The following is a 103900-nucleotide window of genomic DNA, read 5'->3' as shown; positions in this document are numbered from 1 at the left end:
CCGCCCGCGGCTAAGAAGACACTGCGAAGAATGAGCAGATGTCGCACTTGTGCCAGTGGTGAAAGGGAGTGAATTTCGCAAAAATCAACATTGAAAGATAACAGAGCCTAAATAAAAGAAAAGAGTGAGCCCGCCTTGCGACTCACTCTTTTCTTATTTCTTTGTCATTGTAATGGTTGTTCCTTTTTCAGATGTATCTATGTCTAAAACGATTCCCATTTCCTTTGTCATTATCTCCACAATAGAAAGGCCTATTCCCACGCCCCTCTGTTCAGAACCGCTATACATGCCTGGACCTTTATCTCGTATATAGATCGTATTGTCTTCACAAGTAATCGAAATGTACTTTCCTGATTTTGCATGCCTCACTACATTTTGAAATAAATTGTCTAAAATACGTTCCAGCCAATTGGGATCCAGATTCCAATACACCGGTTCTTTGAACAACTGAATATCCACCGTAAACTGCTCCCTCTCAAAAATGGGGTACCACGCTTTTAACGCCAAGCGGATAGTACGATTCATCTCTACTTTTTCCGGACGGTACGTATACCTTCCCGATGTAAGCAACGTATACGAAAGAAGGTTTTCTATTAATGTATGTAAGTGATCAATTTTATTATCAATAATAGTTATAGACTCTTGTCCTAAAGTGGATAGCTCCTCGCTTTTTAATGAATAGGCATGGGCCCGAATGGTGGCTAAAGGAGTCCGTATGTCATGGGACAAGTTTGCTATAAGCTCTTTCCGCAGTTTCTCCTCTTCCTGTTCCCTATTCCGGCTATCCTTTAAGCGATCTACCATTCTATTAAAGGATTCTTCTAACGCACCAATTTCATCCTTCTCCCTAACAGTTACTTTGTCCGGAATATCGTGATAATCCAATTCCATAGAAGTTTGCAGGAGAACGAGGCGTTTTCTAATAGAACGGAAAAACAACCATGAAAGAAAAACAAACAGTAGCACGAGTAACACGATGACAAACATGTAGATATATTGATAATAGAAATCGAGCTGGTGGATGGGATAATTGATGTTCTGTCGATCAATTTGCAGAACGACAAATCCTCGATCCCTATTTTCACCAACAAAAGCAACCACAGTAAAAGGATCTCCCCCATAGCTTTGCTTCATAAAATCGATAGTATATGTCGGTTCCCAAACATCAGGAATGGCCAAATTAGTATCAGAAACAAATCTAGTTTGACCTGTTTCATCTACCCAAAAAACATTCGATGATTTGTAGTCCTCAACCGCCTTTTCTAAAACAGCAATAACCCTATCTTCAGAAAGATCTTGAAACTCTCTTGCCTCTTCGTGCCAGTACTCCTCTACTTCACTATTATCATAGACATTTATACGGTCACTATTTACAAATATTGCCGGGATATACACAAGAAATGATGCAACTACAAAGGAGACGGGAATGGTAAAAATCGAGAGAATAATTAATGCTAAATACCTTGTTTGTAATGTACGGCGAATCTTCACGGTCTTAACCTATATCCTATTCCACGGATTGTTTCAATGATTGTAGGCTTCGCGGGATCCTTTTCTATTTTTTCTCTTAAATACCTTATATGTACCATTAACGTTTTGTCCCCTTCGAAATACTCTTCTTCCCATACTGCTTCATAGATTTGTTCCTTCGTCATGATTTGACCTGCGTGTTTTAACAAATATTCGAATATGTGAAGCTGTTTGGAGGTTAAGACAATCTCTTCCTTCGTCTCCCTGTGAAAAAGCTGGTGTTGATTTGGATAGTAACACAAATGCTGTACTTTTGTTTCAGTAGGCAAGAGCCGGTCAAACCGCCGCAAAAGTACTAAGATTCTAGCGGCTAACTCATCTGGATGAAATGGTTTAGTCATATAATCATCGGCAAATTGAAGTCCTTCCAGTTTATCATCCACATGAGACCGTGCAGATAACATGATGATTGGAAGGGATGGAAAAGCTTTTTTCATCCGTTTTCCAATCGAAAACCCATCCAATCCAGGTAACATCACATCCAGAATGAGAATATCTGCATTTTCTCCGTGATCCAAGACTTCGCCCCCATCCTTTAACCAAGTCACATCATATCCCCGTTTGGTTAAGTCTCTATATACCCACGTTCCTAATTCTGTTTCGTCTTCCACATAAAGGATCTTCATGAGTTATTTGCCTTCTTTCTAGTAATATATAACAAATATAACATATTATAAAACTAGTAAAAGTGGTTCTGAGTACAGATACAAGCCAAGACGAATATATATTTTATCTGCTCTAATAAAAGAGATCTATTCACAAAACTCTACACTTATTTTGAAATTACTAGAGACGGACTACCGTGATTTTCTCACATCGGAATTTTTTACCCTGAAAAACAACTTCCGAAGTGCCCCGCATCGGTAGTCGATGGAACTAGACAATCCCCGAAGACGCCAAATCTTATAATTATCTTTTAAACAAAGTAATATCACTGCCCAATAAATAGACAAGGATATCCATAAATTGTTCTTCAATGAATTCACTTTTTTCAAACAATTAACTAATGAACTATTATATTATCCTTCCAATGGTGATTCCTTCCATTAACGTCCCATTGGCTTAACTCCCATATTCAACCAGACACGATCATCCGGATTCCATATACACCACCGGCGATCTTCCCTTCCGAACAAGCGAACTTCACTTCCACACTTTTTTTTCCTAGAGTTAACTCCTCTGGAATCAAGTATTGGATTTCCATAGTACTTGCAGGTGCTCCGCTGTTTTCCAATATTTGTGTTGCAATGATGTTCCCATCAATAAGAATATCAAATTTTCGTTCAAACGTTTTTTCGCCAATGACAATGTTGTGGTCACCTCCAAAATAACTAACTTCCATCACCATTTTTTTATCAGGCTTTACTGCTAGTTCATAACGGAAGAACCCATTGTCCTTAGCATCTCTCCACCCTTTCTGCACAATATTCGAATAGCCTGAAGCAGAATTCTCCGACTTAAGACCATGTTCTACTTCCGGTTGCTGCTCATTAGGTTGAACCTCATCCACTGTCACAGACCGAAACCGTTCCAACTCCTCCTGCTCTTCATCCACAAAATGCTTGAATTCTTCTTTTGTCATGAGATTCCAATATAACGTATACCGTTCATGATGAAGGTTGTAAAAAGGGACAAGGGTTATCTGATGGTTTCCAGGCTGTCCCACCCCTTCCGTCTGAAAAATAAGGTTCTTGTCATTCCTTTTTTTTATCCATTCATTCAGATTGTTTTTATCCGCTACAAGGGTTGGGACTTTGATAAGGGGATGATTATTAAGTTTTAGGTGATCTGCTAAAATATCTTTTTCCGGGAAGTTTTCCCGCCCTAGCGCCCCTGCTAAAACGATGGGACCATACATAATTCCGTGTTTTTTAAGATTATCTTTAGCTTGATAGGTGTGAAGACCCAAGGGGAGATGAACCTCCACTTCGTCCCCCGTATTCCATGTTCTCTCTATGATGACATACCCTTTTTTCGACTGGCATTGCTCTACTATCCCATTGACCATAACCGTCACTTCTCCGCTGCTCCAGTAAGGAACACGAATATGCAGTTTAAAAGGAGTGGCATTTCCTTTTTCGAATATAAGTTTTGACTTCTCCGAGGCTGGAAAGTCCGTCTCTTGCCTTACTTGCACCTTATTATCAAGTAGGGCTGCTTTCGATGGAATAAAGAGGTTAACAAACACCCCATCATAATCCCCATGATAAATGCTCCTCGTGTATCTTGCCGGGTTCTCCATCCCCGTTCCAGTACAGCACCAAAACGAGTTGTCAGGGGAACTATAAACTTTAAAATGACCTGGCTGTGTAGATACAAAATACGTTTTCATCCCAGATTCAGGATCCTGAGAAGCGAGGATGTGGTTGTACAGGGCCCGTTCGTAAAAATCCATGTACTTTCCTTCCTTGAACCATTCAAAAAGACACTCTGTCAGCTTTAACATGTTATAAGTATTACAAGTTTCCGCTGACTGAACCCCTAGTTTTTCCTGACCGGCAGGACCGAAATGTTCATTAATACTATTTCCACCTATAATATAAGACCTTGTATTCGTCACTAGTTCCCAAAAATTCACACACATCTCTTTATATTTTTGTTGGCCAGTTATGTTGTAGAGCTTAGCTGCCCCAACCAGTTTAGGAATTTGTGTATTGGCATGCTTTCCTTCCAGTTCATCCCTGCCTTCTGACAATGGCCCAAGAACCTCTTCGTGACAAAAACGGATCGCCAAATGTAAATAGTCTTTTTTTCCTGTTATCGAATAGAGATCTGCCATGGCTTCAGTCATTCCGCCATGCTCACAGAACAGCATTCGCTGAAATTGCTCCTCCGTTAATTGATCAGATCCCTGTTTCGCCCAGTCAGCTAAAATCATAACCACTTCCAGTGCCAGACTACTACCAGTAAGCCTATAGCTGTCTAGTAGTCCTGCGAAGACTTTATGTAAGCTATACCAAGGTACCCATTGTCCAGCCAGGCTGAATCGTTCCACTTCAAACTGTCCCGTAAAAGTTTTATCAAAGCAATCCCGCGGGAATCCCCCAACATATCCTTTTTCATCCATGTGTTGAAGGTATGCAAATTCGCCAATGGCATAATCTAGTTTTTGCTTCAATGTTTTATCTAGTGTAATCGCGTACATTTGTGCTGTAGCGGAAAGCCAATGCCCGATGGAATGACCACTTATTCCCGTAGATTCCCAACCTCCGTAGCGAGGTGCTTTCGGTTTCTGACCTGCAGCTTCATAACATGGGGCCATCAGTCTGTCCACTTCAAGATATAATAAATAATCCTTCCCCTTCTCCTGTGATTCTTTAAAAACGCCGTCCAAAAGCGTTACATAATCCATCAATCTTCTCCCCTTTAAACATACTAGTATAGATGTTAGTACAAAACGACGGAAGATACTCAAATTCAATACGTTAATATAATTGCTATTGTATTAACAATATTATAAACTACCCATTTCTTAGAGTGAACCTCTTTGAATTTTTAATGTCATAGATGTAATGAGAAGAAGACTGGATAAAGTAGGCATTCACGACCTTTCCCTTTCCTTAAATAAAATCACTCCCATCAAACCAATGATGGAAAAGACCACTGGAATGAGAAAACCGATGAAATACCCATCCACGGTATTCCCGGAAACAAGTTGCACATGATCAAGTACCTTTCCAAAAATACTTGGCAGCAAAACGGCACTTAAAAAACCACCTGTATTAGCAAATCCGGAGACGAGGCCAGCTTCCTTCACCGGAAAAGCTTGACGAACAGCGGCAAACGTCAATGCATTTGCTCCATAGGCAAGACCAATTACAAAGAAAAGCCCTGTCAACAAATAAAATGGAGGATTTCCATGAAACAGAACGAAAATAGACCAAGTTAGTAAAAGAATAAGGTGAACAACAATGTACGGCCGTTTTATGCCTCCTAATCGGCTTGATATCCACCCGGCGAGCGGAGCACCGATTAGTGCTCCAATTAGACCAAGCATGATAAGTTGACTGGCATCCGCACGGGACATTCCATACACATTCATTCCATAGGGTACTCCCCATGAACTGATGAATCCCACGTAAGTGCCCACAATTCCAAAGTGACAAAAGAATAAAGCCCAAGCTTGACGGTCCTTAAAAATTCTCCGGAGTATAAGCCGTGTTTTTTCCCGGTGGACTTCCTTTTTGATAAAAAAAGATTGTTTCGGTTTTTTTATGAGTACAATAAAAAGGAGAAGGCCACATAAACATAGGAGGAGTCCCGAAGAAAAAAATGCCGCTCTCCACCCAAGTAAATCAATCCATAGGGCAAATGGATAGGTCGCAACAAGGAACCCGAGACTTCCTGTCATTGCCGTAATTCCAATTAGTCGTGTAAATTCCTTCGTAGTAAACCACTGGCTTAAGATTAACACCATATTAACCCAAATGGTCGCATCCCCTGTCCCGATTAACACTCTGGCGAAAAATAAAGTGATTTCATGAGCACTTAGACTGTATATGATCGTACCTAGGCCAGTAAGGATCGCACCTATGATCAGAAAAAAGTTTGGCCCATATCGATCGGCCAATAAACCCATAGGGATTTGTAATGCTGTGTACACAAAAAATTGGATACTTGTCAGTAATCCAATCGTTGTAGCCGTTACACTAAAATCCAGCATGATCTGATCGGTGATCAAACCTGGAGCCGTGCGCTGACTAGACATAAATAAGTAAGTAAAAAGTACAGAAGCAAATACAACCCACCTGAACCGGCTACTCTGTCTATCCACTGATATCTACTCCTGTTTAGGCATTTTACTCTATCTATATGTATTTTTCTAACAGACGGAACCAGTTTTCATCAGGTCGGGTTTCATTCTTCTTTACCTTAAAATAAGACTATACTTAACAAACAATTAAATAAAAATATCCAGTTTGATATATATGTACAATTTGTGACAAAATCCAACAAATATTGTTATTGTCATCATTGAATGACAAAATAGAAGTTATATTAGATTCTTGTACCATACAATCAACAAATTAAATATGAGCAAATCTATCGAAAGGTAGAGACGCAAAGCCAAGGGCCTACCTCTATTCTAAGATATGGCAGCCGGTTGCAAATTTAATCGTTGCCCTCTTTTTTGTTAGAGGGCTTTTTGTGGTACATGAAAAAAGGGGGACATCTTATGAAATACTTGAAAATGCGTAACAAACTAATCTCCATGTTTATCTTAACAGGGCTCCTTCCATTATTGGTACTTAGCATTTATCTACATAACCAAATAGAGGATCAAATGGTTTCAGATGCTCTTTCGGAGAACGCGACCTTTTTCGACTTAAAAAGAGGTATAATAGCTGATTTTTATTCCGAAAGAATGGGGGATGGAATCGTTATAAGTAATATTCCAGATGTTTATGAAGGGTTGGAAATATACGAAAACTATGGGGTGCATTCAAGGGAGTGGCAAGAAGATTATCGAGATTTGGACCATGTTCTACATACTGCAGTGGAACAATATGAATTTTTAGATATTTAAATTACAGATAGAAGTGGAAGCGTTATTATTTCCTCCCAGTTCAAATCAGAATTCGAAGGAATCTCACTATATGATAGAAACTATGTTCAAGATGGTTTGACTGGTAAACAAAGTTGGTCAGAAATTTATTATTCTGACCTAATTGATAATAATATCATTGCACTTACAACACCTATCCAAAAGAGGGGTTCTACAGATGTACTTGGAACATTAAACATCTTAATTGATCAAAATGAAATGGATGAGATAGTTCATAGCGGAATTGCACGAATCGGGGAAAGTGGTGATGCTTACTTAGTGGATATAAACGGTTTATTGTTAACCAATACACGACTTGGAAGTTATCAGGAAGATGCCGCAATGGTGGAGACAATTAATACCTACGCTACGAGAGAATTGGCATCTGCCATTTCTAATGGGGATACAAGCTTTCAACTAAATGGTGTGTATAAAGATTACTTAGAAAATGAAGTTTTAGGAAGTTCTGGAATAGTACTGCTCGGTGATACATATGCTGGACTGGTTATTGAGATTGATGAAGCAGAGGCAATGGCAGGTTATTATGCCATGAGAAACGCCATGATTCTCATTTTAGCTATTGCCGTTTTAGGTGGGTTAGGACTGGCCTTATATTTAGCTTATTCCATCTCTAAACCAATCACTCATACGATTAAGCAGTCAGAAAACATAGCTAACTTGGATATTTCAACAAACATTTCCCCAATGCTTTTGAATCGAAAAGATGAAGTGGGAGATTTGGCAAACGCATTACAAAAAATCACAGATAGTTTAAGAGATATTATTAGTCTAATTGCGGCCTCTTCGGAAGAAGTCTCCGCTTCCTCTGAAGAACTTACGGCAACATCCCAACAGTCTGCAAGTTCTGCAGAGGAAGTTGCAAAGACGGTTGAAGAAATTGCAACAGGTGCTTCCAATCAAGCTCAAAATACTCAGGAAGGTTCTCAGTTAGCCATATCACTTGGAGAAACGGTGGCAAAGGACCAAGCCTATGTAAAAGAATTAAATGAGAACTCGGAAAAAGTTAAAAACGCTGTAGAAGAAGGGTTAAAAGAAATAGACCATTTAACTACCATTTCAAGTGATAGTAGCCAAGCTACAAAAGAAGTGCATGAAGGGATCATTCGTACAAATGAAAGTGCTAAAAAAATTGGAGAAGCGAGTAATGTCATTGCCACCATTGCAGAACAAACAAACTTGTTAGCCTTAAATGCAGCAATTGAAGCAGCACGGGCTGGGGAAGCTGGGAAAGGTTTTTCTGTAGTGGCAGATGAAATTAGAAAACTTGCCGAGCAGTCTACAACCTCAACGAAAACAATTGACCAAATAGTACAAGAGTTACAAAAAAATGCTACTGCAGCAGTAGAAATAATGGAAAAAGTATCGGCGATATTAATTGAGCAAAACAGAAGTATCGATGAAACAAAGTCAAAGTACGTATCTATTAATAAATCTATGGAAGCCTCAGAACAATCTGTGGATAAATTAAATATTTCCGGTGATGAAATGTCAAAAATGAAAGATAAAATTATTGATACCCTTCAAGAATTATCAGCGATTGTAGAAGAAAACTCTGCTTCTACAGAGGAAGTCACCGCTGCTATGGAAGAACAAGCTGCTTCCATTGAAGATATTTCAAGCACAAGTGAAGCACTCTCTGGATTAGCACAGAAATTACAAGAGGTCATATCTAAATTTAAAATATAAGTTCAAAAAATAAATTGGCAGATTGACCCATTAATAGTGAAGAACATATTAATTCTAATAGTTCAGATCAAATATGTTTGAATTAATAGAAAAAGGAGCTAATGATAGTTGTATGCAATCATTAGCTCCAAATATATACTTTGATATGACTTTCTCTGTGTTGAGAATCTAAATGAGACTTTAGTTATGGTGGACCTTTATGGATCAAATTAGAACCAAAGAGCTTAATCCACTTCCAAGGAAAAATAATAGTTTACGTGATTGATGGAAAGCTGATCTGGAATCTCATTTAACCAATGTACCTGTAGACTGTAATAATAGGTACCCCTCTCTTCTGGAACAATTAAGCTTAATTCTACTAGTTCTTTAATGTTACTACTGTCCTTGTGCTCCCACAATATATAACGGTACTTCTCTGGCTTATATTCATAAAGAAATGTTAATTCTGTGCCAGCACTGACCTCAATCGGTTTTATACCATACGCCTCAAACAACCAAGGATATTGGAAGGCCCCGCTCATAGTATAATAATAAAACGTTTCTTCTCCATCATAAAACCAAGAGACATCACCAATAAATAGTTTGTACTTCACACCACTAACCTCTATCCCTATTTCAGGAGGATAGACAACCTTATGTTCCCCACCTTTAAATTCAACATGGGTTTGAGATTCATAAAATTCCTTAAATTCCGTGTTCCCAATCTGTTGGTAGTTTTCAGTGGAACATCCCAAAAGAAAGATAGATAAAATAAATTGGACGAAACTTAGCAAATGATGCATCTCTTTACTCCTTTGGAAACCATGACTTTGAAAGAATTTCATTTCCTGAAAAATGGCAGCGTTCCTTTTTATTCGTACTCCCTTCCATTATATAAAAGTAATACAGTTGGAGGTATGACAGAATAACGAACAATATGACTAGGAATGCTCCCTCTCACTTTACATATTCCGTTTAAAAGCAACCATATTTTTCCATAAAAAAAAGGTGGGCTTCTTACAGCCCCAACAGATGTCGTGGATAAGGTACCTATTTTTGAAACCATACCCATTTCTCACCCGTAGAAGGAAGTAAATAAAAAAATAAAAAGAAGTGTTTAATTATGTATAAAATAGTAGGCTTAAAAATATTAATTATGTTCGGACTAGTCTTCTTAGCAAGTTGTTCCTCGTCTTCATCAGAAAAACAAACAGTTGATGAAATAAGTAAAGAGATTATCGAGCTCCTAGTAAACGGAGAAACGGAAGAAATTTACGAATGGTTCTTTACAGAGGAATTACAAGAATCCTTATCGAAAGTTGAATTCAGCCAAATGTGGAAAGAACGGACCGAATCTGCGGGAAATTATCTAGGCTATACTACAATAAATATCTCTTCAAGGGGAGAAACATTTGAAGTAATGGAAACGTCTTTAGAGTACCAAAATCTTGTTTTCCAACTACGCATGATTTTTAACAATGAAACAAAACTAGTTAGCCTGCATCTATCCGATGGCGTAGCAAACATCCAGCTTCCCGATAACGTAATCGAAGAAGAGGTAGTGGTTGGAGAAGGGACACATTACGAGCTGGGGGGAACACTTACCCTCCCCCAAAATAAGGATAACGATAACACCGTTCCCGCAGTTGTTTTGGTACATGGGTCTGGACCAAGTGATCGAAATTCGGCTGTTTTTGCTTATCAGCCATTTAGAGATTTAGCTTGGGGGTTAGCAAAACATGGTATTGCTGTTCTTCGTTATGATAAGCGAACTTACATATATGGCAGTGACATGACTCCAACAGAAGTAGCGGAGCTGACAGTCCATGAAGAAACGGTGGAAGATGCGATTTTGGCGGGAGAGTTATTAAAAAATGATCCGCGTATCGACTCCAATAACGTTTATGTGATCGGCCATAGTTTAGGTGGAATGCTTGCCCCAAGAATTGACACCGTTGGGGGAGAATTTGCAGGCTTGATTATCATGGCTGGGTCGCTTCGACCTCTTTGGGAAATCATCTATGATCAAAATATGGCTATATTAACGGAGAGTGAGATGGACGAAACGGAACGGGTGGAAATGATACAGACCGTTGAAAAAGAATATGAAAGAGCATTACAGTTAATGTTTTGGTCAGACGAGAAGGTGAAAGAAGAAAAACTGTTTGGATTACCTGCAGGATACTTTAAAGAGATGGAACACTTTGATACAAAAGAATTGGTTTCTAAGTTAGATAAACCTATTCTTGTTTTACAAGGGGAGAAGGACTTTCAAGTATATTACGAAAAAGATTTCTCCCTATGGAAGGAAGTATTGAAAGATCACGATCAGGCAATGACAATCAGCTACCCAGAACTAAATCATTTTTTTATCCAATACGAAGGGGAAGCTCAAGGAACGTTAGCAGAGTATGAGCATCCAGGAGTAGTTCATGATGCGGTGATTCAGAATATTGCGGAATGGGTGTTGGAACAAGTCAATAACTAAAGCAATTAAAACGATTCTAGGAGGACGAATCTGTGAAAAAAATAGTATCGGTTATTTTATTAGGAACACTCCTCATATCAGGCTGTAACGGAGGGGGAGAACAAGGGAATGAAAACGAAGAGGTAACAGCGGATACCAGTACAGAAGAAACAGCTAGCAATAATATAGATGAGGACGAAGCAGTGTCTCTTGCTGAGCAATTTATTGAACATTTATCGGCAGGGGAGTTTGGGGAAGGAGTTGGTCAATTTAATGAAGAGGTGGCAGCTCAATTAGGAGCAGAAGAATTAAAAGAGCTTTGGGAAACGCTCGAAAGTCAAATAGGAACATTTATTGACGCAGAGTTTCAAACGACGCAAGTAATCGAGGAATATCTTGTCGTATTGATAAGTGGTTTGTTTGAAGCAGCTGATGTCACATTCACCGTCACCATTGATGAGAACTATCAAATTGCAGGCTTTTTTATACAATAGTATGAAAACTTCTCCATTAGCCAACTAAAGTTTTAGAACTAGTTTAATTGTGGTTGTATTTGAGCAGGTATTTCCATTTAAATCAAATAGTATATTTGGAACTACAGCCTAATATTAGATAAGAAGCTAGAGGTCGCCCCCTATTTTTTTATGATTCAAAGCATCTTAAAATATAGAAGTGGGACAAAGTATACTCCGAGGCCACTGAAAAGGTTTAAAACAACTTTTTTACTGCCCTCTATACTTTCCCTGTCACACCATTAATTATTAAAGAACTTTTTCGTGTAATAAGGGTGCGATTCATTGTTAAATGCTACTCCTACACCTAAATATCGAAAATCCTTTTGCAGGATATTTTCTCTGTGTCCAATGGAATTCATCAGTCCTTCATGTGCAAAGACACTGCTAGTTTGGCCGTAGGCTAGGTTTTCTCCTGCCATATTAAATGGAATATTGTCTTCCTCCATTCGTTCAAACGGAGTTTTTCCATCTAAATTATTGTGACTGAAAAAATAATTTTCTGCCATGTCCAAGCTATGTTTTCGAGAGGTTTCTCTTACATTCTCATCCCACGTTAAAATAGGCAATTGATGATTTACTCTCGATGCGTTCGTTAAATCAAACAACTGATATTCCAATCCTTCTTGGAGATCTTGGCTCGGTTCCGTGTAATATTTCTTTTTTCCTTGTTCCAGCTTTTCATCAATCACTTTCACAGCGGTAACGTTATGATATTCGTGCTGATCGTAAAAGAACGTTACATAACTATTGTCCAGGTGGAACATATCATACTCGCTACTATCAATTTGATAATTGGTGAACCCTTTTCGTAGATAAGATTCAGGAGTACCAAGATGTTCCTGCACCAATTCCATTGGACTGCCAAGTTGTATTTCCGTTTTAGAAGCAATCAAATCTTGATTCGTATACAACCCAAGAACGATATCTCTTTCATCGTAAGCAACCATGATAAAATTATGATAGTCTTCATGATAAGCATTCCAAGTCACACCGTATTCATTTATCGTGGTCCGCTTTGGACTAGCACCCGTTTTCTCTTCCACTTCCGATCTGGTGTCACCAAGTTGAATATTATGAATGGAAAATAACCGTTCTTCCGGGATGACAAGTGGTAAAGGGGGCTTTTCTATGTTCCTATCATTTAACTCTAATTGTGATTGATTTGGCTGTATAAAAAGAGAGTATAGTTGTTTTTGTAAATGCTCTAAGGTTAGTTGGATTTCTTCGTTTTCCATGACCAAATCCACTGTAGAGTGGATCGACTCCCATATAGAAGAAGGCACTAGTTGTTGGACTGGTTCCTCCCATATTGGTTTTGAAACATAAGCCAAAAACACTAACATCAGGAATAACATTATCCGTCTCACAACTCCACCCTCCTTAATCTATTATTTTAGTTATTGCCAGACATCTGCATTTTTAACCGTCTTGCACAAGCCTAACAAAACTGTGGTATCAAACCATTCTCGCATCTAATTTACGATAGCACAAAAATAAAAAAAAGCTAAATAACAAGCCCTCTGCAAGTCATTTAGCATTTCTCTATTAGTAGTATATCACTATTTTAATAATCAATGTTTTCAAGATTACTGTAAGTCAAACGTTAGACTCATCTTCTGTTTTATCTCCCGTTGATCGTCAGTTGTAAACTGAGCGAATGGGATGAATTCATGTTCTTCCTTTGCGATCCATTTGTTATCTGGATCCTTAAAGTATATAAAGGTACCAAATTTCACTTTTTCTCGATCCATGTATTCGAGGTAAAACGTGCCGGTAACAAGTTCTAACCCTTCATTTTCACCACTGCAAATCAATTTTTGCGGGACATCTGAATAGTTTTTTAATATTTCTTCCATTCTTTGTGGCACAGTGGATTCCATACTTTGTAGGTATTCTCGATTATTTTTTGTGGCATTTAATCCCGATCCCTTCACGACTGACACGCTCCTTGTCCTAAAAAAATAGTTGCTGATCCTTTAAGCACAACTCATTAAAAATCTTTTATACTATTCATAACCTAGTTGTATTAACCCCTTTCTATTTTTTACAATCACTAGCAAGTTGGTTTAATAATAATCTCTCAATATTAACTGAAAATAAACTGTATCTTACAAATAGGTGAACTAGCATAAATTTATTAGGACCATTGGAGGAGAGAACTTGAAAGCGAACATTTTGATTGTAGAAGATAACGTAGAATTTGCGCAATTAATGAAAGAACATTTGGAGGAAAATGGATTTCAGGTAGAGTGGTGCGACAACGGAGAAGATGCTTTCGTCCTAGGATTGAAGGAGTGGGATTTAATCCTCTTAGATATCATCTTACCGAAAAGAGACGGACTTCAAGTATGCGTGGAACTGAGAAACCAAAATATAGATACCCCGATTATTTTTCTTACAGCTTTCGGTCACGAATCAGTTATAGAGACAGGGCTAAGTATAGGGGCAGACGATTTTATCGTAAAACCATTCGTCTTAGACACATTTGTAGCACGTGTGAAGGGTTATATCCACCGCCACCGTCTTCGTCAGCAACCAAAATCTCATCAACATCGGTCAACGGAGGCGATTACATTTCCTGAGGGATTAGAGATCGATCCAGCAAAAGCATCCGTAAAACGTAATAATGAAGTGATCGAGCTGAAGGCAATGGAATGGAAGCTTCTCCAGTTCCTCTCCTCCCATCCGGGCAGGATCTTTTCGAAAGAAGAATTATACAATAGAGTGTGGGGAGAAGAGGCAGTCGGTGTGGATAACACCGTTACCGTTCACATTCGGCGACTGAGAAAAAAAATCGAAGCCGACCCTAAAAGTCCCCGTTATATACTTACTCGAAGAGGGATTGGCTATTGTTTTTCTGATAAATAAACGCTACGCTGATAAGAAAACTCGTTTTCTTCACTAGGGAGAGACGGAAATGTAAGTGCACCACAAAAGTTAAAAAAAAGTCTAACTTGTTGGTCACATCAAATATCCGTCCCTCTGTCATCACACCGTAAAATAATTACTCCATGGAGATAGCCATTTACGTCTATCATTTTTTATTGGATAATTCTCGCCGATTTGGAGCTTGAGGCGGTTGTTCCAAGTAGCCGTGATCTATCATGATTTCAGCTCCATCTTCTGCAAATAACAGGATTTCTTGAATCAATCGATTGTAGTTTAAACCGATATCACGTCGTGGACTAGAACCCATACTCGTTCCATAGTGGCTGACTGATGCCCCTGTTAAAACCGTAACATGGAAATGGAACATCATTAATTTATCCGAGAATGTAGAAGTTGTTGACGTCGTAGGAAGGGTATCCCATGTCATAGGGGATGGTAAATCAGCCTCACTTAAGGTGGAACCAAACACTTCAATATATTTTCCCGAAATATCCATCCCTCTGTTAAAGTATGCTGCTATTTCCTGAGAGCTAGTTACTTGACTAAACCCGGTGATTAACGATTTCCCAACTTGATTTCGTTCAATATTAAAATAAAGATTCATAACCTCAATAGCATTTAATGGTCTTCTTTTGCCGAACCACCCGTTTAAAAAACTCTGCTTCTCAACAAAGTCAACCTGACTGGGAAGTTCAATTTGAGGTGGCCTTAAAAATAAGCCTTTGGCCAATAATACTTTTGAGGTCCTGTCAAATAACTCCATTGCTTCTTCCACACACTGTCTAAAGAAGTTTCTCAGATCTTCCCTGGCTGACGTAGCTAAACATAAGGAAAAGCTATTCGCACCAATCTTCCCCATATTATGTAAATACATAAGGTAAAAGGTATCCGAGAATAATATTGGAGCCGAAAGATTTACATCCTCCTCTAGGTTGAACCCGTATGGAATAGCACAGTTTTCACTCTTAAATAATGAGACAATAAAATCGCAATGGTTCTTAGAAAGTTGCAAGGCAAATTGTAGAACCTCCTCAATTTCACTATCTTCGATATGCTGAAGAAACTGAGATATCATACAAATGGACATGGAATCGTTCATATAAGCAGTCCATACATCCGCCAACTCAGAAGTAGATAATTTTACAGGTCTATCATTTGTTGACATGAGATCCCCCCTATATATGCCAATATTTTCTCAAATACTTATCAATTAATGTATTTAACTCATATATTCATTTTCCCAGAATATAAGAAAAGCGCAAGCGCCTATGGTCACGAGCGTAGGGCAGTGGAGGAATGACAACAGAAGTCCGATCTTTGACTTCGGTTGTCATTTCCGAAGTGCCCCGCAGCGAGTTGGCGATGGAGCTAGACAACAAGAAAAGCGTAATCGCCTAAGCTCACGAGCGTAGGGCAGTGCAGGAATGACAACAGAAGTCCGCTCTTTGACTTCAGTTGTCACTTCCGAAGTGCCCCGCAGCGAGTTGGCGATGGAGCTAGACAATGCCCGAAGGTGCAAAAACTTATACTTTCTTACCTTTCGACGAAAGGACCTACTCATGTAGATCCTCTTTTGTACTTTTACTTTATGAACTGTCAACCACCTATTGGTCTTTTGCATATGTTATTCATCTTTCATCCTTTTTTTAAAGAAGCTATACATAAACACTGCTGCTGCAATAAGCCACACGACCACACCAATTAACGATGACCAGCTACTAGTTTCATCTATTTTCATTAACAGCATAATCGGAAACAAATTTGCAATTTTCATTACTATGCTGTCAGCAGGAAGTCCAAACAGTTCAATCATTGGTGTGAAGCCAAACAAAAACATAATTGGCATAAGATAAGCAGAAGTGGCTGCCAACGATTTTGCGAATAATCCAATCCCAATTCCAATGAATAAAAAGAACACAAATACAAGTATAATCCCAATGATTGTAGGAAAATTCATAAAAGAATTCATTCCGAGAATAGCCAAAGAAATGAGTAGTGTCAGGAGAGTGATAAGACTCGTCACTAAACTTTTTCCAACAATAATATCCAGTATTGACGCTGGGGATAACAGAAGTCCCCGCAATGTTTTCTTTTCTGTTTCCTCCGCCATCATGGTGATCAAGGAGCTAGTAGTCACCGATGAAAATATAACCCCAATCACTAAATAAACCATCAGAGGAGGAATCTCTTCTTCACCAACTAACTGTCTGTATAATATCGCAAGGACAATCGGGATGACCGGCATCGTAAGCATCATCATATTTTTCATAAAATCTTTCATATCTTTTTCAAAAATCGCAAGAACTCGTTGCACATTCACTATACCAGCTCCTTTCCGGTTACTTTTAAGAAGACTTGCCCGAGCGTGGGATTGTCCGTGTGCATGGACTTCACTTGTCCCTTTGCAATTAAATCTCTGATTCGATCAGCATTTCCTGCTTCATTTTCAATGACGAATGTTTTCCCATCGAAGGTTTCCACATGAAAGGCGTGTGTGGAGTATTTATATCGGAGCACTTCCGGTTTATCCACTTCCTGTAGTTCCCCTTTGTTTAAAAATGCGACACGATGACATCATAATGTTGCTTCCTCCATGTTATGTGTGGTCAGGAAGATCGTCGTCCCTTCTTCATTCAGTTTCTGCAAGCCCTTGTGAATATGGTCTGCACTTGCAGGGTCTAATGCAGAAGTAGGTTCATCCAGAAAAATAAGGTCTGGCTTATGAATCAGTGCCTTTGCTAAAAGAATACGTTGCTTCATTCCTTTGGATAATTTGGACACAACTTTTTCCCGCGTCTCTTCTAATTGAACTTCCCGGAGCATCCCATTGATACGGTCAATAGGAGTATTGTACAGTTTACAAAACAACTTCAGGTTATCATTTACTGTCAGCCGTTCGTATAACGCACTATTATCCGATAAGATACCAATGTTTGATCGGAAATACGACGTGCGAAACTCCTTGGAAGAAAAATCCAGTACGCTTACTTCCCCTGCTGTTTTCGCAAGTTCCCCCGTTAGTATTTTGATTATCGTTGTTTTTCCTGATCCACTCGGTCCCAATAATCCGAATATTTCTCCTTGTTTAACATGGAAAGTGACATCCTTGATAACCGTTTCCAGACCAAATTTTTTTCTTAATCCCTTTACTTCGATTATGTTTTTCAATTGACATTCCTCCTTCGATTCATCCTTATCTTAAAACGAAGGTGGCTGTGAATTCCGCTAAATCAAGGTGAATTGTTCCTATAGGAGGTTAAAATGTACTGATAATCTTGGAACTGTTGGTCACAAAAACGTGAAATGTCTCTCATCATTGCTAAACGGTACTTTATTTTATCTGAAACATATCTTGAATTTCCTGTATCTTCGTCCTAGATAACGGAATGGTGGATTGAACCCGGTTATCCATTCGAAGAGAGTATGTATTTTTCGACCAAGTTATAATTTCACGGACCTTTTGCAAATTGACGATATAAGAACGATGACAACGATAAAATCCGTAAATTACGAGTTTCTTTTCCATTTCGGTGAGTGTCGCATCCATCGGGTAAGATTCGTCATTGATTACAATCATCGCTTTTCCATCCTGGCTTTCAATGTAATCGATCTCTAAGGGATCGATGAGAATCACTTTATCATCGACTTTTGCTGGAATTTTAAAAAGCTTTGCAGTGCTAGGAACAGATATTGGCTCCTCAGCATCCATTGCTCCATCCCCATTGTCCAGTTCTATTTCGTGGAGTCCTTTTTCATTCAGTTTGTACACCATATCCCCCAACAACAATGCGTGTTCCATATTTGAAACTAAGATAAGTGTCGGCACCTTATTGCTTCTTCTTTTAAGCATATTAATAAATGTATGTATCGTTTTCGTATCCACACCTTGGATTGGCTCTTGAAAAACTAATGGATTTGTACCCATCATGAAATATTTCGCATAATATACCCGTTGAATTTCGTTGTGGGCACACTTTCGCAACGGCTTTTTCACACATGCTTGTAATTCGAATAGCACTAGTATTTCTGGGACTGGGGTACTGCAGTTAAACCATTTATGAAAAAAAATGATATTGTCCTCTACTGTTAGGCGATCATATAAACCTTCCTTACGATCAAATATCTCTAAGTTGCTGTTGTTTCGAAGTGTATGTACTAATGATGCTTGTATATCAGGATCACTATATATCGCAAAGGTTTGCGATTCATGAACAGTAAGAGAAAACGGTGGCAATAACTCATTATCCATTAATTCATGTTCTAACTTAAACCCTGTCATCTTCACGTACTCCTTTTTGGTGCCTGGCACTTCCCGAAATTTACTAAAAAAGTAGGCGGGTAGGTCGGGAAGCGTCTGCGAACCATGTTTTATAAACATACATATTTTAACACACCTGACAGTAGGTAAATCGCACCAAAATTTTTTATTTTGTAATAAAAGCGGAATCGCCTATGGTCACGAGCGGAGGGCAGTGCAGGAATGACAACTAGAAGTCCGCTCTTTGACTTCAGTTGTCACTTCCGAAGTGCCCCGCAGCAAATATGAAGGGACTGTAAAAGTGGAAAAGCACCACTTTTTCTGTACCCTTGCAAGTAGGCGATGGAGCTAGACAACTTGCCTGAAGGTGCCAAAACTTATACTACCTTTTAAAAAAAGCGCCTGCCCTGGTTCGGTAAGTGTTACCGTACTGGTGGCAGGCGCTTTTAAAAGATATAAATTCACTGTAGTCCATTTTAAAGTAGTTCTAGTATCCAATAACTGACGAAAAACAAAAAGGCAGAAATAACTACCACATTTAAACTCATGCTGAAATCTCCACCCGGTTTTGGAGCCTTTCTGTCAAACGTTTCCTTTGCTGCAATACGGTTCGAATAACTGCTTGCTAAGCCACCACTGCTGGAAAAGAACACAGCCATTGCTATAAATCCGATGGATGAAAAAAACATAATATCTAAGTATCTTGTTTGAAAAAACGACGATATCCAGTAGGTAATTCCAAACTGAATACTAAGTAAAACTAAAACAATAAATACTTTTATTAACATACGAAGCAATTACCAACACCTCCAGACTCTGTCTCTAATAAAAACATTTTTTAATGAATAAAAATGTAGTGCAGATCAGTTTACTATTTATAAACATTTTCACTATTTTCGGAATGGCTTTATATACAGCACTATCCCCACTTCCAGTTTGCTCTTCAACCACTTGAATCAGAAAGGGATCATTAAAGTGGCATCCAATCACTCTCCCTTCTTCATTTCTAGCTGTTCAAGAGAAGATTCACACCATTCTATTGCTGCTTTCGTCGTTCTCTTTCCATAATCCAATGTAAATAACCAATACATCGTATCCTCTCCAGTATCCTTAAAATTCCTAATAGACTGTTCTATCGTAATAAACGTTTTGTAACGGTCTTCTAGTTTTTGCTTATAGTTTTCCAAAAGTGATACCGTACTTTTACTAGATTGATAGCGGCTGAAAAATAATTTTAATAGAATCTCATTTCGCTGCGCTGGAATCTGTTCGATTGGTTGCTCTAACCAATTTTTTAGCACCTCTATTCCCTTTGATGTGAGATGGTACTCATTTTTGTCAGGTTTTCCTTCACTTGAAGAGGATTGAACTATTGCTAATTCATCTTGAACAATTAATTTTAGTGAAGGATATATTTGTCCATAACTGATTTTCCAAAAATGATTTAAGCTTTGATCCATAAACTGTTTAATATCATAACCGGATTTACATTCCGTAGTTAAAATTCCTAAAATAGCATATGTTGTATGATTATAATTCTTCATTTCACATCACCTATCTAAAAGATATATATCATATAGATATATTAAACTAAAAAAAATGAAAACACAAGGGTAATTTTCAGTTTTTTACGTGTTAAATAACGATCCATTCAATGCTCGAATATACCTTTTTGCTGACATCTGAACCGAGTTCTGTGCATCTTCTTCTATTTTATTGTGAAAAGCATTATATAACCGATCAAACTTTAATTGTTTTACCCTATTAGCAATCTCTTGTACTTTTACTGCAGGTAATGGTATTAGATTAGGATAACTGTACATAAAACTTACCCAAGGACGATCCGCAACAACTTGGATGATATCTCCAGTTAGCAGGATCCCCTTTTGTTCATTTCCATTCTTCCATTCTAAGATAGCACCACCTTTATAGTGCCCGCCTAGTCGATGAAGACTTACGCCATTATAAAGTGCAATAGACTCTCCGGACCAATAAATAATCTTATTACTTGGTCTCATGACCCATTCTTTATCACCTTCATGAATATATATTGGAACCTTAAAGGTTTCAGCCCATTCCACCTGAGAGGAATAATAATGTGGGTGAGATAGTGCAATAGCATCTATTCCTCCTAATCGATCAATGTCTTTCATCGTTGCCTCGTCAATATAGGAGATACAATCCCATAAGATATTGAATCCATCACTTTGAATAAGAAAAGCGGTTTGACCAATTGCAAAGCTTGGCTCTGTCCTCAAACTATATAGTCCCTTTTCTTCCTTCTGGATGATATTTTTTAAACCGTTATCTCTCATTTTTTCTAACGTAGTCCAGGATTGTCCATTTGGGTTAATATACTGTCTCTCCTCTGTACAAATCATACAACTATCTGGTGGTTCAATTGACTCTCCATATTGAACGCCACACATTTCACAAATATAATTCATCTCGGTTTCCTCCATGAGAAATTAACCATTAAATTGGTTGAGAAGTCCTCTGAACGAGGTACCTGTGCCCTAGTCCCCACTAGTTTCAACAGATTGTTTCTCTTTTGGATTCCATAAAGTAATATATATGATGAGAATGATACATAGAAACAACAAGCTATGAAAAAAGATATGGAGCGTATTAGGTACAATTCCATTCATTGGAGGAAGGAAAGAGTGCGTATTTCCAAACATAAGAGTATATCGCTCCACTCTCACCTCTGCACCATAACCAAAAAAGTATGGTATCCACCAATCCATTAGAGCACCAGCAAAAATAAAAGTTGGATGGATTAGTAACCAGAGCTTAATCCAGACGGGATACCTCCTACCCATATAAAATAAAACAACACCCATCAATATCAAAATTTGAACAGCACCTATAAGAGTAATAATTACAATTTCACTTGCAGTGCGATCCTGAGCAATCGCCGCAATATCATTTAACGAACCTAACGGTATCCAATCCTGAACGATCATAAATAATAGTATAAAGCTAAACCCTCCCATTAATAGTTTTTCTGATAAACGAATTTCCCGTTTCATAATTAAACACTCCAATCATTATGATATTTTCAGTCAATCATAGCTAACAAGTAAAAATCGGTTCTTAACCCTTTTTGCTTTATCCACTAGCAGTCTTAATCACTTCTTCTTTTTTTACCTTTCTTATCAGCATAAAACCCACTATCGAAATGGAAATAATGACCACCGCAGTCAAAATAAACGACGAGGTTAAGCCAATAAAACTGATCATCACACCAACCAGTATGCTGGACCCAGACTCCCCAACAAAAGCAACGGTAGACCAGGCACTAAAGACTTTTCCAAGGTGATGCTCTGGTGTCATTTGCTGAATCATTAATACCATTGGCAGATCATTTAATGATTCTGCTATTCCAGCCAATATTGCAAAAAATAATGCAGCATAAAAAACGTCCATTAAACCGATCAGTGCCATGGACGCACCCCAAACAGCCCAACCTGTAAATATTAGTCTAGTATAGGAAGTAATACTAAATTTCCCTAATACAAGGGCACCAATAATATTTCCTACCCCTATAAAAGCCACAATTAAGCCGAATCCTTGCGCTCCCCTGTTCCAGATATTATCCGACACATCCGGGAGAGCAATTCTTTCGATTCCAGTGATAAGAAGTAGAACAAATCCAAATAATACAATCGACCAGAACAACGGTTTTATGTGATAGAGGAAAACAAACGTTTCCCTTATGTCACGAAATACGCTTGTTTCCGTTGAATTCTTCCTCTTCGTTTCCATTTTCAATGGAAAGATGATGGCAACCGATACTAGGAGTAAAAGGCAAAATAAGACGTATACACTCATAGGAGAAACGGATGCTATTAATACTCCTCCCAATGCAGGGGCAATCGCTTTTGTCAGCTGAGAAGCCACTTGAAAAACGGAGTTTCCTTTTGGCCAATACTCTTTCGGTAGAACGGACGGCACCAGTGCCCTTATAGTCGGGCTAAAAAAACAACGTAAACTGACAATACCAAATGCCGTTAAAGCTAGATACCATATAGACAAGTTATTGATCCAGGCTAGAAAGGGTACGATTAAGGAGAGGAATGAAGTCACCAGATTACTATAAATAATTATCTTTTTACGGTTCCATCTATCTGAATAAGCGCCACCCACAAGCCCAAAAACTAAATATGGCGAGGACGCCCCCAATATAATCACACCTGCCATAAACGGTGTTGCAGACATCTCATAGGCGAGCCAAATAAAACCAATTAGAAACAACATAAACCCAAATGTAGCAAGCGTATTAATACCGAGAACAAGTAAATACTTCTTCTCTTTCATTAAATCTTTATACTTCGTATTTTTATCATGTGACATTGGAATCTTCCCTTCAGTATCAATATTACATACATTGTAATAAGATACTGACCTCATCAACAGGGATAAAACAGTTTCATTTTATCGGGTCAATTTAGACTGTAAGTGAAGTTTGAAAGACAATGGAATAAGGTTTGATATTTTTCAGAACCAGGCATCACAGAGCCCCTTAATCCCCTTCTCTATCTCTTCTTCCTGCAAACCGCCAAATCCTAATAAAAACGCCGGTCTATCTACTATGTTATTTGACTGATCGAACCATGTATCTGATATGCCATACACTTTTATTCCCCTTTGCCATGCTTTCTTAGACAGTGTTGCCTCATCCTCCTTTTCATTAATGACAAGCACGGAATATAAGCCAGCGTCCTTCCCTAACACCGTTACCTTATCTCCCATATATTGAGTAATCATTTTTCTCAAAAAGGTATATTTTTTCCCATAAATTTTTCTCATTCGCAGTAAATGTCGCTCCCAGTGGCCTTCCTTCATAAATAATTCAATGGTCCGTTGGTGAATGCGAGAAGTTGTTTGTTGATATCCAATATAATCCTTCTTATAGATTCTCAATAACTCTTCTGGAAGAACCATGTAACATACACGGATGGATGGGAGTAATGATTTGAAGAAGGTTCCCATATACACCACTCGTCCTTTTCGGTCTAATCCCTGCAAGGATGGAATCGGCTGCCCACTATAACGAAATTCACTATCAATATCGTCTTCAATAATCCATGCGTTATGATCTGTTGCCCATTCCAATAATTCAATTCTTTTTCCTATCGGCATGATAGTTCCAAAAGGATATTGGTGAGAAGGACTTATGAAAACGAGGGAGGGATTTTCCTTTCTTAGCTTTGTAATATCCAGGCCATCCCCTTTAAGCGGTATGGGAGCAATTTCATAACCCATGTCTTGGAAAACTTGAGTAATAGGATGATATCCCGGTTCCTCTACGCCAACTTTTCTTTTCCATGCAGAGGTGAGAAGCGTTAACAAAAAGGTAAGATATTGTGAATTCGCTCCAATAACCAACTGATCCACCGTACATTGAACACCGCGGGATAGTTGCAAATAGGAAGCTATTTCATTTCTTAGTCCCACTTCTCCCTGCGGATCCCCGTGAGTAAATACATCCTCACCAGCTTCACTTATACTTTGATTAGTGAGTCTCTTCCACACACTTAATGGAAAGTGTTGTCTATCAATACCGTTATCATTAAAATCCACCAACCAGTCTTTTTTCGGTTCGATAAAAATGGATTTATCTTTTTTCTGAGGTGATTCTGTAAAAAAATCCGTATTCATTTCCTGAACAAAAAAGCCACTACTTGGTTTCCTCTCTAAATACCCCTCGGCTGCCAACTGATCATAAGCTGTTTCAACTGTCATCTTATTTACTTCTAATTGCATTGCTAATGACCGGATAGAAGGAAGTCGCGCCGTAGTTGGGAGTTCCCCCTGTTGGATCTTTTTTTTAATCGTTTCATAGATTTGAATATACAGAGGAGTTGCTGCAGCTTTATCCAATGGAATTAATAACTCAAACACAGTCACAATCCTGCCACCACCTTGTTTTTCTAAATAATGCAAGGGAATAATATAAAAAGATGAATTAAAGTGGACTAATTAGGTAGATATACTATTGCACAGAATCTAGCCAAACTCATTTGCCTTTTTTGGATTTCAGTACAATAGTACGTTGCTGATGGTGTTCCGACTTCAAGCGAACTAAATACTAGCTTTAACAGTTTAACATTAATTTCCTTTTTTGTGGTGCAAAATGGTATTATTCATTATTAAATGCCGTTTTCATAGAAAACGCTTAAAGTCTCTGCCGAAATAGGACTGATTCGATAAAGGTTTATCATACTGGGGCGAATCGATTCATCCATAGTTATACAGAAAAGGTGGTACTGTTTGTCTTTTACATCGACTACACTAAATAATCGTTTTCCATTTTAATACAAATATGATTATGATACGATGGAGGTGTGCGCCATTCCAAAACAAATATTCAGGGGGAATTGGATGATAAATAATTTGTTTTTAATACCTGGTATAGTGGCTATAATTTTCTTTCTTCTATCCGTTCTGTTGTTTATTTTTATAGATTCACCTCAACCTTACTTTGCTGGATTGTTTGTGGCATTTGTCGTTTTTGAGACGGTCTTTTTCTATCGATTCACTGGAAAAAATAAAAGTCAAAATAGAAATCTACTTTAAATTTTTAGCTCTTTTCGTAAACTTTGTTGTTTTTTAAGAAAAGCTTGGAGAAGTGAAAGGCGGCATGACTGTCTCTTCCTCTGCGAGCATTTCGCTGGAGCATATCCGTCGAGACAAATCGACGTATTTGCAGAGAAGTTACGCTCTTTCCAGCGGGAACAGCGCGAGGTGAAGACCCCGCAGACACTGTTTTCGTCAGGAGGCTGAGGCCGTGCCCGGCGGCAAAGAAGACACTGCGAAGAATGAGCAGATGTCGCACTTGTGCCAATGGTGAAAGCGTCCGCCTGTAGTGTATCCAAGCAAAAATTTTGCTTTGAAATCAACAATCAATGCGAAAAGAGCCAAATTATTTTAGATGTTTTTTCTAAAGAGAAAGGAAAGTTAGAACTCATGATTCTAGTATTAACGGTATTTGTTATTTCCTTTTGTTTAATGTTTTTATGGATATACAAAGGGGAGAAAAAAGATCTTGCAGAAAAGAAAGCCAACATCTTCCACGTTTCTGTAACTGCTCTTCTACTGGCTGTAATCCCCACAGCATTTGTTGGACTTTCCTTATTGGTTTTGCTTGGCACCACCAATACCGTTAATCTTATTTTTACTCTTCACTTAAGCAAGAACCAGCTATTAATCTTGTCCATTTGTTTCTTTGTGTATTTATTTGTACTTGATAACATCCTAGAACGATTAGCAAACCATATCTTCGGCGAAGGTGCATTTCTATATACTATTTTAACCCTTATTAGGATAGGTGTTTTTAATTTAATTGGAAAATTAATTGGCTTGGACCAAACAGTCAGTATCACCATTGCAGCGGGAGTCTCTACTATTATCCTTATACTTGAGATTTTCTACCGTTACCGCATGAATAAGTCCGATACAACAGCCGAAAAGTCGCCCTCGGGGTGACTGTCACCTCCTGCAAAGTGTCGAATGTGACAATAACCGATTATGATATAAATAACGTAGCTACTCGTACAATGTTAATGAACCAGGGCAATCACCTTTTCACTAAATGTGATTAACTCCTTTACAGGAAGTATAAGGTCAGAGTACGAAATGATAGTCACACCAATGCTATATGTTTGCTATTCATTTCTTTTTATTTGAAATATAATACAAGAAGAAGGAGGTGATAATGATGGAAGAGATTCTAAAAGAAATACTTAATCGGCTTGACAACCTATCAGAAGGACAAGCCGGTATGAGGAGTGATATTTCTAACATTAAATCAGAACAAACTGAATTGCGAAGTGACCTCTCTGGTTTTCGAACTGAACAGGCTGATATGAGGAGTGATATTTCTAGCATTATATCTGAACAGACTGAATTGCGAAGTGACCTCTCTGGTTTTCGAACTGAACAGGCCGATATGAGGACTGATATTTCTAACATTAAATCAGAACAAACTGAATTGCGAAGTGACCTCTCTGGGCTTCGAACTGAACAGGCTGATATGAGAAAAGAAGTTGCTTTTTATTATGGCAGTATGATGCAAAAGCTGGATGAAACTAAGAAAGAACTTGGCAGTGAGATCAGGCATCTTGCTAATGTACAACAACAACATCAAAGGACATTGGAACTAATCAATGCACAGAAATAAACCCCATTAAGACTACACCCGATTTCACCTCAAAAATACTCAACTATATTTTAATACACTACCTATTTAGAGGTTTCCTTATCCTGATGCAGAGGGGAATTATATTTTACTAATTAAAAAGAGCTCTGACCCCGTGACTAGATCTCATCGTTTCAGACTATGCCACCACTGGGGTCAGAACTTATCTATTCATATTAGATTAGATCTTTCTATTTCGTCTCGTCACCTTTTGCCTCGTTTACTTTTCTCTGAAATGCAGTAAACGCCCGTTTAAGAACATAATATAAAACAATGTAGATAACGGCAAAAATTAATCCTTGTACCAGTAACCACTGGCCTTGAATCATATATAGTAAGATCACAAATACAATAAACATGATAACAAACCTGAATGCCATCTTCATCATTTCTTGTTGCATAACTTTTTCCTCCATATTCTTATGATAGGTTTATGTATCTCGTCCACAATCCACCTGTTTCACCAACTGACCGTCTATTTCTTCTTTTGACGATATAAATCAACAGATTTGTAGCCCTGGGACAAAATATCAACCATCAGCTCCAGGCGTTTTTCCCTAGTTTTCTGCTGTTTCGCAGAAAAGATATGCCTCGCCCAATCCCTTTGGTATCCTGGTGTCAGTTCCTGATAGAACTTGAGTTGTTCCGGATAATCCCCCAACAGCTCTTCCATGTCTTTCACGTGGTCCTCGTAATCAGCGACACACTGACTTGAGGCAGATGACTTTTGGCCTTTCTTCTTTTCCCGCTTTAATCCAACGACAGTGAAGACATCATCCATGCTCACCATTCGCGAGAATTTCACATCACTCTGATCCACATAACCATCTTCACCCACATTCAATGCGGGAAAAATATCATCTCTATGAATGAAAGTGTCATAACGTTTGTTCCCTTTTTTCGGATATGCAAAAAATAAATATCCTTTTTCCAGTAGTAATTGTTCCTCAATAACACGTTGCGTATGTTTTACCATATCATCTAACGTTTCAATAAAAATAAAGATCGCATCATGCTCTCCTCTTAATTCCGTCTGATAACCATGAAACACATCATAGTCATCTGGTTGTTGAAGAACAACAAGATTGTTATACTTTTGCAAGTTTAGTTTACCAATGATACTCATACAATGCTCCTTTTACTATGCCTTTGGAAAAGAAATCCGTCCCTTCTTTCCTAGAATACAAAAAACAGGGCCATATTGTCCATATACTTTGTAACACTTCCTACCCGCCTCTTCTAATATGATACATCCAAGTGAACCCTAGTAACAGGAGTAAGCTTGATGCAAAAGAGTATACGATTGATAAAGTATAAAACTCCAGTAAATAAAAGGCGACTAACGGTCCCAGTGCCGCTCCAAGATCGACGGCAATCGTATGGGCCGTAATCAACTTCACTCGATTCGAACGTGTTGCAACCCCAGTGGCTAGTGTATCCGCTGTTGTAACGAAAAAAGTGGAGATAAATTGAAATAGTAGTAGAAAAATCAACAATAGGACGATGGTTTGGACATGGCCGAGTAAAAACAATAAAATGCTTCCTGAGAAAAGTGGGATAAGTAATAACCTTATTTTTGACTTCGAACGATCTAAGCACTTCCCAATCCACGGTGCAACAAAAGGATCCCAGCTCCAACGAACGGCTTGGATAACTCCTGCTAGTGTTGCTGCTCCAATTACTAATTGAGCAACTGTCCATTCCGTCTGATAACTTCTTTCGATAAGTGGACTTAATGTTGACGCAAACAATCCAAATACGATGAATCCCATAGAGAGACTCGTTGTCAGCACAAGCGCCACATGTGATGTAAACCAACTCTTGTTTCCGTCGTTCTGTTGTTCCCCGATCTTATGAGCAGCTTTTACAGGAACTAAGAACCATACCGCTGGAATAGCTAGTAACGCTAACATAGCAAACAAACTTGTCACGAACGACACGGAAGTAAGATCAACTAGTATTCCCCCTGCTAACATTCCTACTAATCCACCGATCCCCCATAGTCCATTATAAAGACCCACGAACCTTCCCCTGTTGCTATCATCTGCCGCTTCAATAACCGTTAAATAACCGCCAAGTCGAAGTAATGACCAAGCTACGCCCCATAATGCCCGCATAAGAAACAAAATCCAAAAACTGTGAAAAATTCCATATGAAAAGGTTGTTAACATAGCTAATCCTACTGCGATGAATACACCTGTCCGCAACTGAAAATGTTTATAAAATAGACCCACAAGTGGGTTTAAAGGAAGACGAACAAATCGATTCACAGAAAGAAGAACACCGATCTGCCATAAGGCTGTCAGGCCAAATTCATGCCAGAATAAAGGAAGAACAATAAACAGCATCGCATCTCCCATGACGGATACGGCTGTGAGTAAAGCAATACCTATAACACGCTTTTTCGGTGAAATTCTCATTGATTATCCAACCAATCTTTCATTACTAGATTCGCTTGAAAAAGGGCTTGTCTATGATGGTCAAACATGGTGTATTCCTTACTTGGTTGCTCTGAAAGTACGAGATTATTACTTAGTAAGAAAATACCTCCATACCCCTCCCCTTCTATCCTATCTGTAGAAATCCACCCATGCATGCTCCCCTCACAAACAACATCAGTTCCATCAGGGAATGATACAACAATCGAACTGTGAAAAACAGCTTTCCGTTTGCTAACGGGAACTCCATGTAATAACTCCACTATTTTTTTCGCTCGATCATCATCTGTTCCTTCCAAAAAGCGAGCGGTCTTGACACCAGGAAATCCACCTAACATCTCCACAGAAAGTCCAGAATCTTCCCCAAAAATGATGGATTCTGAGTCAACTCGGCGAACACACTCCACCTTTAAACGAGCATTTCCACGAAAGGTGGATTCTGTTTCCTCTATATCTTCTATTTGTTTAGACATGGATTTGATGGGTAAACCCGTTTGCAGCAACCCTTGTGTTATCCATTCTAATTTCAATTTGTTCCATGTTGCTATGACTACTTCCATCTGAACATCCCTCCTACTTCTATTGTAGTTTTCTAAAGGAGGAAAAAAAGGGTACAATTAACGAAACAACTTTTCCCCTTTTAAGGCAGGTGTTCCAAATGAAAGTGATTGATCATTATCATGTATTAACTAAATCTCTAAAAGAAATCAATCGTCCAATACAAGTTACCATCGAACAGCTTTCAACGATCCTCCACTGTTCGGTGCGAAATACAAAAATCGTTTTAACTAAACTGCAATTACTAGGCTGGATTACTTGGATCCCCGGTAGAGGAAGGGGAAACTATTCAACCATTTCCTTAGAGGTTGGATTTGACTCCCTTGTTCTGGAGGAGGCAAAAAAGTTTTCTTCCATCGATGATTCCATTGCATTCATTCAACAATACGAACTTTCAGATGATGTACAACGAGACTATATCTATTCCCTATTTTTTAATTTGCGGCAAGGGGAGGAATCAAAGAGCCATGTAACTGAAGATCGACTTCTTTTTCCATCGTACCGGCCATTAGTTGTTCTTGATCCTTACTACGTGAATCGGCGTTCGGAAAACCATGTGATGCGGCATCTTTACAGCCAGTTAGTGACCTATGACAAGAACTTGAAATCTCACGCACCTCATTTAGCCCATCATTGGAACCACCGTGACTATACAGAGTGGACGTTTTATTTACGTAAGGGGGTCACTTTTCATAACGGAAAAGAACTGACAGCATCTGATGTATGTTACAGCTTTCAAAGACATGGACAATCTGGATCCGCCTATCACTGGATCACTCATTGGATCAAAAACATCACTTTATTGAACCGATATACAATGAGATTCACGTTAAAAAAACCAGTACCTTCCTTTCTCCATCTCATTGCATCATTAGGTGGAAGCATTGTCCCAGAGGGGTTTATGAATCAATCCGTTGGAACTGGCCCTTTTCAAGTACAAGAACAGTCCAATCACAAGCTGACACTAGTGAGTTTTCCAGCGTATTTTCATCTTCGTCCCCTGCTTGACGAGGTGACGATGTATTTTTTCCCGAATCTTTATGATAATCAACAGGACAATCATTTTTCCGAATCAGTAAATTTCTTTCATTATCCCTATTCCGGACAGAAAACGACTGAACTTAGCAAAGACACTATGATTGACAAGGGAAGTAAGCTATTAACACTTAACATGAATAAGAAACTAACGAACGACCCTTATTTACGGAAAGTGATCTATCTTGCACTAGATTCAGAAAAAATGATCCATGACTTAGGAGGAAATCGGTTTATCACCGCTTCAAGAATGGATTCCCAGTTGGAGACGGGTGATAATAAGAGGCACAAAACAGAAAAGGACATGCATTCGCACTATTTGAAAGATGGTCGATACAACGGGGAAACACTCGCTCTCTATACTTACGCTGGGGCTGGAAACGAAGCGGATGGAGAATGGATACAAACAAGACTTGGGGAATTGGGAATTCGTTGTAATCTACACGTTTATTCATACAATGAATTACATCAGTTACCCCTTCGTGAACAATCAGATTTACTTCTCGGCGAACAGCTTGCGGATGAAAGCCTGCTCTACACCTACCTATCCTCTTTGAGGGGTAATCACAGTCTAGCTTCCCATCACTTGACAGATCAGGTGAGGGAACAGATAGAAGACACATTTCTTGAAAAAAGAAGGGAACGTGATTGTATCGAGGCATTGCAGCAAATAGAGGCCGAGTTAAGTCAGTCACATCATCTTATCTACTTATACCGGTTGCAGCAGTTTGCCATTCATGAAGAACACTTGGAAAACATCCACCTGAATGCATTAGGATGGGTAGACTATACAAAACTCTGGTATAAAAGACATTAGGATGAGGTTAGTGATGGGACCCCAAAAAGTTAGTATTCTTCACTCTAACTTTTTGGGTGCACTCCAGACCCGTCCAAAATAGCCCACTTACTTCGGTAGCTCCAACTTCTTTTCCTGCCTTAGTAAAAGAATTCCAATAATCATTAGAAGTGGGAAAATCATGGAGACAAACATTCCTGTTTTTAGCCCAGTTTGTTCCACTGTTAAGCCAAAGCTACTGCCAATATGAAGAAGTTGACTTGATTTTTGCGCCAAATCAGAAACTACCCCTGCCATCCATGGTCCAACAGCTGCCCCCACATCTCCGAAGATAGCAAGTGCACCGAACATAGCCGTTCCTCCCTTTGGAAAGGAGGCAGCGGTTAAACTGAACGTACCTGGCCACATGAGGCTGATGGATAAACCGCAAAGTGCCACCGCCATAAGGGCAACGATGGGTATTTGAACTAACGAAGCCGTGGCGTAACAAAGCACACATAAGACTCCACTGGCTAACAGAGTTTTACTTAAATCCATTTTATGTCCCCAGAACCCATAAACGGTTCGGCCAATTCCCATGAACACGGCGAACAGGCATGGACCTAGTAGATCTCCCATAATCTTTGGAACTTCCAATCCTTTTTCCGCAAAAAAAGAAGACCACTGCGCCATCGTCAATTCAGATGATCCGGCAGCCATCATCAAGAGCAGAGCAATGAGAAAAAGCCTTGATGAGAACAGCTGCTTTAACGACATTTTTTCTCCTTCCGGCAAGGTCGGTATAAGTGGGACCTTCATGAACCGGAAGAAGTTGTAGATTGGGATGGTTGCCCATAGAATCGGTAAGAGATACCATAGGTCTGTCCCAAACAAAGCAATAATTGTTGTGGTAATGATGACAACAGCCACTTGTCCCCAACAATAGAAGGAATGGAGTAAACTCATGGCGGAGGCTTTCGCATCACCTGGCAGCGAGTCCACAATGGGACTGATCAACACCTCGATAATCCCCCCTCCCATTGCATAGATCATAACGGCAACGACAAGCCCCATGTATGGGTCTGGAAAAATAAGGGGGAAGACTCCGAGACCAATAAGTCCAACTGCGCTGAATACATGGGCCAGGACGGCAGACGTTCGATAGCCAATCCTGTCTGCATATTTAATCGTCAAAAGATCTGCAGCAATTTGAATACCAAAATTAATTAAGATAAGGCGCCCAATCATCTCAAAGGATATTTGAAAAGCATCATGAAAGATGATAAATAAAAGTGGGCCAAGATTATTAATAATCGCCTGTGTAATAAAACCAATATAGCAAGCATGCAAAGTATGTTTATATGTATACCTCAATCTTTTTTCCCTCCTCATGTGGGACAAGGTACATTGTTCTCGGTCGATTTTCTAAGTAACGGGAATAGTAGAATCTACCATATGTCTCCATGATATACTAGACAGTGAAAGTCCTCTATTTACGCTAATCGTTTGTCAATTAATTATAATCTATACTGGTAAAATAAAAAGAGGAGAGTTGAGTCGAATGGATAAAAAACAGATCGAAGATACTATCATAGAATTAAAGGATGAATATATCCAGCTACAAAATAACTTGGAAAAACTAGAATCTATCAATGGGAACCTTGCTCCGTTGGAAAAACGCCTGTCCGAAATCGAGGATGAATTGAAAATCCTTAACGTAAAACTAAAGGAAGTCTGAGGGGAATTTCGATGAATGAAGAGCGATTGGAAGAGATAATGAAAGAGATTGGTGAAATATTATTACAAAAGGTAAAGGTAACGTAACGGTGGTGACAAGGTGAATAAACAAATAGAAGAGATTGTTGGCAAAACACAAAAAGTTAATAGACTGGATGAACAAGGCTGTACTTCTGAAGTAAGCCAAATCATTACCGATAAAGGTTGCTATTTACTAAAAAGTTCGTTTGAGGGGAAATATCGAGAATGGTTAATGAATGAGGGTCAAGTGTTAGAAAAGCTAAACCATAACAATCAGATTCCAGTACCTAAATATTATGGTTTTATTGAAGAAAGAGATAGTAGTCATTTAATCATGTCATTTGAGGATGGAATTACATTAACTTCTGCCTTAAATAACACGATGGATATAACAGAAAAGAACTCCTTAATCAGAAGTTTTGGACATTTACTTAATTGTCTTCATGAAACACAAACAATCGAATCACTAAATCATAAAAATGATTGGTTAACTGAGCAGTTGAGAAAGGCTGAGTTTTATGTGAAAAGTGATCAAACAGAAGGTAGCTGGAAACAATTACAGAAATTAATGTTGAATAAACCTTTACCAGTACAGCAAGTAATGATTCATGGAGATTGTACAACTGACAATGTACTTGTAGTGAATGGAGAAGTTAGATTATTTATCGATGTGGCTGGAATGACGATTGGAGACCCTCGGTATGATGAATCCTTAGCAATAAGAAGCTTCATGGGGAATGAAGTCTACATAAATGCTTTTTACGAGGGATATAAACGTTATAAGGTTTCAAAAGAAGAGTTTCAATATTTTGATAAGGGGTTATATGAGTTTTTCTAATCTAATCGTTATTAAAATTAGAGGGTAGTATAATTTTGAAAATACTAGTATATCAGTCTATTAATTGTAAGCGAGGGACTGTAAAAGTGGAAAAGCACCACTTTTTCAGTGCCCTCCACCAAATCAAGTGTTCTTTATTTTACTATCTTCTCTATTTCCTCATTAATGACCTTTACGAAAGATACATGAAACACTTATCAGTTAATGGCATCCAATCGGATTGCCGTTGCTTCAGCGGGATAAGTGTCAAAACTCTGGCTCTCAAAATAAGCCCGCACCCTCTCCCCAGCTCTCAACCCTCTCTCGTAGATACCATTGAGTACCGTTTCTTCAGTGAGAGCGACATGGACAAGGTAGTCGCCCACATCCACTTTCATGACCATAGATGTGTCCGAAAACTCCACTACTTCCCCTTCTTCAATAATCTGATCAACCACTAACTGAAATTTCTCCCCCACATTAGGCAGTTCGCAGCCGGTTAAAGCATAGGCTTCTTTGTCCACCGTTACCTTTGTGATACCGGAGCAGATGGTAGTTTGGATGGCGTCTGGGCCATTGGTGCCGCTTGAATAGCCATCCTGTGTAGCATCAAATGTATACTCGATTTTTTCATTAAGTACGAGATTGTGATAAATTGGCGCCCCCTCCATCGTATAAAAAATCACACGAATCACATCGGACTCCCCGTTTTCCACACTCTCAAGAAAGTCATAGAACCTTTTTAAATTCCCCTGCCAAGATCCCCCGATAACATCACCGTTCTTAACAGCCACATCGGATGAATAAGGCTTCTCGAACATACGGTGGATCGGATTGCCGACAATATTTGTTTCGAACGTCTCTCCCTTGGCCTCGTTGCAGGCAGCAAGCACCATCAGGATTACTACTAGGGCGGAAAAATAAAGTAATTTCTTCATCAATTCGTCTTCCTTTCTGGAAAAATAGTAATCTATTTCAATGAGCATTGCTTTCTACTCCGAATGCATAGGAACAATAATATATTTCCTACAATTTATTAGTAACGGCGCTTCTATGAATGAAATTTTGCTATATATATTCGTGAGCCAATAAACCACACCAATAAACCGACACCGATTGGCAAAAAGGCCACCTCCGTATGGGAAATCGATACCTTGAATATTAGAAAATCGATGTTAGCCATATTTCCAATGGCGTAAAGTACAACCATTGTTCCAATGGAAACAAGTAACGGAATTGAAGACGTTTTTTTCATCAAACCACTCCCTTTTTTCCTCAAGAACTATATCGTGCCTTCACTTCTTGTAAACGTCGGACTACTTGATCGATTTCTTCTTTCGTTGTTGATCTCCCAAGACTAAACCTCACTGCCCCTTTTCCCTCTTCCTCACGAACTCCCATCGCTTGTAATACAGGGGATAATTTCACCTCACCAGAATGACATGCTGAGCCTGTTGATGCAGCAACCTCAGGAATAAGGTCTAGTACCTCTTGACCGATCTGGTTAATAAAGTTGATATTCAACGTATTAGGCAACCGGAAGTCAGGATGACCATTCAACGATATGGTGCCTTTAAAATGGTGCTGCAGTTCCTGCCAAAAATAATCCCGCAACTCCCCGATCTTCGTATTTCCCCCTTCCTCCAGCTTAGTCAGTCCCAGTTCACAAGCCTTTCCCAGGCCGACGGCAAATACTACATTTTCCGTACCTGCACGCCTTCCGTTTTCATGACCCGCTCCATGCACTAATGGTTCAATGGCAATTCCGTCTCTTATGTAGAGCGCCCCCACCCCTTTAGGCGCATACACTTTATGCCCGGCTATCGTTAAAAAATCCACGTTTAGTTTATCAACGTCCAGGGGTACTTTCCCAACTGACTGGGAGGCATCTGTGTGGAATAAAATATTGTGCTTTTTGGCAATGATCCCAATTTCTTCAATCGGCTGGATGGTTCCCACTTCATTGTTGGAATGCATCACAGAGATTAAGATCGTCTCATCTGTTATCACCTTTTCAATATCCGCTGGATTTACCAGCCCATATTGGTCCACGTCTACGAAGGTGATGGTCGCACCATGCCTCTCTATATAGGAACACGGGTTCAAAATGGCAGGATGCTCAATTTTGGTGGTGATCAGATGAGCTCCCTTTTTCCCAAAACTCTCAAAAACTCCCTTTACTACATGATTATTAGATTCACTGCCGCCACTGGTAAAAATGATTTCTCCAGGTGAACAGTGAATGAGCGACGCCACCTGTTTTCTTGCTTTTTCCAACGCCTTTTTCCCTTCGGCCCCAGCAAAATGAAGCGCCGAGGGATTTCCGTAATTCGAATGGAAAAAAGGAAGCATTGCTGCTTGTACCTCTGGGGCAATTGGTGTACTAGCATTGTAATCTAAATAAATCGGTTCCATCCCTTCACTCCCTTTTCAAGCTTACTTTCTTTTTACCCAAGGGTACCTGATAAATTGTGGTTGAAAGCCACTCGACAAGTAGATCGGTAGAGAAGATTCCACTACGATTCGTTCTGCTCCCATTTGAAAACATCGGTCCATGCTCTCCAATAGGGTTCTTTTCCCTAAACCAAGTCTTCGGTAGTCTGGATCGGTACAGACTGGCTCCACATACCCCACTTTGATCTCATCGATAAACCACATTCCCACATAGGAAACGAACTCTCCATTTGGGGCTACCGCAACAATGGTCAGATCCTTACGAAAATTAGGTGCTGACTGCATTAATTTTCTTTCCTCCGGACTTTCTTTCGGCGGCTCCCCTTCATGATTGAATCCCCTCCATTGTACCCGATCCACCTTCACCAGGTCATTATCCTCTGCTAAGCTTTTTAATTCAAATCCTTCCGGCACTGTTCCCCCATTAATAAACTGGGATCGGTCAATTGTACAAATGGTCTGATGCTGCAAGTTGGTTTCCAGTTTTTCATACCCTTCCGTTTCTAGAATATTCATCCATTCTTCATCAAAGTCATTTGCGTAGACAATTAGACGATGCCCCGCGGCTTCCTCCTCTTTCGTGAAATGTTCCTCTGCATGGGAAAGCATCTCTTTTTTCAAAGAAACATAGTCGGGATGACATTGGAAAAATGCATTGCCATTTCCTAATTCATTGCTTACAACCGCTACTATTTTTCCGTCATCCTCCCATATACCACTTTTTTCAGTCAGTGATTGGTTGTAATAAGAATGATAATGCATATACTCCCAGCGGGCCGGGAGCCAATTGATGTATTTCCCTCCCGATTCATACGTTTTCACAAGAAACTGGTACACCTTGTCATAATCATTTTTTCGACTATAATATCTCTTTGTTACGGACATTTCGTTTCCCCCTCTATTTTCGGAAATGCTAGATTGCTATGCTGATGGATCAGATGGAAATAAAATTAAGTTCTTTTCGCATAGATTGTTGTTATAAAGCAAAGTTTTGCTTTGCTCCTCGTTCGGGAACAAGTTGAGCCAACTTCTGTCCGAAATCCTTCTCCAGCCGCTCGTTCGGGAACAACTTGAGACATCTTCCGACCGAAATCCTTCTCGGCCCTCCCGTTCGGGAACAACTTGAGACATCTTCTGACCGAAACCCTTCACGTGCTCCTCGTTCGGGAACAAGTTGAGCCAACTTCTGACCGAAACCCTTCTCGTGCTCCTCGTTCGGGTACAACTTGAGACATCTTCTGACCGAAATCCTTCTCGTCCTCCCTGTTCGGGAACAACTTGAGACATCTTCTGACAGAAACCCTTCTCGACCTTCTAGTTCGGGTACAACTTGAGACATCTTCTGACCGAAATCCTTCTCGTGCTCCTCGTTCGGGAACAACTTGAGACATCTTCTGACCGAAATCCTTCTCGTGCTCCTCGTTCGGGAACAACTTGAGACATCTTCTGACCGAAATCCTTCTCAGCCTCCCTGTTCGGGAACAACTTGAGACATCTTCTGACCGAAATCCTTCTCGTGCTCCCTGTTCGGGAACAAGTTGAGCCAACTTCTGACCGAAATCCGTCTCGGCCATCCCGTTCGGGAACAACTTGAGCCAACTACTGACCGAAATCCTTCTCCAGCCGCTCGTTCGGGAACAACTTGAGACATCTTCTGACCAAATCCTTCTCGGCCTTCCCGTTCGGGAACAACTTGAGACATCTTCTGACCGAAATCCTTCTCGGCCTTCCCGTTCGGGAACAACTTGAGACATCTTCTGACCGAAACCTATCTCGGCCTTCCCGTTCGGGAACAACTTGCTCCAACTTCTGACCGAAATCCGTCTCAGCCTCCCTGTTCGGGAACAACTTGAGACATCTTCTGACCGAAATCCTTCTTAAGCTCCTGACAAAACCGTGTCTGCGGGGGCTTCACCTCGCATTCCTGTCTCTTCTTCTAAAGCATTACTCTGTAGCTAATCTGTCCATCGGGCAAAACGTCACGTCCTGTGACATCCCCGATATTAGGACGTCCTGTCCGTTGAGACAACTCATTGCTGATTCAAGGGGATTTTGCTCGTCGCTGGAGTCGCCGCCTTACACTTCTCCAAGCTTTTCTCAAAAAGCAACAAAATTTCCGAAAAGAGCCTAAAATTATTATTGAAACCGAATATTATTAGTTTCGATGAGGACGGAAGAATAACCTCCAACATATCCAATGGATAATATGATATTTTTGTGAAGGAAACAGAATGGGTTCCTATCACCGAAGGCACTGAAAAATGGAAAAGCACCATTTTTTCAGTGCCATCCCTAACACCTGTACGTTCTTACTTAGTTCTGTTTAGCAGTTACTTTCAAACAGTATTACAAATTGGTGTAGGAACTGAATCATCCGCTGTTGTAGTCCCTTACACTCCTTACTCACTGGAACAACTAATCAATCAATATTTCACAACATTGTCACACCTCTGTTACCTCCATTAGCCTCCATTGGTTTATTCTTTACTTATTATTAAGGAAAAAAATGCCTTCCCCCATACTAATTGCCTCTCGCCCAATAGCTTTTTTTCCTAGTTAGTAACGATACATTTTATTTATGGTCTTTCAAAAAGGAGTGGTTGGTATGGAAACAGTAATTCCCATGGATTGCACGAGTGAGAAGAAACAACAAGTCATAATTCCCTTTAGTTTTACGAATATACCAATAAAAAAGCTTGCTCTCATTAATTTCAAAAAAAATGAGGATAGTAAGTATATTGCTCTCGAACCACAGTACTTAGATGACAAGATGATTGGTAAAGGATATCGGGTAATTGCTTATCGGAAAGATGGCTACGTGGATGTGTACGATGAGAAGAGCTTACATGATGATAAAAACGATAGTTTTGATGTGGCCGGCAAAGGATTATGTGAACGTCTCAAAGTAGAAATGGCCAGTACACGTTTTGAGAAAACTGGCGACGTTGTATTTATTTCGTTCCAGTTCACAGATAAATATGGCAGAAACATAAATGTGTTCCTATCGGAAAAGTCTACGAAAAAATCACGGGGAATAAATCTGTTAGCTCCTGTGGGCTCAAGCACGGAAAATCCTTCTTATTTACCCTTATTCTATTTATATCATTTTGATTTTGTTCGAAAGTATAACACTACCTTTCTTATTACCATTGATGAAAACAATATACGGCCAGCTAATTTTCCATTTCCTCTGCCAAAGGATGGGCAGTGGCGTTCCTATACTCGTTACAGCAATGACTGTCATCTCTTTGAATTCGCCAATCAGCGATCAAGTGTTTTAGAAGTACATACGATGAATGGAAATCAAAATGTTGTTTGCGACGGGGAAGTAGAATATGCATTTACGGAGAGTGGAGCTTTGACGAACATTTCTCTGAGGCAAACGAACCATCAACTTTCGGTAGTTTTCAAAAGGGGTATACCAAATCTACTTCATTTTTCAGAAAAAGGGGAATGGAAGGATACGTTCGAAATCACGGCGGACGAAGGGATGGGCGTTATCTCTGGAGAGTATTCGGTAAAACGTGCGGACAATAAGGTCACGTTTGAATTAGTTCCCAGTGGAGGGTGGACCGCAAAACCTGATTCCTTGTTTACCAAAATGATGTTTACGAAAAAATCAATCTTCTGCAGCTGGCCAAAAACTTACAAATACACACAAGTGGTGGACGTAACAACTTTAGAATCCACCTCCACCTGGTTGAGAGTATGATAAAGTAATCTTATCTATGTTTCATCAGCTCTTTGTTACATCCTGTAATAAAGAGCTTTTTTCATTCTATTCTTGACGACGTCATTCCCTGAGATAACCGACCTGCCCCAAAAACTCTTTGGAAGCGGCGCCTTCTTCTATTGATTTCGTTTCCATGAGTAATTTCACATCTTGTTTTATATGTTGTAACTCCTTCATCCACTTATCCCATGGGAAATTGCCTTTTCCAGCTTGGTAATGGTCGTCATCAGTACCGTTATTATCACTAATATGAACAACAGATATATATTTTTCCAATGCCATAAATTGTTCAATGGGGGCAACAGAAGGCGTTCTAACGATGTTCGCATGTCCTGTATCAAACGCTACCCGAAGTCTTTCATGTCCTACCTTATCAATCACTTGTAATAGTTCATTTCCATTCGTTCCTAATAAAGTTGGCATGGGAGGAACATTTTCAATCACTAATGTCATTCCAGGATCAGTGTTCAATAGCTTATCGATTCTTTCACTAGCAAGTTCCAGACCAAAAGAAATATCTTGATTAGTTCCTAAGTGCGTAAGAACATAAGGACTATTAAATACATTTCCAATGGCAAAGCACTTCTGTAATATATACTCGGATTTTTCTTGAATCTTTTTATCTGAACTTCCTAAATCCATCGTAAAAATGGGAGCATGAATTGCTAATTCGACTCCCTCATTTTCTATTAATCTGTTGATTATAGCAAGCTTCTCCCTTGACCAAGTGAGAATTTCTTCTCCAGGTCCATCAGCCATAATCTCAATATACTTCCAATCATTACGAATTAGCTCTTCTATCCCTTGCTCCACAGATTTTTCAAATGTGGCAAACGTAGAAATTCCATATGATAGCATAGCCTTCCCTCCATCACATTCCTATCCATAAAGCGGCACAACACTTTATAGGATTTGGATTAAACATTGATTTCCATGACACAACTAGACTTTTTCCGAGGGAGATCTGTCACCTCAACCTCAATTCACTTTATCCCTGATTGCATGAAACTGCTGATGAATTGCTTTTGGAAGATAAAGAAAGCCAGTATTAAAGGGAAGATTACCATAAAAGTTGCGGCGGTTACTTGCCCCCACTGTGCTCCGGTTTCAAACGATTTAGCGAAGATAGACAATCCCACCGTCAGTGGACGATTATCTACAGAATTGGTAACTATTAATGGCCAAAGAAAATTACTCCAATGATGACTGACAGACACAAGACCGAATGCAATAAAGGTTGGTTTCGCCAGAGGAACGTACACATTCCAAATAATTTGGAGCAAATTACATCCATCTAGTCTTGCCGCTTCGTCCAATTCAAACGGAATCGTTTTAAACGTTTGCCTTAGCAGAAAAATCCCAAAGGCCGTGGCAAAATACGGGATCATAATACCTAACTTTGTATCAAGAATCCCCAAATCTCTCAAAATATTATAATTAGGAAAAATAAGAATGTCTGCTGGAATCATAATCTGCAAAAGAAAAAGAATAAAAATAATATCTCTTCCCCAAAAATTTAATCTAGCAAAAGCGTATGCTGCTAAAGTAGCAGTAACAAGCTGAACTGCCAAAATCCCAAAAACAATAATAAACGTATTAATATAATACGTTACAAATGGTGCAGCTTCCCATGCATCACGAAAGTTATCTAATGTGAAAACAAAGTGGGGAGAAAGGGATGTGGCCAGTTCTTTTGGCTGAAAGGCCGTAACAACCAACCAAGCTAATGGAACTACCCATAGCAGTGCTAGAATATACATTGATAGATCAACAAGTCGCTTCATTTTATCCCATTCCTTAACTGTAATGAATTTTTCGATCAAGCCCAAAGAATTGCCAAACAGCAAAAACTAACATCATCACTAAAAGTACAACTGTCAACGTGGCAGCATACCCTTGATCCCAGTAAGAAAATGCTGTTTCATAAATATAATAGAGTAGAAGATTACTAGCGTTATTTGGACCCCCCTGTGTCATAATGACAAGATGATCCACAAGCTTAAAGGAATTAGTTACCGCAATAATTAAAACAAAAAGTGTCGTTGGCATGAGCAATGGAAATGTAATTTTCCTAAAGATCATTAAGGAAGAAGCTCCATCAATCTTTGCTGATTCAGATAATTCCTTTGATATATTTTGTAACCCAGCTAAATAAAAAATCATAAAGAACCCAGCTTCTTTCCAAACCACCATAATAATCATGGCAATCATTACGGTAGATGTACTCCCGAGCCAATTAATATCCGGAAGCTGCAAAAACCCTAGAACTTGGTTAATTAGTCCATAACTTGGCGTATAAATGAAGAGCCAAATATTCGCAATGGCAATCATCGGTATCACTACCGGATAAAAAAAGAATGTCCGTACCCATCCTATCCCGCGGATGGCACGATTCACCATGAGAGCCATTATAAGCCCAATCCCAACACTCAAAGGAATTGTTCCTAAGGCAAAAATAGCATTGTTTGTCATAACCTTCCAAAACACTTTATCTTCCATTAATAGCCGAAAGTTTTCCAGTCCAGTAAAAATAGGCTCTGCTATACTTAAGTCTGCCCGATAAAAGCTTAAAGACAATGTTTGAAAAATCGGCAAATAAGTAAATAAAAATAGGAAGATAAAGGAGGGAAGGAGAAGCAGCCAAGCATAAATATTCACTTTTAACTGATTACTTCTCCATTTTTTTCTCATCTTCAATCTCCTTTATCATTTCTGTAATTGTTATTTAATTGAAAGGAGCTAAAATACGATCTGCCTCTTCCTGTGCATCCTTCAGTGCTTCTTCCGGTGTTTTTTGTCCAACTACTGCAGCTTGTAAATTATCATTGATTGCTTTGTAAACTCGACCATTTTGGTGTGTAGACAATTCTGCAGAAGCGAATTCTAATTGATCTCTAGCAACTGCTGCTTGTGGGAAGTCTTCTACATAAGCAGCCATTAGTTCCGTTTCATAAGCAGATTCACGAACCGCTACATAACCAGTGTCAATACTCCATTGTGCTGCACGTTCTGGCTCAGATACCCATTTCACAAATTCCCAAGCAGCTTGTTGTTTTTCTTCTGGAACATCTTTAAAGATATAGAAATTTCCTCCACCAGTAGGACTTCCATACTGTTTATTACCAGGCATAAAAGAAACTCCAAACTCAAATCCTGCATTGTTACGAATATTGGTTAAGTTTCCTGTTGTGTGATAAATCATAGCCGTTTTTTCCTCAATAAAATCAGATGGAACCGTAGCCCAATCAATTACGTCCTGAGGCATAACATTGTATTCATGAGCAAGATCTAACCACAGTTGTAATGCTTCCACATTTTCCGGTGTATCAAAATAAACTTCTTTCCCATCGTCACTCATTAAATTTTTACCGTTTTGTAAGGCAAATCCTTGGAACAACCAATAAGGGAAACCAGATGTAGGGATTTCCACACCCCAGCGTTCCACATTACCATTTCCATCCGTTTGTGTTAGCTTTTCTGCATAAGCAACGAGCTCGTCCCAATTTTCAGGACCCTTTTCAGGATCTAAACCAGCTTCCTCAAAGGCTTCTTTATTGTAATAAAGAACGATCGTACTCCTTTGGAAAGGAATGCCATACGTACTGCCACCAGTTTGAGCGTTTTCTAAAAAGGCAGGGAAAAAGTCATTGATAAACTCCTCGCCACCATTATCTTCTATTAATTCGTCAAGAGGAATGATCGCGTCCATATCAAGTAACGTATACAATTCAGTAGATAATAGGACTGCTAATTCAGGGGCGTTATTCCCTTGAACAGCGGTTTGCGTTCTTGTCATTGTTTCATCATAGCTACCAGTGTAAATAGGGTTAACTTTTATATTCGGAAAATCAGCATGAAAATCATCAGCCATTTTTTCAATTACTTGTGTAAGGGGACCACCTACAGCAATTGGGTAGTACCAATCAATTTCAATAATCTCTTCTGGTTCATTGGCATCAGCCTCTTGATTGTCAGTGTCTGTGTTATTATTGTCTGTCTGGTCCGTTGAATCCGAATTGGATTCCGTTCCCGTTGCACTCTCTGAAGAACAAGCCATTAACATAAACATTGATACAAAAGCAATAATGGATAATAATGAAACTATTTTTTTCATCTCATTTTACACTCCTTTTATTTTTCCCAATAATTTAAATTACTTAAAGATACAGCAATTGCCCCTGCACTAAGTGCCCTTTTCACCTCAGTGGCATCCTTCACCAATCCGCCAGCAACAACTGGCTGATCAATTTGAGAGCATAACTCTTCTATTACCCTTGGCATCAGTCCAGGCATAGCTTCCACAGCATCTGGATTACTATTTTTTATACTCCGAATTCCAGATTTCAAAGCATTTGAATCAATAAGAAATAGCCTTTGAATCGTCAATAAATCAAATTTTTTCGCTGACTGAATGATTTGTCCTCTTGTACTTAATATGCCATCTGGCTTTAGGACTTCTGCAACATAATTCACCCCTTTCAAGTCCGTTGATAAGCCTTGAATCGTATCAAAATGAAGAAATAACTTTTTATCATATTGTCGAATCTTTTTTACAATAGAAGGGAGCCTTAAAATGTCCCCGTTAATCAGAAATATGGTTCGAACCTCTTCTATTTCCAACACCTTTCGTAAAACCTCTTCATTATGCACACTGGAGATCACTTCATTTTTTTCAAACACAGCTACACTCCTTCCGTTTTTGAATAAAGTGGTGTAATTCCATACAATCTTTCATCGTATATGTAGGGGAAATCCCTTGCATTACCTCATTCCCGCTATACAGAGAGACTCCTGATTGAACGATACATGTATCCATTCCCATCGAATGGCCCATTTGTATATCCGTCACGTGGGAATCGCCAATAAACAAACAATTCTCTAGAGGAGAATGAATCTTGTCCACTAATGTTTTCTGCATCCACTCTGTAGGTTTTCCAACAGACAATGGAGGCTTACCGGTGCAAGACGTTAAGACAGAACTGAGTGCACCACTGTCTGGAATTCTCCCATCCGGAATAGGACAATATATATCTTCATTCAATAAAACTAGCTCTGCTCCATGATCTAAATACCGTAAGGCCTCACAAAATTGTTCATATGTAAACTGATCATTCATTCCTAATAGAACGTGAGTGATTAATTCTTGATTTCTTCCTGTGCAAAAACGAATACCTCTTTTTTCTAACTCCCCCCTTACTGATTCCGTAATTAAGGGGAAAATGAGAGTTTCTCTGTTTATTTCCTGTAAAAACAGAACAAACGCATCAATTGGTGTGATAATTTCATCAGGTTGAATAGAAAAACCAATGGTATTCAGTCTTGCTGCTAATTTTTCTTTCGTTGTAGTTGGATTATTTGTTGCAAATAAAACATGATTCCCACTTTCCTTTAAAAAAGATAGTAGTTTAATAGCTCCTACTATTTCCTCATCCTGTTTTACAATGGTTCCATCAATATCAAAGATGAAAGTGTTATATTCTTTCAAGAAACTAACCTCCTAATAATACACATCTATGTATCCATCCAATTAACCAAAAAGTATCTGAATTAAATTGGAATAACGTCGTAAAAAGTTTTTAAAAAAACACAAAAAAGCAACCTTAATTAAAAAGTGAGAAATAGAAGGAATGGGTAAAAGGATAATAAAATCCACCATTTTACAAGTCTGGAACAAACAGACTCTGCCCCATAACATTAACCTTGGTTTTTCTTCCGACCTTTTAAACGAGAGAAACACACTACAAAAAAGCCGAATCTACTTCATCACTTTCTAAGGGTTACTCATTTTTTCTCCACCCGAAGAAAATACTTGTTTCTATTAGATTAATTAAAGTATAGCAAGCTAGTGTAAATTTCAAATAAACGTACTGTAAATAAATCGTAAATTTGTAATGAAATGAAGAATGATGACAAAACATGGTGAACATTGGAGATTTTGAAGGATAAAAAAAACACCTTTACATTACTGTAAAGGTGAGACTTGTGATTTAGACCTTTAGTGACCCTCGGAAACCCCTTGCAGCATAGTATGATTCGGCTCCATTGTGGTATACAAAAACAGTATTATAGCGCCGATCACAAAAGATAGCCCCGCCAAGTTCTCTAATATTAGCGGGGGTTTGCACCCAACTGGAAGTTTTCAAATCGAAATTCCCAAGTTTCTGTAACTCCCGGTATTGTTCTTCCGTTAAAAGCTCTATGCCCAAGGCAGTTGCCATTTCCATCGCGCTAGTTTCTGGTTGATGTTTTTTCCTCGATTCCCGCGCTTCCTGGTCGTAACAAACACTTCTGCGACCTTTAGGACTTTCCGCTGCACAGTCGTAAAAAATATATTCGTCCTTCTTCTTGTCATAACCTACAACATCCGGTTCACCGCCAGTTCTTTCCATTTCGTTAATAGACCACAGTTTTTCAGGGGATGATTCCAGTTTGCCCTGGACTCTAGCCCACTCCATGTCTTGATGGCGATTCATATTTTTCTCAAAACGGTCTTTCAATGTCCTGAGTATTTCTTCCTGTTCTTCTCGTGATAATTCCTTTTTCCTGTTTGTCATAGGAAGTCCCCCTTTTTAAGGATAACGGCTTGGTTATGATGATAGAGCCCTTGGATGAGCACATGATAAGCTAAGGTCTACTTTCCATAGGATCATCATTGTGTTTCCTTATATTTTTTTACACACATATACCATTTCAGTACTATTTTGAGTAATTGGAGATTCCTCCCAATTACTATAAAGATGAAGAACTTCAAAACCATTAATAGATAGTATTCTTTCCATTTCTTTTGGAAAGACATATCTTAAGTTGATATGTGTTCTTTTTTCATTAACTTTTCCATCTGCGTTTCGATACTTCCGAATCGTGGTATAATGCTGAATTTGAGTTAAAGAGTCATAATCACTAATAGTGTACACATCAACGGTTAGAGCATCACTGTCAGTATACGTTTTCCAATACTCTTCTTTACTGGGTTGGAGTAACTCCTCAACACTGGGAAACCTTGTGCCAAAAATAAAAACTCCGTCATGCTCTAAATGGTTGTTCACCGATGAAAGAAACTGATCTTGTGCCTCGTTCGTTAGAAAATGTTGAAATGAATTTCCAACGGAATAAATAAAACTACTCTTTACGTTTAAATTCAGTTGGGTACCATCTTGTTCGATCCACTCGATTGGCAAATCAAGGTTCGTAGATTTATTTTTAGCTTCCTTTAACATTCCTTTATGAATATCAACTCCAATCAAGGTATATCCATTTTGGGACATTGGAATAGTAACTCTACCTGTACCACAAGCTAGATCAATAATAGTCCCTTTCTTTTTTGATGCCCATTTTAATAAAAATGGCAATTCTGGTATATAAAACTCATTTTCTTTATCGTATAAAACAGGGTCATCATATTCTTCAAAGTTATCTAGAACCATTTCTATCTCCTTAAAACTATTTATTTAAAATCACCTTATAGTAATATATAATACCAAAATTAACTACTTGGATAAAAAATACAGCCTCAGCCTCCTCAACGCCAAAACCACGTCTGCGGGATCTTCAGCTCGCGCTATTCCCGCAGGAAAGAGCAAAGCTTCACCGAATGGGCAACGATTTGTCTCGACGGACAGGACGTCCTAATATCGGGCATGCCACAGGACGTGGCGTTTTGCCCGATGGACGGATACACTACAGAGAGGTACTGGCAGAGGAAGAGACAGTACCGCCATTCACTTCTTCGAGTAAACAGAGGAATTCTATTAAATAGGTCTTCATACCTTGTCGAAGCAACAACAGAAGGTGATTTATTTACTTTTATCTTGCATTTCAATGGATAATAAGGTTGAATTCTTAACTCAGTGAACTTGAATAATCCCCTCGAATCCAGCCCTTTTTAACTTATCCACCATGGATTGTGCATGTTCTCTATGTGTAAAAGCCCCCACTTGCACCCGAAAATACTGTTTTTCCTCTGGTGGCCTCACATCCTTTGTGGGTTGAGAGCTTAACTCTATTACTCTTAAACATTTCGTATCGACCCAAGTCATAATTCCATCCGATTCTTTTCTGTTTTGGATATTAACCTTCTTCCCTAGTAAGACACATTCTGCCCCACCTTTGGTCACGGTTTTTCCATTGGAAGTAACCTGTAATACTTTGTGATACTCCTTTTTAACCCACTCAGGGATCAATGGTCCACCTGGATAATACAATTTTGCAGAATCGATGATTTCTACTATATCCCCTTCTTGAAACAGACCAACTTTTTGTTTCCCTTCCCTCTCCAGAGCCCTGCTAAGTGCTTTATTCACTTCTTTCCGAAAGGTGTCCATACTTTCCTTATGTTTTGGAAACCAATGCATAACATCGGCATGGTTACTTGCTATTTTCCTTTTCGCCCCTTCGGAGTGGCAAATGATGTTCTCTTCTGTCCAACCATATTTTTCACAAAGAAAGACACAAAGGTTGATGGTGTTCTTCCAGGCTCTTCGGAAATAAGCCTCTTGCTTCGCAGCATCATATCCCACCATCGTCACTCCTTTCCCATAGGAAAAACCACCGGGCTCACAAATTTCAATCCCAATATGAGTGTCATTTGCCGTACCTCCCGCATGCCAGCCACGGTGATCCCACGGAAGATACTGCCACACTTCCTGATCATCCACAAATGCATGGACACATACTTGCCGGTTGATTTCCCCTTTCAAATAAGACTTGTTCCAACGGGAAAACCAAGCCGCTGCCATAACGCCAGGGACTGCGGTGGAATGGATCATAATACCCTTTGGGTTAATTTTTCTCCCAGATTGATAACAGTCATTCTCTGTCATATACTTCCGTTTCATTTCCCTCGACCTCCGTTTTCTTTTAGAATTGCCCTTCCATCTATTACGTAGGCTCTAAAAAAGAAAAGGATGAGGCTAGTTTTTTGTTAAAGGGACCGTTTTTACTAGCCCCTTTATACACAAGAAAAGCGCAAGCGCCTAGGCTCACGAGCGTAGGGCAGTGGAGGAATGACAACAGAAGTCCGCTCTTTGACTTCGGTTGTCATTTCCGAAGTGTCCCGCAGCGAGTAGGCGCTGGAGCTAGACAACAAGAAAAGCGTAATCGCCTAAGCTCACGAGCGTAGGGCAGTGCAGGAATGACAACAGAAGTCCGCTCTTTGACTTCAGTTGTCACTTCCGAAGTGCCCCGCAGCGAGTAGGCGCTAGAGCTAGACAACTTGCCCGAAGGTGCAAAAACTTATAAATTCTTACCTTTTAAAAAGAGGATCTACAACGTAGATCCCCCTGCCAATCCAAACTGTGAAAAGGTGTTATCTAGTAAGCTATTTTTTCTATCCCCTTTAGGCTATATTCTTCATTTTACGTTTTTTGTTTTTTGTTCTATCTATAAGAAGCAGAACAACTACGACACAAATTGTTACACCTGTAAAATTAAAAAAAATATCTCGGTAAGCATCTGGATGTAAGGATACAAAAAAGCCGGTTAACCATACATAAAAGAAAACAATCACCATGGAGATGACATAGGGTACAAAATAGGTTAGTACTTTACTTTTAAGCTTTATTTTAAGAAACAGCAAAATGGTAATGACAGCAATGAATACAATCACTGCCCGATTTAAGATATGGAAGTTCGTGTCCGTAGTCTGACCGTTCAAAAGTTGCAAAGGGCTGCTAACGAGAGTTGTCATTGCAAAGATAATACAAAATAATAAAAAGCCATGCTTAAAAACACCGATAAGCTTATCCTTCATTCCCAAGCCTCCCATTAAAGCATCTTTTTCTAGTTCCATTATATAGAAATTATTTGGTTTGAAAGATTCCATTAATTGTATTTTTTGTGACTCTTGCCAATGGGGCAAATGGGGGAAACGGAACAAAAACGAAGCGCTACCTTATGTAAACCATTTAGGGTATCACATTATTTACAAGTATCCAGCACAGGCTATCGCCAGAATGCCATATTTATTCGCCATTTTAGCCACACCATAAGGATTTTTTTACTTCAAATTAGAGTCACATTCTTGTATCCAATATTTTAAAGCACTAAAATGGAAGATGGATTAATACTCTAAAAATTTTTTTCTAATTACTCCATGAAATGGAATGGTATAGGAGTTAGACTAGAGGGGATGGATACGATCAAATGACCAGCGCATTTAAAATTACGAAACCAAAAATGCCTTCTGCCCTTTCGGATGGGGCTTTTTCCCAACTGGAAGATGACCGGTTGATGATGTCCCGTGTTAGTGATTGTGAAATATTTGGGGAGGAACGGAGTAACTTATGCTTCGACCAAGTGCTATTTAAGAACGTTACATTTAGCGAAATATCCTTTCAGCATATGGAACTGACTGACTGTATTTTTGAAAAATGTGATTTGTCGAATGCTGACTTCAGCGATGCGATTATCCATCGAGTAGAGTTTAACGATTGTAAGTTGTTAGGATTAAACCTTTCCGGAGCAACCCTCAGTAATGCTCTCTTTCAAAACTGTCATGCTGACTTCAGTGCCTTCGGTTATGGGAATTTTAAACAGGTTAAATTCAAGTCCTGCTCTCTCCAAAGTGCCGATTTTTATGAATGCAAAGTAAAAAAAATAGCATTTGAGTATTGTGACCTTAACAAAGCAAACTTTGTAAGCACCCCACTCCATGGCATCGATTTAAGCAGCTGCAGTTTTTCCAAACTAAGTGTTTCTATGGAACTATTAGAAGGCTGCGAAGTATCGTCTGCACAGGCCATCGGATTCGTTCAATTATTAGGGTTGAAGATTAAAGAATAAACGGTTTGAAGAGTAGCTGGGACAAAAGTGTTTTCACCAATGGCAAATTCGAACGAAATGATCGTTGATTCTTCCCTATTCTAGTAAACACTTTCGTGATATCCCAGCCTCCAGTTTACATTTTTTCTAGCTCCTCTGTGCTAACAAGACCCGTTCTTCCATGTCAATCCTATCTCGGCTCCACAATCAACTTAATGGCTGTACGTTCCTCTTTATTAATCGATATAGACGTAAATGCAGGAATACAGATAAGATTAATTCCACTCGGCGCTACAAATCCCCGGGCAATGGCTATTCCCTTAATCGCCTGATTAATGGCACCTGCACCAACGGCCTGAATCTCCGTTTTCCCCTGCTCCCTAATCACACCAGCGATTGCCCCAGCAATTGAATTTGGATTTGACTTCGATGATACCCTTAGTATCTCCAATTCTACTCCTCCTGCTCAATCAAAACTAAATTTTTGAATATTTTCCTAGCTTGCGATTGCACGAACGCCCTTTGTCCCAGCTCCTCCCATGTGCCAATTCACTTCCAAACTCCTTAGTATCCAAAGTATACCACGTATATGTATACTTTTTTCGAAATTATCTGACTTCTGAGTTACTCCCCTTACAACAGAAAAAATAGTATTAACTTTAATACATAGTAACTGGGAGAAATATATTTGATGAAGATGTGATTTAAAATTTCACTTATATTTAGAATGTGAGCTTTATGAAGTAATATAAAGTTTTGAATTTATACATGTTTAATACTTTATGCTAAGAATAATAGAATAGAAGGTGGGAATATACATATTTTTGCTTTTTCACTCGTCTTGCACCGTTCCCATGTTTTCATAATAAAAATCCTTGTATAAATGATTATGTTTATATGATTTAATAAATATTATAGACGGTGAAGGGGGCAATTCGATGACAATAAATGAAGATTTGCTTAATCAGTCGATACAAGAAATGGGGAACAAAAAGAATGTTTTTAGTGCGGTACTTCGTGTGGAAAGTGGTGATAATTCATTTTCATGGACAGGTACTGTAGGTGAGATGGAAAAAGAAAGTAAATTCTTTATCGCCAGTGTAACAAAACTATATGTTACAGCAATTGTCATGCGTTTAGTAGGAGAAGGGAAATGTAGTCTGGATGATAAAATCACTAAATATTTGCCTAATGAATACACACAAGGACTTCATGTACTTAAAGGAACAGACTACTCTGACGTTATTACTATTAAACATTTAATTTCTAACACCTCTGGCATTCCTGATTATTTTTTTCATAAGCAACCGAATGGGCAAACAGCGGCTTCCCTTTTGCTGGAAGGAAATGATCAATCCTGGGATTTAGAAACAACGATTCAAACAGTAAAAAAACTTACCCCTAATTTTGTCCCCGGAAAAAAAGGGAAAGCTGCTTATTCAGATACTAACTATCAACTACTTGGGAGAATTATTGAAATAATTACTGAGAATAGTATTGATCAAGTATTTAAGGAATTTATTTTTGATGAACTTGGATTAGTCCATACCTATGTTTTCAAAGATACTGCTGATAAATTACCTGTACCTTTCTACTATAAATCTACAAAACTATGGTTACCAAATTATATGGTATCTGTACCAGCGGAAGGTGGAATCGTATCAACCGCTGAGGAATTAATGGTTTTCTTAAAAGAATTTTTTAAAGGTCGTTTTTTTCCAAAGGAGAAGATCGAAGAATTAAAAAAATGGAACTTGATACTACCACCACCTAGTGTTTTTTACTATGGAATAGGTTTGGAAAAACTTTTCACTCCACGTATCATTTCTCCCTTTAAACCCATAAAAGAAATCATAGGATTCTGGGGGCAAACAGGGTCTTTTGCATGGTATAATCCTGACACAAATCTTTACTTTTGTGGAACCACGAACCAGATAAACGGTGCTGGACATGCAGCTGCAGGGAAAGCAATGATGAAAATCATCAAATCCGTATTATAATTTTGTTTTTTAGGGGTTCAAAGTGCCTGACTTCCGGCACGGGAATATATTTCCCTATTGGGGTCAGGCACTTTATCCTTGAAAGATCACCGTTTTATTCCATTAATTCTTTTCTGTCAGCAGAATGTGGAGGGGATTCAAACCATCCACTCCTAATCATTAACTCTGCTCCGTCTTCTGCATAAAGACCTACACTTCCTAACTGCTTCACATATTTTGCTGCAATATCACGTCGGAAACTCAATGCAATGGAGCCGCCAATATTAGCCAATGAAATGGATGTCAGTGCATTACATTGGAATAACATCAATTTATCTGAAAACGGAGGTACTGTGGAATCACTAACTTCTGCATCCCAAGTCATAGGGGCAGGTAGGTTACTTTCATCCAGTAATATTTTCAAAACATCTAAAATGTCCTTTGATAGATCTACTCCCCTAATAAAATGTTTTTTTACTTTTTCGTTTTGAGCTACTTGTGCAAAACCCATTAGTAGTGATACACCATAGAGGTTATTTATATAATTCATATAAATATGAGTTATTTCTTCAGCAGTTAATGGCCTTCTTTTCCCAAGCCATCCCCTCAGGAATTTATCACTCTGGACAAATTCAGGATTTTTAGGAATTGGTAAATGGGGCGGCCGGACAAATAAACCCTTTGCCAGTAGGACTTTTTTCGCCTCATCCTCTACTTTAACTGCTGTGCTCAAATATTTACTATATAATTTTCTTATATCTTCCCTTGCTGCGGAAGATACGGAAGCTCCATTCGCTGCAATACCTGCCTTCCCCATACTTCTAATAAAATATAGTGTATATGTATCAGAATAAAGACGTGGTGCCTTAACATTGACATCTGCTTCAGAGAAACCAATTGGAATAGGATAATTTTCCTGTTTGAAAATACTAGCAAGCTCCACTAAATGTTCTTCAGAGTAATGTAGGGCTGTTTCCAGTACCAATTTCACCTCCATATCCTCCACTATTTTTAGGAAATATTTTAATATTGGAATCGTTGCACTTTCTGTAATATAACTTGCCCAGAGAGAACCAATCTCTGATGCGGTCAAGTTAATTTTCTTTTCCATCATAAAAATAATAACCTCCAATAATTCAGATAAAGAATAGTTTGCCATCATATTTACATGTTATTACACACATGTATAAAGTTCACATTTTATTAAGATTCACGTATGCTACAAATGCCTGGCCAGTGGTTTTTCTTCCAAAAGGTTCCTGTGACACAGATGATGTTCATGATTCAATTCTCCCCTATGGAAAGTGAGCAGAATACCACTTTATACCTCAACCATTCACACATCTGTCATTTCATTGATGAAAAAACGTCCTTCTTTGTTTTATATTAAGCTAGAATAGTAAGGGGAAGACGTCGTTCAAAGCGTGCACTCAAGCACTCTTGTAATGGATTAAAAAAAATTTTTCAAAGGGGCAGTATATGTGGAAAAGAAAAGGATCGTCATCATAACTGGGGCTAATTCTGGGATTGGGAAAGCTGCTGCAACTTTATTTGCCAGCAATGGGTTTACTGTCATTATGGCTTGCCGTAATCTCGAGAAAAGTGAGAAGGTGCAAAAGAAGATTTGTAGTGAAACAAACAATCCTAATGTAAAGCTAATGGAACTGGATATGAGTTCGTTCACCTCTATCCAGGCATTCTCCAAGGAATTTCAAGCATGTTACAGCCATTTGGATATTTTAATTCATAATGCTGCCTATTTTAACCACGGGGAAAAATACCGTCTCAGTCCGGATAATGTAGAACTAACCTTTGCGACAAATGTCATCGGCCCCTATTTACTGACAGACCTCTTACTCGGCCATCTCAAAAACGCTGACGATCCAAGAATTTTACATGCGTCAAGCAATATCGTGAAACAATTTTTTGATCCAATGTGGAAGATTAATTTTGATCAAATCATCGGTGAAATCGACAATACGAAGGGTTTCAGTGTTTATAAAATGTATGCCCACTCCAAAATGGCCCTTGTCATGCTAACTTTCCGCCTAGCAGAGGAATGGAAAGGAGAAGGGATAAAAGTAAACGCACTTCAGATCAATGGGGCAAAAATGTCGAAAGAAACACTGCAAAAGGTGACCACTGGATGGCGTGCCATCGCCCGAATCCAAAACCTTTTCTTTCCTCCCCCTGAAAAAATGGCTAGTATCTATTACGATATGTGTACATCAGAGGAATTCCGAAATATTTCCGGTAAACTCATCAATGATAAAAAGGAAGTAATGAATCCAGGACACCTGAAGCCAAATGCAGTGATGCAGGTGAAACAGCTTACGGGAAACGCCTATTATCCCCCTTATGCTGATCAAAAGGAAAATCAAGAACAAGTATGGTATTTATGTCAAAGGGCATTAAAAGAATTATAAGAAGAACCGGGCAAAAACCGTACCGGGTTCTGTTACCTATCACAAATATCAAAATGTATAGCTGATTGAGTTTCAAATTGTGTGCTAACTTAACACTCAATTTTATTGGTATAATAGGATTTATCATTAGATCAGTGCAAAAAATTTATTAGAAGATGCTGTACAAATTGTCCATATATACTAACCAGTGTATATGGACAATTTTATATAATGAATATCCCTTTAGCTCAGAAATTCGAAAAATAAAAATAAAAGCAGAACTCTGATTTTATTTTTATTTGCCTTATGCTAACCGTTTTCTATTTAGAGCAACTTTTGCATTTTTTTATTAACCTAACAATTAGATTCCTCAGCTTCTAGTATATCGCCGCTTTGGTCATCAACTTGGACAGAACCAAACTCACAGCCCTCTTCGATTTCCCATTCAACAATATAATTTCCCGAATCGTTGCTTACTGATTTTATTTTAATTTCATTTTTATCTTTGTTGAGGTCTTCAGTGAGATGTTGCAAAACAATTGATTCTGCTTCCTCTTGAGTAATTTCAGGTTCTGAGTTACCACAAGCAACTAATATTAAAAGCAGTAATACAAATAATACAGAAACTTTTCTTTGCATTGTCTTTCCCCCATTCTTTTTTTCTTAAATGGCTCTGTTATCGGTTAATGTTGATTTTTTATACAAAAGTGGACTTCTAAAATTTGGAAGTCCATTTAAATATATTTTTGCTTATCGAACTAACGCACGCCGTTCCTTTAAGTGTAATGGTTCACAAAATTTCTAAATCTAAATGTTCCAGTAGACTATCTATCAGTCATAACGCCAAAACTGAAGTAACACAAAAAAGAACAATGATTATTACTTCTAAGCAACAACCATTGTTATATTCGTTTTCGCTGTGTTCTTGAGGGTAAAATGTTAATGACATCAATATAGCCATCATTTTCATGAACTGCATAGTAAATTATATAATTTAACATTACATGCCTACTTCTTCCGTAAGTTATTCGTCTTAGCCCTTTAAAACTACCACTCTCAACAGATATTCCTATAAATGGGGTTCTAGAGAGTGTTTTCTCAATGTAATCACAATTATTTCATTTTCTTTTGAAAACCACCAATTTAAAGTTTCTTCTCCTTGGTTAGAGAAAAATTGTTGAATCTTATCTAGGCACAATTCAAATTCATCAGTAAAAAGCACAATATAATGATTGCTATTTTCTTTTTTCATTACGTCTAGATTTCAGCTCGCTTCCAGAATACCTTTTCATTTCTGGGGTGTCTAAATACCTTGACAAAGAAGCTTTAAGTTCAGGATATTCATCAATTTCTTTTGATAAACTATCAGTTACCTCATTCTCTATAGTTGTATCTTCATCTTCATTTTCAACTTCAATAGAAAACAATTTGCCATTTATAACAACAGCACCTGACTCTTTCCCTTGCAAAGCATTATATAATTCTTTTTTTGCATGTTCACTTAATGAATTCACTTAACATCACCTCAGATATATTATATCAAATTTAGAATCTCGAATGCCATTCTTATATTATTTGCATCATATGTTTTGAACTTTGTATACTATCGCTACTTCGTTAGTTGAGAAAAAAACAGTATGCCCTTATTAAGCGAGACTCCCCGTTTATGATAATATCCGAATAATAGCTTTCATCAATTTTTTTGCAACGATTTGGTTGTGAATTTAGTCTAATAGGTGAGAAGGAATTAGATATCTATTTTGATGCATTATATCTCGAATCTATTGGCCAATAGATTGTAGTAAAATGAAGTAGAAACAGGAAGGAGGGGGAGCATGACATTTATTAAATCTATCTTTCACCATTCAAAATCTTCCTTTGAGGAGTTGGTCGAAGCGGACCAAGAGAGGCTCTATAAAATTGCTTATGCCTATGTAAAAAATGAACAGGATGCCCTTGATGTTTTACAGGATGCTATTGTAAAAGGGTTTAAATCATTTCATAAATTAAATGACAGTCAGTACTTCTATTCTGTGTGGCAATGTTAATACTTTTATCAGGATGCGGAAGTTCTAGTAATAGCTCTAAAGGAACTGACTGGGAACCTACAAAGTATGAAACTGTCAACAACCTTGATGGAGTATCGTTGATTGTTAAAGAAGGAACGGTCTCCTCAACTGGATTGACTGTAATATTTGAGAATAACTCTGACAAGCAATGTATCTATGGTGAATATTTTTTGTTGGAAAAGAAAATGGAAGGTCGATGGTACCAACTCCCTGTTACCTTAGATGGTAACTATGGGTTTAATGATATTGGCTATGACTTAAATCCTTCAGATGCTAGGGAGTGGGCAGTTGACTGGAAATGGCTCTATGGAAGTCTGGATACTGGTGATTACCGTATAGTGAAAGATATACTCGATTTTAGAGAAGCAGGAGACTATGACAAGTACTATTTGACAGCTGAATTCACAATTAATTAGAAAAACATGATTAGTATTTACGAAGGTTATGAAAGGATCTACTTAAACAAACGGGTGCGTTCAGGAGCTGTTTATCTATAGTGAGGAGATGATTCTTTGGTTAGTCTATTAGAGAACATATTCCAAATATCAGCAATAATTCTACTACTTTGTTCTTTCTATTATTATAGACATTTTAAAAAAGTAAAGAGGGAAAGAAAACTAACTTTATTTGAATTTACAATTTATATTATAACTCAAGTTGCATTCTTTCTTTGTGCAGGCAGTTATCTAATTATGTTGTTGGATAGGAATTATTGAACAAACGGGTAACTTTAGCTGAATGAAGCAGGTCAATTTAATTAGAATTAGGGAGTTGAGAATATGAATTGGTTTTTGCTAATATTAGGTATTATTTTATTACTACTAACTATTAAAGGGATTGCATTTTTAGAGAAGAAAAAAACCACCAAGTCGCTATCAAATGAGATAAAACAAAATTCGCTAATGGTTCCCTTAGTCATTGTCCTTATGTTCTTAATCACCTTTATCCCTTATCAAATATGGAATTTATTCGGTAATCCAGTTGGCTGGGAAATCCTTTATATTTTTGGTTTTTCAGGAGTTATAACCATTGTTCTTTGTTTTTGGTTTTATGGTTATCAAATTGAACATAAAAGCACTAATGAAAAATGGAGATATTGAAGTAACAGGAAGCTTTAGCACAAGAGTGAAAATGGTTATTCATAAGGGGGATGAGAATTGAAAAAATACAGGCAAGCCATTATTTGGGTGGTAATTGCAGTAATACTTTTTCTAATTTGGCTTTTGACAAAATAAGGTTAATAAAAAATAACGGCGTGCGTTAGTAAAAATTGCGAGTTGCAAAATTGCAACTCTTTTTTTGTATCTAAGAATTGGAAAATGATGTTAAACTAAAGGGGAGGATAATGAAATAAAATGTGAAAAGAATTGCATGCATATTGAAGAAATTCTAATTTAAAGGGAAAAGGGAGATATCACGATGATTAAGGGAAAATCTGTATATTTAAGACCAATTAGAGATGAAGATATGGAAGGTATCTATAAGTCATGTCAGGATGAAGAGTTTCTTTATATGACTGGCACTCGTAAGTCATTTACTTTAGATGAAATTATTAAAAGTTATAATCAATTTAACGAAGACCCAACACGTTATGATTTTGCCATTTGTTTATTAGATAATAATGAAGTAATAGGTGATTTAGCTATATTAGATGTGGATAAGGTTAATAGAAAGGCAGGTTTTAGGATATCATTACATAATAAAAACATTCTTAACAAAGGTTATGGTACTGAAGCAACCAAACTTGCACAAAAATTTACTTTTGAAGAGCTTAAACTAAATCGTTTGGAATTAGAAGTATTTTCTCATAACATTCGAGGTATTAAAGCATATGAAAAAGCTGGGTTCAAAAAAGAAGGAGTATTGAGACAATCTCTTTATATGAACGATACATACTCTGATGAAATCCTTATGGGAATGCTTCAAGAAGAGTATTATCAATAAAGTGTGTATCAATACTTATATAATTTTTGTAGTTTTGTGACATATTTCACTTAAAGTAACGGTGGGGCGTTAGTTCAACAAGTAAAAGTAAAAAACCTATTAAAATGGCTCAGTTCCAATGAGCTGGCCGTTTTATTTATCCTTTTATCGTCACAATTACGGTGCAAATATAAGTACGAATTTGCCTACATTTTCCGTCGATGCAACTTCGGGATAGGAAACAAACGGAACCCGTTACAAAAACCGCCGGTCCTTTTTGGCTAGTGCTTATCCGATATTCCGTATTCAAAGCCATAGAGTCACCTTGATATCATGGGACACGTCTAGCTCATCACCTAAACCTTCAGCCGAAAGAAAACGATCCATGAACTGACTTAGCCCCTAAACAAACGACGCCCAAACCCCAGCAATCAACGCATCAACCTTCTTCTGATCTCCAGCCTTAAAGGCATCGAGCCATTCGTCCTCTGCAAGTTGCCGTAAAAGAGCTTTCTTCACGTCACTATCCATTCCTAGGTCATGACACTTCTTGATAATATCGCTCCTGAGTTTTCCGATCGTTTCGAGATACTCTTGATATTCTATACCAAATTCCTTCTCCAATTTCACACGAATTTTTTTTGCCACACTAGGACTTGTACCTGTTGTGGAAATTGCGATTTGTAATGGACCACGCTCCACCACCGTTGGAAAAAAGAAGTTGCTGAGTTCCTGATTATCGACGATATTTAGGAAAGGGACATGGTCACGTCCTTCATCACAAACTCTCTTATTGACCTCAGGAGAATCAGTTGCTGCGATTACTACAAAAGCTCCTGCTGTGTCCCCTGATTCAAACTTCCGCTGTTCAAATTCAAACTCGCCTATCCGTTCCCTCAATTCCTCGCAAAGAAACGGACTAATCACTTTAACATGACAGCCGGCATCCAGTAGTCCAGCCACCTTTCGAGCGGCAACCGTACCGCCACCAACCACAACACTTTTCTTCCCAGTCAAATTCACCATACAAGGCTTGAAATCAGACATAGTGATTCACCTGATCTTGGAGCCATAATCTAATGGAGGGGTGTGGTAGATAGGCAGAACCGTTATAAACATGAGGAAATCCTTCTAGTTTTGCTGGGATTTTCTTCGAGGTATAGTAGCCATCACTAAGAAAAACGGGAACGGCAACTACTTTCTTTTTCCCGTTAGCACTTAAGTCCCCCGCGGCCTCCGTAATCGTATCAGGTAAAACAGTTCCGTAGCCTGCCTCGGAAAAACCAAATTTCTCTTTAAAATACTCTACCATATCCTCTAACGTCTCTTCCCAAACGGGCTGAAAATGAGGTCGGTCACTTCCGTGGGCCACTAATAAGAGGCTCTCTTGGAACGGCATTTCTGATAACGGCTGTATCCGAGCTTCTAACACCTCTAATATAAGGGGATGGGCATCCATTGCTTTACCCCAAATAACCGGAACCTTCGGATGAATGAGCTCTATGTCCGTATCAAAAGCTGGTTCCTCAATCACCCCTAAGGCATACTGAATTTCATTAAGATGGGTGCTGCCGGAGCAGACGAAGAAAGGAATAACCGCGATGTTGTCAACACCTTGGTTTTCCAAGAAACGAACACCGTCTGCAATGCTTTTCCCTTCAATAAGCTCTAAATAACCTATAGTAACAGGTGCCGACGTTTCAAGGGATGCAACAGCTTCTTCGATTAACGCTACCCACTTTTGGTTCTGGGAGCCGTGGGCAACGACAAGGACTCCTGTTTTCGTATCTAATTTCGTCCCAACTTGATTTAGCATCCTATCAACCCTCACTTCAAACGACCATTTTTGAAAAATCTAGTTTGATTATACTTCAACGACATCCATCGAAGCCAATTCCTTTTCCTTAAACCACGCAATTTTTTCTCGTAAACCAACCACTTCTCCTACCACTATGATTGCTGGAGATTTGAATCGATTTCTCTTCACTTCACAAGTAATGTTCTCTAGTTTTCCAACGAGTGTTTCCTGCTCTGACGTCGTACCCCAGCGAACGAGGGCTACTGGTGTGGAGGGATCACGGCCATGAAGGAGTAGTTGTTCCTGTATTAAATCCATATTCCCTACCCCCATATAGAACACTAGTGTATCCACAGAGGTGGCCAGTTTATCCCATTGAATATCCTTCTTTTTCCCACCATCTGTTCGCTTGTGTGCGGTGATGAAAGCACAGGAGGAGCTGAAATCACGATGGGTGAGTGGAATGCCCGCGTAAGTAGTCGCAGCAATTCCAGAAGTGATACCTGGTACGATTTCAAAGGAAACACCATTCTCCGCACAATGTTCTGCCTCTTCTCCCACTCGACCGAAGATGCTGGGATCTCCACCTTTTAAGCGGACAACTGTTTTCCCTTTTAAAGCGTGCTTCACCAAAATTGCATTGATTTCAGGTTGCGGTATCGTATGGCGGTCTGGCATTTTTCCACAATAAATCAATTCGGTTAGTGGTTTGGCGTACTCCAGTAGTTCTTTATTTACAAGCCGGTCATAGACGATGACATCTGCCTTTTGAATCGCTTTGATTCCCTTTAACGTGATTAGGTCAGGATCTCCGGGGCCTGCACCCACTAAATACACTTTCCCATTCTTCATCTTTGTTGCCCCCTTGATCCGTTTTTTGCTATCGGCTAAATCCACATCCCTATGGAAAAACTAAGATAGCGTGAGTTTACCATTTAGTTTTATAAAGACACCATGTTTTGAGAACAGTTGACTAGAACCTAGCCTACAGACAGACACTTTTCTTGGTACATGATCTCCATTTTTCTAAATGAATGGCGCCTTTTCTAGCCTTTAACTGGCTTGTGGCAAGGTCAATTCCTTCCTCGACGGAGGATGTTGTCCCGTAAAAATAGTAGCGTGCCGCTGCATTGAAGATCACCTGATTTCTGTAGTAGGCAAGATCCTCCGAGCTTTCTCCGTTTAAGATGGCAGTGATAAGACGTACTTGATCCTCTAAAGTTAACACTTCTTTTTCTGGATCCTTCCGGAAAAATAGCCCGTAATCCTCAGGGTCTAAGTCAACGTTTCGAACATTATCTTCAGTTACTTCATAGACAAAGCTTTTCCGGTGAATAGGAAGATCCTCAGACCCTTCTGTCCCTTGGACAATATAGGATTTCTTGAAGTTTTGTCCTCGCAGATTCGCCACGTTCGTATCTAACACCGTTTTATGAAAGATTCCTAGCATGATAGCATTGGAGTTTGTTATATTTAACAGTTTTTCTACCATATTGATGAAGGAGCGAACTCCAATTTCTTCACGGACTTTCCTAATTCTAGCCAAGGGAGGACAAAGAGCTTCCGTCCAAGCGAACCCTATGTTGTTCCCTTCAATCGATGCCGCAATATGGCTTGGAGTTAGATCATAGGCAATTCCAAGTTCCCCTAAAATACTTTTCAAGGTAGAACCGTACTTGGGAGGTAACGTATCACTGCTGTGCAAAAATACTGGGATGCCATTTTCAGCTAAGAGAATAGAAACGGGAATAGTAGCAGCAAAAGTTTTTCTCCCATCATACGGACCTGAAAAGTCTATTAATCTCTCTTGAATGTCTTGAGATAAGGGGATCGTTTCGGATGCCTCACGGAAGGCATGCACAAAGGCTGCTAGTTCCTCCGGAGACTCATTTTTCAAACGTTGGGCAATGAGGAAAGCGGCAACTTGAATATCAGTCGCCTCCCCAGTAATAATAGAGTTTGCTGCAGCGAGACCTTCCTCATAGGTTAAGTCCCTCGCCCGTTTCTTTCCTTTAGCTACTTCCTTGATCCACTGTTTCATTTTGTTTGCCTCCCTGCCCTTGATGGACTAGTTTTCTTTCTACTAATGGCGAAACACGGATGGGACATACTTTAAACTCGGGCATTTTACAAAAAGGATCCAGTGCAGGACTTGTTACACGATTGATAGATTGGGAATCTCCCCAATGAAATGGTGCAAATACAGTATCCCGGCGAATTTTATCGGAATAATTACTACGAATGATCATGGAGCCTTGTTTTGAATCAATCTGAAATAAAGCGCCGTTATCAATGCCGTAAGTTGCTGCCGTATCAGGGTGAATCTCTAGTAATGGCTCTTTTGCACGGGAAAGTAAATCAGGACTTCTTCTTGTTTGAACGCCAGTTAAGTAATGCTCCATTAGTCTTCCCGTTGTTAATAATATAGGGAACTCGTCTGAAATCTCTGGAAACTGACGGGACACTTGTACTGGATAAAATTTGGCCTTTCCGTCCCTGTGAGAGAAGGAAGAATCAAATAGACGAGGAGTTCCAGGATGGTTGGTATCTGGACACGGCCAGATAATGCCGACTTCTTTTATGCGATTATAAGTGATTCCAGAATAATCTGCGATTCCTTCTTTACTGGCAAGTCGAAGTTCTTCAAATATTTCTTCCGCTTTTGAAAAAGAAAAGCCCTCTTTTTTCCCTAAAGCGCTGGCTAAATCACATAGAATTTCCCAGTCGTGTTTCACTCCCTTAGGCATTGGGCGTTCTGCTTTCCGTAAGGTAACACGCCCCTCTAAATTAGTCATCGTACCTTCATCTTCTAAATAACTGGAGGAGGGGAGGATCAAGTCTGCTAATTCCGCTGTTTCGGAGACAAACATATCTACGACCACAAGGAAACGAAGCTTTTTCAAAGCTTTCTCTACAAAAATACTATTCGGATTGGAGACAACAGGATTTGAAGCCATAACTAACATGGCAGTAATCTCTTCTTGATCAATAGCTTCCATCATCTCGTAGGCTGAGACACCTTTCCCTGGAAGGTCCTTTTCATCAATGCCCCAAACCTTTGCTATATACTCCCTGTGTTCCTTGTTTTCGATAGAACGATACCCTGGTAGTTGATCTGCCTTTTGTCCATGCTCCCTTCCACCTTGGCCGTTCCCCTGTCCGGTAATGGCACCGTACCCACAGGCATGTTTTCCAATCTTCCCCGTTCCTAAGACGAGGTTAAGGAAGTGACGTACATTTTCATAACCATTGGCGTGTTGTTCTACCCCACGGGCGGTGAAGAGAAAACCAGTTTCTGCTTCTCCATACTTCCTAGCCGCTAGCTTTATTTGCTCGGCGGACACTCCAGATTGCTGAGCCATTTCTTCTAAATCGATAGAAGGGAGGTCTGCCAAAACGTGGTCAAAGCCATCCGTGCGATTTTTGATAAACTCTTCATCTAAAAACCCTTCATCAGATAACACTTTCAACATCCCATTGGCGATGTAAGCATCCTTCCCTGGCTTCACTTGGAGGTGAAGATCTGCTAGTTTTGAGGTGCCCGTTTCCCTTGGGTCAATGACAATGATATAGGCACCATTCTTCTTTGCCTTTCGAAAATAAGGAAGAATGGTCGGTTGGCAATCGGCAATATTGGTTCCTGCTAGAATAATACATTTAGCGTCTTTAATTTCATGAAGGCCGTTTGTAAGGCCACGATCGATTCCGAAAGCATGATTTGCTGCTGTAGCTGCTGCACTCATACAAAAGCGCCCGTTATAATCAATGTGCTTCGTTTGAAGGCCAACTCTGGCAAACTTCCCTAGCAAATAAGCCTCTTCATTGGTTAAGGAGCCGCCACCGTAAGCGGCAACGGCATCCTTTCCATCTTCTCTTTGAATCGTTTTAAATTGTTCTGCAATGTATTCTAGTGCTAATTCCCAAGGGATTTTAACAAACTCTCCGTCAATTTTGATTAGGGGGTGGGTCACTCTCTCGTTGGAGATGACATGCTGGTGAGCATTTACCCCTTTTATACATAAACGTCCCTCAGAAGTGGGATCCGATTTATTTGGTTTTGCTTTAAATCGTTTCCTTGTAATGATCTTCTCTTCGATTAAACTCATGGTACATTGGACACTACAGTAAGGACACTTTGTATCCATGATTTTTTCTTTCCCTTTTTCCAATTGCTCCGTTCGGAAATGCTTTAGAAAGTCACTCATTTATCTCACACCTTCTGCGAAATTCGAAAGTTCCTCATTTAAATCGTGATGTATACGATATTATCTTCGACATCGACGGGAAAGGTCTGAACGCAGCCATCATCGGGCTTTTGAACTTCCCCCGTCGTAACATCGATTTTCCAGTCGTGGAGTGGACAAAATACGTATTCTCCACTGACAATTCCTTGAGCTAGTGGACCCTGCTTGTGTGGACACTTATTTTCAATAGCCTTCACTTTTCCACTGCTTAAGCGAAAAAGTGCGATTTCATGTTCCCCGATGATAACCTCTTTACCAATTTGCAGAGGTAGTTCGTCTAAGTGAGCAACTCTTAGTCGTTGCCTGTTCTTTGTTTGAGCCATTCGTTTCATCCCTTTCTCCTTATTATGAAGGTGTGACTTCTACCCCTTTTTTATTTTGAAACAAGTCCGTTCGTTGCTTTTCATTTTCAATAAATGTTTTCCACGGATCCTCTGGTAAGGAAGCGAGAGCGATCTCCATTCGTTCTACTAATTCCAGTTTAAAGGTAGCATTGTTTAAGAGAGTTTCCTTAATATGATCTAACCCCACCCGCTCTAACCAGTGAGAGGTACGTTCTAAATATCTAGCATTCTCCCGGTAATACTGTAGATAAGCTGCGATCATTTCCAACACTTCCTCTGAGGTTTTTACTTTACAGAGAAGGTCTGCTGAACGAAGGTCGGTGCCTCCATTCCCGCCAACATAAATCTCCCAAGCCCCATCGACCCCTACAATACCAACATCCTTAATACCAGATTCAGCACAATTTCGTGGACAGGCGGAGACGCCCATTTTCACCTTGTGAGGTGTATTTAATCGTTCGAATTTCTTCTCAATAGCGATTCCTAAACCGATGGAATCTTGTGTTCCAAAACGACAGAAGTTTTCCCCAACACAGGTCTTAACGGTTCGAATCGATTTCCCATAGGCATAACCAGAAGGCATATCAAGATCCTTCCAAACGTTTGGCAGATCCTCTTTTTTCACTCCTAATAAGTCAATTCGTTGGCCACCAGTTACTTTGAGAAGTGGCACGTCATATTTTTCCGCCACATCCGCTATCTTTCTTAGATCCGTTGGGTTGGTCACTCCACCGTACATTCTCGGAACAACGGAGTACGTTCCGTTATTTTGAATGTTCGCATGCATTCGTTCATTGACGAAGCGGGATTCCTTCTCGTCTTCATAGTCAGTTGGTCGTACCATCCCTAAGTAATAATTGATGGCAGGACGGCATTTCGAGCAACCTTCCGGAGTTGTCCAGCCTAGAACATTCATGACTTCCTTTGTGTGTGAAAGCCCCTTCTCCCGAATTTCCGCCACTACCTCTTCATGGGAGAGGGAGGTACAAGCACAAACCGTTTCTTTTTCATTTCCAATCTCAAATTCATCCCCTAAGGTGTGCTCCAGCAATTCTCCAACTAGACCTTTGCATGTACCACAGGATCTCGAAGCGTTTGTACAGTCCCTAACTTCTGCCACGCTGCATAAATTATTCTCTTGAATGGCATGAACGATGGTACCTTTTGAGACTCCATTACAGCCACAGATGATTTCACTATCGGCCATCTCGGCAACCATACTTCCTTCCTGCGGAGAGGATTGAAGGATGTTGACTTTACCTATCTCTGCTATGTCAGTTCCGTTGTTAATCATGTTGAGAAGTTTTGTTCCCTCGGAAGTTTCCCCGAACAAAACAGCACCTACAATTCGGTTGTCTCTGATCGTAACTTTTTTATAAATGCCTTCAAAATCGTCTTGAATTCGAATGGCTTTGCTGTTAGGACTATCATTGAATTCACCAGCAGAGAAAACATCAACACCACTGACTTTAAGTTTCGTAGAGAGAATGGAACCTTGGTAGCCTTCCCCGGCACCTACTTCACAGATTTGTTTGGCTAAAACCTTGGCCTGTTCCCAAAGGGGAGCGACGAGCCCATACACCATTTCTCGGTGTTCGGCACATTCTCCTAACGAATAGACATTTGGAGCACTGGTTTTCATATAGTCATCCACAATAATTCCACGATTGGTTTCAATCCCGCTAGCTTTGGCAACGTCCACATTCGGCTTGATTCCGACAGCCATTACTACTAAATCAGCCTTCACCACTTTCCCATCTTTGAAGAGGACCTTTTCGACTCGCTTTTTCCCAAGAATGGCTTCTGTTTGATGATTCATTAAAAAATTCATTCCTTGCTTTTCCAACTCCGCCTGAAGCATTCCTGAGGCAGTGGGATCTAGTTGGCGCTCCATTAAGTAATCTAAGATGTGTACGACGTCAACCTTCATACCAAGGTTCAATAGGCCACGAGCAGCTTCCAGCCCTAGTAATCCACCTCCTATGACGACAGCTTTTTCATAGTTTTTAGAGGTATCAATCATCGTTTCACAGTCTTCAATATTTCGAAAAGCGATGACCCCTTCCTTGTCAGCCCCAGGTAACGGCAACATAAAGGGGTGAGAGCCTGTTGCAATGATTAAGTCATCGTAAGGAACAGAACGTCCTTTATCGGTAAAAACTTGATTGGTGTTTTTATCAATTTTTTCAACCGTTTCTCCAGTATAAAGTTGAATATTATGTTCCTGGTACCATTCATAAGAATTTAAGACGATATCTCCAACAGTAGTATCTCCTTGTAACACAGAGGAGAGCATGATTCGGTTATAATTGGGGTGCGGTTCTGTTCCGAACACCGTAATATCAAAACGATTCGGATCTATTTTTACAATCTCTTCTAGACACCTAACACCAGCCATTCCATTTCCCACAAGGACTAATTTTCTTTTCGTCATGTTCTTTCCCCCAGTTTATTATTTGTTAACAGCGACTTTTTTCACTTCAAATTCCAAATCGGTGTTGATGGCATTTTCTCGGTCAATCGATGATTCGTAATACTCATTAGCAAAGGAATTCTCCGGTTCTTCTAACCAAAAGAAGCAAATCACAAAGCTGGCAAAGGCCCCACCCGCTAAGATGAAGAAAAATTGTTGAGGTGTAACAAAGGTATAAAGGGTTAAGTATATGGTTGATCCAACGTTTCCATAAGCTCCAGCCATCCCTGCAACTTGGCCAGTCATCCGTTTCTTAATCATTGGAATAATCGCGAAGGTTGCTCCCTCAGAACCTTGAACGAAAACAGAAGTCATAATAGTTAATACAACAGCTAAAATGAGGGGCCAGCCGGAATCGATAAAGCCCATTCCAACCATTCCAAGGGTAATACCTACCATATAAATCAGCATGACACGTTTTCTGTTACCCATTCGATCGGATAAAATTCCTCCAAGGGGTCGCGCAATTAAATTGATAAAGGCGAAGGAGGCTGCGATCAATCCTGCAGAAGTAGCAGATAATGAAAAGGTCATCTGAAAAAACATTGGGAGCATGGATATAATCGCTAATTCCGCTCCGAAATTGGCAAAGTAAGTACTGTTTAATGCGGCGACATTTTTAAACTTGTATTGATCATCCTTTGGAACTCCTTTACGGAGGAGCGGGATGTTCACTTGTAGAATTTTATAGATTTGATAGATCATCACGATTCCAATGATGCTGTAGATGCCGTACAGAACGTTGAGAGATATGAATCCCATTCCCTCTAGTCTCCACGCCAGGACTGCTAGAGCACCACCTAATGGGAGTGTCCAAATGATGAGTTGAACAAGGTCCTTCCAACTGCTGACCTCCATGGCACCAGCTTTTTTAGATCCAACGAAGTCGACACCCTTTGGTGTATCTCGCACAGAGAGGAAATAAATAACTCCATATATGATACAAATGACACCTGTTAAAGCTATTGCATAGCGCCAGCCGTTTTCTCCACCAAAGGCCGTTAAGGCAATCCAAGGTAACAACATGGCACCTGCTGCAGATCCGAAGTTCCCCCAACCTCCATATATGCCTTCCGCGAAGCCAACATTTTTAGGTGGGAACCATTCGGCTACCATTCGAATACCAATGACAAAGCTGGCTCCAATACTACTTAGTAGAAGTCTAGAAATCATCATTTGTGTCCAAGAATCTCCAAACGCGAAAAGGAAGGTTGGAATGGACATGGTGAACAAGAGCCCGGAATAAACAATACGTGGTCCAAAGCGATCGATTAACATGCCAATAACGATCCGTGCGGGGATGGTTAAAGCCACATTGATTATTGCTAGTGCAGCAATATGATCCCTTGTTAACCAGTCATTCGTTTCGAGCATGGTCGTGGCTAGAGGAGCCATATTAAACCACGTGAAAAACGAGATGAAAAAGGCAATCCATGTTAAATGTAAAACTTTCATTTGCTCATTTTTAAATTTGAAGATATCTGAAATTCGCATATACTGGACTCCTTCTTAATTTTTAGTATTTGGTTATTTCTATATTTTCTGAATATTGTATAAAGAGAAATATAGAAAGGAAGTAATGACAGTCCATTAACGTTGTGAAGTTAAATGACATTATCACATACCCACTAAAAGGAGTGGTACATAACGAGAGATAACCTGACATACTTTTTACCCTTATGGAAAAGGCTAAAACCCTTGATATTACAATGGTTATAGGAATGAAAACGCTCTTATGTTTCGCACATTTTCAAAATAAAAATATGTAAATATTTAGAAAAACAATTGAAAAGAAAGATAGATTTTAGTCAGATTATAGGACAGTATAAAAATTAGAGTTATTGTATAATAATGTTTTTGAGATTTTGGGGAACGAAAATTAAATAAGAAAAGCAAGCGCCTAGGCTCACGAGCGAAAGTCACTGGAGAAATGACAACAGAAGTCCGCTCTTTGACTTCGGTTGTCACTTCCGAAGTGGCTTAGGGACTGTAAAAGTGGAAAAACACCACTTTTTCAGTTCCCATGCGAGTAGGCGCTGGAGCTAGACAATGCCCGAAGGTGCAAAAACTTATACTTTCCTTTCAAAAAAAGTCTACTATTGGAGTAGACTTTTTTTGAAAGGAAAGAAATAAATATAGCGTCCAATTAGGAGTCTAAATTGGACGCTATATTACAGTCATATTTCTATGTTTATCCTCACGAACGGATCTATTTATTTTGAGAAAAAGCTAATTCTTTTTTCCAACAACGGAAAGTCGGCAAGTTCGAAAAACATCATCCTCGTGCTTTGCTACTTTCACTTATCCTTCAACAACCTTTCGAAGTTGTACATTAATAATTTCAACCCAGCCATTATCCATTCTTTCACGAATAATGGAACTTTTGTTGTTTGCTTTTGGAAGAACAGTATCAGGCGATTGCCTGCCATTATGTATAAGTGTAAACTCCGTTTTTTCTCCCATACCTTTAAGAATATGTTTTTTCACACACTAAAATTAATACCATGTTTCATCTATTATTCGCTGTAATATCTTTTTGCTTTCTGCGTCTTTTGGCCTTGGTGTTCGACCAATTTGTTCATAAATCTCTTTCTCTTCCAGAAGTTGCGTTGGATTTAACACATGGGCTGATATGCCATGCAAGATAAAAGTTTGCAGAAGCAAAGAATCTGGTCTCCACACCCATTCAGGTAATCCATTCAAAATAAGGTTTCCAGTGTCTGAACGGGTTATATAGCTAAACGTGATTTCTACATTCCCCTTACAAAAATCAGACTGCCTATCACAAAACTCTTTTTTCACTTTTGTTTTTTCATAACCATTTTTAAATAGTTCATTTTCTAATCGTTCTCTATGTTGTATCCACGTTACTAAATCAATATCGTCATGTACCCGAGTAACTTTGCCAAGTAAAAAGTCAATTGCCCATCCACCCCGTAACCAGAATTTAATATCTAACCCTTCAGCAATGGCACTAATTTCACTCAATACTTTAAGTTGTGACTTGGTATGCGCCTCAATAACTTCATGTGTCATGGTAATTCTCCTGTCTCCCAACTTTTTTTGAAAGTAGCCGATTTAAGTAAACTCCCCGTTAGGTACCACAACACCTACGACAACTTATGAGAGTTCTTGTTTGTTTAATAACGATCTGACTTTAATTTCTCATTTTCTTTTCATTGTTCTTCTATGAAGTTCTTTAATTCTTTTTCATTTGTAAATTCACTTAACTCTGTTTCATACTAATCTTGCAATTCTGACTTAGAAAGATTGTATGCCTTTTCATCAAAATTAAAAGTAATTCACTCCATCTCGTCTATCAATAGAAAAGTTCCATTGAAAATAACTGTTTCTTCAAATTCCTCTTCTATCATTGTTTTTTCAAAATCCACTGTATACAACAACTAGCCCTAACCCATGAGGATTTGTTTCGGTACTAATTACAAAATTTTTATAAAGGTAATGATGCCTTCTACACTTATAACTTGTCTATAACGCTTTGTTGAACCCTTTGTTATTCTTTTCCATCATACTCTACAATATTTAAACCCTCAGATGCTTCTGGTGCTTCAAAAAATTTAGTAACATGAATAAACACCGCTTCCGTGTCAAAAGCTGCTCGCTCAGGTTGTTCGATTCGTCTTTGTGCAATTTGACGTAAGCATTGCTCGTTAGTTAAATTAAGGAAAATTAGTTGATGGCTCGCATTGACCTCTGACGCCATATCCAAAAACCACTTACGCAGTTTTAGAGTGTTAGCTGGAAAATCCATCACAACATCTGTACCGACACTTAATATGTTTTGGACATGCTTTTTCACTAACGGCTTAAGCTGCGCGGAGAATTTTAGATAGTCTTCAAATGTTGCGATCTGATTCGGATAAAGAGATGTTAGCCATTCATCCTCAGACAACAGTACCGCATGTTTATCTATCGCCAATTGTTTTGACCTAGTTGATTTTCCCGCGCCCATTTTTCCACAGAAAAAGTATAGCGTTCCTAATTGTTTCATTATTTTAACCCCCCGCGCTTATTTAATCATTTTTGCCCGAGCTTCTTAAATCTATCTTTTTTTTTTTGCTAGTGTTGCACTTATTTCATTTTAGCATTTACACTGTTATATTTTGTTAGTAATTGTAGTGAAGGACGCTCCCTTTCACCACAGGTATAAGTGCCACTACCATGTCTACTTCACTTCGTTCGTATACACGGTTTTTCTTAGCCCAGTGCGGTTCGGGGGCGCCTCTTCAAATCCAATCTACTCCATGTTCACGAATGAACTTCATATCCTTTTGATAATGTTCAAGATGCCCTTCATCTATCATCCTCTGAAAAGCAATGTCACCTTCACTTGCTCTTGTTATCATGTATTTACATAATCCGTCTAATCTTAGCAATACCATTTCTAAATAATTTTCTTCCATTTCCTCGTTGCCGTAAGATTCAAAAAACAATTTAACTCTTTGTTTAATACGGTCGGCATCTATCGATGAATTATAATAAACAGTCACACCTGTTTCAGTATGATAATGCCTACTTAAAGGAATGCAAGTGTACAGAGTATAGGCTATATCCCAAAGTCTTGGACCAGGAGCAGCAACATCAAAATCAATAATACCTACTGGTTTTTCCTGATTAAAAATGATGTTGTATATGGCAAAATCATTGTGACATATAACTTCCATTTTATCTGGAGTATTATCCATCGATTTCCATTCATCAGAAATGGGGAAATCACTCACAGCATCATGATAGAGACTAAGCATTTTCGCGATTTCTTGTAATACCTCATTCGAACTCATGTATTCTTTTAAAGGATAATTACCAGCTTCCCCTTCAATAAAAGATAATATCTCTCTACTTTTTTCATCAATACCTAAAAATTTCGGAGCAAAGTCAAAACCTTTACGCTCCAAATGCAACAATAATTTATGAATTTTATCACTACCAAGCTTCCGATCACGTCGAACAGTATCTCCCGAACGATAAACGTTTGAGACATTCCCTCCTGTTAGCATTTCTTCGTTTTCGTGGTTTGACATTTAAATCCTCCCTTTTCAATAAAACATAAAACTAATCTTGTTTATTCAATTTTCCTTCCAAATTTAGATCCAAAACAGCAACGACAGTTTATGATGCTATATCCTCTGCGTTAGTTTAAGTATTATTGTACACATTATTTTTAGTTAATTTAACAGTATATGAAAAAAGAATTCAGACTTATTAATGAGGGGCACTGAAAAAGTGGTGCTTTTCCACTTTTTCGGTCCCTCATTATTAATTATGTTAAGTCTGAATTCTTTTTTATGGCTAATTATTATTAAATCCATTTAATTTTTTTTTACTTTTTAGGATACAACTTAGCAAACCAACTATAATCGGAGAAATCTTTGCTGAATTCGGAGAAATCTCTATCGGATTCAGACAAAAACACGAAGGAATCGGACAAAAATAGAGAATAAAAAGGGAATTCGACAAAACACGACAAAAAAACCACCGCCACTTTACCACAGCAGCATCGTCAATCTCCGCAAACGCAAACCAACCATCTTCTTTTTTATCTTAATGCAGACGTGGCCATCCGTACGTACGTATGCCGTTTTCCCCTGATCGCAATAGAATAGGCCGTAATATTTTCCGGAATAGCAATACCAGTATAGCCTGCGTCTCCAATATGATGGATATCTGCTCCAGCCATTTTACTATTTAATGCAATCTGTTTTATCGTACTTTCATCAGCACCTTCTTGACTTGTTCCAATCGTTAACATCGTTAAAGCTCCATTTTTCTTAGCAATGTTTACATTTCTCCTGGTTTCTTCTACGGTAATGCCTGGCACAGTTCCCGGAGCTGGCAAAAGAATGACATCTGCACCTGCTTCCACAAACTGTAGAATCGCATCCTCTGTAACAATTTGGGAGCCATCCTCCCCTTCTACTCCTGCACTATGCATCTTCCCTGCAATAATTAAAACATCGTCTCCTAGAATCTTTTTGGAACGTTGAATCGCATCTCTAATTTGACTATTACTTACACCAGTTTTAGGATTTCCTGTTAAACAGACGATGTCAAAACCTAGTTCCTTTACCTTCTCCAAACTAGCATCTGAAGCTGTTCTTCCTTCTGGAAGCTCATACAGCGTTTCAAACGCCTTAGCATTTTTATCCACCGGCTCCAGATTTAGCCCGATTGGTCTTCCTGTCAACTTCTTTAACTGATAAATAAGGTCCTTACCTGATAAAACATCCCCTGCTACAAAAGGATCAAAAACATCAAAAAGATTTAATAGCAGAATGTCTGCACCAAAAGCACCAGCCAACTCAAGATTAGTGACGCTAGGATAATGAGGAGGGGCAGGTGCAATCACCTCCGATAAAATCGTCCGTCCTTCAGACGCCTTAATGGCCTGTTTAAGTTCTGTTGCATTCATGGAAAAAAAGTCAGAAGCCGTACAATCTAGTAGTCGCTTCAATTCGATTCATCTCCTTATGTAAAGGAATGCCTGCAACTTGTCGCATTCGACAAGTTACAGGCACCTTTTTAGATTTTCTTTTTCATTGCATCGGCTACAAATTCCACATCGGTTCCAATGATAACTTGGACATCCTTTTCACTCAGCTTAATGACACCTTTTGCACCATTTTTCTTAATAGCTGCCTCATCTAGCTTACTCATATCCTTCAATTGTAAACGAAGTCTAGTGACACAATTTTGAAGACTTATAATGTTTTCTTTTCCACCAATTGCTTTTAAATAGTCTTCAGCAAGTACATCGTAATCTCCTGTCTTTGTTGCTGAGGCCTCATCTATTGCAAGATCCTCATCCTCATCTTCATCTTCACGACCTGGTGTTTTCAAGTCCAAAGCTTTAATGAGGAAGTAGAAGACGACAAAGTAAATGGCTCCATAAACTAAACCGATTCCTGCTAACACTAGAGGTCTTGTGGCAATACCAAAGTTTAATAGATAGTCAATCGCTCCTGCGGAGAACCCAAACCCGTGTAGGGTTCCTAAGGAGTATGCTACGATCATCGCGGATGCAGTTAATAATGCATGCACCACATAAAGTAGTGGAGACAAGAACATGAACGAGAACTCAATTGGCTCCGTAATACCAGTTAAGAAGGACGTGAATGCAATACCAATCATCATACCTGCAATAGCTTTTCTACGATGTTTTTTGGCAGCAAAAATCATTGCAATAGCTGCAGCCGGAAGACCGAACATCATAATTGGGAAGAAACCAGCCATGAAGATCCCTGCATCAGGGTCTCCAGCGAAGAATCGGTGAAGATCTCCTGTTGCACCTTGGAATTCACCGAACTGGAACCAAACGAGACTGTTTAGGACGTGGTGCAAACCAATTGGAATAAGGAGACGGTTCATTGCTCCATAAATACCAACACCAGCAGCCCCTGAACCTACAATCCATTGACCAATTCCATCGATACCTGCTTGAATTGGTGGCCATACAAATCCGAATAAGAATGCTAGTAGTAACATGGCACCAGCGGTAACTATAGGCACAAATCGCCTTCCGCCAAAGAATCCCAACCATTGTGGCAACTTAATATTATAGTACTTGTTGTAAAGTAACCCAGCTACAATACCAGAAATAATACCGCCTAGGAAGGCCATGTTAATATCAGGATTAATAGCTTGCGTACCTTCCGTCAATACGAAAAATCCAATAGCACCGGCAAGAGCTGCTGCTCCATTTCCATCCTTCGCAAGACCAACAGCAACTCCAATAGCAAATAATAATGGCAAATGATCAAATAACGCTGCTCCTGCTGCGGACATGAATGGGATTCCCAATAAGTCATCTTGACCAAATCGCAAGAGTAACGCTGCAACTGGTAAGGATGCAATTGGAAGCATCAGTGCGCGGCCAATACGCTGTAGAAAACTTAACATAAATAATACCCCTCTCTTCTTTTAAGTTTATATTGTGAAAAAGCATATAATAATGCTTTGTTCAACCAAGCCTCGCAAACCCTGTCAAAACACGTATAGAATTGAATCTACCCAAGGTAGGTTTTCAATGCCTTTTTTAAGTGTCCCTTACTTTTATTTAATTCCTCGAATGCAACCTTCTTTGTGGCACCAGTAATTCCAATAAAGATTGCCGCCTTAAGATTTTGATCAGTCTCCCTTAAGAGTCTCTCTGCCTCCCCATAATCTACTGAGGCTAACTCCATGACCATCTCTACCGCACGACCAACTAGCTTTTTATTTATAATCTGCATATCTACCATCTCATTTTTGTAGACTCGTCCTAACTTGACCATGGTGCCCGTCGAAAGCATGTTCAAAATCATTTTCTGTGCAGTTCCAGACTTTAGTCTGGTGGATCCGCGAATCACCTCTGGACCAGTTTCCACCTCAATAGAAACATCTGCAATCGAAGAAGCTTTTGCGCCATGATTACTACTCACGGCTATGGTAAAAGCAGCTTTCTTTTTCCCATATTGGAGTGCAGACAGCACAAAAGGAGTGGATCCGCTTGCACTAACTCCAATGAGGCAATCATCCGGCCCGAATGAATGCGCTTCCAACTCTTCTACCGAGGCATTCTCTTTATCTTCATCCTGTTCCAGAGAGGCCCACATGGCTTTTTCACCGCCTGCAATGATAGGCTGCCAGCGTTCTAAACGAATAGAAAACGTGGGAATGAGCTCTATGGCATCAACGACAGCCAACCTGCCACTGGTACCTGCTCCCACAACAAAGCAGCGGCCTCCTTTGTTCATTGCTTCCGTTATTCCATCAATGCCCTTGGCGATATCGGGTAGGGACCCTCTCACCGCTGGAGCGATCACCGCATCCTCCGTATTCATTAACGATACAATCTCCAAGCTGTTCATTTCATCAATCGCCAAACTTTTTTTATTGGATGTTTCCGTTATTCGATTGCTCATGTGTTGTTAGTTCCCTTCTCTGTTCATATCAATTAAGAATTTATATCGGTCTGCACGATAGATAGATTTCACAAACTCAAGGGGTTTTCCATCGGCCAAATAGCTCGTTCGCTCAATTAAGAGGACGGGGGAACCGGAAGGAACATTTAAGTACTCCCTTTCCGATTTTCGAACAATCGAAGCCTCTAGCCCCTGTCTGGCATTGACAATGGAATATCCCAAACTCTCTTCAAAGTATTGATACAAAGAGCCATTAACAACTTCTTCCTTTAGCTCTCCCACTAACTCTGCGGACAAAAACATTGTTTCAAGCGCCATTGGTTCATCATCCGCCAAGCGAATTCGTTTTACCTCATAAACAGGTGCACCTTGCTTTATTTTTAACTTTTCACTTTCCGAAGCGGACGCTTCTTTTTTTAAAAGGTGAAGAAGCTTTGTTCTTGGCTCTAATCCCCGTGATACCATATCCTCTGTGAAGCTTGTTAAGCCCATTAAAGGCTGCTCAATTTTTCGGTTCTCTACAAAGGTCCCTTTTCCTTTTACACGTGATAAATAGCCGTCATTGACTAAATTATTTAATGCCTGTCGAACAGTCATACGACTTATTTCATATTTTTCCGCATATTCCCGTTCTGGAGGAATCATGTCCCCCTTTTTTAATGTACCTTTCTCAATCATGTCCTTTATAAGCTCTTCTAATTGATAATAAATTGGGATGGGAGACCGTTTATTGATCATAGTTGACACACTCCAATTCTTTATATAAACAATCATCTAATTTTTTTATGGAAGCTTGGTCAGCTACGATAGTAAGATTATTATGCAACTTTAGGACAGAGGCAGGGAACAAATTGGTGATACTACCTTCTACAAGTTGTTGCAAAGCATCCGCCTTCTTTTCCCCAGAAGATAACAATACGATTTCCTTACTCTGCATAATCGTTTTAATTCCCATCGTAATGGCGTGAGTAGGAACCTTTCCCTCTGAAAAAAAACGTTCATTTGCTTTCCGAGTAGATTCCGTTAACTCGACAACATGTGTAGTCTTGTCAAACGGTGTCCCAGGTTCATTGAAGCCAATATGGCCATTCGTTCCTATACCCAATACTTGAAGATCAATTCCACCTAGTTGTTTAATGGTCTCATCATACCAATGACATTCTTGAGCCAAATCCGCTGCTGCTCCATTTGGAACAAACGTATTTTCTAAATCGATATCAATGTGTTGAAAAAATCTATCATTCATATAAAAGCGGTAACTATTTGGATGAGTCGCCTCCAAGCCCACATATTCATCCAAATTTACTGTTGTGATTTGTTTAAAAGAGATATTCTTTTTGCTTGCGCCAGCAATCAACTCTTGATACATTCCAGTGGGAGTACCCCCCGTTGCTAGACCTAACGTCATGTCAGGCTTTTCCAACATTCGTTTGGAGATCATATCAGCTGCGATTCGGCTCATTTCCCCATAGTTCTCCACAACGATCAGCTTCATTCCCAACACTCCCTTCGATATACAACTTTCCCTCTGCAAATCGTCAAGAGTACCTCCATATCACTGTTTACAAGAACGAGGTCAGCGTCCTTCCCAGTTGCAATACTACCTTTTCGATCAAAAATGGAAAGCTGCTTTGCTGGATTGGAAGAGGCCATTTTAACCGCACTCTCCAACGTACATCCAGTAAATTCCATTATATTTTTTACTCCATCATTCATTTTTAAGATACTTCCGGCTAGGGTTCCATCTTCTAGAGTAGCCTGTTTCTCATCCACATCGACTTTTTGACCAGCTAACTGATACTGTCCTTGCCCTAAGCCTTTGGCTCTCATGGCATCCGTTATCAATACAAGTCCATCCTCCCCTTTTACTCGGTAGGATAGATCCACCATTTCAGGTATTATGTGAATACCATCTGGAATAAGCTCCACTAAGATTTCATCGAGGAGCAAAACACTTCCGGCTACACCAGGCTCCCGGTGATGCATCCCTCTCATTCCATTAAAAAGATGTGTTGCGTGGGTAACACCAGTTTCTACCGCTGTTTTTACTTCATCGTAGACAGCATCCGAATGTCCAATGGATGCAACGATACCCCGTTCTTTCATATAGGAAACAAGTTCCTTTCCATCCTCTATTTCTGGGGCTAAGGTGACCAATTTAATACGATGACCTGATGCTTCCTCCCATTGTTTGAACAAGTCAATATTCGGTGGAAGGATATGTTGTTCTGGCTGAGCTCCAGCACGTTTGGAGGAGATAAATGGACCTTCTAAATGGACACCTAGAAGCTCGGCACCTTCTATTTCATCAGAATCCCCCAGTTGGTTTCCATCCTCCGCTACCTGCCTCAAAGCTTTTTCGATCTCCCTGCTATCTTCCGTAATCGTTGTGGCTAGAAAACTGGTCGTCCCTTCTTTCGGAAGTTCCCGTTTCATCACGGTTAATGCAGACGCTGTTCCATCCATCATATCTGCCCCTTGCACACCATGAATGTGGAGATCCATGAACCCCGGAAGAATTGTCTTTCCTTTACAATCTATAAATTCCGTATCATTCTTCTTCTCTTCCCTGATGCTAGGTTGCCCTTCCGCAATTTCGATTATTTTGCCCTCAGCCAACACAAGATAGCCATTAGGTATTATTTCTGTTTCTGTATAAATCCGACCATTATATAAAATACATTTCGCAGCCATATTCATTTCTCCTTTATCAGCTGAATGCTGCTCCAATAAAAGTTCCAACTTTTTTTCTATTTAAACTATATCACTCTAAATTCTAGTTGTCTAGACCAATAGACTTATATATTTATATTTAATCGTAAGAATTTTTATTCCCGAATACGAAGATAAATCCTCTCAAAATATGTATCTGGCTCCACACCAATGTTGTCGAGACATTACCATTGACGAATGATATCCGGGAGAGTATGGTGAAAAAAACGGTATCGTTATTGCTACACAGGTTCTTTTCATTTTTCCAATAAGTAAGAGGGGGTTTGTAAGATGACTAAGTTCGGTGTCATAGGTCTGGGGGACATTGCACAAAAGGCGTATCTTCCGGTATATAGCAGTATGAAGGATGTTGACTTTCATTTTTATACGAGAAATCAGGAGAAGCTTCAAGTACTAGGAGCTCAATATCGATTTGACAATCTCCATTCGGATGTAGAGTCTATACTTAGCAGTGGCATAAAGGGAGCGTTTGTTCACTCCTCTACGGCATCCCACGAAACAATTATCCGCGAATTGTTGAACAGAAACATTCATGTATTTGTGGACAAGCCCATTACTGACGACTACACTTCCACCAAAAAGCTGGTAGACCTTGCAGAACAAAAGTCGCTGATTTTAATGACAGGATTCAATCGAAGATATGCCCCTTCCTATGCCAAATTAAAGGAAGTTTCTCAGCCTAATATGATCGTAGTCCAAAAAAACCGTAAAGGCCTTCCTGGGGAACCACGAACATTTGTTTATGATGACTTTATTCATGTGATCGACACACTAAGATATTTGTTTCCTAACCCAGTTGAAAACCTTGTGGTGAACAGTAAAATGGTGGGCGGCACCTTACACCACGTTGTGATTCAACTCCTCTCCTCCGAGGCAACAGCTATTGGGATCATGAATCGAAATAATGGAACGACGGAAGAGATTGCTGAAGTCATGGGGCCCCTTGAAAAAATAACGGTCCAGAATGTATCCGACGTAACGATTGCTAAGAATAAAGAGGAGACATTTTTACGAGGCAATGATTGGGAACCAACTCTAGTAAAGCGGGGATTTCAAGCAATGGTTCAAGATTTTGTAGACTCCGTTAATACTAGCAGGGAACCAAAGGTGACTGCAAAAGACGGTCTTGAAACACATCGATTATGTGAGGAAGTCTTGCAGAGGATACAGGTGTAAGATCGAGGGCACTGAAGAAGTTGTAAGATACTTTTTCAGTGCCCTCTGTAAGTTCCTTAAGAGGCTGGGACAAACGTGTTGGCAAATGTGAAATCCGAACGACAGGATAGTTGTTGCAATCAATAGCTCCGGAAAAATACTTCGCTATGATTGTGTATCGTTGGGATTTCCAAACAAACAACTTCGTTATGCCCCAGCTTCTATTTATTTTGAACTCCATTGTAATGGGAGAACTGGGATTTTCCTTATTTGTCCCTACACCTCTATTCCCGCGTGTATTCGGCTAATAGTACGGCAATGTTATCAATAATCGAGATTGCATTATTACGAAAGTAATTATTTAATATGATAGAAAAAGTTAATTCTTCTCCATCTAATGTTGTTACATATCCAGATAAGGAGGCTTTCGAAGTCAGACTCCCTGTTTTTCCACGAACATTCCCTTCCGCCGGAGTTCCTCCCATGCGATAACCTAGTGTTCCACCTTCTAGTCGATCTGAAATACCTGCCACCGGAAAGGAGTGATAAAATAAATCATACCAGTCTTCTTCCTTCACATAGTGCAATAGTTTCGTCATTTCTTCAGGAGGAATGGCATTTAAATGGGACATGCCAGATCCATCTCGCAACTGGATCCCATTCATGTTTAAACCAGCATTTCGAAGATACTCTTCCACGACCAAAAGCCCCGCATCCCAGCTCCCTTCATCATAAACCACTTTTCCCATTGTCTTTGTCATGATTTCTCCAATGGAATTGTTACTGAGCTTCATATAGGAATGAAAGATATCTTCTAGGGGAATCGACACATGATTCGCAAGTTCCTTTGATCCCGTTGGGGTAACACCAAGCCTCGCTTCCCCTTCCACCGTAATACCACTTTCCTGGAGCGCATCATAAAAAAGCTGCAGTACGAGCTCCGTTGGTTCCCAAACGGACACCCAAGTTCGCCAAACCGTTGCATTCTGAACAAGGGAACCATTAAAGTGAAGGCGATTGTTTCCGTGCTCCCGATCCCATTCAATATAACTTGTATCACCTGAGGGAACCGTTTCCACATTGTTAATGACCGTAACATAGTCCGTGTCAGGATAAATAGTGATGTCAGCGTCATCTCCAACATTTTTCCCAGGACGCACTTCTACAATAACAGAACCTGCATCAAATTCTCGATTAGGGGAAAAGGATAAGGCCGACACTTGTGCACCGTAGACGTATTTCTCGTTCGCCCAAGAAAGGTCAATGGACAGTCTCACATCATCGAAATATGAATCGTCAGCAATGACATCCCCGCTAATCGTAGTAATTCCTAAATCAGCAATTTCCTCCGCTAACTTTCGATAATCTTCTGGCAGTATCGTTGGATCCCCGGTCCCTTTTAAATAGAGGTCACCATCTAACACATTGCCAATTTGTTCTGACTCCGTATAAACTCCCGTATAGAAAGTATAATCCCTTCCTAATGTATCAAGGGCAGCTGCACCAATTAATATCTTTTGACCGGATGCGGGAACGGCACTCTTATCTCCGTGAAAGGAATATATCTCCTCGCCCGTTTCCGCGCGAATATGTACTGCAGCTAACGCATGTGCTAACGGCTCGTCTTGTAAAAAACGATCGAGCTGTTCTTTTAAGGAATAATCAGTATTAATAGGAAGTTCCACGTGCTGCAAATAATCCTCTTCAACTGGCTCCTCCGTCAGCTTATTTTCTTCTTCAAGCCATTCTTCTTCACTCTCTCCCTCTACAGGAGCAACATCTGTATTTTCCAACTCAACGTCCAAATCGGATGCAACTTCCATACTCTTGGTTGCAACGTAATAGACAGAACTTCCGCTAATAAGAAGTAAGACGAATACAAGCCATAGGGATATTTTTTTTCGAAAAAAAATAGCAATCACCCCCCTCAATGGTTATTGATCTATAATGATAAATTATACGTTATCAGAATTGTATTATGGAAACTAGGCAATGAAGATTTGGACAAAATCATGGAATTTAGATAAGTGCAATCACCTAAGATCACGGGTGCAGGGCAACGTCGCTCGCATGCTGCCACTGAAGTAACCGCTCGTTGCACAGCGAATTCAGTTGTCACTTCGGAAGTGCCCCGCAGCAATTAGGCGATGGAGCTAGACATTGCCCGAATCTCCAAAACTTAGAAGTTTTTATCTTTAATGAGTATCACCTCAGCTCAGAAAATGAAGAATTTAAGTAAAAGCGGAAAATTTCTCCGCTTTTACTTTTATCGTTTCTTATTCAACGCACCCGTTCGTTGAAGTAAATGGTTTCACAAATCATTAGAATGCACTATTTTTATCAAACAACGTTAGTTATCAATTATTTTTAATTGTATTACAGTTTCAATTAAAAGGGGGTCTTCATCACTAGTGGAGATGATTTCAGGTAATAGTGCTTCAACTTTATCGTTTTCTTTTACATCTTCTAGTGTAAGTGTTTCTCCTTCTTTACCTATTATTTTTGAATTAGCAACAGAAAGAACTACTGTATCTCCTGATGTAATATCATGTTCTGTGAAATCACCTCGAATGGTTACATATTGTAAGTTGTATGTGAAAGTTTCTACAACCACCCCTCTTATTGTCTGACCATCATTTTGTGTATTGTTCGTTCCACAACCAGTTATAAACATAATCGTAAATAATACTAAAGTTAATATTCTCCTCACAACAATCCTCCCTGTTTTTTTGGAGCATTACTTATTTAAGTGTTCTCCCCGTTAGAGCACAAGAAGCTAACATTATGTAATTGAATCATTGGCTAAAATTCTATCGTATATCTCATCTGTAATTTTGGATATAGATAGAGTTCCATCCACAATAATATCCGAATTTGGTTTAATCGTCTTTAACATCTCAAGATATCCCCGTCTTCCACGTAAAACATAATTTTTCATATCTGAGAGGATATTTTCAGTAGAACTATTTTTAAAATCCCTAATTAGTCGCCGTGCCATTGCAATATCCAAGGGGGTATCAATATATATTGCTAAATCAATCAAAATACTTGTTTTCGTATGCTTATATCCAAACGGATAATCGAGTAAAATATAATCTAAAGGCTCAGTAAGTGACAATTTAATATTTTGAATTAGTGGGTCTAAATTCCATTCATTATAATTAGCTCCCTTATCAATCCAATCAATAATGTCATATGGACCCTCAAAATCGTAGTCATCAAAAGAAATTACCTTGGAATTGTTTAATTTATCATTCAAGTAATTTGTAATGGTAGTTTTTCCTCCACCTGAGACACTAGCAATAGCAATTACAAGTGGTTTCTTTTCTGTTTTCATAACAATCCTCCCCCATTTTTTTATGTTCTATCGCAAACCTCTCCGATAGCTTAATAGGTCTATTTAATTACTGTTTTAATCAACTCATCAATGGTTCCGATACATTTCTCAACTTGAGATAAATGGTAAAAGGTACTGGTTGTTTCAAAGTTATTTACTTCGTCATTTTGTGAGTATAGATATATTCTTTTTCCTTGTCCAAGTGCAATACCAAATTCAATATGACTCCCTTTACCTGCTGGTAATAAGACAATAATAAAATCTGCTTCCATCACAGCTTTTCTTTCTTGCCTCCCTATTTCTTTTAAATCCTCTATTGTCGAAGCTCTTTCATTTTTTGTCCAATCATATGTTTGAATATAACCTTTATTTATTAACTCGTTACTAACATAACCTACTGTGTCAATATTTTTAAAACTTGATGCGACGTAAAACTTATTCATTATTTTTATCCTCCTTGTTAAGCGAAACTCTCCTTCAGTTTAACACTATTTTCCAGTTTACAAGTATAAGAAAGAGCTACAACATTGCAGCTCTTGGTTTCACTATCGCTACCTGTTTGTTTAAGTTTAATTTCGCAAATGGATGTTGTATTTTCACAATGGGCAATAGTGATTTATTATCCTCATAAGTCGTTCAGAGTTTTCCGTTGAGACACTTTCAGCTAATCTTGCACCAGCAATGACTGGTGCCCATTGAAAAACCTCAGACCTTAAAATTCCGCTCTTTTCACAATAAAGTCGCAAGTACATATCAGCTAATGAAGAGGATACTTGGAAATATAAAAGATATGTCCGATATACATCAGCACGGATGTCCCCTGCACTCGAATCTACCCAATCTATAACTACTACATGGTTATCGGCCTTAATCAGATTAAATAAATGAAAATCTCCATGACAAAGCCTATTTTCGTATGTAAATGAATCCAATTTATTTAACAAAACTGTCTTTTGTTTACTATCTAAATTATTTACACTCTCAATTTGACGGTATAATTTATTATACATTGGTTCGATTTTTTCTGGATTAGCATTAATACTATGGATTTTCATCTGAATTTCGACTGAAATAGTTAAGTAATATTCTGTTCGTTCTTTATCTTCAAACCATAATTCTCCTAAAGTTTCTCCCTCAACATATTCCATTATAATTGCTTGCTCTCCATTTATCTTAGTAACACCTAAAATCTCAGGTACAGGAAGTCCACACGAATATGCATATTTTTGTTTTTTTGCTTCATATATGGATTCCGTATCAGGCAAAAAATCGTTAAAAACTTTTACTATTTTGTTATCGCAATGATAAATTTTTGCAGTATTTCCTTTTGCTATTGGATTTCCTAAATCCATTGGGTTCTCTCCCTACAATTTTTTATTATTCTTAATGCAAGTTTAATAATAAGGTATCTCCTAATTAAAGGAGCCTCCTGTTAACGCCACATGACAAAAGAAACCTTGTTCCACTAATCCACTAAGCTTCGATTGTTGAACAAGAGCAGCAAAAGTTTATTGTACTATCGCTCTCTGTTTTTAGTTAAAAGGTTGAGTGTTTGATTCACTTTATCTAACTTATACGTTTAAAGTTATATTATAGATATCCAATATTAACAGCTATAATAACTACAACAAGAAATAATAGCATTAATAAATTAAATAGTGTTCTTTTGCTGTTATTTTTCCAGTCTTCTTTTATATAAATTAATATATGACTTAGTGCTAATATAGCACCTGCACTTGTAAAAATATGTATACTAAATAAAGTTCCAATGAAAAATAATGCACATCCCAATATAACAATGGTATAGACTAATCCCTCTTTTAGTTTATCTTTTCTTTTTTCCGAATTAAAATTCATTAAGCTCCTCCTTCTGCGTAACTTCCTTTTCAATTGTATAAATAGTAAATCTACCACCACACCGAGCATACTTGAATACGCTACGAGAAGTCTCAACGGACAGGAAGTCCTAATATCGGGCGTGCCACAGGACGTGGCGTTTTGCCCGATGGACGGACAGGACGTCCTAATATCGGGCATGCCACAGGACGTGGCGTTTTGCCCGATGGACGGATCCAGTTTCACTTCAGAGCGAAAATGGCAGGGGAAGAGACAAGTGACAAGTCCTTTTGTGAAATATAACAGCAAAGTTTAACAGATCCTTTGAAAAAGGGAACCGATTCCTAGTTACATAGGATTCCATTCCCTTCTTACGGGTCGAAACCTTCCTCGCTACTTTAAGCTCACATCTTTCATGGCGAGTTGCAAAGTTCCTCGATACTCCACTTGATTGTTGAAGGTTGCAGCAGGGCTTCTCAGGCTCATCACCGTTTCATGACGCAACCCTGTAATAACAGTCTTACAGCCCATTAAGAAAACGGAGTCGATCATTTGTGAGATCATGACGACAGCCTCTTCCTCCATTGGAGCAACACCAGAAAGGTCCAAAATTAACGTTTGGATTGACTTTGATCCAATTTCCGTTAAGATTTTTTCATTGATAATAGTAAGTCGCAAGGAATCCAACTCCCCAATTAACGGAAGGACACATACATCGGTGTGGATAGGTATTATTGGGACGGATAAACTCTCCACTAGTCTTCGTTGCTTTTCTAGTAATTCGTCCTTAAACTTGGAATATGCCATAAAAAAATGCGTGAAAAAGTGATCTATCATGACATTTACTTTTTTTTCCTGAACGAAAAAGGTCTCTCTATCGATTTCTGACGGGGATAATAAATCATAATGGTGGAGAAATACCCACAACGTCCTTCGTATGGCTTGCACCCATTCCAGTTTAAAGGAGAGGGTGAGGGAATGTTTTGCCCAAGCTATCCCTTCGTATTTTGCAAAGTTAATGAGGTCCTCTTCCCTGTCCTCCACAATATACATCACGACTTTATGGGCATTCCCTAGTAAATTAATATTGCCGATTCTATGTATCTCATTAATCTTATCTTTTACATTCGTGGCTTCCTTTAATAACCCCTCTTCAAACTTTTCTTGATTATTAATCAAAAAGTCTTTAATAGAATAATGTTCTTCATAGTTTAAATTCAACGGCCCCACCCCTAGATTTATAAAGTATCCAGCCCTTCTTATGGAAAAACTACTCTAGCTGTTCATCGATTGTATGTGATCGTCACAAATCAAACAATAATTCAATTATTCATAATTGTATGTCAACTGTTTTAAAACGTAAAGGGTTAACACTGTATTCGTAGTGAAAATTCATGGTATCAGAAATCCATTTAACCTAATCACTGACTCCCAAGAAACTCCATTTACAAATAACAGGAAGCAAATGATACAATGCGATTTCGATTTACCGTTTCCTTCACTCCCCTAAGTTGGTTACACACCCTATTTGTTCGATACTTTATGGAAAAAGGTTATATTATTCTAACCGAGGCCACTGAAAAGTGGAAAAGCACCACTTTTTCAGTGGCCTCTTCCAACCTCTTGTCACTTTTCATAAAGGTGTTTTCTTCATAATGTTGAATTAATAATAGCAGAGTTGACGAGTGAGGTGGCAGTCTCATGATTTTTCCTAAAGTCCTTATTGAGGCTTTTGGGGCAACTGGATTACTAAACGAATAGGGGATGGTTGACATGAGTTACGTTGTATTTCTTAGGGGGATTAACTTAGGCAAGAAAAATAAAGTGGATATGAAATCCTTAAAGGCCCTCTTTGAGGAGATGGGCTTTCTAAATGTACGAACTTACATTCAAACAGGAAATGTGATGGTTGATCATATCGCTTATGATGAACAACAATTGGAAACCTTACTCAAACAAACATATGGTTTTGATATTCCTGTTACTTACCGCTCCAAAGGAGAACTGGAAGCCATTCAACACCATGACTTTTTCTCTAAAGAAAATGTTTATATCATGTTTTTGAAAGAACAAATGACAATGGAACAACTGGACCTCCTGGAGACAGTTGTTGAAGATGAATTTACCGTGTTAGATTTTAAAACCATTCTCATCAATCTTTCAAAAAATTATCATCAAACGAAATATACGAATACCTTTTTTGAAAAGAAACTGCAACTAGTCTCTACCGCTCGAAATCGTAATACCGTCAATAAGATTTTGATGAAAATGTGACGCAGTATCATATTAAGTGTCAAATAGTACTATTTTTTTCCTGTATGGGAACTCATCCACCAATACCCATTTCCTCCAGACCGATGGGGCGTCGATATTATACCTTTGGATAATACCCCCATCCATCTTCGATTGCTATACTTATTAGGAAATAATTTGAATTTGCTAGAATCGGGGATGATGAGATGAAATATGTGATTACTTTATTTTTCTTGGCGGTACTGAGTGGAGTAATGGTCGGCTGCAATGGAGAAGATGCAACGCAAGGGGATCCGGAGGAAGGAGCTCCAGAAACAGAAACTAGTGAGCACGCTGAATCTGGTGATGATTCTGAAAGTGATGCTGGAAATGATAGCAGTGGTGATTCAGATACCAATTCTGATGATGTTGCCGATACGTTGCCAGATAACTTTCCATTGGACATTCCATTTCCTGATGGGGCATATGTTACAGACTCGTTTAACTTCGACGGAATCGCAACCATTCACTTAGAAGTGGAGGCTCCTGAGAGTTTTTACGAGGAAGCCGGAGATCTCTACTTTCATTTCTTAGCAGGAGAATACGAACTTGTAGAAGAAGTTCCGGAAGTTGCCCATTCCCATATTGAATATCGTGCAGAAAATAGCGACGGATCTACCGCGAAGGCAATGGTTTATTGGCTGGAGGAAGACGGAGTCGTCCAAATTGTTGTCTCTGTGTTTGACTAATAGTATCAAGTATCGTGATCCCAGTTCATAAACACTTTACTGAACTGGGATATTTTTAGTACTATAAGAGAAAACCTTATAAGGGATGATGTATCATAACTAAACATAAGATTTATACGATGAGTGTCGCAAGTGTCTATCCCCATTATGTTGCAAAGGCGGAGAGAAAAGGACGTTCGAAAACAGAAGTGGATGAAATCATACGTTGGTTGACAGGGTATAGCCAAGGAGAACTAGAAAGACAACTGGAAAAACAGACAGACTTTGAAACCTTCTTTTCGGAATCTCCTCAACTGAATCCTTCGAGGGCTTTGATCAAAGGAGTGGTCTGTGGTGTCCGTGTAGAAAATATCGAAGAACCAACGATGCGGGAAATTCGTTATTTGGACAAGCTAATTGATGAATTAGCAAAGGGAAAAGCACTAGAGAAGATTTTGCGGAAATAATTATAATGAAGAAACACCGATTTCGTTTAAAAAAATCGGTGTTTTTTGAACCCACAAGATTAGTGCCTTCCACCTGCTCTATGCTACTTTACCTAGTCGGAGGGGACAGGCACTTGATTACACCCCTACACAAATCCTATATCTTCCCTATAAAGTTCAACTCTTCAACTTGGGTGGAATCCGTTTCTCCGTCCAAAATTTTCCTTATATCTTCCAGTGTTTCTCGTAGATGAACGGCTTCCCCTTTTGTACCAGTAAACGCCTCTGCCACATAAAACGGTTGAGTTAAATAGGCTTCTAGCCTTTCACCACGGCGATACGTATCCACCTCCGCAGCAGGTAGCTTCTCCATACCACTGATAGTAACTAACGAACGAAGTTCTCGATACCTTCGAAGGAGTTTTTGCGCACGCTGCTGGACAACGATATGATTTTGCTCTAAATGAGCCCCTTCTAAGATTGAGGATGTGGAGTAAATAGGATTCACAGCTGGGTACTTCTGCCTTGCAGCTAAGTCTGCATCAAACTGCCAAAGTGTTTCCAATGGACCATAAGGAAGATCCTCATCCACCGCTTCTCCCTTTAAATCCACTAGAAAAGTAGTTAAAGTAACACCAACATGACTTAATCGATCTTGAAGTTGGTGAATATCCCCTGTCAAGACATTGGATCGATCAGCTGCAAATGCAATTTCCTTTTCTTTTCCTAACACGACTAATTGTTCATAAGCTTCCTCAACTGAATTCACTTGCACATCCACTTCCCCGAAGACATCCTTTATCTCTGGGTGGTCTCCAGCTGGTACCAGCAAAACAGTCGTAAACCCTTTCTGCTTTAAACGGTGAAACAACTCTGCTAAAACTACCAATTGTCCCATACCATACCTCGCCACTAAACCAACTGTCCCTCCCTTTGTTAAAGGAGCAAAGGCATCAAGTGTCTTAATTCCCGTTTCAATCATTTCCATCTTCTCCCCTCTAATAATTAAATCATCCAAGCTACATTCTGCTAATGTGGCGAGAGCCACTAATGTTCTTACTTCCGCTCGGCCAATTGGAATTTTTCCTGTACATAAATTCGAAACAGTTGCCGGACGCAAACCTACAGAACGAGCCGCTGACGTTAAATTTGAAACTTTTCGCCTCAATAAAGGAACATTTAACTGAATGTTTTCCAAACTTTCCATTTTTTTCACCTCCGATTACTTTATATAGTAAAATACATTACGTTCAAAAGCAACACTTAATTACGCTAAATAGTAATTTTTTTATTTTATGGAGTAATTTATTGAAGTGCCCTTCAAACTTTGGTGCAAAAACCGAGAGAAAGTTTGTGAACTCTTTTACTCTAGCGAGTAATCATAAAAGGGAGTTAGTTCAAAAAGGTAACACTATATATTTTTTAAAATCGTAAAAAAAAGAGAACAATAAATACGACTTTCATTTCAAGGAGGAGACGTTGTGGACGAGCAAATGAGTTACGGGAGTGATTATAAAACCATTCCAGCCACTTCTATTGGTAGTGGTGTAGGCATTGAGGTATTACCAGATCTTTTCAGTTACACCGTACAGATAGTGAATATTCATTTAATTGGTATTCCGAAAACAAACGAATTCGTATTAGTTGATGCTGGGATGCCTAATTCCGCAGAGGAAATTATCTCGGTTATTGCTGAACGATTTGGGGCAAACAGTCGCCCAAAGGCAATTATTTTAACACACGGTCACTTTGACCATGTGGGAGCCATAATTGAACTAGTAGAACATTGGAAAATACCTGTGTATGCCCACGAGCTGGAAATGCCATTTTTAGTGGGACATAAAAGCTATCCAGAGCCAGATTCTACTGTTGAAGGGGGTATGGTTGCTAAAATATCACCAATGTTTCCAAATGAACCAATTAACTTAGGCAACAACGTGAAACCACTACCTTCTGATGGATCTGTACCTACTATGCCAGGGTTTAAATGGATTCACACTCCTGGACATTCACCTGGTCACGTATCTTTATTTAGGGAAAAAGATAGGGTATTAATTGTAGGAGATGCCTTTGTTACTGTTAAACAAGAATACCTCTATAAGGTATTAACGCAAGAACTGGAAATTAGTGGTCCACCAAGATACTTAACCACAGATTGGGAGTCTGCCAAGGAATCTGTCATTAAGTTAGCAACACTAAAACCGACTGTCGCAGTTACTGGACATGGAAAACCTATGTCTGGGGATTTACTAACAAGGAGTTTAGAAAAATTAGTTGAAGATTTTGATGAAATTGCTAAGCCTGATTATGGAGAGTATGTAAACTAAGCAATCTTATATCAAAGAAATAAGTTTTGAGAATTATATCAAACTTTAAACCAGAACTCCCACTATGGTTACGACTGGACAATATTGTGGGAGTTTTTTGTTATAGTAATTTGTAGACGTTAAGAAAAGTGCAAGGGCGTCCGAAGGTAATGGAAAAACTTACTCTATTTAGAAGTAAGAGATTTACTCCAGAAGAAACATTTGACTTTATTACTCAGTTTATTTTAGAAACCGAAGATATCTTAGGGAATGATATTATTGGAAAATCGTATATTGAAGAATTCGGAAAATATAAAGGTATCTCTAGAGTAATAATAAAAAAATTTAGGGTTTATTACAAGTTGATTGACAAGGAAGTTGTTTTTTTAGCCGTCGTATTCCCAGGTGAAAATTAAAATATAACTTACGATGACCATACAATTAAATTTTGGTGGTCTTTTCTTAATTATTGATATCAATGTAATGAAAGGAGACAGGCAGCACAGTATGTGCTGACCCCTTGTCCCATTACTGATAAATAATAAGCCCCGGTTTCGGATTGAGTTCCAGAACTTCCTCTGGCGTCATTAGGGGATCATCATAGTGGACCCCTGGTATATCAGAATAGTAATACCATAGTTTAAAGCCTTTGTATGGTATATTCGTTGCCTTGGAATTAGTCGCATGGGTCGCTATCTTTCCAGAAGGAGGACCCCACCCTGATGTATTATGGACGAGTAACACCGGATCATAATCAACGGATGCCGCTTCAATATCAGGTACCATTTTTTCAACAAATTGATGGAAAACAAATTGTCGCACACCTGGAATATCATTGGAAATCATATAGTCACGCATCGTTTCTTGAATTTGATTTATTTCTTCTCCAGATAAATGTCCTATCTCATTCATTGGATTATTTGTACGCCATTCTGGATCAAGAGCTAAATGAACATTGGGATATTTCAGAAATGGCAAGATTTCATTCAGGGCATCAATAGGATGATATTTTCCCATTTGATGGTCTAGATAGATTAAAACACCATTCTTATAGGCTTCCTCAATGTAGGACATCATTTGGTCGAAGTTTAATACGCCAATTTCACCACCTGGCTGCACTGTTCCATAAATAAGGTAGATTGCTGGGATAACACCTAAATCACCATTAACGGAATCGTATTTTTCAGATGTCTTCTCTAACAGAGGAATAAGCTCTTGAACAGAGTGTCTTCCTACAATTCCCATTAATCTAGAATTTGGGTGTCCGTAATAAGCAACAATCGTATTATCTTCAAAAAGGGTTGGAGATGTAAAGTAATCATTCAGTTCCTCATCTTCAAAAAGGTTTGGATCTGATAAAAATTCTCTAGAATCCCTAACTGTATAATGAGTTAAAATCCAACCCTCAATGGTATTATCTCCACTGCCAACTTGAATATTTAACCAATCGTCTTCTCCATCTTTCACTTCTTCCAAAACTTTTACTTGTTTTCCTTTAGTGATAATCCCAAGAGATGTACCGTTGGCATCTCTGTATTCTCTAATATTCAACCTGTTTACATTAACATAAGCTACATTTTCCTGAACTTTATTATCTTCTTCGTTTTCCTCAACTTCACTTGTTTCTTCTGTTTCTTCTGTTTCTTCTGTTTCTTCTGTTTCTTCAGACTTTTCTTCTTCTGTTGATTCTTCTTGTTCTTCTACTCCATTTTCGTTCGTTTCTTCTTGATCATTAGGATCACTAACTTCAGCTGGAGATGTTGATTCATTACTACACCCTACTAAACTAATAGTAAAAACTAGAAATAATGCTAAAATGTATTGTAATGCTTTTTTTGACATTCGGACACCCCTTTTTAATTATCTAATATCATCCCAAAAACATCTTTCCAGTTAGTGAGCACCCCTCCATCCTGAATTCTATATAAAAATAGTATTATATAGACAAACTAAATACAATTAGTAGTTTCTTCCTTAGTACAATTAATTCTTAGTGAAGTATGGGGACGGTTCGAGACCAGTAAAAAAGTACGAAAAACTTTTTCACTGACTTTCATTTGATAGACAATGGCTTCGGTCATTGTTTTCACGGCATCACTGCTCTCGACGGTACGGGAGCTTTCTAAATGGGCTGGCTGGAGAATAGTTCCTGTCCCCCAATGTGTCTAACTATACCGTAGGGAGGCTCAGTCACCTTAGTTCTTCATTTATGTCGATCGGGTCATTTGCACAAACATTTTTTTACTAATCGCATATGGTATAGGAGAAAGGGCTTCTATGTCCTTTAGTTTGTTTTAATTGGAGGTGTTCGGATTATGACACACGCACACGGTGGTTTTGCAGGAGGCTTCGCGTTTATACTAGTAATTTTCATCTTACTAGTTATTATCGGAGCTGTAGTAGTTGGAGGTACTGGATACGGATATTAATAGAAGATAAACCCTATAAAGGAACCAACTGTTCCTTTGATAGGGTTTGTTTTTGTTTGTTGAGAGTGCTAGGCACTGTTCCGTAAAGTCTGTTCGAAGGTTAGAACTCCCCCCTATATTTCATCCTCCACTACTTTGAATTCATGTGTCCACACCTTCATTTGCGGTTTCCACGGCATCCCTGGATGAATGGATAGGATCGCATTCTTATATTCTTCCACACTCCCATAGCCCTCTTGGACTGCAATCTCATCCGTTAGTTCACCTAAAGTCTGCCTATATACACGCTCTACTTTAAAGCACTTACCTTCCAGAACCATTATTTCTCCCAGATCTGCATATCTGCCATTTCTTCTCGTTGCTGTCTTCGTTCCTGCAAGAACTTTCTTAATATCTTCCGGTTTTGTTATCATTCTGTCTATTTCACATGTCTTTGGCGGTAAAACTTCTTCTCTACTCACAAACTCATCCCCTTCTTCTCTTCTCCATTTATATTACACCAATTGACATGAAACACACTAATATCGTTATAATAAGAAAAGCGCAAGCGCCTTTGGTCACGGGCGTAGGGCAGTGGAGGAATGACAACTAGAAGTCCGATCTTTGACTTCGGTTGTCACTTCCGAAGTGCCCCGCAGCGATTAAGAAGCAACTGAAAAAGTTAAAAACCACTTTTTCAGTTCCTTTTATTTGTATGGCAATGGCTGCGCTCGTCGCTCGCCTGATAGGAGAAAACCAACTCCTATCAAGCTTTTAAAGATTGCGACGGCTACGCTCATTGCTTTGGGACTGTAAAAGTGGAAAAGCACCACTTTTTCAGTTCCCATGCGAGTAGGCGATGGAGCTAGACAATGCCCGAAGGTGCAAAAATTTTCTTACCTTTGAACAAATTGAATTAAACTTCTATCACGAATTCTAAAATCACCTAAGCACTAGGTGTTTCCATCCCCTTCCTGCTCTGCTACTTTTTCTCGCTCTAAAAATTCTACAACAACCTTGATTTAAATTATATACTAATCTTCCTATAAGAAGTACACAACGGTAAGCAAATTACAGCAAAAAAAAGTGACTCCTTTATGATATTATTATTGTTTTAAGAGTCAAATGTAATGATTAAAATAACTAGCTATATTATATAAGGCTTGCAACTCATATTTTTGAGGTTGAGGTAAGCATGATTGCACGTAATGTATAAAGATATTCTTCTTCTACACAAGTAAAATCAGTTGTTTCTTTTATGATTTGTGTACAATAAAATTGCGTCTCTCAAAAATTCGGTCATTCCTGGCCCCTTTTCATAATATTTCTTAAACCGCTCATCATTTACATACATATGAGCAAGACCAGCATGAGCGTCCTTGTTATACTCCTTCCAATAATACATTAGCCAATTCTTATGCAACTCCGCCGTTTTTTGTGCAATATCGCTCCCAGGATCTCCCGTTTTAAATGCTTCTTCCAGAGTTTCCAGGACTTCATTTGCAAGATGACTAACCTCGTCATACTCTTCTTTCGTCATATTATTAAGTTTTTCATTTGACTGGTTTACTACATCATCACCATATTTTTCACGAATCTCTTTCCCGTATTTCTCCTCGTTGTCACTAATCCACTGCTGTTTAAAACCTTCAAATTTCTCTTTATCTGTCATTATAATTCTCCCTTCCATTGAATCAATCGTTTTTTCTACATTGGAAATCAACACATCTAACTGCTTCCTTTTCCCAAGAAGATGTTCCCGGTGATCCTTCAGAGCTTGCGTTTCATCATATAAAGGGGAGGTAATGAATTCTTTGATCCTTTCAAGACTTACTCCTAATTCTTTATAAAACAAGATTTGCTGTAACCGATCCACTTCTGCTTGACTATAAATTCGATATCCTGACGAGTTAATTCTTGCTGGCTTAAGAATATGGATTTCATCATAATATCGAAGTGTTCTCGTACTCACTCTTGCAAGCTGCGCAAGTTTCTGTATGGTGTATTCCATGAACTCACCTCCTGAGACTATGAGACGACTGAAAAAGTAAAAAACCACTTTTTCAGTGCACTCTGATACTATTACTCTACACCTTAACGTACACGTGAAGGTCAACAACTTTTTTCAAAAAAAATAAAAATTCGAAACTATTCGCGGTGGAAAAACGTAAGCAAATATGGGAATAGTTGTTAAGAAAAGGAGGAATAAAATGACTGTTTTAGATGTGAAAAACTTAAAAAAATCATTTGGTACCATTCATGCGGTTCAAGATATTAGCTTTTCCGTGAAAGCTGGTGAGGTATTTACTATTATCGGACCGAATGGGGCAGGAAAAACCACAACCTTAGAAATGATTGAAGGCTTAGTTCCACCCGATGTTGGAGAAATCCGTTTTGGTGAATTCAACTGGGATAAACATGCAAAAACGATTAAACAGAAGATTGGTGTACAGCCTCAATCTAGTGCCATGTTTGACTTATTAACTCCAGAAGAAAACTTGAACCTGTTCGCTACCTTTTACGATAAAGCCCGTCCAACAGAAGAAATCCTAAAATTAATTAACCTTACGGACCATCGTAATAATCATGTGAAAAAGCTCTCTGGAGGTCAACGGCAAAGGCTTGCCATTGGACTAGCCATGATTAGTGACCCTGAAATCATTTTTTTAGATGAACCCACAACGGGACTGGATCCACAAGCTCGTCGCAACATTTGGGACATCATCTTACAACTAAAGAAACTAGGTAAAACCACAATCTTAACGACACATTATATGGAGGAAGCCGAAAAATTAAGCGATAGAGTTTGTATCGTGGATCAAGGCCGAATCGTCACATTGGATACCCCTTCAGCACTTATTGAAAAATTAACAGAAGAAAGGGAAGTACGCCTTTCCTTTATTAATGGAGCTGAGGCTGCGGAAGAGGCGAATCTCTACTCTAATAATCTTTCATCCGTTACTCGAACGGAACGTGAAGAAGCGTCCTTAATACTATGGTCCACCGATCCGGAGAATACATTATATAACTTATTTGGATATACAAAGGAAAAAAATTATCAGGTGGAGCAAGTCTCTATTCGTGAAATGAGCTTAGAAGATGTTTTCATTGCGTTTACTGGGAAGGAATGGAGGGATTAGGTTGAAGCATTTCAAACAATTTAAACAAATGTTTGCTGCTCAATTAAAATTAACTTTTCGTGAAAAACAAGCTTGGTTTTGGGGAATCTTTTTCCCTGTTATTTTAATGTCTATTTTTATGGTAATCTTTAGCGGCAGTTCTGACAATGAGTTTTCTGCAAAAGTGGCCATTGTCAATGAAAATCCGAATCCCACATCAGAAATGCTGTTACAGCAACTCACTTCAATTCCCGTTTTAGAAATAGAATCTGGTGACACGGTAAGTCGTGAGAAAGCTGATGAACTAGTAAAGGACCAGGAAGTTCATGCCGCGATTGTCTTGCCTGAATCAGCAGATGATACTTCCATTTTCTTTATCGTGAATAAAGAAAACGAACAAGGGGTTACAACACAAGCCTTGTCAGGAATGCTAAATAACTTTGTCCAGCAGGCAAATCTTTATGCTGTAGGTGCAGTCCCTACCTATGAATTACATTTCGAATCCATAACCTCCAGTAGTAATCAACTGAGTTATACTGACTTTCTTCTCACTGGTATGATTGCGTTAGCGATTGCTCAAGGTGGAATGTTCGGGATGGTTGATTTAGTAGAAATGCGAAGGAAAGGATTAATAAAACGGTTACGCATGACTCCTGCCAATATGAATATTTTTGGTTTAAGCGATATGATTATGCGGTTGTTATTTAGTGTCATTCAAATTATCTTATTAACGATCATTGGCGTCTTCCTCTTTGGAGCAAATGTATACATCAATTTTCCTAGCTTACTCGTTGTTTTCTTACTGGGAGCCTTATCGTTTAACGCTTTAGGATACTTTTTTTCCTCCTTTAGTAAGACTTCTGAAGCCTATATGGGAGTGGCCAATATTGCCAGCTTCCTCATGATGTTTTTGAGTGGAATATTCTTTCCCATTGAGACGATGCCTGAGTGGATCCAGCCACTATCGAATATCCTTCCACTTACTTATTTTGTGGAGGGTTTAAGGGAGAGTATGGTTTATTCCACTAGCATCTTTTCAACTGGCATTTGGATAGCTATTGGGATCATGCTCCTTTGGGGAGCAGTTGCCTTTATCATTGGATCATGGCTTTATAAGCGAAAATCCATTGTAGCGACGAGATAATTCTATTGTGAAAAAAATTATGTTCCTTGTATAATCCCTTTTGCACCCCAAAGTAGATAAGTAAGACTAAAAGTGCTTGGATGTTTACTGCCCTTCCAAGCGCTTTTTCCCGTTTTTCTGTTCAAATTTACTTATTAAGCGCTATCGCCTCACGAATCATCGATGTATACAAATCAGGATTAATAGCAAATGTTACTAAAGTGAGTAACCATACTTTGGTTGTTCGGGCTTAATATTTAATAGTTCCACCCACTTTTTCCCCGATGAGCTCGTGAAGGATTTCGGGCAGAAGTTGCCTCGAGTTGTGCCCGAACAGGGAGCTCGTGAAGGGTTTCGGGCAGAAGTTGCCTCCACTTGTTCCCGAACGATGAGCTCGTGAAGGGTTTCGGGCAGAAGTTGCCTCGAGTTGTGCCCGAACAGGGAGCTCGTGAAGGGTTTCGGGCAGAAGTTGCCTCCACTTGTTCCCGAACGAGGAGCACGTGAAGGGTTTCGGGCAGAAGATGCCTCTACTTGTTCCCGAACGGGGAGCACGTGAAGGATTTCGGGTAGAAGTTGATTCAACTTGATCCCAAAGGAGGAGCTCGTGACGGATTTCGGGCAGAAGATGGCTCAACTTGTTCCCGAAGGAGGAGCTCGTGCCGGATTTCGGGCAGAAGTTGCCTCGAGTTGTGCCCGAACAGGAAGCTCGTGAAGGATTTCGGGCAGAAGTTGCCTCCACTTGTTCCCGAACAGGGAGCTCGTGAAGGGTTTCGGGCAGAAGTTGCCTCCACTTGTTCCCGAACGAGGAGCTCGTGAAGGGTTTCGGGCAGAAGTTGCCTCTACTTGTTCCCGAACGGGGAGCAAGTGAAGGATTTCGGGTAGAAGTTGATTCAACTTCTTCCCGAACGAGGAGCTCGTGAAGGATTTCGGGCAGAAGTTGGCTCTACTTGTTCCCGAACGAGGCTGAGGCCGCGGCAAAGAAGACACTGTGAGTAGGACCGAAGGGGTTAGGAACAGATGTCGCACTTGTGCCTGAGGTGAAAGCGCCCGCCTGGAGTGTATCCAAGCAATAATTTTGCTTTAAAAACAACAATCCATACGAAAAGAGCCTTTTAAATAAAAACGGAAAACACCCATAGTAAAAATTTCAGTTGATCAAATATTTTAGGAAGGTGTAGCGAAGACATATATTAATGTGGACAACTAAAACAACACAAGTAAGAGTGATAACCCTAAATAAAGGCAAAGAGGAGAATAGTATTTAGTATCATACTTAGCAAATATAGAATGTTTAATTCTTTTAAAAAAACCGAGATATTTAAAGTCACCCACTGCTCTTAAAAAGAAGACACAGGTAAATAGGATACAAAATGTTTTAGTCAGTATAGTGGGTTTTAAAAAAGGAATGGCATCAAATTGCACTAATAACATAAATCCAACGAATAATAACCCTAACGCAACAATGAGAGTTTCAATGATTTTAGGAGTGAACAATAAATCACCCTCTACTTTTTCAGGTACAGAAGCAATAAACCCCCTTTTTCCTCCAAATAACCAGTAAAAATGAATGAAACTGATTAATGTTAGAATCCCTACCGATGAATATACTAAAAATGACATTTTTACCTCACTCCTTTTTAAACATTTTCCGCCATCACCTTTTTTTTCCTGTCCAGTTAAACCGGCTGTATGGACGTCTTCCATTTTCTTGTGAACGTTCGCACTAAAATATTACGCCGCCCTTCGCCTTACTGGATGAAAGATCGATCCTTGAAAAATTTTATTATAACGGACAAGTAAAAAGCAAATTGAAATGCGAAGTTGGCACCATAATCATAATAAAGTCTATTCTTGCAAATAATAATAATAATCTTTTCAGCTGGAGGGCTTTGATGATACGCAAGAAATGGAATAAATACCCATATATAGTATTGTTCATCATTCATTTTATTCTACTTCTATTCACATTCACAAAAGCTAACAATAGGAAATCTCTTGTTGTTTTATTATTTTCTAACATGGGAATAGCGTATCTTTTTGAATATATCGTTTTGTCATTTTTGCATTTATATCGATACAAACCAGAATTTTTCCGAAAAAATTTTTTAGACGAAATTTCCGGAGCTATTTTATCCCAAGCGGTTTACGTCCCCTTTACCGCTCTATTTATTACTGCATTTAAGCTTAATTGGATTGTAAAGTTAGGGTTTGCTGTTTATTTCATGCTCATCCAGAAACTCTTTATTAAAATGGGGATTTTTAAAGAACGTGGGTGGAAAACAAGGTATACCTTAATACTAATTTATCTCTATTTTCATATTAGTGATCAGTGGCTTCGTTTCTTAGAAAAAGGGAACTCATTCATTCAAAAATTAACCCTTTATAACATGGTCCAGTTTACGTGTATTAACTTATTAGTAGCTTTAGAAATGATGCACAAATTAACATTTGGAAGAGGATACTATCACTCCTTGATGGAACAACACAAAATGGAAACATCGTATGCAAGTCTAATGTCCGTGTTAAAAACGTGGGTTACTTATATTGGTAATATTAAGGCGAAAGCTTTGGTAGTTGTTGGAAAAATCGTAGTGGATTACATTTTGAAAAAGAGCAGACTGATAAAAATAAAGTCCCTTATACCAATCACAATAGTTGATATTCTAGTCATATCTTTAGCGCCATTGTACAAAAAATGGATTGGGGATGCAGCGTTATATAGTGATTCAACAAATAAATAATCAGGTATGACAACAGATGGATCGGCTTGCGGGATTAACAGAGCTGAATGTCCTTTATGGAATCATTCTTTTTAGTCGATCCATCTCTATGAAAGTTTGATTGAACATCTTGAACGCCGTAAGCCCATCTCATCTTTACTATTATTTCAGTCCCACCACCTTTCCTAAATGTAGATAATATACCTTTTTTCATGAGATATTTTCCTCATTTCTCTTAAGATGGAATAGCAATATTATAACTGAAAAGTCAGTTTACGAGATTTGGTGGCTTAATCACAAGTGTAGAAACAATGCTTTCTTTCCTTTCTAGAAAGTGAAGAAATTTAAATAAGTATTGAAACTTTAAAAATGGTTAATTCGTTTTATATAATAGGAAAACGGATATTTTGGAGGGATTTTAAAATGGTTTTACTTGGTATAATTCTAATAATTATAGGTGTTACAATGATTATTAAACCATCCATTATCTGGTTAATAACAGAGAGTTGGAAATCAAATGACGGCACGGAACCTTCCAATTTCTACAATTGGTCAACACGTTTTGGCGGTATTTTGATGACTCTCGCAGGAATTGGAGGAGTTATAGTTACTTATCTTTAAAGGAGTTGTATAGTTAACAGGAGCGTCCGTGGAACAATTAGTTTCTACCGTTGTGTCGCTATCGGGGAGATTCTTAATAAGAGTTAATTATTATTGGGGGCTTATTTAAATGAAATATTTCTTGAAGTTAAATGTTGTAAGTATTCTATACGCTCTTATGGTTTTTGTTCCTCTTGAACTTATGTTAAACGTGTATAGAATTAGCCGACTAACTAAATGGGAAATTGGTACGGTAAATATTTTAACTGGCGTAGTACTAATTGTAGAAATTATAGGTGGTACAATACTACTCTTTTTTTTAACAAAAAAATGGTTAGGTGGGCGAAAGGCAAACTTTTGGACAGTAACCCTTTGGGCACCTTATTTTATTCTTTTTATTTATGTATTCTCAGCCTTATTTCCGATAACTTATGGTGGAGATGCCCCCAATCCTGTTACTGGTTTGTTAGCAATCGGGGGATTGATAGTCTATCCGTTTTATATACTACTTCTCAATTTCATCAGCATGACAAGTGATGATAAACAATTAAAACTGTCTAGATAAAAAAAGATTATTCCTAATTATATTTAAAAGTATAGGATGGTGTTCAACAAGGCGAATATATTAAGAACTTCCAAGGAAATCCAATTTCCTTATAAGAATCAACATTAACCGCTAACATTACCTAAAAATAAGTTGATGTCTACCCTTGATATTAGGGTTGCGCAAGAATAGAAAAAACCGGCAGTTAAAAACTGCCGGTCCTCCTCTATACAGGGAGGTGATGTCTTAGTATTTAATTCTATTGTAACCATAACAGAACGGATGCGCCGTTCGTCAGATTCGTTTAAATAACTTAACATCATCATCATGCTCGTCGTAAATTTCTCCAACAAGCTCCTCGAGAATATCTTCCAATGTAATCAGGCCGCTCGTTCCGCCATATTCATCAATTACAATAGCCATATCCGTTTTTTCCTTCTGCAACTGAGGCAGCAGAACGTTAATTTTCATCGATTCCACTACAAAAATTGGGTTTCTCAACAGAGATTTGATATTAATTTCGCCCCGTATATATGCAGTAAGAAAGTCACGTTCAGATAAAATCCCAATTATATTATCAATATTCCCCTTATATATTGGGATGCGGGAAAAGCGCTCTTGAAAAAATGCTTCCTTTATATGTTCAGGATCATCATCAATACCAAGAGCAATCATGCTAGTTCTAGGCTTAAAAACTTCAGCAACAATTATATCATTGAAATCAAAGGAGCGGTGTACGAGCTCTTTTTCATTTTCGTCTATAACACCTTCCTCTTCACTTATATCCACCATCATCTTTAACTCTTCTTCCGTCACAGACGGGCTGGAATCATTTTTCTGAATAAGCGAAGAAACATCATTTCTTAACTGAAGAAAAATCCAGTTTACCGGCTAAATTACTTTTATTAAAGGCTATGTTAAAGGCTAATGTTGATTTTTTAAAAGGATGATTTTTAGCGAAATTCACGACTACTGTCTCTTCCTCTGCGAGCAAATGCTCCGAGGCGTATCCGTCGAGACAAATCGACGTATTTGCAG

The 103900-nt window shown here is 38.9% G+C and carries 104 protein-coding genes, 2 pseudogenes and 1 riboswitch; of the genes and pseudogenes, 33 read left to right on the top strand and 73 right to left on the bottom strand.

Annotation, left to right across the window (positions count from 1 at the left end; genetic code table 11):
• Positions 1-153: 153 nt before the first annotated feature.
• The 4 genes from KS419_RS25495 to KS419_RS09365 all read right to left on the bottom strand — a co-directional run bounded on the left by KS419_RS25495 (position 154) and on the right by KS419_RS09365 (position 6304).
• A complete protein-coding gene (locus tag KS419_RS25495; protein ID WP_217066078.1) occupies positions 154-1491 on the bottom strand; it encodes a sensor histidine kinase in 1338 nt (445 codons plus the stop codon).
• Positions 1488-2156, bottom strand: a complete 669-nt coding sequence (locus tag KS419_RS09375; protein ID WP_217066076.1) for a response regulator transcription factor — start codon at positions 2154-2156, stop codon at positions 1488-1490. Before KS419_RS09375 ends, KS419_RS25495 begins: the two co-directional genes overlap by 4 nt.
• A 449-nt stretch (positions 2157-2605) precedes the next feature.
• Entirely contained in the window at positions 2606-4882 is a 2277-nt protein-coding gene (locus KS419_RS09370; protein WP_217066075.1) for a glycoside hydrolase family 127 protein, read from the bottom strand.
• 189 nt (positions 4883-5071) lie between these two features.
• Entirely contained in the window at positions 5072-6304 is a 1233-nt protein-coding gene (locus KS419_RS09365; RefSeq protein WP_217066074.1) for an MFS transporter, read from the bottom strand.
• 252 nt (positions 6305-6556) lie between these two features.
• Positions 6557-6642, top strand: a riboswitch (cyclic di-GMP riboswitch).
• Between the two features lie 64 nt (positions 6643-6706).
• Here KS419_RS09365 and KS419_RS09360 point away from each other — a divergent pair.
• Both KS419_RS09360 and KS419_RS09355 read left to right on the top strand, forming a co-directional pair.
• The gene (locus tag KS419_RS09360) at positions 6707-7057 is read left to right on the top strand and encodes a hypothetical protein (RefSeq protein ID WP_217066073.1); all 351 of its coding nucleotides are present in this window, start codon (positions 6707-6709) and stop codon (positions 7055-7057) included.
• Between the two features lie 96 nt (positions 7058-7153).
• Positions 7154-8782, top strand: coding sequence for a methyl-accepting chemotaxis protein (locus KS419_RS09355; protein ID WP_217066072.1), 1629 nt, complete (start codon positions 7154-7156; stop codon positions 8780-8782).
• Between the two features lie 224 nt (positions 8783-9006).
• On the opposite strand, the gene KS419_RS09350 is transcribed toward KS419_RS09355, so the two are convergent.
• A complete protein-coding gene (locus KS419_RS09350) occupies positions 9007-9564 on the bottom strand; it encodes a hypothetical protein (RefSeq protein ID WP_217066071.1) in 558 nt (185 codons plus the stop codon).
• 320 nt (positions 9565-9884) lie between these two features.
• Between KS419_RS09350 and KS419_RS09345 the strand changes: the two genes are divergently transcribed.
• Entirely contained in the window at positions 9885-11249 is a 1365-nt protein-coding gene (locus KS419_RS09345; RefSeq protein ID WP_217066069.1) for an alpha/beta hydrolase, read from the top strand.
• A 32-nt stretch (positions 11250-11281) separates the two neighbouring features.
• Positions 11282-11722 (top strand): DUF3887 domain-containing protein, encoded by a 441-nt coding sequence (locus KS419_RS25490; protein WP_217066067.1) that lies wholly within the window; start codon positions 11282-11284, stop codon positions 11720-11722.
• 260 nt (positions 11723-11982) lie between these two features.
• On the opposite strand, the gene KS419_RS09335 is transcribed toward KS419_RS25490, so the two are convergent.
• A complete protein-coding gene (locus tag KS419_RS09335) occupies positions 11983-13110 on the bottom strand; it encodes a CAP domain-containing protein (RefSeq protein WP_343215050.1) in 1128 nt (375 codons plus the stop codon).
• 219 nt (positions 13111-13329) lie between these two features.
• Positions 13330-13677 carry a hypothetical protein gene (locus KS419_RS09330; RefSeq protein ID WP_217066065.1) on the bottom strand — a complete coding sequence of 116 codons (348 nt, stop codon included), beginning with the start codon at positions 13675-13677 and terminating at the stop codon, positions 13330-13332.
• 226 nt (positions 13678-13903) lie between these two features.
• Between KS419_RS09330 and KS419_RS09325 the strand changes: the two genes are divergently transcribed.
• The gene (locus KS419_RS09325; RefSeq protein ID WP_217066064.1) at positions 13904-14611 is read left to right on the top strand and encodes a response regulator transcription factor; all 708 of its coding nucleotides are present in this window, start codon (positions 13904-13906) and stop codon (positions 14609-14611) included.
• A 166-nt stretch (positions 14612-14777) separates the two neighbouring features.
• Here the strand turns inward: KS419_RS09325 and KS419_RS09320 are convergent, their stop codons facing one another.
• The 11 genes from KS419_RS09320 to pdxR form a co-directional block, all read right to left on the bottom strand.
• Positions 14778-15797 carry a DUF3231 family protein gene (locus tag KS419_RS09320; RefSeq protein ID WP_217066062.1) on the bottom strand — a complete coding sequence of 340 codons (1020 nt, stop codon included), beginning with the start codon at positions 15795-15797 and terminating at the stop codon, positions 14778-14780.
• 459 nt (positions 15798-16256) lie between these two features.
• A complete protein-coding gene (locus KS419_RS09315; protein ID WP_217066060.1) occupies positions 16257-16952 on the bottom strand; it encodes an ABC transporter permease in 696 nt (231 codons plus the stop codon).
• Complete coding sequence (locus tag KS419_RS25485; RefSeq protein WP_343215049.1) at positions 16952-17164, bottom strand: hypothetical protein; 213 nt, start codon at positions 17162-17164, stop codon at positions 16952-16954. The genes KS419_RS09315 and KS419_RS25485 overlap by 1 nt, the downstream gene beginning before the upstream one ends.
• 42 nt (positions 17165-17206) lie before the next feature.
• Entirely contained in the window at positions 17207-17800 is a 594-nt protein-coding gene (locus tag KS419_RS09310; RefSeq protein ID WP_343215048.1) for an ABC transporter ATP-binding protein, read from the bottom strand.
• 163 nt (positions 17801-17963) lie between these two features.
• A complete protein-coding gene (locus KS419_RS09305; RefSeq protein ID WP_217066058.1) occupies positions 17964-18911 on the bottom strand; it encodes a response regulator transcription factor in 948 nt (315 codons plus the stop codon).
• 455 nt (positions 18912-19366) lie between these two features.
• On the bottom strand, positions 19367-19687 hold the full coding sequence (locus tag KS419_RS09300) for a hypothetical protein (protein WP_217066056.1): 321 nt from the start codon (positions 19685-19687) through the stop codon (positions 19367-19369).
• 189 nt (positions 19688-19876) lie between these two features.
• A complete protein-coding gene (locus KS419_RS09295; RefSeq protein ID WP_217066055.1) occupies positions 19877-20434 on the bottom strand; it encodes a PadR family transcriptional regulator in 558 nt (185 codons plus the stop codon).
• An 84-nt stretch (positions 20435-20518) separates the two neighbouring features.
• The gene (locus KS419_RS09290) at positions 20519-21337 is read right to left on the bottom strand and encodes an MBL fold metallo-hydrolase (protein WP_217066054.1); all 819 of its coding nucleotides are present in this window, start codon (positions 21335-21337) and stop codon (positions 20519-20521) included.
• 69 nt (positions 21338-21406) lie between these two features.
• Positions 21407-21922: a hypothetical protein gene (locus KS419_RS09285; protein ID WP_217066053.1), complete on the bottom strand. Its 516-nt coding sequence runs from the start codon at positions 21920-21922 to the stop codon at positions 21407-21409.
• 79 nt (positions 21923-22001) lie between these two features.
• Positions 22002-23246: an MFS transporter gene (locus KS419_RS09280; RefSeq protein ID WP_217066052.1), complete on the bottom strand. Its 1245-nt coding sequence runs from the start codon at positions 23244-23246 to the stop codon at positions 22002-22004.
• A gap of 144 nt (positions 23247-23390) precedes the next feature.
• On the bottom strand, positions 23391-24803 hold the full coding sequence (gene pdxR, locus KS419_RS09275; RefSeq protein ID WP_217066051.1) for a MocR-like pyridoxine biosynthesis transcription factor PdxR: 1413 nt from the start codon (positions 24801-24803) through the stop codon (positions 23391-23393).
• 474 nt (positions 24804-25277) lie between these two features.
• Between pdxR and KS419_RS09270 the strand changes: the two genes are divergently transcribed.
• From KS419_RS09270 to KS419_RS09260, 3 genes are all read left to right on the top strand, one after another.
• Positions 25278-25472, top strand: a complete 195-nt coding sequence (locus tag KS419_RS09270) for a hypothetical protein (protein WP_217066050.1) — start codon at positions 25278-25280, stop codon at positions 25470-25472.
• Positions 25473-25733: 261 nt separating this feature from the next.
• Positions 25734-26381, top strand: coding sequence for a hypothetical protein (locus KS419_RS09265; RefSeq protein ID WP_217066049.1), 648 nt, complete (start codon positions 25734-25736; stop codon positions 26379-26381).
• Positions 26382-26613: 232 nt separating this feature from the next.
• On the top strand, positions 26614-27075 hold the full coding sequence (locus KS419_RS09260) for a hypothetical protein (protein WP_217066047.1): 462 nt from the start codon (positions 26614-26616) through the stop codon (positions 27073-27075).
• Between the two features lie 209 nt (positions 27076-27284).
• On the opposite strand, the gene KS419_RS09255 is transcribed toward KS419_RS09260, so the two are convergent.
• The 4 genes from KS419_RS09255 to KS419_RS09240 form a co-directional block, all read right to left on the bottom strand.
• Positions 27285-27494 (bottom strand): hypothetical protein, encoded by a 210-nt coding sequence (locus KS419_RS09255; RefSeq protein ID WP_217066046.1) that lies wholly within the window; start codon positions 27492-27494, stop codon positions 27285-27287.
• A 74-nt stretch (positions 27495-27568) separates the two neighbouring features.
• Positions 27569-28219, bottom strand: coding sequence for a YdeI/OmpD-associated family protein (locus tag KS419_RS09250; protein WP_217066044.1), 651 nt, complete (start codon positions 28217-28219; stop codon positions 27569-27571).
• 100 nt (positions 28220-28319) lie between these two features.
• Complete coding sequence (locus tag KS419_RS09245; protein WP_217066043.1) at positions 28320-29513, bottom strand: MFS transporter; 1194 nt, start codon at positions 29511-29513, stop codon at positions 28320-28322.
• On the bottom strand, positions 29510-30091 hold the full coding sequence (locus KS419_RS09240) for a non-canonical purine NTP pyrophosphatase (RefSeq protein WP_217066041.1): 582 nt from the start codon (positions 30089-30091) through the stop codon (positions 29510-29512). Before KS419_RS09240 ends, KS419_RS09245 begins: the two co-directional genes overlap by 4 nt.
• Positions 30092-30189: 98 nt before the next feature.
• On the opposite strand from KS419_RS09240, the gene KS419_RS09235 reads away from it, so the two are divergent.
• Entirely contained in the window at positions 30190-31941 is a 1752-nt protein-coding gene (locus KS419_RS09235; RefSeq protein WP_217066040.1) for an ABC transporter substrate-binding protein, read from the top strand.
• 87 nt (positions 31942-32028) lie between these two features.
• Here KS419_RS09235 and KS419_RS09230 read toward each other — a convergent pair whose 3' ends face one another.
• Positions 32029-33273 carry an MFS transporter gene (locus tag KS419_RS09230; protein WP_217066039.1) on the bottom strand — a complete coding sequence of 415 codons (1245 nt, stop codon included), beginning with the start codon at positions 33271-33273 and terminating at the stop codon, positions 32029-32031.
• Between the two features lie 187 nt (positions 33274-33460).
• On the opposite strand from KS419_RS09230, the gene KS419_RS09225 reads away from it, so the two are divergent.
• Together KS419_RS09225 and KS419_RS09220 are read left to right on the top strand one after the other, a co-directional pair.
• On the top strand, positions 33461-33637 hold the full coding sequence (locus tag KS419_RS09225) for an SE1832 family protein (RefSeq protein ID WP_217066038.1): 177 nt from the start codon (positions 33461-33463) through the stop codon (positions 33635-33637).
• A 99-nt stretch (positions 33638-33736) separates the two neighbouring features.
• Entirely contained in the window at positions 33737-34495 is a 759-nt protein-coding gene (locus KS419_RS09220; protein ID WP_217066036.1) for an aminoglycoside phosphotransferase family protein, read from the top strand.
• Between the two features lie 197 nt (positions 34496-34692).
• Here KS419_RS09220 and KS419_RS09215 read toward each other — a convergent pair whose 3' ends face one another.
• The 4 genes from KS419_RS09215 to KS419_RS09200 all read right to left on the bottom strand — a co-directional run bounded on the left by KS419_RS09215 (position 34693) and on the right by KS419_RS09200 (position 37813).
• Positions 34693-35460, bottom strand: coding sequence for a DUF4362 domain-containing protein (locus tag KS419_RS09215; RefSeq protein WP_217066034.1), 768 nt, complete (start codon positions 35458-35460; stop codon positions 34693-34695).
• 65 nt (positions 35461-35525) lie between these two features.
• Positions 35526-35729 (bottom strand): ATPase, encoded by a 204-nt coding sequence (locus KS419_RS09210; RefSeq protein WP_217066032.1) that lies wholly within the window; start codon positions 35727-35729, stop codon positions 35526-35528.
• 20 nt (positions 35730-35749) lie between these two features.
• Entirely contained in the window at positions 35750-36889 is a 1140-nt protein-coding gene (locus KS419_RS09205; protein WP_217066030.1) for a cysteine desulfurase family protein, read from the bottom strand.
• A 21-nt stretch (positions 36890-36910) separates the two neighbouring features.
• Positions 36911-37813 carry a GNAT family N-acetyltransferase gene (locus KS419_RS09200; protein WP_217066028.1) on the bottom strand — a complete coding sequence of 301 codons (903 nt, stop codon included), beginning with the start codon at positions 37811-37813 and terminating at the stop codon, positions 36911-36913.
• A 1720-nt stretch (positions 37814-39533) separates the two neighbouring features.
• Here KS419_RS09200 and KS419_RS09195 point away from each other — a divergent pair.
• Positions 39534-40640: a hypothetical protein gene (locus KS419_RS09195; RefSeq protein WP_217066026.1), complete on the top strand. Its 1107-nt coding sequence runs from the start codon at positions 39534-39536 to the stop codon at positions 40638-40640.
• Between the two features lie 81 nt (positions 40641-40721).
• Here the strand turns inward: KS419_RS09195 and KS419_RS09190 are convergent, their stop codons facing one another.
• From KS419_RS09190 to KS419_RS09155, 8 genes are all read right to left on the bottom strand, one after another.
• Positions 40722-41519, bottom strand: coding sequence for a sugar phosphate isomerase/epimerase family protein (locus tag KS419_RS09190; protein WP_217066024.1), 798 nt, complete (start codon positions 41517-41519; stop codon positions 40722-40724).
• Positions 41520-41644: 125 nt separating this feature from the next.
• Entirely contained in the window at positions 41645-42445 is an 801-nt protein-coding gene (locus KS419_RS09185) for a carbohydrate ABC transporter permease (protein WP_217066023.1), read from the bottom strand.
• A gap of 13 nt (positions 42446-42458) precedes the next feature.
• Positions 42459-43352, bottom strand: a complete 894-nt coding sequence (locus tag KS419_RS09180) for a carbohydrate ABC transporter permease (RefSeq protein ID WP_217066021.1) — start codon at positions 43350-43352, stop codon at positions 42459-42461.
• A 34-nt stretch (positions 43353-43386) separates the two neighbouring features.
• Positions 43387-44775, bottom strand: a complete 1389-nt coding sequence (locus KS419_RS09175; protein ID WP_217066019.1) for an ABC transporter substrate-binding protein — start codon at positions 44773-44775, stop codon at positions 43387-43389.
• Between the two features lie 17 nt (positions 44776-44792).
• Positions 44793-45341, bottom strand: a complete 549-nt coding sequence (locus KS419_RS09170) for a glycerol-3-phosphate responsive antiterminator (protein ID WP_217066017.1) — start codon at positions 45339-45341, stop codon at positions 44793-44795.
• A complete protein-coding gene (locus KS419_RS09165; RefSeq protein ID WP_217066015.1) occupies positions 45334-46146 on the bottom strand; it encodes an HAD-IIA family hydrolase in 813 nt (270 codons plus the stop codon). The genes KS419_RS09170 and KS419_RS09165 overlap by 8 nt, the downstream gene beginning before the upstream one ends.
• A gap of 502 nt (positions 46147-46648) precedes the next feature.
• On the bottom strand, positions 46649-47215 hold the full coding sequence (locus KS419_RS09160; protein ID WP_217066013.1) for a DUF4256 domain-containing protein: 567 nt from the start codon (positions 47213-47215) through the stop codon (positions 46649-46651).
• A 108-nt stretch (positions 47216-47323) separates the two neighbouring features.
• Positions 47324-48085 carry a class I SAM-dependent methyltransferase gene (locus KS419_RS09155; RefSeq protein WP_217066011.1) on the bottom strand — a complete coding sequence of 254 codons (762 nt, stop codon included), beginning with the start codon at positions 48083-48085 and terminating at the stop codon, positions 47324-47326.
• A gap of 179 nt (positions 48086-48264) precedes the next feature.
• Here KS419_RS09155 and KS419_RS09150 point away from each other — a divergent pair, with 179 nt between their 5' ends.
• Positions 48265-48417: a hypothetical protein gene (locus KS419_RS09150; protein ID WP_217066010.1), complete on the top strand. Its 153-nt coding sequence runs from the start codon at positions 48265-48267 to the stop codon at positions 48415-48417.
• Between the two features lie 88 nt (positions 48418-48505).
• On the opposite strand, the gene KS419_RS09145 is transcribed toward KS419_RS09150, so the two are convergent.
• A complete protein-coding gene (locus KS419_RS09145) occupies positions 48506-49495 on the bottom strand; it encodes an N-acetylmuramoyl-L-alanine amidase (RefSeq protein WP_217066008.1) in 990 nt (329 codons plus the stop codon).
• Positions 49496-49995: 500 nt separating this feature from the next.
• Complete coding sequence (locus tag KS419_RS09140; protein WP_217066006.1) at positions 49996-50409, bottom strand: DUF6608 family protein; 414 nt, start codon at positions 50407-50409, stop codon at positions 49996-49998.
• A gap of 392 nt (positions 50410-50801) precedes the next feature.
• Here KS419_RS09140 and KS419_RS09135 point away from each other — a divergent pair, with 392 nt between their 5' ends.
• Entirely contained in the window at positions 50802-51440 is a 639-nt protein-coding gene (locus KS419_RS09135) for a pentapeptide repeat-containing protein (RefSeq protein WP_217066004.1), read from the top strand.
• A 169-nt stretch (positions 51441-51609) separates the two neighbouring features.
• Here the strand turns inward: KS419_RS09135 and KS419_RS09130 are convergent, their stop codons facing one another.
• Positions 51610-51870, bottom strand: a complete 261-nt coding sequence (locus KS419_RS09130; protein WP_217066002.1) for a stage V sporulation protein S — start codon at positions 51868-51870, stop codon at positions 51610-51612.
• A 487-nt stretch (positions 51871-52357) separates the two neighbouring features.
• On the opposite strand from KS419_RS09130, the gene KS419_RS09125 reads away from it, so the two are divergent.
• The gene (locus tag KS419_RS09125) at positions 52358-53419 is read left to right on the top strand and encodes a serine hydrolase domain-containing protein (protein ID WP_217066000.1); all 1062 of its coding nucleotides are present in this window, start codon (positions 52358-52360) and stop codon (positions 53417-53419) included.
• Positions 53420-53513: 94 nt separating this feature from the next.
• On the opposite strand, the gene KS419_RS09120 is transcribed toward KS419_RS09125, so the two are convergent.
• Positions 53514-54512: a DUF3231 family protein gene (locus KS419_RS09120; protein WP_217065999.1), complete on the bottom strand. Its 999-nt coding sequence runs from the start codon at positions 54510-54512 to the stop codon at positions 53514-53516.
• A 367-nt stretch (positions 54513-54879) separates the two neighbouring features.
• On the opposite strand from KS419_RS09120, the gene KS419_RS09115 reads away from it, so the two are divergent.
• Positions 54880-55824, top strand: coding sequence for an SDR family NAD(P)-dependent oxidoreductase (locus tag KS419_RS09115; RefSeq protein WP_217065998.1), 945 nt, complete (start codon positions 54880-54882; stop codon positions 55822-55824).
• Positions 55825-56157: 333 nt separating this feature from the next.
• Here the strand turns inward: KS419_RS09115 and KS419_RS09110 are convergent, their stop codons facing one another.
• A complete protein-coding gene (locus KS419_RS09110) occupies positions 56158-56442 on the bottom strand; it encodes a hypothetical protein (RefSeq protein WP_217065997.1) in 285 nt (94 codons plus the stop codon).
• Between the two features lie 596 nt (positions 56443-57038).
• Positions 57039-57317 (bottom strand): hypothetical protein, encoded by a 279-nt coding sequence (locus tag KS419_RS09105; protein WP_217065996.1) that lies wholly within the window; start codon positions 57315-57317, stop codon positions 57039-57041.
• Positions 57318-57638: 321 nt separating this feature from the next.
• Between KS419_RS09105 and KS419_RS09100 the strand changes: the two genes are divergently transcribed.
• The 4 genes from KS419_RS09100 to KS419_RS09085 all read left to right on the top strand — a co-directional run bounded on the left by KS419_RS09100 (position 57639) and on the right by KS419_RS09085 (position 59816).
• Entirely contained in the window at positions 57639-57851 is a 213-nt protein-coding gene (locus KS419_RS09100) for a sigma factor (RefSeq protein ID WP_217065995.1), read from the top strand.
• Between the two features lie 98 nt (positions 57852-57949).
• Positions 57950-58288: an immunoglobulin-like domain-containing protein gene (locus KS419_RS09095; protein WP_217065994.1), complete on the top strand. Its 339-nt coding sequence runs from the start codon at positions 57950-57952 to the stop codon at positions 58286-58288.
• Positions 58289-58651: 363 nt separating this feature from the next.
• A complete protein-coding gene (locus tag KS419_RS09090; RefSeq protein WP_217065992.1) occupies positions 58652-58972 on the top strand; it encodes a hypothetical protein in 321 nt (106 codons plus the stop codon).
• A gap of 319 nt (positions 58973-59291) precedes the next feature.
• Positions 59292-59816 carry a GNAT family N-acetyltransferase gene (locus KS419_RS09085; RefSeq protein ID WP_217065990.1) on the top strand — a complete coding sequence of 175 codons (525 nt, stop codon included), beginning with the start codon at positions 59292-59294 and terminating at the stop codon, positions 59814-59816.
• Between the two features lie 381 nt (positions 59817-60197).
• On the opposite strand, the gene KS419_RS09080 is transcribed toward KS419_RS09085, so the two are convergent.
• The 18 genes and pseudogenes from KS419_RS09080 to nagA form a co-directional block, all read right to left on the bottom strand.
• On the bottom strand, positions 60198-60842 hold the full coding sequence (locus KS419_RS09080; RefSeq protein ID WP_217065987.1) for a precorrin-2 dehydrogenase/sirohydrochlorin ferrochelatase family protein: 645 nt from the start codon (positions 60840-60842) through the stop codon (positions 60198-60200).
• Complete coding sequence (locus tag KS419_RS09075; RefSeq protein WP_217065985.1) at positions 60835-61611, bottom strand: sirohydrochlorin chelatase; 777 nt, start codon at positions 61609-61611, stop codon at positions 60835-60837. Before KS419_RS09075 ends, KS419_RS09080 begins: the two co-directional genes overlap by 8 nt.
• 48 nt (positions 61612-61659) lie before the next feature.
• Positions 61660-62445 carry a uroporphyrinogen-III C-methyltransferase gene (cobA, locus tag KS419_RS09070; protein ID WP_217065983.1) on the bottom strand — a complete coding sequence of 262 codons (786 nt, stop codon included), beginning with the start codon at positions 62443-62445 and terminating at the stop codon, positions 61660-61662.
• A gap of 133 nt (positions 62446-62578) precedes the next feature.
• Positions 62579-63634, bottom strand: coding sequence for an anthranilate phosphoribosyltransferase (locus tag KS419_RS09065; protein ID WP_217065981.1), 1056 nt, complete (start codon positions 63632-63634; stop codon positions 62579-62581).
• Positions 63606-65798, bottom strand: a complete 2193-nt coding sequence (gene nasC / locus KS419_RS09060) for an assimilatory nitrate reductase catalytic subunit NasC (protein ID WP_217065979.1) — start codon at positions 65796-65798, stop codon at positions 63606-63608. The genes KS419_RS09065 and nasC overlap by 29 nt, the downstream gene beginning before the upstream one ends.
• Positions 65799-65836: 38 nt before the next feature.
• Positions 65837-66160: a nitrite reductase small subunit NirD gene (gene nirD, locus KS419_RS09055; RefSeq protein ID WP_217066091.1), complete on the bottom strand. Its 324-nt coding sequence runs from the start codon at positions 66158-66160 to the stop codon at positions 65837-65839.
• Positions 66161-66182: 22 nt separating this feature from the next.
• Positions 66183-68615, bottom strand: coding sequence for a nitrite reductase large subunit NirB (gene nirB, locus KS419_RS09050; RefSeq protein WP_217065977.1), 2433 nt, complete (start codon positions 68613-68615; stop codon positions 66183-66185).
• 18 nt (positions 68616-68633) lie between these two features.
• A complete protein-coding gene (locus tag KS419_RS09045; protein ID WP_217065975.1) occupies positions 68634-70148 on the bottom strand; it encodes a NarK family nitrate/nitrite MFS transporter in 1515 nt (504 codons plus the stop codon).
• Positions 70149-70955: 807 nt separating this feature from the next.
• Positions 70956-71126 (bottom strand): annotated as a pseudogene (locus KS419_RS09040) (SRPBCC family protein); the annotation flags it as partial.
• Positions 71127-71150: 24 nt separating this feature from the next.
• Positions 71151-71690: a nucleotidyltransferase domain-containing protein gene (locus tag KS419_RS09035; RefSeq protein WP_217065971.1), complete on the bottom strand. Its 540-nt coding sequence runs from the start codon at positions 71688-71690 to the stop codon at positions 71151-71153.
• Positions 71691-72168: 478 nt separating this feature from the next.
• Positions 72169-72666 carry a P-loop nucleotide/nucleoside kinase family protein gene (locus KS419_RS09030; RefSeq protein WP_217065969.1) on the bottom strand — a complete coding sequence of 166 codons (498 nt, stop codon included), beginning with the start codon at positions 72664-72666 and terminating at the stop codon, positions 72169-72171.
• A 235-nt stretch (positions 72667-72901) separates the two neighbouring features.
• Positions 72902-73696, bottom strand: a complete 795-nt coding sequence (locus KS419_RS09025) for a phosphotransferase (protein ID WP_217065967.1) — start codon at positions 73694-73696, stop codon at positions 72902-72904.
• 515 nt (positions 73697-74211) lie between these two features.
• Positions 74212-75126, bottom strand: coding sequence for a DUF7916 family protein (locus KS419_RS09020; protein ID WP_217065965.1), 915 nt, complete (start codon positions 75124-75126; stop codon positions 74212-74214).
• Positions 75127-75194: 68 nt separating this feature from the next.
• Positions 75195-76571: an N-acetylglucosamine-specific PTS transporter subunit IIBC gene (nagE, locus tag KS419_RS09015; protein ID WP_217065963.1), complete on the bottom strand. Its 1377-nt coding sequence runs from the start codon at positions 76569-76571 to the stop codon at positions 75195-75197.
• Positions 76572-76678: 107 nt separating this feature from the next.
• Positions 76679-77575 (bottom strand): N-acetylmuramic acid 6-phosphate etherase, encoded by an 897-nt coding sequence (gene murQ / locus KS419_RS09010; RefSeq protein WP_217065961.1) that lies wholly within the window; start codon positions 77573-77575, stop codon positions 76679-76681.
• 6 nt (positions 77576-77581) lie between these two features.
• Entirely contained in the window at positions 77582-78313 is a 732-nt protein-coding gene (locus KS419_RS09005) for a GntR family transcriptional regulator (protein WP_217065960.1), read from the bottom strand.
• Positions 78303-79070: a glucosamine-6-phosphate deaminase gene (gene nagB, locus KS419_RS09000; RefSeq protein WP_217065959.1), complete on the bottom strand. Its 768-nt coding sequence runs from the start codon at positions 79068-79070 to the stop codon at positions 78303-78305. The genes KS419_RS09005 and nagB overlap by 11 nt, the downstream gene beginning before the upstream one ends.
• Positions 79067-80275, bottom strand: coding sequence for an N-acetylglucosamine-6-phosphate deacetylase (gene nagA, locus KS419_RS08995; protein ID WP_217066089.1), 1209 nt, complete (start codon positions 80273-80275; stop codon positions 79067-79069). Before nagA ends, nagB begins: the two co-directional genes overlap by 4 nt.
• Before the next feature lie 303 nt (positions 80276-80578).
• Here nagA and KS419_RS08990 point away from each other — a divergent pair, with 303 nt between their 5' ends.
• Positions 80579-81484, top strand: coding sequence for a Gfo/Idh/MocA family protein (locus KS419_RS08990; protein WP_217065958.1), 906 nt, complete (start codon positions 80579-80581; stop codon positions 81482-81484).
• A gap of 263 nt (positions 81485-81747) precedes the next feature.
• Here KS419_RS08990 and dacB read toward each other — a convergent pair whose 3' ends face one another.
• The 6 genes from dacB to KS419_RS08960 form a co-directional block, all read right to left on the bottom strand.
• Entirely contained in the window at positions 81748-83385 is a 1638-nt protein-coding gene (gene dacB, locus KS419_RS08985; protein ID WP_217065957.1) for a D-alanyl-D-alanine carboxypeptidase/D-alanyl-D-alanine endopeptidase, read from the bottom strand.
• Positions 83386-83813: 428 nt separating this feature from the next.
• Positions 83814-84173, bottom strand: coding sequence for a hypothetical protein (locus KS419_RS08980; protein WP_217065956.1), 360 nt, complete (start codon positions 84171-84173; stop codon positions 83814-83816).
• 72 nt (positions 84174-84245) lie between these two features.
• Positions 84246-84800: a nucleoside/nucleotide kinase family protein gene (locus tag KS419_RS08975; RefSeq protein WP_217065955.1), complete on the bottom strand. Its 555-nt coding sequence runs from the start codon at positions 84798-84800 to the stop codon at positions 84246-84248.
• A 59-nt stretch (positions 84801-84859) separates the two neighbouring features.
• Positions 84860-85243: a group-specific protein gene (locus KS419_RS08970; protein WP_217065953.1), complete on the bottom strand. Its 384-nt coding sequence runs from the start codon at positions 85241-85243 to the stop codon at positions 84860-84862.
• 153 nt (positions 85244-85396) lie between these two features.
• Positions 85397-86152, bottom strand: a complete 756-nt coding sequence (locus KS419_RS08965) for a phosphotransferase family protein (protein WP_217065952.1) — start codon at positions 86150-86152, stop codon at positions 85397-85399.
• Positions 86153-86390: 238 nt separating this feature from the next.
• Positions 86391-86657 carry a hypothetical protein gene (locus tag KS419_RS08960; RefSeq protein WP_217065951.1) on the bottom strand — a complete coding sequence of 89 codons (267 nt, stop codon included), beginning with the start codon at positions 86655-86657 and terminating at the stop codon, positions 86391-86393.
• A gap of 141 nt (positions 86658-86798) precedes the next feature.
• Here KS419_RS08960 and KS419_RS08955 point away from each other — a divergent pair, with 141 nt between their 5' ends.
• Positions 86799-86939, top strand: a complete 141-nt coding sequence (locus KS419_RS08955) for a hypothetical protein (RefSeq protein WP_217065949.1) — start codon at positions 86799-86801, stop codon at positions 86937-86939.
• 90 nt (positions 86940-87029) lie between these two features.
• On the opposite strand, the gene KS419_RS08950 is transcribed toward KS419_RS08955, so the two are convergent.
• Complete coding sequence (locus KS419_RS08950; RefSeq protein ID WP_217065947.1) at positions 87030-87857, bottom strand: STAS domain-containing protein; 828 nt, start codon at positions 87855-87857, stop codon at positions 87030-87032.
• Positions 87858-88409: 552 nt separating this feature from the next.
• On the opposite strand from KS419_RS08950, the gene KS419_RS08945 reads away from it, so the two are divergent.
• From KS419_RS08945 to KS419_RS08935, 3 genes are all read left to right on the top strand, one after another.
• Positions 88410-88910: a DUF1697 domain-containing protein gene (locus KS419_RS08945; protein ID WP_217065945.1), complete on the top strand. Its 501-nt coding sequence runs from the start codon at positions 88410-88412 to the stop codon at positions 88908-88910.
• Between the two features lie 185 nt (positions 88911-89095).
• A complete protein-coding gene (locus KS419_RS08940) occupies positions 89096-89617 on the top strand; it encodes a hypothetical protein (protein ID WP_217065944.1) in 522 nt (173 codons plus the stop codon).
• Positions 89618-89712: 95 nt separating this feature from the next.
• The gene (locus KS419_RS08935) at positions 89713-90063 is read left to right on the top strand and encodes a DUF2200 domain-containing protein (protein WP_217066086.1); all 351 of its coding nucleotides are present in this window, start codon (positions 89713-89715) and stop codon (positions 90061-90063) included.
• A gap of 136 nt (positions 90064-90199) precedes the next feature.
• Here the strand turns inward: KS419_RS08935 and KS419_RS08930 are convergent, their stop codons facing one another.
• Positions 90200-91240 carry an ATP synthase beta subunit C-terminal domain-containing protein gene (locus tag KS419_RS08930; RefSeq protein ID WP_217066084.1) on the bottom strand — a complete coding sequence of 347 codons (1041 nt, stop codon included), beginning with the start codon at positions 91238-91240 and terminating at the stop codon, positions 90200-90202.
• 283 nt (positions 91241-91523) lie between these two features.
• Between KS419_RS08930 and KS419_RS08925 the strand changes: the two genes are divergently transcribed.
• The gene (locus tag KS419_RS08925) at positions 91524-92369 is read left to right on the top strand and encodes an MBL fold metallo-hydrolase (protein ID WP_217065943.1); all 846 of its coding nucleotides are present in this window, start codon (positions 91524-91526) and stop codon (positions 92367-92369) included.
• Positions 92370-92518: 149 nt separating this feature from the next.
• Positions 92519-92764, top strand: coding sequence for a hypothetical protein (locus KS419_RS08920; protein ID WP_217065942.1), 246 nt, complete (start codon positions 92519-92521; stop codon positions 92762-92764).
• 112 nt (positions 92765-92876) lie between these two features.
• Here the strand turns inward: KS419_RS08920 and KS419_RS08915 are convergent, their stop codons facing one another.
• Complete coding sequence (locus KS419_RS08915) at positions 92877-94190, bottom strand: SH3 domain-containing protein (protein WP_217065941.1); 1314 nt, start codon at positions 94188-94190, stop codon at positions 92877-92879.
• A gap of 473 nt (positions 94191-94663) precedes the next feature.
• Here KS419_RS08915 and KS419_RS08910 point away from each other — a divergent pair, with 473 nt between their 5' ends.
• Positions 94664-94777, top strand: a complete 114-nt coding sequence (locus KS419_RS08910) for a YjcZ family sporulation protein (protein WP_217065940.1) — start codon at positions 94664-94666, stop codon at positions 94775-94777.
• 113 nt (positions 94778-94890) lie between these two features.
• On the opposite strand, the gene KS419_RS08905 is transcribed toward KS419_RS08910, so the two are convergent.
• Together KS419_RS08905 and KS419_RS08900 are read right to left on the bottom strand one after the other, a co-directional pair.
• Positions 94891-95190, bottom strand: coding sequence for an ASCH domain-containing protein (locus KS419_RS08905; RefSeq protein WP_217066082.1), 300 nt, complete (start codon positions 95188-95190; stop codon positions 94891-94893).
• Positions 95191-95999: 809 nt separating this feature from the next.
• A complete protein-coding gene (locus tag KS419_RS08900; RefSeq protein ID WP_217065939.1) occupies positions 96000-96767 on the bottom strand; it encodes a MerR family transcriptional regulator in 768 nt (255 codons plus the stop codon).
• 199 nt (positions 96768-96966) lie between these two features.
• Between KS419_RS08900 and KS419_RS08895 the strand changes: the two genes are divergently transcribed.
• Positions 96967-97896, top strand: coding sequence for an ABC transporter ATP-binding protein (locus KS419_RS08895; protein WP_217065938.1), 930 nt, complete (start codon positions 96967-96969; stop codon positions 97894-97896).
• Between the two features lies 1 nt (position 97897).
• Positions 97898-99019, top strand: coding sequence for an ABC transporter permease (locus KS419_RS08890; protein ID WP_246593743.1), 1122 nt, complete (start codon positions 97898-97900; stop codon positions 99017-99019).
• A gap of 1182 nt (positions 99020-100201) precedes the next feature.
• On the opposite strand, the gene KS419_RS08885 is transcribed toward KS419_RS08890, so the two are convergent.
• Positions 100202-100618, bottom strand: coding sequence for a DUF3995 domain-containing protein (locus KS419_RS08885; protein WP_217065936.1), 417 nt, complete (start codon positions 100616-100618; stop codon positions 100202-100204).
• A gap of 272 nt (positions 100619-100890) precedes the next feature.
• Between KS419_RS08885 and KS419_RS08880 the strand changes: the two genes are divergently transcribed.
• From KS419_RS08880 to KS419_RS08870, 3 genes are all read left to right on the top strand, one after another.
• Positions 100891-101739, top strand: a complete 849-nt coding sequence (locus KS419_RS08880; RefSeq protein ID WP_217065934.1) for a hypothetical protein — start codon at positions 100891-100893, stop codon at positions 101737-101739.
• A gap of 402 nt (positions 101740-102141) precedes the next feature.
• Entirely contained in the window at positions 102142-102339 is a 198-nt protein-coding gene (locus KS419_RS08875) for a DUF6199 family natural product biosynthesis protein (protein ID WP_217065933.1), read from the top strand.
• A 109-nt stretch (positions 102340-102448) separates the two neighbouring features.
• Positions 102449-102883, top strand: a complete 435-nt coding sequence (locus KS419_RS08870) for a hypothetical protein (protein WP_217065932.1) — start codon at positions 102449-102451, stop codon at positions 102881-102883.
• 276 nt (positions 102884-103159) lie between these two features.
• Here the strand turns inward: KS419_RS08870 and KS419_RS08865 are convergent.
• Together KS419_RS08865 and KS419_RS08860 are read right to left on the bottom strand one after the other, a co-directional pair.
• A pseudogene (locus KS419_RS08865) lies at positions 103160-103753 on the bottom strand (hemolysin family protein); the annotation flags it as partial.
• Positions 103719-103900 (bottom strand): hypothetical protein (locus tag KS419_RS08860; protein ID WP_217066095.1); only part of this gene is annotated, 182 nt, incomplete at its 5' end. The gene KS419_RS08860 and the pseudogene KS419_RS08865, both read right to left, overlap by 35 nt.

Origin of the sequence: Evansella tamaricis (assembly GCF_019042215.1) — a bacterium.
Lineage (GTDB): Bacteria > Bacillota > Bacilli > Bacillales > Salisediminibacteriaceae > Evansella > Evansella tamaricis.
The sequence above is the reverse complement of the archived record's forward strand: the minus strand, read 5'-3'. Positions and strand labels throughout refer to the sequence as shown.

Coding starts and splice junctions, on each gene's coding strand:
- KS419_RS09305 (WP_217066058.1), bottom strand. CDS start 18,911: ATGACAGGGTTTAAGTTAGAACATGAATTAATGGATAATGAGTTATTG.
- KS419_RS09285 (WP_217066053.1), bottom strand. CDS start 21,922: ATGAAACGGGAAATTCGTTTATCAGAAAAACTATTAATGGGAGGGTTT.
- KS419_RS09025 (WP_217065967.1), bottom strand. CDS start 73,696: ATGTCAAACCACGAAAACGAAGAAATGCTAACAGGAGGGAATGTCTCA.
- KS419_RS09080 (WP_217065987.1), bottom strand. CDS start 60,842: ATGTCTGATTTCAAGCCTTGTATGGTGAATTTGACTGGGAAGAAAAGT.
- KS419_RS08915 (WP_217065941.1), bottom strand. CDS start 94,190: ATGTCAAAAAAAGCATTACAATACATTTTAGCATTATTTCTAGTTTTT.
- KS419_RS09120 (WP_217065999.1), bottom strand. CDS start 54,512: ATGATGGAAAAGAAAATTAACTTGACCGCATCAGAGATTGGTTCTCTC.
- KS419_RS08900 (WP_217065939.1), bottom strand. CDS start 96,767: ATGGAATACACCATACAGAAACTTGCGCAGCTTGCAAGAGTGAGTACG.
- KS419_RS09255 (WP_217066046.1), bottom strand. CDS start 27,494: ATGCAACAAGAAATGATGAAGATGGCATTCAGGTTTGTTATCATGTTT.
- KS419_RS09030 (WP_217065969.1), bottom strand. CDS start 72,666: ATGAAACAATTAGGAACGCTATACTTTTTCTGTGGAAAAATGGGCGCG.
- KS419_RS08870 (WP_217065932.1), top strand. CDS start 102,449: ATGAAATATTTCTTGAAGTTAAATGTTGTAAGTATTCTATACGCTCTT.
- cobA (WP_217065983.1), bottom strand. CDS start 62,445: ATGAAGAATGGGAAAGTGTATTTAGTGGGTGCAGGCCCCGGAGATCCT.
- KS419_RS09295 (WP_217066055.1), bottom strand. CDS start 20,434: ATGAAGAATTATAATCATACAACATATGCTATTTTAGGAATTTTAACT.
- KS419_RS08975 (WP_217065955.1), bottom strand. CDS start 84,800: ATGAAAACAGAAAAGAAACCACTTGTAATTGCTATTGCTAGTGTCTCA.
- KS419_RS09350 (WP_217066071.1), bottom strand. CDS start 9,564: ATGCATCATTTGCTAAGTTTCGTCCAATTTATTTTATCTATCTTTCTT.
- nagE (WP_217065963.1), bottom strand. CDS start 76,571: ATGTTAAGTTTTCTACAGCGTATTGGCCGCGCACTGATGCTTCCAATT.
- KS419_RS09290 (WP_217066054.1), bottom strand. CDS start 21,337: ATGAATTATATTTGTGAAATGTGTGGCGTTCAATATGGAGAGTCAATT.
- KS419_RS09185 (WP_217066023.1), bottom strand. CDS start 42,445: ATGAAGCGACTTGTTGATCTATCAATGTATATTCTAGCACTGCTATGG.
- KS419_RS09345 (WP_217066069.1), top strand. CDS start 9,885: ATGTATAAAATAGTAGGCTTAAAAATATTAATTATGTTCGGACTAGTC.
- KS419_RS08895 (WP_217065938.1), top strand. CDS start 96,967: ATGACTGTTTTAGATGTGAAAAACTTAAAAAAATCATTTGGTACCATT.
- KS419_RS09075 (WP_217065985.1), bottom strand. CDS start 61,611: ATGCTAAATCAAGTTGGGACGAAATTAGATACGAAAACAGGAGTCCTT.
- KS419_RS09260 (WP_217066047.1), top strand. CDS start 26,614: ATGGAAGAGATTCTAAAAGAAATACTTAATCGGCTTGACAACCTATCA.
- KS419_RS09090 (WP_217065992.1), top strand. CDS start 58,652: ATGAATTGGTTTTTGCTAATATTAGGTATTATTTTATTACTACTAACT.
- nagB (WP_217065959.1), bottom strand. CDS start 79,070: ATGAAGCTGATCGTTGTGGAGAACTATGGGGAAATGAGCCGAATCGCA.
- KS419_RS08960 (WP_217065951.1), bottom strand. CDS start 86,657: ATGAATTTTAATTCGGAAAAAAGAAAAGATAAACTAAAAGAGGGATTA.
- KS419_RS08880 (WP_217065934.1), top strand. CDS start 100,891: ATGATACGCAAGAAATGGAATAAATACCCATATATAGTATTGTTCATC.
- KS419_RS09215 (WP_217066034.1), bottom strand. CDS start 35,460: ATGCTCATTGAAATAGATTACTATTTTTCCAGAAAGGAAGACGAATTG.
- KS419_RS09085 (WP_217065990.1), top strand. CDS start 59,292: ATGATTAAGGGAAAATCTGTATATTTAAGACCAATTAGAGATGAAGAT.
- KS419_RS09180 (WP_217066021.1), bottom strand. CDS start 43,352: ATGAGAAAAAAATGGAGAAGTAATCAGTTAAAAGTGAATATTTATGCT.
- KS419_RS08885 (WP_217065936.1), bottom strand. CDS start 100,618: ATGTCATTTTTAGTATATTCATCGGTAGGGATTCTAACATTAATCAGT.
- KS419_RS09175 (WP_217066019.1), bottom strand. CDS start 44,775: ATGAAAAAAATAGTTTCATTATTATCCATTATTGCTTTTGTATCAATG.
- nirD (WP_217066091.1), bottom strand. CDS start 66,160: ATGGCTCAAACAAAGAACAGGCAACGACTAAGAGTTGCTCACTTAGAC.
- KS419_RS08945 (WP_217065945.1), top strand. CDS start 88,410: ATGAGTTACGTTGTATTTCTTAGGGGGATTAACTTAGGCAAGAAAAAT.
- KS419_RS08910 (WP_217065940.1), top strand. CDS start 94,664: ATGACACACGCACACGGTGGTTTTGCAGGAGGCTTCGCGTTTATACTA.
- nirB (WP_217065977.1), bottom strand. CDS start 68,615: ATGACGAAAAGAAAATTAGTCCTTGTGGGAAATGGAATGGCTGGTGTT.
- KS419_RS09370 (WP_217066075.1), bottom strand. CDS start 4,882: ATGGATTATGTAACGCTTTTGGACGGCGTTTTTAAAGAATCACAGGAG.
- KS419_RS09360 (WP_217066073.1), top strand. CDS start 6,707: ATGAAATACTTGAAAATGCGTAACAAACTAATCTCCATGTTTATCTTA.
- KS419_RS09235 (WP_217066040.1), top strand. CDS start 30,190: ATGAAAGTGATTGATCATTATCATGTATTAACTAAATCTCTAAAAGAA.
- KS419_RS09200 (WP_217066028.1), bottom strand. CDS start 37,813: ATGTCCGTAACAAAGAGATATTATAGTCGAAAAAATGATTATGACAAG.
- KS419_RS09270 (WP_217066050.1), top strand. CDS start 25,278: ATGATAAATAATTTGTTTTTAATACCTGGTATAGTGGCTATAATTTTC.
- KS419_RS09195 (WP_217066026.1), top strand. CDS start 39,534: ATGGAAACAGTAATTCCCATGGATTGCACGAGTGAGAAGAAACAACAA.
- murQ (WP_217065961.1), bottom strand. CDS start 77,575: ATGAGCAATCGAATAACGGAAACATCCAATAAAAAAAGTTTGGCGATT.
- KS419_RS08990 (WP_217065958.1), top strand. CDS start 80,579: ATGACTAAGTTCGGTGTCATAGGTCTGGGGGACATTGCACAAAAGGCG.
- KS419_RS08970 (WP_217065953.1), bottom strand. CDS start 85,243: ATGAATAAGTTTTACGTCGCATCAAGTTTTAAAAATATTGACACAGTA.
- nagA (WP_217066089.1), bottom strand. CDS start 80,275: ATGAATATGGCTGCGAAATGTATTTTATATAATGGTCGGATTTATACA.
- KS419_RS09100 (WP_217065995.1), top strand. CDS start 57,639: ATGACATTTATTAAATCTATCTTTCACCATTCAAAATCTTCCTTTGAG.
- nasC (WP_217065979.1), bottom strand. CDS start 65,798: ATGAGTGACTTTCTAAAGCATTTCCGAACGGAGCAATTGGAAAAAGGG.
- KS419_RS09245 (WP_217066043.1), bottom strand. CDS start 29,513: ATGAGAATTTCACCGAAAAAGCGTGTTATAGGTATTGCTTTACTCACA.
- KS419_RS09160 (WP_217066013.1), bottom strand. CDS start 47,215: ATGACAAACAGGAAAAAGGAATTATCACGAGAAGAACAGGAAGAAATA.
- KS419_RS09320 (WP_217066062.1), bottom strand. CDS start 15,797: ATGTCAACAAATGATAGACCTGTAAAATTATCTACTTCTGAGTTGGCG.
- KS419_RS09035 (WP_217065971.1), bottom strand. CDS start 71,690: ATGACACATGAAGTTATTGAGGCGCATACCAAGTCACAACTTAAAGTA.
- KS419_RS09145 (WP_217066008.1), bottom strand. CDS start 49,495: ATGAAACGGAAGTATATGACAGAGAATGACTGTTATCAATCTGGGAGA.
- KS419_RS09065 (WP_217065981.1), bottom strand. CDS start 63,634: ATGAAACAGTGGATCAAGGAAGTAGCTAAAGGAAAGAAACGGGCGAGG.
- KS419_RS09240 (WP_217066041.1), bottom strand. CDS start 30,091: ATGGAAGTAGTCATAGCAACATGGAACAAATTGAAATTAGAATGGATA.
- KS419_RS09280 (WP_217066052.1), bottom strand. CDS start 23,246: ATGTCACATGATAAAAATACGAAGTATAAAGATTTAATGAAAGAGAAG.
- KS419_RS09140 (WP_217066006.1), bottom strand. CDS start 50,409: ATGAAGGATAAGCTTATCGGTGTTTTTAAGCATGGCTTTTTATTATTT.
- KS419_RS09135 (WP_217066004.1), top strand. CDS start 50,802: ATGACCAGCGCATTTAAAATTACGAAACCAAAAATGCCTTCTGCCCTT.
- KS419_RS09045 (WP_217065975.1), bottom strand. CDS start 70,148: ATGCGAATTTCAGATATCTTCAAATTTAAAAATGAGCAAATGAAAGTT.
- KS419_RS08940 (WP_217065944.1), top strand. CDS start 89,096: ATGAAATATGTGATTACTTTATTTTTCTTGGCGGTACTGAGTGGAGTA.
- KS419_RS09110 (WP_217065997.1), bottom strand. CDS start 56,442: ATGCAAAGAAAAGTTTCTGTATTATTTGTATTACTGCTTTTAATATTA.
- KS419_RS09375 (WP_217066076.1), bottom strand. CDS start 2,156: ATGAAGATCCTTTATGTGGAAGACGAAACAGAATTAGGAACGTGGGTA.
- KS419_RS09225 (WP_217066038.1), top strand. CDS start 33,461: ATGGATAAAAAACAGATCGAAGATACTATCATAGAATTAAAGGATGAA.
- KS419_RS09250 (WP_217066044.1), bottom strand. CDS start 28,219: ATGAGTATCATTGGTAAACTAAACTTGCAAAAGTATAACAATCTTGTT.
- KS419_RS09005 (WP_217065960.1), bottom strand. CDS start 78,313: ATGATCAATAAACGGTCTCCCATCCCAATTTATTATCAATTAGAAGAG.
- KS419_RS09210 (WP_217066032.1), bottom strand. CDS start 35,729: ATGAAAAAAACGTCTTCAATTCCGTTACTTGTTTCCATTGGAACAATG.
- KS419_RS08920 (WP_217065942.1), top strand. CDS start 92,519: ATGGAAAAACTTACTCTATTTAGAAGTAAGAGATTTACTCCAGAAGAA.
- KS419_RS08965 (WP_217065952.1), bottom strand. CDS start 86,152: ATGGATTTAGGAAATCCAATAGCAAAAGGAAATACTGCAAAAATTTAT.
- KS419_RS09125 (WP_217066000.1), top strand. CDS start 52,358: ATGACAATAAATGAAGATTTGCTTAATCAGTCGATACAAGAAATGGGG.
- KS419_RS09205 (WP_217066030.1), bottom strand. CDS start 36,889: ATGGAACCGATTTATTTAGATTACAATGCTAGTACACCAATTGCCCCA.
- KS419_RS08905 (WP_217066082.1), bottom strand. CDS start 95,190: ATGATAACAAAACCGGAAGATATTAAGAAAGTTCTTGCAGGAACGAAG.
- KS419_RS08875 (WP_217065933.1), top strand. CDS start 102,142: ATGGTTTTACTTGGTATAATTCTAATAATTATAGGTGTTACAATGATT.
- KS419_RS09190 (WP_217066024.1), bottom strand. CDS start 41,519: ATGCTATCATATGGAATTTCTACGTTTGCCACATTTGAAAAATCTGTG.
- KS419_RS09155 (WP_217066011.1), bottom strand. CDS start 48,085: ATGGTTCTAGATAACTTTGAAGAATATGATGACCCTGTTTTATACGAT.